The 91,113-nt window shown below is 39.6% G+C and carries 84 protein-coding genes and 3 pseudogenes (1 of these 87 cut by a window edge); 29 read left to right on the forward strand and 58 right to left on the reverse strand.

The window, feature by feature from the left end:
* Both H5186_RS11995 and dnaQ read right to left on the reverse strand, forming a co-directional pair.
* On the reverse strand, nt 1-988 hold the 5' portion of the coding sequence (locus H5186_RS11995; protein ID WP_404675522.1) for a TIGR03503 family protein. Its footprint begins 356 nt before the window's first position; only the first 988 of its 1,344 coding nucleotides appear in the window; the start codon lies at nt 986-988; its stop codon lies off the left edge, out of view.
* Between the two features lie 41 nt (nt 989-1,029).
* Nucleotides 1,030-1,743 carry a DNA polymerase III subunit epsilon gene (gene dnaQ / locus H5186_RS12000; protein WP_182717952.1) on the reverse strand — a complete coding sequence of 238 codons (714 nt, stop codon included), beginning with the start codon at nt 1,741-1,743 and terminating at the stop codon, nt 1,030-1,032.
* 68 nt (nt 1,744-1,811) lie between these two features.
* Here dnaQ and rnhA point away from each other — a divergent pair, with 68 nt between their 5' ends.
* Nucleotides 1,812-2,279, forward strand: coding sequence for a ribonuclease HI (gene rnhA, locus H5186_RS12005; protein WP_145241653.1), 468 nt, complete (start codon nt 1,812-1,814; stop codon nt 2,277-2,279).
* Nucleotides 2,280-2,364: 85 nt separating this feature from the next.
* Complete coding sequence (locus H5186_RS12010) at nt 2,365-3,228, forward strand: MBL fold metallo-hydrolase (protein ID WP_182761640.1); 864 nt, start codon at nt 2,365-2,367, stop codon at nt 3,226-3,228.
* Here H5186_RS12010 and H5186_RS12015 read toward each other — a convergent pair.
* On the reverse strand, nt 3,199-3,957 hold the full coding sequence (locus H5186_RS12015) for a class I SAM-dependent methyltransferase (protein WP_145241649.1): 759 nt from the start codon (nt 3,955-3,957) through the stop codon (nt 3,199-3,201). The genes H5186_RS12010 and H5186_RS12015 overlap by 30 nt on opposite strands.
* Nucleotides 3,958-4,009: 52 nt before the next feature.
* Here H5186_RS12015 and gloB point away from each other — a divergent pair, with 52 nt between their 5' ends.
* Nucleotides 4,010-4,795, forward strand: a complete 786-nt coding sequence (gene gloB / locus H5186_RS12020) for a hydroxyacylglutathione hydrolase (RefSeq protein ID WP_182794492.1) — start codon at nt 4,010-4,012, stop codon at nt 4,793-4,795.
* A 135-nt stretch (nt 4,796-4,930) separates the two neighbouring features.
* A complete protein-coding gene (locus tag H5186_RS12025; protein WP_149982931.1) occupies nt 4,931-6,514 on the forward strand; it encodes a LysM peptidoglycan-binding domain-containing protein in 1,584 nt (527 codons plus the stop codon).
* A gap of 50 nt (nt 6,515-6,564) precedes the next feature.
* On the opposite strand, the gene H5186_RS12030 is transcribed toward H5186_RS12025, so the two are convergent.
* The 3 genes and pseudogenes from H5186_RS12030 to H5186_RS23060 all read right to left on the reverse strand — a co-directional run.
* Nucleotides 6,565-7,014 (reverse strand): flavodoxin, encoded by a 450-nt coding sequence (locus H5186_RS12030; protein ID WP_149982930.1) that lies wholly within the window; start codon nt 7,012-7,014, stop codon nt 6,565-6,567.
* Entirely contained in the window at nt 7,014-7,778 is a 765-nt protein-coding gene (truC, locus tag H5186_RS12035) for a tRNA pseudouridine(65) synthase TruC (RefSeq protein WP_310736236.1), read from the reverse strand. Before truC ends, H5186_RS12030 begins: the two co-directional genes overlap by 1 nt.
* A gap of 30 nt (nt 7,779-7,808) precedes the next feature.
* Nucleotides 7,809-8,096, reverse strand: a pseudogene (locus tag H5186_RS23060) (YqcC family protein); the annotation flags it as partial.
* Nucleotides 8,097-8,199: 103 nt separating this feature from the next.
* On the opposite strand from H5186_RS23060, the gene H5186_RS12040 reads away from it, so the two are divergent.
* Both H5186_RS12040 and H5186_RS12045 read left to right on the forward strand, forming a co-directional pair.
* Nucleotides 8,200-9,228 carry a DUF3549 family protein gene (locus H5186_RS12040; protein ID WP_182794493.1) on the forward strand — a complete coding sequence of 343 codons (1,029 nt, stop codon included), beginning with the start codon at nt 8,200-8,202 and terminating at the stop codon, nt 9,226-9,228.
* Nucleotides 9,229-9,528 carry a DUF3301 domain-containing protein gene (locus H5186_RS12045; protein WP_169019573.1) on the forward strand — a complete coding sequence of 100 codons (300 nt, stop codon included), beginning with the start codon at nt 9,229-9,231 and terminating at the stop codon, nt 9,526-9,528.
* Between the two features lie 722 nt (nt 9,529-10,250).
* Here the strand turns inward: H5186_RS12045 and H5186_RS12050 are convergent.
* Nucleotides 10,251-10,892, reverse strand: a complete 642-nt coding sequence (locus H5186_RS12050) for a GNAT family N-acetyltransferase (RefSeq protein WP_182794494.1) — start codon at nt 10,890-10,892, stop codon at nt 10,251-10,253.
* Between the two features lie 145 nt (nt 10,893-11,037).
* On the opposite strand from H5186_RS12050, the gene H5186_RS12055 reads away from it, so the two are divergent.
* From H5186_RS12055 to H5186_RS12065, 3 genes are all read left to right on the forward strand, one after another.
* Nucleotides 11,038-11,271 (forward strand): DUF2789 domain-containing protein, encoded by a 234-nt coding sequence (locus H5186_RS12055; protein WP_149982926.1) that lies wholly within the window; start codon nt 11,038-11,040, stop codon nt 11,269-11,271.
* Nucleotides 11,272-11,360: 89 nt separating this feature from the next.
* On the forward strand, nt 11,361-11,624 hold the full coding sequence (locus tag H5186_RS12060) for a hypothetical protein (RefSeq protein WP_182784871.1): 264 nt from the start codon (nt 11,361-11,363) through the stop codon (nt 11,622-11,624).
* Between the two features lie 17 nt (nt 11,625-11,641).
* Entirely contained in the window at nt 11,642-12,415 is a 774-nt protein-coding gene (locus tag H5186_RS12065; protein ID WP_149982924.1) for a Zn-ribbon-containing protein, read from the forward strand.
* A 39-nt stretch (nt 12,416-12,454) separates the two neighbouring features.
* Here H5186_RS12065 and syd read toward each other — a convergent pair whose 3' ends face one another.
* Complete coding sequence (gene syd / locus H5186_RS12070; RefSeq protein WP_182731911.1) at nt 12,455-12,994, reverse strand: SecY-interacting protein; 540 nt, start codon at nt 12,992-12,994, stop codon at nt 12,455-12,457.
* A 59-nt stretch (nt 12,995-13,053) separates the two neighbouring features.
* Between syd and queF the strand changes: the two genes are divergently transcribed.
* Nucleotides 13,054-13,899 (forward strand): NADPH-dependent 7-cyano-7-deazaguanine reductase QueF, encoded by an 846-nt coding sequence (queF, locus tag H5186_RS12075; protein WP_182717945.1) that lies wholly within the window; start codon nt 13,054-13,056, stop codon nt 13,897-13,899.
* Between the two features lie 54 nt (nt 13,900-13,953).
* On the opposite strand, the gene H5186_RS12080 is transcribed toward queF, so the two are convergent.
* The 3 genes from H5186_RS12080 to H5186_RS12090 all read right to left on the reverse strand — a co-directional run bounded on the left by H5186_RS12080 (nt 13,954) and on the right by H5186_RS12090 (nt 20,543).
* Nucleotides 13,954-14,835, reverse strand: coding sequence for a peptidylprolyl isomerase (locus tag H5186_RS12080; protein ID WP_182717944.1), 882 nt, complete (start codon nt 14,833-14,835; stop codon nt 13,954-13,956).
* Between the two features lie 306 nt (nt 14,836-15,141).
* On the reverse strand, nt 15,142-18,828 hold the full coding sequence (locus tag H5186_RS12085; protein WP_182794495.1) for a translocation/assembly module TamB domain-containing protein: 3,687 nt from the start codon (nt 18,826-18,828) through the stop codon (nt 15,142-15,144).
* Nucleotides 18,828-20,543 carry an autotransporter assembly complex family protein gene (locus H5186_RS12090; RefSeq protein ID WP_404936145.1) on the reverse strand — a complete coding sequence of 572 codons (1,716 nt, stop codon included), beginning with the start codon at nt 20,541-20,543 and terminating at the stop codon, nt 18,828-18,830. The genes H5186_RS12085 and H5186_RS12090 overlap by 1 nt, the downstream gene beginning before the upstream one ends.
* 174 nt (nt 20,544-20,717) lie before the next feature.
* Between H5186_RS12090 and H5186_RS12095 the strand changes: the two genes are divergently transcribed.
* Nucleotides 20,718-21,053, forward strand: coding sequence for a ribonuclease E inhibitor RraB (locus H5186_RS12095; protein WP_182794496.1), 336 nt, complete (start codon nt 20,718-20,720; stop codon nt 21,051-21,053).
* Between the two features lie 21 nt (nt 21,054-21,074).
* Here the strand turns inward: H5186_RS12095 and H5186_RS12100 are convergent, their stop codons facing one another.
* From H5186_RS12100 to H5186_RS12145, 10 genes are all read right to left on the reverse strand, one after another.
* Nucleotides 21,075-22,832, reverse strand: coding sequence for a DEAD/DEAH box helicase (locus H5186_RS12100; RefSeq protein ID WP_182740007.1), 1,758 nt, complete (start codon nt 22,830-22,832; stop codon nt 21,075-21,077).
* Between the two features lie 82 nt (nt 22,833-22,914).
* Nucleotides 22,915-23,217, reverse strand: a complete 303-nt coding sequence (locus H5186_RS12105; RefSeq protein WP_182784863.1) for an H-NS family nucleoid-associated regulatory protein — start codon at nt 23,215-23,217, stop codon at nt 22,915-22,917.
* Between the two features lie 307 nt (nt 23,218-23,524).
* The gene (locus H5186_RS12110; RefSeq protein WP_182784861.1) at nt 23,525-24,295 is read right to left on the reverse strand and encodes a hypothetical protein; all 771 of its coding nucleotides are present in this window, start codon (nt 24,293-24,295) and stop codon (nt 23,525-23,527) included.
* A gap of 253 nt (nt 24,296-24,548) precedes the next feature.
* Nucleotides 24,549-25,103: a DUF1439 domain-containing protein gene (locus H5186_RS12115; protein ID WP_182717938.1), complete on the reverse strand. Its 555-nt coding sequence runs from the start codon at nt 25,101-25,103 to the stop codon at nt 24,549-24,551.
* A gap of 95 nt (nt 25,104-25,198) precedes the next feature.
* Nucleotides 25,199-27,883, reverse strand: coding sequence for a DUF349 domain-containing protein (locus H5186_RS12120; protein ID WP_182794497.1), 2,685 nt, complete (start codon nt 27,881-27,883; stop codon nt 25,199-25,201).
* Complete coding sequence (locus H5186_RS12125) at nt 27,873-28,154, reverse strand: YeaC family protein (protein WP_016707757.1); 282 nt, start codon at nt 28,152-28,154, stop codon at nt 27,873-27,875. The genes H5186_RS12120 and H5186_RS12125 overlap by 11 nt, the downstream gene beginning before the upstream one ends.
* Before the next feature lies 1 nt (nt 28,155).
* On the reverse strand, nt 28,156-28,482 hold the full coding sequence (locus tag H5186_RS12130; protein ID WP_149982912.1) for a hypothetical protein: 327 nt from the start codon (nt 28,480-28,482) through the stop codon (nt 28,156-28,158).
* Between the two features lie 181 nt (nt 28,483-28,663).
* Nucleotides 28,664-30,169: a sodium:alanine symporter family protein gene (locus tag H5186_RS12135; RefSeq protein ID WP_182717936.1), complete on the reverse strand. Its 1,506-nt coding sequence runs from the start codon at nt 30,167-30,169 to the stop codon at nt 28,664-28,666.
* Between the two features lie 369 nt (nt 30,170-30,538).
* Nucleotides 30,539-31,669, reverse strand: coding sequence for a carboxypeptidase family protein (locus H5186_RS12140; protein ID WP_182740010.1), 1,131 nt, complete (start codon nt 31,667-31,669; stop codon nt 30,539-30,541).
* 209 nt (nt 31,670-31,878) lie between these two features.
* Nucleotides 31,879-33,321, reverse strand: coding sequence for a glyceraldehyde-3-phosphate dehydrogenase (locus H5186_RS12145; RefSeq protein WP_145241596.1), 1,443 nt, complete (start codon nt 33,319-33,321; stop codon nt 31,879-31,881).
* Nucleotides 33,322-33,497: 176 nt separating this feature from the next.
* Between H5186_RS12145 and H5186_RS12150 the strand changes: the two genes are divergently transcribed.
* The gene (locus H5186_RS12150; RefSeq protein ID WP_149982909.1) at nt 33,498-34,298 is read left to right on the forward strand and encodes a DUF2989 domain-containing protein; all 801 of its coding nucleotides are present in this window, start codon (nt 33,498-33,500) and stop codon (nt 34,296-34,298) included.
* Between the two features lie 58 nt (nt 34,299-34,356).
* Here the strand turns inward: H5186_RS12150 and ihfA are convergent, their stop codons facing one another.
* The 5 genes from ihfA to H5186_RS12175 form a co-directional block, all read right to left on the reverse strand.
* Nucleotides 34,357-34,650 carry an integration host factor subunit alpha gene (gene ihfA, locus H5186_RS12155; protein WP_016707763.1) on the reverse strand — a complete coding sequence of 98 codons (294 nt, stop codon included), beginning with the start codon at nt 34,648-34,650 and terminating at the stop codon, nt 34,357-34,359.
* A gap of 2 nt (nt 34,651-34,652) precedes the next feature.
* On the reverse strand, nt 34,653-37,040 hold the full coding sequence (pheT, locus tag H5186_RS12160; RefSeq protein WP_182717934.1) for a phenylalanine--tRNA ligase subunit beta: 2,388 nt from the start codon (nt 37,038-37,040) through the stop codon (nt 34,653-34,655).
* A 15-nt stretch (nt 37,041-37,055) separates the two neighbouring features.
* Complete coding sequence (pheS, locus tag H5186_RS12165; RefSeq protein WP_182767895.1) at nt 37,056-38,036, reverse strand: phenylalanine--tRNA ligase subunit alpha; 981 nt, start codon at nt 38,034-38,036, stop codon at nt 37,056-37,058.
* A 151-nt stretch (nt 38,037-38,187) separates the two neighbouring features.
* Nucleotides 38,188-38,898 carry a DnaA inactivator Hda gene (hda, locus tag H5186_RS12170; protein WP_179959227.1) on the reverse strand — a complete coding sequence of 237 codons (711 nt, stop codon included), beginning with the start codon at nt 38,896-38,898 and terminating at the stop codon, nt 38,188-38,190.
* Entirely contained in the window at nt 38,898-39,953 is a 1,056-nt protein-coding gene (locus H5186_RS12175; RefSeq protein ID WP_182717933.1) for a DUF2066 domain-containing protein, read from the reverse strand. Before H5186_RS12175 ends, hda begins: the two co-directional genes overlap by 1 nt.
* Nucleotides 39,954-40,259: 306 nt before the next feature.
* Between H5186_RS12175 and H5186_RS12180 the strand changes: the two genes are divergently transcribed.
* The gene (locus tag H5186_RS12180) at nt 40,260-40,877 is read left to right on the forward strand and encodes a LysE family translocator (protein ID WP_182717982.1); all 618 of its coding nucleotides are present in this window, start codon (nt 40,260-40,262) and stop codon (nt 40,875-40,877) included.
* A gap of 92 nt (nt 40,878-40,969) precedes the next feature.
* On the opposite strand, the gene H5186_RS12185 is transcribed toward H5186_RS12180, so the two are convergent.
* The 9 genes from H5186_RS12185 to H5186_RS12220 form a co-directional block, all read right to left on the reverse strand.
* On the reverse strand, nt 40,970-42,871 hold the full coding sequence (locus tag H5186_RS12185) for an MFS transporter (RefSeq protein ID WP_182717932.1): 1,902 nt from the start codon (nt 42,869-42,871) through the stop codon (nt 40,970-40,972).
* Nucleotides 42,872-43,041: 170 nt separating this feature from the next.
* The gene (gene recR / locus H5186_RS12190) at nt 43,042-43,650 is read right to left on the reverse strand and encodes a recombination mediator RecR (protein ID WP_149982904.1); all 609 of its coding nucleotides are present in this window, start codon (nt 43,648-43,650) and stop codon (nt 43,042-43,044) included.
* Nucleotides 43,651-43,658: 8 nt separating this feature from the next.
* The gene (locus H5186_RS12195) at nt 43,659-43,985 is read right to left on the reverse strand and encodes a YbaB/EbfC family nucleoid-associated protein (protein WP_149982903.1); all 327 of its coding nucleotides are present in this window, start codon (nt 43,983-43,985) and stop codon (nt 43,659-43,661) included.
* A gap of 55 nt (nt 43,986-44,040) precedes the next feature.
* Nucleotides 44,041-46,407: a DNA polymerase III subunit gamma/tau gene (dnaX, locus tag H5186_RS12200; RefSeq protein WP_182794498.1), complete on the reverse strand. Its 2,367-nt coding sequence runs from the start codon at nt 46,405-46,407 to the stop codon at nt 44,041-44,043.
* Nucleotides 46,408-46,410: 3 nt separating this feature from the next.
* Nucleotides 46,411-46,956, reverse strand: a complete 546-nt coding sequence (gene apt / locus H5186_RS12205; protein ID WP_149982901.1) for an adenine phosphoribosyltransferase — start codon at nt 46,954-46,956, stop codon at nt 46,411-46,413.
* A gap of 137 nt (nt 46,957-47,093) precedes the next feature.
* On the reverse strand, nt 47,094-47,216 hold the full coding sequence (locus tag H5186_RS23065) for a hypothetical protein (RefSeq protein ID WP_257325665.1): 123 nt from the start codon (nt 47,214-47,216) through the stop codon (nt 47,094-47,096).
* Nucleotides 47,217-47,289: 73 nt separating this feature from the next.
* The gene (locus tag H5186_RS12210) at nt 47,290-48,039 is read right to left on the reverse strand and encodes a DUF2063 domain-containing protein (protein WP_149982900.1); all 750 of its coding nucleotides are present in this window, start codon (nt 48,037-48,039) and stop codon (nt 47,290-47,292) included.
* A gap of 1 nt (nt 48,040) precedes the next feature.
* The gene (locus H5186_RS12215; RefSeq protein WP_149982972.1) at nt 48,041-48,865 is read right to left on the reverse strand and encodes a DUF692 domain-containing protein; all 825 of its coding nucleotides are present in this window, start codon (nt 48,863-48,865) and stop codon (nt 48,041-48,043) included.
* A 117-nt stretch (nt 48,866-48,982) separates the two neighbouring features.
* Nucleotides 48,983-49,513, reverse strand: a complete 531-nt coding sequence (locus tag H5186_RS12220; RefSeq protein WP_182794499.1) for a hypothetical protein — start codon at nt 49,511-49,513, stop codon at nt 48,983-48,985.
* A 214-nt stretch (nt 49,514-49,727) separates the two neighbouring features.
* Between H5186_RS12220 and H5186_RS12225 the strand changes: the two genes are divergently transcribed.
* Together H5186_RS12225 and H5186_RS12230 are read left to right on the forward strand one after the other, a co-directional pair.
* Nucleotides 49,728-50,684, forward strand: coding sequence for a tRNA-dihydrouridine synthase (locus H5186_RS12225; RefSeq protein ID WP_149982898.1), 957 nt, complete (start codon nt 49,728-49,730; stop codon nt 50,682-50,684).
* A gap of 71 nt (nt 50,685-50,755) precedes the next feature.
* Entirely contained in the window at nt 50,756-51,100 is a 345-nt protein-coding gene (locus H5186_RS12230; protein ID WP_149982897.1) for a TraR/DksA C4-type zinc finger protein, read from the forward strand.
* A gap of 16 nt (nt 51,101-51,116) precedes the next feature.
* Here the strand turns inward: H5186_RS12230 and H5186_RS12235 are convergent, their stop codons facing one another.
* The 9 genes from H5186_RS12235 to pyrC all read right to left on the reverse strand — a co-directional run bounded on the left by H5186_RS12235 (nt 51,117) and on the right by pyrC (nt 59,703).
* The gene (locus H5186_RS12235; protein ID WP_182717929.1) at nt 51,117-52,166 is read right to left on the reverse strand and encodes a hypothetical protein; all 1,050 of its coding nucleotides are present in this window, start codon (nt 52,164-52,166) and stop codon (nt 51,117-51,119) included.
* A gap of 66 nt (nt 52,167-52,232) precedes the next feature.
* Complete coding sequence (locus tag H5186_RS12240) at nt 52,233-53,492, reverse strand: hypothetical protein (protein ID WP_182717928.1); 1,260 nt, start codon at nt 53,490-53,492, stop codon at nt 52,233-52,235.
* Between the two features lie 11 nt (nt 53,493-53,503).
* Nucleotides 53,504-54,121: an energy transducer TonB gene (locus tag H5186_RS12245; RefSeq protein ID WP_149982894.1), complete on the reverse strand. Its 618-nt coding sequence runs from the start codon at nt 54,119-54,121 to the stop codon at nt 53,504-53,506.
* A complete protein-coding gene (locus tag H5186_RS12250) occupies nt 54,121-54,525 on the reverse strand; it encodes a biopolymer transporter ExbD (protein WP_054205753.1) in 405 nt (134 codons plus the stop codon). Before H5186_RS12250 ends, H5186_RS12245 begins: the two co-directional genes overlap by 1 nt.
* A 14-nt stretch (nt 54,526-54,539) precedes the next feature.
* Complete coding sequence (locus H5186_RS12255; RefSeq protein WP_145241564.1) at nt 54,540-55,064, reverse strand: MotA/TolQ/ExbB proton channel family protein; 525 nt, start codon at nt 55,062-55,064, stop codon at nt 54,540-54,542.
* Nucleotides 55,064-56,428, reverse strand: a complete 1,365-nt coding sequence (locus H5186_RS12260; RefSeq protein ID WP_182794500.1) for a MotA/TolQ/ExbB proton channel family protein — start codon at nt 56,426-56,428, stop codon at nt 55,064-55,066. Before H5186_RS12260 ends, H5186_RS12255 begins: the two co-directional genes overlap by 1 nt.
* A gap of 6 nt (nt 56,429-56,434) precedes the next feature.
* The gene (locus H5186_RS12265; protein ID WP_182784849.1) at nt 56,435-57,205 is read right to left on the reverse strand and encodes a DUF3450 domain-containing protein; all 771 of its coding nucleotides are present in this window, start codon (nt 57,203-57,205) and stop codon (nt 56,435-56,437) included.
* 913 nt (nt 57,206-58,118) lie between these two features.
* A complete protein-coding gene (locus H5186_RS12270; protein WP_145241558.1) occupies nt 58,119-58,328 on the reverse strand; it encodes a cold-shock protein in 210 nt (69 codons plus the stop codon).
* Nucleotides 58,329-58,650: 322 nt separating this feature from the next.
* Nucleotides 58,651-59,703 carry a dihydroorotase gene (gene pyrC, locus H5186_RS12275; RefSeq protein WP_182740019.1) on the reverse strand — a complete coding sequence of 351 codons (1,053 nt, stop codon included), beginning with the start codon at nt 59,701-59,703 and terminating at the stop codon, nt 58,651-58,653.
* 249 nt (nt 59,704-59,952) lie between these two features.
* On the opposite strand from pyrC, the gene H5186_RS12280 reads away from it, so the two are divergent.
* Nucleotides 59,953-62,322: an EAL domain-containing protein gene (locus H5186_RS12280; protein ID WP_182794501.1), complete on the forward strand. Its 2,370-nt coding sequence runs from the start codon at nt 59,953-59,955 to the stop codon at nt 62,320-62,322.
* 59 nt (nt 62,323-62,381) lie between these two features.
* On the opposite strand, the gene H5186_RS12285 is transcribed toward H5186_RS12280, so the two are convergent.
* Nucleotides 62,382-63,800: a YjiH family protein gene (locus H5186_RS12285; protein WP_182794502.1), complete on the reverse strand. Its 1,419-nt coding sequence runs from the start codon at nt 63,798-63,800 to the stop codon at nt 62,382-62,384.
* Nucleotides 63,801-63,867: 67 nt separating this feature from the next.
* The gene (bamC, locus tag H5186_RS12290) at nt 63,868-64,929 is read right to left on the reverse strand and encodes an outer membrane protein assembly factor BamC (RefSeq protein ID WP_182717927.1); all 1,062 of its coding nucleotides are present in this window, start codon (nt 64,927-64,929) and stop codon (nt 63,868-63,870) included.
* 352 nt (nt 64,930-65,281) lie between these two features.
* Here bamC and H5186_RS12295 point away from each other — a divergent pair, with 352 nt between their 5' ends.
* The 7 genes and pseudogenes from H5186_RS12295 (at nt 65,282) to bcp (H5186_RS12325) (ending at nt 72,444) form a co-directional block, all read left to right on the forward strand.
* The gene (locus H5186_RS12295; RefSeq protein ID WP_145241549.1) at nt 65,282-65,815 is read left to right on the forward strand and encodes a glycine cleavage system protein R; all 534 of its coding nucleotides are present in this window, start codon (nt 65,282-65,284) and stop codon (nt 65,813-65,815) included.
* Between the two features lie 10 nt (nt 65,816-65,825).
* Nucleotides 65,826-66,197: pseudogene (gene bcp, locus H5186_RS12300) on the forward strand (thioredoxin-dependent thiol peroxidase); the annotation flags it as partial.
* A gap of 119 nt (nt 66,198-66,316) precedes the next feature.
* On the forward strand, nt 66,317-67,561 hold the full coding sequence (locus H5186_RS12305) for a tyrosine-type recombinase/integrase (protein WP_182794503.1): 1,245 nt from the start codon (nt 66,317-66,319) through the stop codon (nt 67,559-67,561).
* Nucleotides 67,558-69,363, forward strand: a complete 1,806-nt coding sequence (locus H5186_RS12310) for a site-specific integrase (RefSeq protein WP_182794504.1) — start codon at nt 67,558-67,560, stop codon at nt 69,361-69,363. Before H5186_RS12305 ends, H5186_RS12310 begins: the two co-directional genes overlap by 4 nt.
* 9 nt (nt 69,364-69,372) lie before the next feature.
* Nucleotides 69,373-71,427, forward strand: a complete 2,055-nt coding sequence (locus tag H5186_RS12315; RefSeq protein WP_182794505.1) for a site-specific integrase — start codon at nt 69,373-69,375, stop codon at nt 71,425-71,427.
* Entirely contained in the window at nt 71,420-71,890 is a 471-nt protein-coding gene (locus tag H5186_RS12320; RefSeq protein ID WP_182794506.1) for a hypothetical protein, read from the forward strand. The genes H5186_RS12315 and H5186_RS12320 overlap by 8 nt, the downstream gene beginning before the upstream one ends.
* 95 nt (nt 71,891-71,985) lie before the next feature.
* Nucleotides 71,986-72,444, forward strand: a complete 459-nt coding sequence (gene bcp, locus H5186_RS12325; protein ID WP_182794507.1) for a thioredoxin-dependent thiol peroxidase — start codon at nt 71,986-71,988, stop codon at nt 72,442-72,444.
* Nucleotides 72,445-72,680: 236 nt separating this feature from the next.
* Here the strand turns inward: bcp (H5186_RS12325) and H5186_RS12330 are convergent, their stop codons facing one another.
* From H5186_RS12330 to H5186_RS12360, 7 genes are all read right to left on the reverse strand, one after another.
* Complete coding sequence (locus tag H5186_RS12330; protein WP_182735775.1) at nt 72,681-73,025, reverse strand: hypothetical protein; 345 nt, start codon at nt 73,023-73,025, stop codon at nt 72,681-72,683.
* Nucleotides 73,026-73,085: 60 nt separating this feature from the next.
* Nucleotides 73,086-73,466: a hypothetical protein gene (locus H5186_RS12335; RefSeq protein WP_182735774.1), complete on the reverse strand. Its 381-nt coding sequence runs from the start codon at nt 73,464-73,466 to the stop codon at nt 73,086-73,088.
* Between the two features lie 80 nt (nt 73,467-73,546).
* A complete protein-coding gene (locus H5186_RS12340) occupies nt 73,547-74,422 on the reverse strand; it encodes a HEPN domain-containing protein (RefSeq protein ID WP_182794508.1) in 876 nt (291 codons plus the stop codon).
* An 853-nt stretch (nt 74,423-75,275) separates the two neighbouring features.
* The gene (locus tag H5186_RS12345; RefSeq protein WP_182794509.1) at nt 75,276-76,355 is read right to left on the reverse strand and encodes a serine protease; all 1,080 of its coding nucleotides are present in this window, start codon (nt 76,353-76,355) and stop codon (nt 75,276-75,278) included.
* Nucleotides 76,356-76,473: 118 nt separating this feature from the next.
* A complete protein-coding gene (locus tag H5186_RS12350; RefSeq protein WP_259400324.1) occupies nt 76,474-77,319 on the reverse strand; it encodes a hypothetical protein in 846 nt (281 codons plus the stop codon).
* A gap of 220 nt (nt 77,320-77,539) precedes the next feature.
* A complete protein-coding gene (locus H5186_RS12355) occupies nt 77,540-78,301 on the reverse strand; it encodes a hypothetical protein (RefSeq protein ID WP_182794510.1) in 762 nt (253 codons plus the stop codon).
* Nucleotides 78,302-78,485: 184 nt separating this feature from the next.
* Nucleotides 78,486-79,310 carry a hypothetical protein gene (locus H5186_RS12360; RefSeq protein ID WP_182794511.1) on the reverse strand — a complete coding sequence of 275 codons (825 nt, stop codon included), beginning with the start codon at nt 79,308-79,310 and terminating at the stop codon, nt 78,486-78,488.
* Between the two features lie 690 nt (nt 79,311-80,000).
* Here H5186_RS12360 and H5186_RS12365 point away from each other — a divergent pair.
* The gene (locus H5186_RS12365) at nt 80,001-80,690 is read left to right on the forward strand and encodes a hypothetical protein (RefSeq protein WP_182194558.1); all 690 of its coding nucleotides are present in this window, start codon (nt 80,001-80,003) and stop codon (nt 80,688-80,690) included.
* Between the two features lie 320 nt (nt 80,691-81,010).
* On the opposite strand, the gene H5186_RS12370 is transcribed toward H5186_RS12365, so the two are convergent.
* From H5186_RS12370 to H5186_RS12380, 3 genes are all read right to left on the reverse strand, one after another.
* Nucleotides 81,011-82,549, reverse strand: coding sequence for a transposase (locus H5186_RS12370; RefSeq protein WP_182794512.1), 1,539 nt, complete (start codon nt 82,547-82,549; stop codon nt 81,011-81,013).
* A 237-nt stretch (nt 82,550-82,786) separates the two neighbouring features.
* Complete coding sequence (locus H5186_RS12375) at nt 82,787-83,209, reverse strand: hypothetical protein (protein WP_182794513.1); 423 nt, start codon at nt 83,207-83,209, stop codon at nt 82,787-82,789.
* A complete protein-coding gene (locus H5186_RS12380) occupies nt 83,196-83,756 on the reverse strand; it encodes a hypothetical protein (RefSeq protein ID WP_182794514.1) in 561 nt (186 codons plus the stop codon). The genes H5186_RS12375 and H5186_RS12380 overlap by 14 nt, the downstream gene beginning before the upstream one ends.
* A gap of 1,006 nt (nt 83,757-84,762) precedes the next feature.
* Here H5186_RS12380 and H5186_RS12385 point away from each other — a divergent pair.
* The 4 genes from H5186_RS12385 to H5186_RS12400 are packed head-to-tail and all read left to right on the forward strand — an operon-like array spanning nt 84,763 to nt 89,428.
* Nucleotides 84,763-85,845, forward strand: coding sequence for a CBASS cGAMP-activated phospholipase (locus H5186_RS12385; protein WP_182794515.1), 1,083 nt, complete (start codon nt 84,763-84,765; stop codon nt 85,843-85,845).
* Nucleotides 85,846-85,850: 5 nt separating this feature from the next.
* A complete protein-coding gene (locus H5186_RS12390) occupies nt 85,851-87,161 on the forward strand; it encodes a CBASS cGAMP synthase (RefSeq protein WP_182794516.1) in 1,311 nt (436 codons plus the stop codon).
* A gap of 7 nt (nt 87,162-87,168) precedes the next feature.
* Complete coding sequence (locus H5186_RS12395; RefSeq protein ID WP_220496387.1) at nt 87,169-88,965, forward strand: E2/UBC family protein; 1,797 nt, start codon at nt 87,169-87,171, stop codon at nt 88,963-88,965.
* Complete coding sequence (locus H5186_RS12400) at nt 88,952-89,428, forward strand: Mov34/MPN/PAD-1 family protein (RefSeq protein WP_182794517.1); 477 nt, start codon at nt 88,952-88,954, stop codon at nt 89,426-89,428. Before H5186_RS12395 ends, H5186_RS12400 begins: the two co-directional genes overlap by 14 nt.
* Before the next feature lie 66 nt (nt 89,429-89,494).
* Here H5186_RS12400 and H5186_RS12405 read toward each other — a convergent pair.
* Together H5186_RS12405 and H5186_RS12410 are read right to left on the reverse strand one after the other, a co-directional pair.
* A pseudogene (locus H5186_RS12405) lies at nt 89,495-89,685 on the reverse strand (IS110 family transposase); the annotation flags it as partial.
* A gap of 11 nt (nt 89,686-89,696) precedes the next feature.
* Nucleotides 89,697-90,236 (reverse strand): hypothetical protein, encoded by a 540-nt coding sequence (locus H5186_RS12410; RefSeq protein WP_182794518.1) that lies wholly within the window; start codon nt 90,234-90,236, stop codon nt 89,697-89,699.
* A gap of 121 nt (nt 90,237-90,357) precedes the next feature.
* On the opposite strand from H5186_RS12410, the gene H5186_RS12415 reads away from it, so the two are divergent.
* Complete coding sequence (locus H5186_RS12415; RefSeq protein ID WP_182794523.1) at nt 90,358-90,666, forward strand: helix-turn-helix domain-containing protein; 309 nt, start codon at nt 90,358-90,360, stop codon at nt 90,664-90,666.
* The last annotated feature ends 447 nt before the right edge of the window (nt 90,667-91,113 follow it).

The following is a 91,113-nucleotide window of genomic DNA, read 5'->3' on the forward strand; positions in this document are numbered from 1 at the left end:
TATAGGTCGGTAAAGTTGCCATAAATTCACGGCCATTTACATTAGTGCCAAAAACAGACAGTTCAACACTGTATCGCCCCCAATCATAATTTTTAATCGTCAGCTGGCGGGTCAAACTGTTTTTAGCATCAAGCGTAAACATTTGCTCTTCATTATTGGGATAATAAATTTTACCTTGGATCAATACCGTCTCTGGTTGCACTATTTGGTTATCGAGGGTAATAGTTAAATGATGTTCTTGCAGGTCATCTTCGGCTAAGGCGATTTCATAACTAAAGGGGGGTTCTTTAACTTCGATAAGATCTTGCACGACGGTGCGCTTTAATAATGGGGTTTCAATATATAGCTCTGGTCGCCATTGTCCGGCTGGGAAAACTAATTTAAATTCACCGGTAAAAATACCATCTTTAGGGCGCTCATCGAAACCACGGCCATCGTCTTTAAATTCAGCAACATTCTGAGTGCCAGCGCCAAAGTTTGCAAAGTCACTGTTATTGGTGCTAATAAAATCAACATTTAAACTGACCACATCCCGAAATAAGCCCACTTGAATCGGCTCACCATCATTTAGTATTTGCCCTGTAATTTTAACTGTTTCGCCACGAAACAGTAATGGGGGTAATGGTTCGGCTTGTAATTCTACTTCTCCTAACACCACAATCCGGCTTTTCGGCAAAATACTACCAACGACCTGCCAAGGCCCAGGCATTGGCTGCTTAATAGTAATCAGATCATAACTTAGCTCATCAAACCATTGTAGGTTGTCATCTTTTCTCGCCGAGGTTGCATAATATTTACTGCCATCGGGTTTTACCAATACCACTGCTGGTGCACCGGGCTTGCGAAAAAATAATAAGGTGATTTCGTCAACTTTATAATCAATACGAAAACGATTTTCCAGTAAAGGAATTTCATTTTGCCGCCCATCGCGCTGCAGTAAGGTTATTTTATCTTCATTTGTTGCACTGCTGGTGTTTGGTAACATCATAACCAAACACACAACTAACATTATGCTTCTCATGTTTTGCCTTATTCGGCGCGCCATATACATTGACCACCGGCTTCGTTGACTATATTTAATCGCTCTTCGTGAGCGAGTTGCTCATCATTATTGGCTTGTAAGACCACCAGCGGTGGACGGTTTGAATCTAAACGACGCAGTTCTTTTTGTTGTTGCTCACTGCCTTGATTTTTATTTTGATTAAGATTGAGCTTTACCTGCCCCCCCGTCATCGCTAAATAAACGTCAGCTAAGATCTCAGAATCCAGTAGTGCGCCGTGTAAGGTACGCTTAGCGTTATCTACATCATAACGCCGGCATAACGCATCTAAGTTATTCTTCTGTCCTGGATGCAAGTCACGCGCCATTTTGAGGGTGTCGAGAACTTGGCAGTAATCATGGGTTCTTTGATAACCTTGATTGAGCAACGCAAATTCATTATCCATATGACCGACATCGAACGGCGCATTATGAATTACCAGCTCCGCCCCTCTAATATAGTCGAGAAACTCTTGAGCTATTTGATGGAATAACGGTTTATCACGTAAAAACTCATTAGTGATACCATGAACATCAATGGCTTCTTCGTCACTTTTGCGCTGTGGGTTGATATAAACGTGAAAGTTATTGCCGGTTAAACGACGATTCACTAATTCCACACAGCCAATTTCAATAATACGATGCCCTTGTTTAGGGTCGATGCCGGTGGTTTCTGTATCTAAAACTATTTGTCTACGTGCCATATCGAATTTAGCCTGACTCTGGTATCTTTCTATAATCACTTTATTGTACATAAGATCAAGGGAAAACAGTGCAAAAAACCGTAGAGATTTACACCGATGGCTCATGTTTAGGTAATCCGGGCCCCGGCGGTTATGGTATTTTTATGTTTTATAATGACCACGAAAAAAAATTAAGCCAAGGCTATACCCTCACCACCAATAATCGAATGGAAATGCTCGCAGCAATTGTTGCTCTTGAGAGTTTAAACCGCCCGTGTGAGATAAACCTCACCACCGACAGCCAATACGTGAAACAAGGTATTGAATCATGGCTTGCTAACTGGAAGAAGCGAGGCTGGAAAACGGCTGCTAAAAAACCAGTTAAAAATGTCGATTTATGGCAGCGTCTTGATGCAGCCTGCGCCCGTCATAATGTGACTTGGAAGTGGGTAAAAGGTCATAGCGGCAATAAATACAATGAAATTGTTGATGATTTGGCGCGTGATGCCGCTGGCAGTAAAGATTTATTAGTCGATGAAGGTTACAACCCTGAATAATATTAGTAGGTAATTCATCATAAACCATTTAACAACTTAGTTATATGATATAAGCTTTGGATATATTAAATAATGGAGTTGTTAAATGGCTATCTCGATCGAGTCTTTTTTTCATCAGCAAAGTGCTACCTTTACTTATTTAGTGTCTTGCCAAACCACTAAATCTGCCATGTTGATCGATGCCCCTGCTGACTTTGATGCTGCTAGCTGTACGTTAAGTTTTCAAACCGCCGACGAGATCATTGCCCATATAAACGATAACCAACTTATTCTTGAGTGGGTTTTAGAAAGCCACGCCCATGCAGATCACATTACTGCCGCCAGTTATATAAAGCAGCAACTTGCGGCATATCATCCTTGCAAGTTAGCAACCGGTAAAAAAATAATACAAGTGCAGGAGCATTTTAGCCGCCTGTATAATATTGATATGCCATGTGATGGTAGCCCATTTGAACAGCTATTTACTGATAACGAGCATTTTGCACTGGGCGCACACAAGGTTACTGTATTAGCGACACCAGGCCATACTCCAGACAGTGTGTGTTATTTAATTGAAGGCAACTTGTTTGTTGGTGACACATTTTTTATGCCCGATAGCGGTACTGCACGCTGTGATTTCCCAGGTGGCAGTGCCAAAACGCTTTATCAGTCACTGCAACGTATTTTAGCCCTGCCCGATGAAACTATTTTATGGATGTGCCACGACTATCAGCCGGGTGATCGCCCGCTTGCCAACAAAACATCGGTACTCGAGCAGCGCACCAGTAATATTCATCTACAAGCCTCTGAGCAAGATTACATAACAACCCGTAGCGCCCGTGATGCAACACTCAGTGCGCCTAAATTATTGCACCCAGCAATACAAATGAATATTCGCGCAGGCCAATTACCAAAAGCACAGCAAAACAGTCAGCGTTATTTAACGCTTCCGCTCACAGTGTTGCTTTGAGGTTTGCCGTAAACCCGCTCCTTTTACTGGAGCAAACTGTGGACGAGCGTGCCATTTAGGCTTTATGGGTGTCAAAGGCGCAACTCGTTTACGAGCGACCAACATATACACACTTCCCATGGGTTTTAGATATTGCTTGGTAAAACGTCGCCATGGCGCAAACCGCGATAAACGGTTGCCTCGTGCTAATGACGAATAAATAAAACGTTCATCACTGACTATTTCAAAACCTAATAGGTTAAGCCAATCTTTTACTCGTGCGGGAGTGAAAAAGCGTCCCGTCCATGGCAACTTTTGACCGCTAAAGGGCAACAATTGCGCCAGTCCACATAAACTAAATGGGTTAAACCCGGTGATCACCATATAGCCACCTGGTATTAAGGTGCGGTGTGCTTCACGTAATATATGATGCGGATCGGTGTGATACTCTAAGCAATGGCTTAATATACAGGCATCAACACTGTGCTCGTAAAAAGGGAGTTCATCTATATCGGCAACAACACCTGTAAATGGTCCTGACTCTGCTACGCAGACTTGGTGTTTAATGGTGCTTTTACTGGTATTAAGTTCGCCACTGAGATTACCGAGTTTTAACATGTGATAGCCAAACATTCGCGGTAACCACTTGGCCATTTTACGTTCTATATCACTACGTAAATAGTCACCATGAGGAAACTCTTGCCACGACAGTGGTTTGGGTCCTTCTTGAAAACTAAGGGCTGGTTTCATACGCTGAGCTCGTTATACTGTTTGATATCGTCACTTTATAGAGCAATGTCACATGGTGCAAGTCAAAGCAATTAAAGCCTTTTCTGATAATTACATTTGGTGCCTTAGCGACCCTACAAGTTCGCAAGCATGGGTAGTTGACCCAGGTCAAGCTGAACCAGTGTTAACTTATTTAAACCAAGCAGGTTTGACCTTAGCGGGTATTTTAGTTACCCATCATCATTATGATCATACTGATGGCGTAGCCACTTTGTGTGAAAAATTTGTAGGTATTGATGTATACGGCCCACACAATAGTCCATTTAAAGGGATCACAAAACCATTAATGGACGCGGATAAGATAACCGTACTTGGGACAGAATTTTCCATCATAACAACACCTGGACATACCTTAGATCATATTTGTTACCTTAACCCTAATTTAGCATTTACTGGCGACACTCTTTTTAGCGGTGGCTGTGGGCGTTTATTTGAAGGAACCGCTGAGCAGATGCAGCACTCTTTTGATAAATTAAAAAAATTACCACCTGAATGTGAAATTTATTGTACCCATGAATACACGCAGGCAAATTTAGCTTTTGCGTTGGCGGTGGAACCTAGCAACCGCGATTTAATTGAGTACGCACAGTGGGTAGATATTCAGCGTCAAAATAATCAAATTACCTTACCAAGTACACTCGCATTAGAGCTAAAAATAAACCCATTTATGCGAACTGATATTACTGGAATACTAAAGCGCTTACCTGAAACATATAATCCGAGTACAAAAAGCACCTTACAAAATAATGAACCTTGGCAAAACTTTGCAGGTCTTAGAATCTGGAAAGACCATTTTTAAAAAACAATCTAATAATAATCAAGCAATTAAATTTTTAGATAGTTGATTATTACGATTTTAGATAGTCAAAAAGTGGCAATGTTATCTCATTACAGGTAGTATTCGCCGAGTTTTTTACCTGATGCATTGGTATTTATGAATAAATCCCCCCTTGTTTTAGCCTTAGCACTAGTGCTAAGTGGATGTCAAACATTAACATCAACACAACCTGATGACCTAGTTGCTAATCACCCAGAACAATCGCAACTTGAAGGCGCAAGCCCAAATGATATTAGCGAAGCGTTGATGATCAATGCGCAATATCACCAAGTAAATGATGTAGATGAAGCACCTATTTTTGATGATGTATGGGAGCGTATTCGTTATCAACTATCGATTGAAGTCCCGCAAAATCGGCCTGTCGTCACTGAGCGTAATTACTACGCAAGACACCAAGCTTATTTAGACCGTATTTCAAAACGTGCTGAGCCTTATCTACATTTTATTGTAGAAGAAATTGAAAAACGCGATATGCCAATCGAAATTGCATTGCTGCCGATTGTTGAAAGTGCCTTTGATCCATTTGGCTACTCATACCGCAGTGCATCAGGTATTTGGCAATTTATGCCACAAACTGGTGAGCGTTTTGATTTAAAGCAAAACTGGTGGTACGACGGTCGTCGTGACATTGTACAATCAACCCGTGCGGCGCTTGATTATCTATCTTATTTACATAAAACCTTAGAGGGTGATTGGCTCAACGCCATCGCGGCCTATAACTCAGGTGAAGGGCGTTTATTACGCGCCATAAAAAAGAACCGTAAAAAGCACTTGCCTACTGATTTTTGGTCTCTTGATTTACCCAGTGAAACCACCACCTACGTACCAAAACTATTAGCATTATCAGACTTATTAAAACGCCAAGATGACTTTGGGATAAAGTGGAACCCGATTATCAATGCACAAGTTGTTGAAGCGGTTGATGTAGGTTCACAAATTGATTTAGCACTGGCCGCGGATATGGCTGATATTAGCCTGACTGAATTATATCGTTTAAATCCAGGTTTTAATCGCTGGGCAACGGATCCAAATGGTCCTCACTTTTTATTATTACCAACAGATAAAGTTGAGCAGTTTCAACAATTATTAGCTAAAACAGCGATGAAAGATCGTCTGCGTTGGCAACAATATATTGTCGCAAGCGGTGACAGTTTATCGGTGATTGCGAAAAAGTTTGCCACCAGCACCAGTGCTATCAAATCACTCAATAAACTAAAGTCAAATACCATTCGTATTGGTCAGCAATTATTAGTGCCGTTAAGTGACGGTGCAATCAATAGTAAACACTTACCAAAGCAAATGCGTATGGCGGTGAATAACAATAGTCAAAAGAAGCTCTCGCATACGGTTAAAAATGGCGATACTTTATGGGATATAAGCCGAGAGTACGATGTAACCATTAATGAACTCGCTAGCTGGAATAAACTTAAAAAGAATAGTGTGTTACGTTTAGGACAAAAGTTAACGGTTTATCAGAGCCCTAAGACCCCTCAGGCGGCGTTAGCCAGTACCAATCGAACAATCACCTATAAAGTTCGCCGTGGTGACTCTCTGGCTCGCATCGCAGCTAAGTTTAATTTAACAGTCAACGATATTATCAAATGGAATGACTTATCAGGACAAAAATACTTACAACCAGGACAAAAGTTAAAGCTTAAAGTGGATGTGAAAAGCACCTAAACGAAGTTATACAGATAATAAAAAAGAGCGTTTTCGCTCTTTTTTATTATCTACTGAGGTAACTTAGCTAACCACTCTTGGAGCCATGGCTGAGTTACTGGCCAAGGTTCAAAATCTTCACAGGCATCGATTTCTAAACGATGACCGATAGGTTGTGCTTGTAAGTCACGAAATAACTCATCAAAACTTCGCCCTGCGCCACAAAACGTATCACCATAACTTCGGTCGCCCATGGCGATAATACCGTATGGCTTAGCAGTTAACATAGGAAAAGTGCTATTCAACTCGTTAAAAAAACCAGCAAGGTTGTCAGGAATATCACCTTGTCCGGTGGTCGAGGTGATCACTAAAATATGTGTGGCTTGCTGAATATCTGCAATGGTTGGTTGATCAACTAAATTTACGCTGTGCCCTGCTTGTTCTATTGCGTCAATAACGTCGTCACTTAAACGCTCGGCACCACCATAAACACTGCCTACAAATATGCTAATAGTTGCCATTAATAATCCTTCTCTTGATGTGGCCAGCCAAGCTGTTGACAAATAGTGAGCATTGCTTCACCTAGCGGCGCTTTAATATTGATTTGTTGTTGAGTATAAGGGTGCACAAAATTAAGCTCAGTTGCAAATAACATTAATCGACGTAATGCAAAATGCTCTCTAAAAAATTGGTTATGCTGATTATCACCATGATTAACATCACCAATAATAGGCAGTGATAAATGTTTTAAGTGACGGCGGATTTGATGCTTACGACCAGTTTTAGGAAAGCACTCCACCAGCGAATAGCGCACTGTTGGGTATTTATCAATTGGTATCGGTAACATTGCTTGCTGCAAGCAGTTAAACTGAGTTTGTGCCTCTTGTGGGGCTTTATTTTGATCAGCAAACTTATCCGCAATTTTATCCAGCTGTTCTTTTAGTGGTTTATCTAAAAACACCGACTCCGGAGCAAAACCACGCACTAACGCGAGATAACGTTTCGAGATTTGATTATCAATAAATAACTGATTAATGTCCCGTGCAGCTTCAGAGCTCAATGCAAACAGTAACACACCTGATGTTGGCCTATCTAAACGATGCACAGGGAACACATGCTGGCCAATTTGATCGCGCAGCATCTGCATCGCAAATTGTGTTTCGTGTTTATCTAAAAATGATCGGTGTACTAATAAACCAGAAGGCTTATTAATTGCGATATAGTTTTCATCACGGTACAAAATTTCAAGCTCGCCAAACTCAACGGGGGCTGGACGTTCATTCACTATTACTTCTCTTCCTAATAACTTATCAAGCTGAGCTAATAATTGCATCACAGCTGCACCACCATTTTTTTGCGCTAACATGAGTTCAGCCATTGGCGCGATGGCAAAATTACTCGGTAACGGCTGTTGTTGAGCGACTAACATTTGCATTTTTTCAATAAATACAAATTGTAACCACTGCTCAAACGCCATAGTATCGTGACAAAATGGCACTGTTGAGTTTAACGCTTGCGGATCAATTGGAGTATTTTGCCAAAGTTGATGCTGTTTTAATAAGTCTTCGAGTTGCGTTAAGTAAGTTTGGGTCTGTTGGTACATAACCACCCTTGTTGATTATCATTGCTTGATTATACCCTGTTCCAACATGGCCTGCTATGGCGTATAATTTAACGAATTTTGCAGTAAAAATCAGTGGATCATTATGACCGAGCAGATCGCAACCTTAGGGCAATTACTTGATGGCGCAGGCACAAATTGGCGCGTTTTTGATATTGGCAGACATATTACCAAGCTAGATAAAAAGCAATTTTTAGCCATTGAGCAAGCACAGATCCCCTATCCTTTCCCGCTCGCAGGCCATGCATGGTTAGCTATTCAGTTTTGGGATAGCAAAGCCAGTAGAGAGCCCTACGTGTGGTTTTTAAAGTTTCCAGTTGATGAGCAAAGCAAACTGGTATGCGCCAGTCGCGATCACTTTGCCAATATGGTAATAGAAGCACTTGGCAATGATTTGACCGGCGAGCAAGCTGACGGGAAGCTTGATAATAACCCGTATGTGTTTACACCTAACGCAAATAAACTAGCTGCATTTAATGCACAGTTAAAAGTGTTATTAAAACAACCTGCCTCACAATATTATGAGTACACCCAACTGTATTTTAGTGGCAAACTAGGGTTTGATAATTGGCAAAGTGTGGCAGTACAGGGTATTGCTGATTTTGCATTACGCTTAGATAGCGATAAAAATCTAGCGTCATTACAACAAGCCTGGGAGCAACTGCCAGCTGAAGTATTACAACCGCTCAGCGCAATGCTTGAACATGTTGAAATACCGTCGGTATTTAGTCAACAGTTGTTAAGCTACGCCCAGCAAGCCATTGCGCAAAAAGATACCTTAGCACTGTGTTGTGCCCTACGTGCAATGTCAAAAGCACAAGCGCAAACACTTACGGCACAATTAGTGGATACTATTTTAGATTCAGAAATTGCCACAGAATCGGATGTTTTACTGACCATAGCAGGACGTTGTTTTAACTTGCTCACTGATCCTGAGCGGTTACATATTTTTATGGACAATTGCGCCCATCATCAGCAAATTGAAGAGCTTTTCCCAAGTATTTTTGCTGACTTAGTTGCAATACCGAGTATTCGACCACACTTATTAGGTTTACTTCGTAAAGAAAATCGCAGCGAAACCCTCGCGCGAGCAATTGGAAGGTTATTCTCGTAAATGGCAAGTTTATGGACATTCATTATCATTGGTAGTGTAATTTATTTGTTTTGGCTTAATCGTAAAGTTGCTGAAGCTGCCAACGCACATGCAAAACGTCAAAGCGACCAGCTACAAGTGCAATTAATGAGTGTCGCCTGCACTAAACGCCGCTTTGGCCTTTTAAAAAGCGGCAAACCTGGTATCAAAAGCGAGTTTATTTTTGAATTTTCCAGTGATGGTGAAAGCGTTTATCAAGGGGTGTTATTTATGGAAAATGAAATGCTGAAAAGCGTTTTAGTGCCGCCACATAAGATTTAGTAGTGAGTTAGTGAGTTAGCAAGTTAGAAAGTTAGAAAGTTAGAAAGTTAGAAAGTTAGAAAGTTATCAGCGCACACTGATATTTAATCATTTCACGTTAACTATAAAAAACTAAGGCGTAACATATAGTTACGCCCCAATCTGACTTCGTCCATAATAAGGCATCCATACCTACGCCGAAGCTACCATTTTTATCTATCCCCTGAACGGGTATATATCCAAATACACCCTCACATTGCATCTATGCAATATCCTACACATCCTAGTGTTATCCTCTTTGCCTACCTGGCCATCCTGCGTTTCCAAACGCTCCTATTACTTCCTGTAATATAATCCTTTGGGCTATCCTTATCATTAGCTCCGCTAATGTACCGCATCCTCGCAGTGTCCTAACTCATCCTTGCATCCGTGTTAACTTGTCCATTTGCTTCCTGCTAAGCATCTTGCTTAATTGCCATAATCCGTTTCCTTGGCAGCAGCTCATTCATTGAGTCTGTGTCGTCTTGACAAAGTAAAGTTTAAAGCAAAGTGGACTCAGCGGTAGTCATAAATAATAATAATTTTCATGTAACAAATTTGCAAAAACAATTTTTTTACTATAAAACAGTTTGTTACGATGAAATCAATCATGATCACAGCGATATAAAAGGCTTAAGCGCACGATAATGTGAGACATATCCTACAGTGACATTTCCATTATGGCGCTTTATCTTAAATCAATGCTATTGAGCTGATTTAAATAGCAGTTCACCTTGTACATTGTTAAAAGTCAGTTGTTGTAAGTGCACAAAACCTTCACTGGCAAAAAACGCGGTATGTTTATCTTGGGTTACAAATACAGCCATACCCGATGCAGCTGGATTACCGCTAACTAAATCATTCAAGCCACGCAGTAGATGACGGCCGAGGCCTTCACCATGAAAATGAGGATCAACTGCGATAAAGGCTAAAAAATAGTAATTTCCTTGTGCTGCGAGCGCATTACGGATCGTTTGCTCTTTTTCAATTAATTGATTTGTTTGCAAATAGCCAGCACTAAGCATTAACTTTAAACGCCAGTGCCAATAGCGCTGTGCTTGCAGCTGACTTGATGATTCGAATACACACGCAACCGCTTTTAAACGATCATTTTTATATAAACCAATCAGCGGCTGTTTTTCTTGCCAAAAAGTACTGAGCTCTTCACGGATCAGAGCACGTAATTTTTTTTCATAAGCGGCTTTATTCGCCTCACTATAATTGAGCATTGGTTGCAATAGCGGATCATCATGATAAGCTTGATAGATTAAGCTCGCAGCAATACTGATGTCTTCTGCAGCGATATATTGAACTCGAAATGTCTCATTTTCAGTCTCAACTGTCATAGCTAGTCCTTTTTATTATTTTGATTTTTTGTACATCAACAACTATAGGTATATTCCTATCTGCGTTAAAAGGCAAATTCAGCGGGTGTTAAACTCTAACAACCCATCATAAAGTCCTATAACTGTTACCATCAAGGAGCATGACATGGATACCACTAAACACGATATCAATACATTATTCAAACAACTCGGCTTACCAAGCTCAGAGACTGAAATTGACACTTTCATTGCTGCTCATTCATTACCTGCCACAACATTATTACAAGACGCCCCTTTTTGGGATCAAGCACAACAACATTTTATTGCTGAATCATTAGCAGAAGATGGTGATTGGAGTGAAGTGATTGACGAACTGGATGTACGTTTACGTCAGCAGTAAAAGTATTTGGCTACGGCCAACCACCTGTTATTATACCCGGCGCAGCACATGTTAGTGCTATGCCTTACTTTAAAGAGTTTAAAAATCGAATGAATGCTGTTGTTTTTGATGCAATTAAAGCCCTTCTTGATGAAGGCAAAATTCCTACTGTAGCTTTAACTAAAAGTAAACTGACACAACCTATTCCATTGCCTGTTATTATTGCTGCTGTTAGCCAATATAAAAATAACCCTGATTCTATCCATAATTTAGCAAAACAACCTCAGCAAAAAAGTGAGACTGTAGACAACTCTAGTCAACTTGATCGCATCGAAACAAAACTAGACCGCTTACTGGCACTACTTGAAAAATAATAAATTAGAGATCCATCATGTTTGTTGTTGATTTAACGTTTGATTGTTACCAAGATACGACCCTTGAAAATGCCGAACAAGCGATAAACCGCTTAGTTAATGCACTGCGCTTTAATGGGCAAATAATGGGAGAAGAATTCCCAACAGTATTAAAAGATGGCTACTTTGTAACGCGTGTTATGTGTCCAACTGATGATGCAATGCACCCGCTCAACAACAGTCCATTTGTAAAACACAGCATTGATAAATTACATAGCGCTGGATTGCTGGCACCAAAAGTAAAAGTGATCGGCCAAGATATTCACTCTAATGGTGCAGATGAGTGTCATGAGCCGTCCAGCTATATTTTATATACAACCTATGTGCATACATGTAGTCCGCTGTATTGCGGTGATGATTTTTTACCCGTTCCGTTGTTTAAAATACCCGCGATTGCCAATGGTGATTATAAAACTTTAATAAAATGGCAAGAAGACTGGCAAGCTTGCGACCAAATTCAAATTAATGGTGCAACGCGTTGTGAATTTCCTGCATTAGATGAAATATCAAACATTGATAGCGATCTTTCTCGTCGCGGTAAAGATATTGCCAAACGTGTTAGCTTTTTAACTAAAAAGCCAGTTTATTATTATTTGTATCGGGTTGGTGGCAAAGACAAAGCATCTGAGCTTGAACGTAAATGCCCAGGCTGTAATAACGAGTGGAAGTTACCTGAATCATGGTTTGGCTTATTTGATTTTAGATGTGAACCATGTGGTTTAGTGTCTAATATATCGTGGGATTTTCAGTAATAAAACAAAAGGGAACTGCAGTTCCCTTTTTTAGCATTGTTATATTTCAAGTGCTGCAATAAACTCTCCAAGATTAGCCGCTAAGGTATGATGCGGTTTCTTTCCGACATACTCCAAACATACTTCACCTGAAGAAATTAATACTGATACTAATAAATCGTCTTGATCCGTTAAGCCTATAAATACCGTTGGCTCTTGCTTAAGCTTACGCTTCATCAATACATGCCCGGTTATATTTTGCTGCAGTAAATCAAAGTCATCTTCATTCCAAGCTTGCAGTAACTCCACGCTATGTTGGTTTATTTTGGCAGTAATTGCTCCTGCGAAAAACGCGCCATAATACTCATTCAGTGCTTGTGGAAATTCAACCTCAAGGGCTGCTGCTAAATCAGTTAAAGAGCCTGTAGGACTGCGACGCGTCGCCTGCCATTGGATCATACCATTTGCATCCGCACTGCCAACCTCACAAGGGCTTGACCAATCACTGTCGTGCTCAATACATGGTAATGAATCTGTCTGCTCTAACTGGCGCTGGGCAAATCGTTGATGAAGTTGTTCTAATTCTGTAGCAATACTCATACTGTGAAACTCATAAGCTTTAGGTATAATGGCGCTATTGTAACTATAAAAGACGTAACATGACAGATTACAGCAATTCACCTGAACTAAAAGGCAGCGTACTTGGCCAGTCAACCGAGTATGTAGATACCTACACACCGAGCTTATTGTTTCCGATCGCACGTAAACTTAACCGCGATGATTTAAACATTGATGAAAGTGCCTTACCCTTTAAAGGTCAAGATCTTTGGACTGGCTATGAGCTGTCGTGGTTAAACGCAAAAGGTAAACCTGTGGTTGCCGTGGCCACCTTTGAATTTCCTTGTCAAAGTAGCCATATCATTGAATCAAAGTCTTTTAAGTTATATTTAAATAGCTTTAATCAAAGCCGTTTTGATTCAATTGATGACGTACAGGCTATTCTAACTGCGGATCTATCGACAGCAGTAGCAAAGCCCGTCAATGTTACTTTGTACAGCCCGAGTGATTATAACTGTTTACCCTGTACGCCGTTGCCTGGTGAGTGCATTGACGACTTAGACATTGAAATTGATAACTACCATTTACATGCTAACTCTTTACAAGCGGTCGCGACAAATACAGTGACTGAAACACTGCACAGTCACTTATTAAAATCTAATTGCTTGATCACCTCACAACCTGACTGGGCGAGTATTATTATTCGCTATACCGGTGAGCAAGTATGTAAAGAGTCTTTATTGCGGTATTTGATTTCTTTTCGTACTCATAATGAGTTTCATGAGCAATGTGTTGAGCGTATTTATTGTGACTTAATCACGCAATTGAAGATTACCAAGCTTGAAGTTTATGCCCGTTACACCCGACGTGGTGGCCTTGATATCAACCCATATCGATCCACAGATCACGATACAATACCATTTAACGTGAAAATAAACCGCCAATAATAGTCATTTTATTGTATAGAACCCCGAGCCCGCTCGGGGTTAATTTTCAACTCGCTAACTTTCTAGCTCACTAACTCTTTTAGTTGGTATTGACATACCGCATACATCAACATAATTAGGCGTTTCTACAAACCATGCTTCACTGCGATTTTGACGCGCTTTAATCAACATTTTAAAACTATTAGAATCTGTTTTTAGCATCTTAAATTGACTCAGGTCCTCTTTGCTTATATCAGCTAAAACTTGCAGATCCGTTATTGGATTAAATTTCTCTCCTGCTGTTTCTATGCGTGAGAGCAGATTAAAATGAGCCATGCCTTCTAGCACCCGGCCAAATACGGTAATATTTCTATCTAAGTAACGAGGTCCATGACCTAATGTGACATAAAACTCAGTGCCACCGCTGTTAATATCATTATCCCTTGCCATCGCAAATATACCGTTACAATGTACTTGCCAAGTTTGGGTTTGCGCTTCATTTTGTGCCACTGCAAAGCCATTTAAAAACCCCGTGATTGCAGCGTAACCATCTTCTCTATCCAGTTCGGTAATTTTAAGTGCCATTTTAGTCGCTAAATAAAACTCAGCAGGTACAGCTTTACTTGCAGTGTTAATTACTTTTTTACCACTGGCATCACCGCCTTGGGCTACAAAACCTTCCACAAAACGGTAAACACTCAAACCTCTATAAAAGCCTTCACGAGCAAGTTTTTTTATATTCTGTGTGTGTTTTGGTGCAAGTAATGGATTAAGTTCAATATACGCCGCGCCCGAAGGTAGAGTAATTTTAATGATATTATCAGTGTCTACCATTCGCCATTCTGATGCGCTTACATTACTCATTACATCACTGACTGTTGGTTGTTCAACCGTGTTTGCCACGCTTGTTTGACTCAAGATTAACGCAACCGCAGCTAAGCATGATTTTTTCAACATATCCCACAACTTTTTTTATTATTAGTGGTGCTACATTATTGGGTTAAGGTTTTTTTATCAAGCCAAAATTGTTGTTGCTGAATCGGCGCACTGCGCGGCAATAAGGGATTGCGAAGCTGAACAATTAGACGATTTTTTAAATTAGCTTGCGCAATAGTGATAGCAGACTTACTTAATACCAGTGCGAGTAACTCAGCAGGATAAGGATGACCTTCGGCTTAGCTAACACTTAATTGCGTGTTAGCTAAGCCACTAAAAAAACAAAATACATAAGCTAAAATATAGGCTCTCAATGCATCATGACCATTAATCTAAATCGAATTTATAAAGAATATCAACATTTTGATACAGGCCACTGGTGATTTCAATGTATAACTGCGACAGTAACTGATAGCGTACAGCCACTTCACTAAGGGAGTCAAAAATCCCCACACTGTATTTCACTTGAATGCCTGGCGCAACGTAACCCGAAATTTCAACTTTGGTTTCCTCGCCGCTACCCTTAGAGCTCAAACTCACATCAGATAAACCAAACGTTTCACCAACTTTAGAAACCATTCCTTCGCTGCGGCTCACCCCTTGCGATAGCAACAACTGAGTTAACATCGCATCGGTTGAGCTATCACCTTCACCTAATGGTTGACCATTTAACAAGTAAGCGAGTGATTGTGCTTGATCCATTGCAGGCTCTGAAAACACTTTGAATACAGGCTGGTCGATATTGCCTGTTAAAGTGATCCCGGCAATAACATCATTAGCTGTATTGGCTGGATTACGGATCGCTTTAATATTTAAGTACGGCTTATCAATTGGGCCACTAAAACCAATTTGCCCGGTGCGAATTATCAAATCTTGACCAAATGAACGATATGTCCCTTGTCGTAAATTCAATTCACCGGTGGTGATCATTGGCGTTTGTTGATCCATTTTAATCGCTAAATCACCTTCAATTTTTGACTCCAAACCAAAAGATTTTATACGCACATCGTTTTCAACAATTAGCTTTAAGTTTATATCGTAATCAAAAGGCACTGCTTGCGTTTGCTTAGTCTGCTTATCAATAATAATCTCATCATCACTGACTCGCACAGCGCCTTCTGGTAACTCTTCGATTTCTATTCGACCATACGGAACAACCACTTGCCCTGCTAGTTTAAAAGCATTATCAACTAAACTTATTTTTAAGTCTGGGGAGATCTTAAAAATCACTCCTTGCTGCGCACGCACATAAAACTGCTCACCAAGTACCGCTAAGTTAACTGCAGGTTGAGTCCCTTGCCAATCAATATCACCGGTCAGTGCTAAGTCACCGCCTTCAGCATCTTTTAACTGACCCTCTAAGGTCGCTTTGGTTTTATCAAATGCGATACTAATATTTGAATCCACAATCGCGACTGGAAGTTGCTCGCCTTGTAAATTCACGTCGGAAATCTCAAGTTCACCATTTAACAATGGCGCACTGAGCGTGCCAGCTAACGCAATTTGCCCGCTAATACTGCCTTTTAATTGCTCTAGAGTACCCATAAAAGGCTGTAAATCGGTTAATAAAATCTTATCAATCATAAGTTGACCACGAAGCAATTGCTGACCAGTTAAATCTTCAGCATTGAGGTCAGCACTGATATCACCAATCACACTAGAACTTAGACGAGCCTGCAATTGTGTATTTTGTTGATCCGCGGTCGCGTTAAGCGAAAACGTTTCTATTGGTAAACGATAGCGCTTATCTTCATTTATAAGCGTAGCCGCCAAATCATGTGAGCTAATTGCTACTGTTAAAGTTTGTAATTGAGTGTTTTGCCAATTCGCATTTAGTTGGCCGTTCAAGCCCCCTTCGGTAATAATATTCTCAGGTAATAAATGTTTTATTTCGGCTAGATCAAAATTATCCAGTTGCGCTTTAAACTGACCTTGTTGGTTAGTTTGGCTAAGCTGCTCAACGCAAAGTTTGCTATTGTCACTTTTCCAGCAATGTTGCTGCACCGAAAAATCGCCATTGTCGATATTAAATTCAATTGCAACCGCCGGTTGTGTGCTAACACGAATAACATTATCAGTAAGTAATACATCACTGACACGGCCTTGCCATACTTGATTAATAAATTTACCAGCAACTTCAAATTGAGCTTCTCCGTCAGCGGCATCTAAATTAAGTTGCAGTTGATGATCAGCTTTATCACCTGCAGCTGCTATAGTAAAACTGTTGATATGACGACCAGATACGCTCGCATCGGTGAGTTTTAAACTCACATTGGTTTGCCAATCAGCGGCATAATTAAAGTCTGTTTTGAGCGCTAAATGTTCAATCGCAATATCAGCAAAGCTTAAATGACTGATGCCAACATCTAAATTAACTATCGGCTCCAATCGTTGCCCAGTTATCGCAAGCTTACCTTCACCAACGCCGGTAAATTCGAGTTCATTTTGCTGCGCTTTATTTAAATGTAACAGCCCTTTAATATTCCACTGCTTAGTGATATCACCAGATAATGTAAGTTTATTTTCACCACTGGCAAGCTCAAACTTATCAATACTTGCATACAGTGAGTTATTTAAATCAAAGTCTGAGGCAAAGCTAAATGGTATATCGTTCAGCGTACCAGCTAGCTGAGTATTGGTCATTTTCAGCTGCCATTGCTGCTGCTTAGCACTGAAAACACCGTTAAATTGCCCTGAAAGATCACTTGTTAGCGCATCTGTTAGGTACTGGGCTTTCAAATGAGTTAATTGCCCTGAAAACTCACTATGAATACCTTTATCCCAACGCGCAGACGCTGTAATAGTGGCTTTACTCTCGTTCGCTAACAATGACAAGTCATCGACGTGGATCTGGGTTAGGCCACCTTTAAGAGAGGATTTTAACTGTACCTTAGGGTATGCCGCCAACTGACTTTGTGCTATTAGCTGTAACTTATAATCATCAGCATTACCTTTGCCGGTTAACTGCACATCACTAATCTCTAAAGCGTTGTTATCTACTTCAAGCTGCCACTGAGTAATATTTGCATTGACTGAAAAAGGAAAGTTTATCGTTTTTAAATCTGCGTTTATTTTTGCACTTAGCGGATATTGCCCTTGGGTGACTACATCTAATTGCAAATCGTGTAAATCACCATCCACAGCCAAACTGAGCTGATGCTCTGGATTGTTAAGAGTTATTTTTGCCGTAACCGGCGTATCATCAACTAAGGAGGCTTTTAATTGGCTACTCAAATGCCATTGCAAATAGTCAGCACTGAATGAAGGTAATATCAGTTGATTTTTTGCAATTGAGAAAGCACCTTTAATATCTGTAATTTCATGACTTTGCTCACCCTGTACAATCGTTACTTTCGATACCAATAATTGCTCAAGTGTTGCTGCAAGCGGCGAGCTAAAATGGATGTCAGGTAACGCCGCAAGTGCAGTTAGTGGTTCGCTAGGAGGTGATTGAGTCTCTTTGAGCAGCACATCAACTTGAGCAATTGAGAGTGATTTTAACGTCACCAGGGATTGCTCTGCCGAGGCTGACAGCGCAAATTTTGTCACTGTGACATCAGCGCTGGGATGAGCAAGCTTAAACGATGCAATTGCGATACGTTTAATCGAAACTGCTATCGGTAAACTGATTTCATCAGTACTACTGGCAACTGGCAGCTCTGGAACAGTCGCTTCATCATCAGCTAAATTTTGTGAAGTATCGGGCAATACCAGTGCCATGCTCTGCGCACTTATATTTTCGATGCAAATACCTTCACATCCCCACCAATATAGATCGATTTTTAGGTTTTTAGCATTAAAATCTAAGCCACCTTGTTGAAACCGCACATCAAATGAATCGTTATATAAAAAACGGCCATTGTTAATATCTATGTGTAAGCCATCGACTAGTTTGTTTGCGGTATAGGCAATCAACTGATTACCCGGTGCTGTAAATAATAAACAAAATACCAGCACGAATACCGAGGCAAGAAACACTGTGAGTGCGGTGATGATTTTTTTCATTCTTGACATTAAATTTCAGGCCCTATGGTAATACTTAATCGTGTACTGTTACTTTCTTTAGTGAGTCCCCACGCGTGATCAATTCTCACAGGGCCTACTGGTGTTAAATAACGAATACCAAACCCAGCCCCCACTTCTACACGGTCAGTAAAGTCATTGGTCGCTGTACCGCTGTCTACAAATAAGGCTGCTCGCCAACTTTCTGCAAACTGGTAATTATATTCAACAGTACCTGTAATTAGATATTTACCACCAATCAAACGACCGGCTTCATCTTCAGGTGATATTGATTGATATGCAAAACCACGTACGCTTTGATCACCACCAGCATAAAAACGCAGTGAAAATGGTACGTTATCAATATCATCAACCAACATTGCACCAATATTTGCTTTTAAAAAAATCAAATGTCGGTCAAGGTATGTTTGCAACCAAGCATTTTGTATCTGCATTCTGACGATATTAGTAGTTGAAAACATGTCCTTTAAGCCAAACTCTGCCGACACCAGCCATTGATATCCTGATGATGGTGTTGTGCCTCCCTCGGTAACTTTTTTAGCGTAACTGAGCCCGGGCATTAACATTTTTGAGCTTTGCTCTGTATCGCCAATTCGGTATGTTTCACGATCGCGGCGTAAAAAAGCGGTACGAACCCAGTTATCATTGGTCAACCATTGCCGTTGTAGTTGCCCTGTGAGAATTTTACTGTATACGTCGTTAGTTAACTCATCTTCTAACTTGTAACCAACAGAAAAACGCCATAAGTCATCATTTGGATCATCAACAGGGACAGTGTAACCAAGTGAAATATCTTGCTGACGCTGTGACACATTTAAGTTACTTTCAAGGTAGTGGCCATTTTCAGTGATCCAAGGCTTAGACCATTTAAAACGCACTTTGGGCCCCAGATCTGTACTGTAGCCGCCGCCTATTTCATAACTATTGGCAGGTTTGTGTAGCACGTCAACCCTAATAGGCACTTGCTTATTTGCACGATTAGAAATATCAGCGTAAACACGTACGCTGGCAAAATAAGGAGTGGTTGAAAGCGCTAAGTTATACTCAGATACCAAGGTTGCTTTATAAGCTTCACCTTGCTGAAATTTTGCAATAGAACGGATGTATTTTTCAGCTCGAGTTTCTTCACCCAAAACTAACTCACCAAATTGATAACGAACACCGGTGTCGATCGTTAGGATCACTTCAGCACTGTTATTCTTTAATGAAATTGCGAGTTGGTGTGCTAGCCATTTAACATCAAAATATCCTAACTCAAGCAATTGCCCTTCAATTTTTTTACGCGCCGCATCATAGTTACTGTGATTTAAAATATCCCCTTGATTTAAATTAATAGTGTTGATGCTATGCTTGAGTAGAGGGTCATCTTTACCATCACCTTGGACAGTAATACGTACGTCTGCAATTCGTGTTACAGGTCCGCGCTCAATAGTGGCCACTAAGGTTTGTGTTTCATTATTATAATTTAACTTAATGGTCGGTTTATAATAACCAAGTGCTTTTAAACTACTCGCCACTTGTTTTTTTGCATGACTTAACAAAGTACTGGTTGCATTGTCACCTTCTAATTGTTTTAAGTACAGCGCAACGTTTTTTTCAAGATCGCCCTTAATACCATTAATTTCATAACTAGTTACCACTTGCGCAGCTGCAAATACATGAAACGAAAAAAATAAAAATAAACCAACCGCAAAGCGAGTTAATATCCAACTAGGCAAGTAATTTCCTTACTTAAAAACAATTTACCGATAATTATTGAAATAGTACCATATTGAAGTCACTTCACGCAGTAACTCAAATGTGAAAATTAGTACGCTTATGTGCTTTATTTTGGTTACAATAGTCGATACTAATTTGAAATAATTTTATTGAGTTTTTAAATGCACTTTCCTGATGATGACAATGGCCAACTTTTAGCTGAAATCGCCGCTGCGAGTATAGATTTGGCCCAAATGCACAAAATTGATTTCTATATTTTATTTGAGCAAAAAGTAGATGCCGTAAAGTTTGCCACCGCGATAGCCAAAGATGAACTCTCCCCTGCCACCGAATTAGTGCAATGCACAGACACCGGTATTTGGGAAGTGGTAACTCAGGTAGAGATGGTGCCAGATCACACTTTACTTGGCCAAACAGAGCAATATTTAGAAAGTATTGCAAATGGCTATAACGGTTATGGTGATGGCTGGGGATTAATGGATGGCGACGACGCCTAAGTCTAAAATCAGTTAAGCTTATTAATAGCTTAGCTGATTTGCCTTTCTGAAGTTACCTTGATAATCAAATAGTTTATCGGCAACCTTCCAGCCATATTTTTTACTCTTTCTAGCAATAACAAAATCCGGTGCAACAAGCTGCATCTGTCCAGCAATAACTTGTCCAGCTGACTTATATTCTGTGGGTGTTTGACCATTAGCAGTACGCTGAGCAAATTGTTTATTAAACGCATAACGGGCGCCGGACTTTGAGAAATCATAAATTTCATCGCAACTAGCACCATCTTCATCATAATAAGTAACTTTAATAATATGTTCGTTATTTGCAAGGCTAACAACACTTAAACCACTGCAACGTAATACCAATGCATCTTTTAAATTTAATGCAGCACGTAGTTTATCATCAGGATCAGCCATTACCTCATGGCAAGACTGGCACTGACGTGCGGCAATATCATTTTGCGCACCACACGCTTCACATTCTTTAAAGCGAAAACGGTAATCACATTGCTCTTTTGAGCCATCATCATCTTCGAGTAAACCTTGGCAGCGACGGCCAAAATGCTCAATCACTTTACCTTGTGTATCGGTTTTTCCCCAAAATATATTGGCAAAACCACAACCCGGGCAAAGTACTTGTACAGGCTCGTTATCACTATCGCCTTTTTTACTTCCTACTTCGGGGTAAAATAAGTCAAAGCCATTACCTGCATAATCAATTACCAAACACTCGGTTTTCCCTTCGCTTAAACGCAGGCCTCGACCAACAATTTGTTGGTATAAACTAACCGACTCTGTCGGGCGTAAAATAGCAATAAAATCAACATGAGGCGCATCAAACCCGGTGGTGAGCACCGATACATTGACTAAATACTTTAGTCGGCGCTGCTTAAATTCCAAAATAATACGGTCACGTTCAGCGTTAGGAGTATCCCCGGTGATCAAAGCCGTTTGTTGTTCAGGCAAATAACCATAGACTTCTTTTGCATGCAATACGGTCGCAGCAAAAATCATGATCCCTTGGCGTTGCTCGCTGTACTGAATAACTTGCTGCATAATAGCTTTGGTTGCTCTGCTATGCTTTTCTAGCAACTGGTTCATATCATCGGCTGTATAGCGTCCGAAGGAATCACTTTGTAAAGAAGAAAAATCATAATGACTGATCGCCGCATCCACTTCCTTTGGCGCAGTCAAATAATGATGCTTGATCATATAACGCAGGGGTAGTTCAAAAATACATTCTCGAAATGGACTCGCTTTATCGCCTCGAACAAAACCATGATAATGGCGATAATAAACCCAGCCCATTCCCATACGATAAGGCGTAGCGGTAAGTCCAAGTACTTTTAACTGCGGATTATATGCTTTTAGCGCAACGATCACTTTTTGGTACTGGCTATCTTGCTCACCACTGACACGGTGACATTCATCTATGATCACTAACGAATAATGTTCGTTAAGTTGCTCAAGATTGCGTGACAGCGATTGGATACTGGCAAACGTTACTTGATGTAGCAATGACTTTTGTTTTAAACCCGCAGAAAAAATACTCGCCTGAAGGCCAAAGCTTTTATATTTTTCAGCATTTTGCTCAACAAGCTCTTTGACATGGGCAAGTACTAAAATTTTCTTTCTGGCAATTCGCGCTAACTCAGCGATCACCAAGCTTTTACCTGCACCCGTAGGTAATACAATTAAAGCAGGATCTGAGGTTTTACGAAAATGAGCGACAGTGCGATCAACCGCTTCTTGTTGATAGGGTCGTAGTACATACGTCATAGTGGCAACTTCGAAGGGGTCAACAAATAATGGGGTAATAACTATTTTGTAAATAAAGAGGGGGTATACACCCCCTACAGTATTAAGCTAAGTGGTCGGTAAGTTCAACACCTTGGAATGCTTTAGGGCGTTTACCACGGCCAGTCCATTCAACAATTTCACCCTCAAACTCAATACGGTATTTAGGCATTACTTTTGTGCGTTTATCGTGGGCACCGTCTTGAAGATCATCAAGAGTAAGACCTTTTGCTTTTAACAGATCAAGTACTTCTTGTTTCGCTTGCTGCTGCTGCGTATATTTTGCAATCGCATCGCCAAGTAATGCCTGTGCTTTTTCTAAGTCTGATAGACTCGCTGATTTAATAAAAGCTTTAACTTCTTTCATTTTTTACTCACTAAGTTGTAAAGTTATAAATTAGATATGATTCAACTAAATTATAAGCCTATTCTTTAAAATAGGCCAAGCTGATTAAGCAGTTTTTAAGGATTTTATTTAAACTAAGATTAATCAATAAGATTAGTATAGTCATTTATTAAAGTTAAGTGGTTTATTATTCACTTTATCAGCGCTGAAAAATATACTTAACATGCTTAATTAACCTAAAGAGTATGCAATCCTTTTATTTAAAAACGAACGTTCATCTCAATATTTTCGCAATTACATAAATTCATTTGATCACTTTATAATACAACTACATCGACGTTATTAGCGTTTTAAACCGCCCCGCTAAACCAATATCATTAATGTTTTTTTCAAGACCAATAGAATAGGATTGCTTTTGGTCAGCCCAAGATAAACTCGTGTACACATTATCGCTATTGTCTTTAAGTACATAAAGGACCCCAGGGTTGCTATTTACATAATAATTCACCGCGTCCGCATCAATATATACGCCACTGCTTTGACTAAAACTAAACATTTTTATAATCACAGTACCAAACGTATCATTCTTGACAATCTGAGTTAACTGATCCCAACCGCTACCGGCAATAAAATTTCCGCCAACGGTTTTACTCATAACAGTAAATTCTTGTTGCAACAATATATTATCTAAAGCAACTGTGTCTCCTGCAAATTGCTGCGACAAATTAGTTTGGTCTGCGGTTGATTGCGCCGCCATGATTTCAGGTTTTAAGGTGCGCAGAAATAGTTCATGGCCATTTTTGTGCTCTGCAATCACTTTTTCAATATCTTTGATCTGAGATGTGTCCACTAACGCAAAACCATTGGTTTTAGTCTCTAAAGCAAGCCGTAAATAGCCTGTATCTTGGGCAGTATTAATTTTATCATGTTCGTGCAGTTCAATTGGCGTTTCTGTAAAAGAAAACACCTGAGCGCCCTGCGGTTGCGCTGCATGTTCTGCAAGAAAAGGATTAGAATTTAAATCGGGCTCATTAGCAAAAGCTACAACCGAGAATACAGCTATCATCGTTGCACTGAATATCACGTTACATTTTTTCATAATAGGCTCTTTATCCATAAAGAAGGCAATTAAGGGTGTTTAACTAACAATCAGTATAGTCGATTAAACACACAACTTGTACCTATATAATAAAATTATTCTTTTAATTTATATCTCGATGACGGTTATAAATAGCAGCCCTTATAGCGTGTACCTCCCCTTTTAAATTAAGCAACAACCACCTTACTTATATTTAAACAGATACAAAAAAGCCCTGTACGTGCAGGGCTTCAACCATCTGAATAATATTAGTTTAAATGCTAGGTACTAATTTAATTGCGCCCTGCTCTACTTTCATATCTAAAGGTAATTTACTTAATAGCGCAACCTTAGGATCATTCATATTTAATCTATAGACTGGGTTTACAGCTAAAAATCCGTTAATAACTTTCATTGCTTCATCATCAAGCACCGCTAGGTTTCCCTTAAAACCGCCCGCGTCGATAGTTGAATCAAGCAATTTTACATTCCGTAGAAATACCGCTTTTTTCTCACTATCATAAAATGGCGCACCTTCTATTTGCAGCTTCAGACGCACTGGGTATTTAAGTGCGAAAGCATTTATAACAGCACTCGAATCTGCACCTAATACGATTACATCACGATTATCAGGGCCGACATTTACGCTTAAATCATTCACATTAAACTGTACAGGTAACCCCATCAAGCTGACTTCTTCACTAAGTTTTGGTAATTGCTGGTTAAGTGCTGTTTCAATTTCGCTGCTAGTAAATGAATAAACAGATACGCCGTTCGTGGTGTTACAAGCAGAGAGTAATAAACAGCTAATTAATAAAATATACTTCATTGTTTTTCCTTTACTATAATATTATCGTCAAAAACCAAATAAAAACAAAAGCCGCACAACGGCGGCTTTATTTAATCTGCGGCGCCCTAGATTATTTAAATGCTAAATACCGCTTTTAAACGTCCTAGTGTGTCAGCATCAACTGAACCTTGAGCCAGAGCCAATAACACCTTTAAGTAATAATGTAGATCAGCTTGTTCACCGCGATGCTTATCGTCAAGCATTGCAACCTGCTCAGCCATACGCGGTGCTCCCTCAGGACTGGTAACATTAGCTAGAATTTCCATTCTTAACATCAGTTGCGTAATGGTTAAATGCGTATCAGCACACCCTTGCCATTGTGCAGGGATTGCTTGCTGGTTTTCAAGCGCACTAAATAAAGCGCTAAAATCAGCCTGTGCTGCTTGTTCTGTCAGCACGGCTAATTTACCATCAATGTTAGCTAATAGCTTTTGCATGCGGTTATTTAATTCTTTGCTCCCTTCAAGCGCAATTAGCTTAGTGCGTAAATCTAGTAATTGTGCTTTTTGATTAACCGCTGGTAATGCGTCTTCAAGTTCACTCAGTTGTGCTGCGATAACTGCGTTGTCGGCGGCTTGTTGCTGCTTATGCTGAGCAAACTCTTCACTGCGTTTGGCAAATGTCACATCGTTGCATTGACGGAATTTTTGCCATAATGCATTTTCAGCTTTTACACCCGCAAAGCCTATTCCCTGCCACTGCTGTTGCAGCTCTTTGAGCTGCTGACAAGCATCAGCTAAGTCTTCACTTACTGATAATTGCTGTGCTTGTTCAACGAGTGCATTTTTTGCTGCCGCGTTGCTTTTATGAAACGCATTCAACGCATTGAATACTTGCTGTTGCTGCGCTTTATATTGTGTTTGCAAAGCACGGTATACTTTTGGCTCTACATTACCAGCATTACGCCATACTTTATTGATACGATTGTATTGGCTTTCAAACTCTTTCCAATCAAACTCATCGCTCGTCGTATCAGTATCAGCCAATGATTTCATCTGAGTGATAATCGCTTCGCGTTCAAGTTTCGTCGTTTCGCGCTGTTGTTCAAGTTGCGCAAAATGTTCACGACATGGTGCAAATAATAGCTCTATCTTGTCATCAAACTCTTTACCTTGCGCCTGCTCTTGCTCGGTATCTAAACGTCCAAGCTCATTCCAACGACGGCGTAATGTTTTCACTTCGTTTGCGCGCGCCTTGGCATCTGTGCAAGGTTGATTGAGCAAACTGGTAATTTCAGTTAGTAGCTCTTCACGCTTAGGGGCAGACGCATACTTTTGCCAATCACGAGCATTTTCTAACTGCTGCTCAAGATCTGCTTTGACTTTTTCAAGACTTTGCTGACTAACTGGAGTTAACGTTTCATACAGCTCAATAAAGCCTTTAAACACACCAAATGCAACATTAAAACGGCCTTGTTCAATAAGGCGCTGAACATCGCGTCCTTTGCGAGTAGCTTGTTGCTGATTTTTTGTTAATGTATCACTAATAGGTGCAACAGCTTTATTCCAGCGTTGTTGTTGCTCATTTAATTGTGCTTTAAAAGGCCCTTGTAACGGCTTAGGTAACTGAGCTAAAGATTCATTCGCCGCTTTATACGTCTGCTTAAATTGGCGATTAGCCTCATCATAATTTGCTTGGTCAATATCGTCAGTGTTGATACTGCTCAATTCTTTTAATGAAGTTTTAAAAACCCTGATCGCTTCACTAAGCTCTGGTAATTTAGCTACTTGCTTAAACAAACTTGTTAATCTGCCAGTCACTTGGTTTTTTTGCCCGCCGTCTTGCAGTTCGCTTTGTGTCAGTGTTTCCTGTGCTTGTGCAACTTTAGCTTCCAACCAATCTTGTTGTATTTGCTCTGGTGTTTCTAAGCCAACTTGTAGCGCATTTTCAATTTCATCACTTAACGCTTCTAAATTTGCCAACGCCAATAATTGTCGTTGCTGCTGAGCTAACCGTTGTTGTTGTTGCTCATGAACAGCTTGTAATTGACTAACTAACTCATTTAATTTTTCGGTTAGTACGATGTATTTATTTGCAACCGTCTCGCGTTGTTCTGGATTTAACCAGGTTAGATCAAGTGCCTGCCATTGCTGGGTTAACTCACCATATTGTTGAGTAACAAGCGCATAGTCTTGTTTTTCACGTAATGCATTAAGTTTTGCCAAAATAACACGAGTATCATTTTGTACTTTTAATGGCATTTCAATTGCTAAACGCTCATTTTCTATATGCGTCTCAAGGGTTAATTTTGCCTCATCATGTGCATGCTTAACTAAGCTTTTCACTAATTGATGGGTGATCACTTGCTCAACAAGGTGCACTTGTAGTTCGCTTGAACCTTCTTTGAACGCCTTTTCAACTAACTTAGGATTAGCCAAACGTTTTAATAGCTTCGCTCTTACTTGCAGTTCTTTTTCTGCAAATGCAAGTTTTTCAAGCGTTTTTACCGGAGCAAAACGCTCTATGTATTCGTTTTTAATGTGGCTAGATAAGTTACTTTCATCACTCAGTACGGCATTTGATATATGCTGTTCTGCTAATTCTTTTAAACTTTGATCTTGTTTATACGCCTGCCACCACAGCACTAAATCATTGACTTTATTAAGCGCTTTTTTACGGATCTCTGCTGAACTATCTTCCAGAGCTAATGCATTTAAAATCGTCGCATCACGCTCTACATCTAGCTTTTCAATTGCCTCTAAACGTACTTGTTGCTTCGGGTGCTTCCACTTCGGGGTAAAAAGGTGTTTAAAGATCATGTTCACTAAACCTTGCTATTTCGTTGTCTGCGGTAAATTCTTTTTGCAATTGTGCTTTGGTTTTTTGCACCATTTCACCATTAGAACCGATGGTGAATTGCTCATTTGTTTGCGCTACTTTTGCTTGGTAAAGCATGACTAATTGCACTGTCTGCTGCTTTTGCTCGTCACTGAGTACCGTGCCATCAGGCCACTTACCTGTTGCGGCACCATACTGGAGGCGTTCGAATAATTCTGGGGTAATTGTTTTTACGAGATTATCGATGTTCATGTCATTTTTTCTTTTTTAAAGTCACTAAAATAACGCGGTTTATTAAATACCAAATACAACCGATTGCAATGGCTGCGGAGCATGCGTACCACGATGGAGTTTCAGGTTCTGGATGTAAAAAGTATAAACTAAAGAATCCACCTAAAAATATCAGTAAAGCAAAAAAAGAATGATTCATAAACATTTGTTGTTTTTGAATGCGTTTTTCGCGCGCTAGCTGTTGACGTTGTTCATCATCAAGCTGCGCTACATTATTCTCACAGTGAGGGCACTGTTGGTGTTTATCGGATATTGACTTATTACAACTAGGACAACGAACAATTGCCATATCTTTCTCCATACTTCGCATAAAAATCTACGCATAAAAAAGGCGCCTTGCGGCGCCCTTTATTGTACGTGTTTTATTTGTCGTTGTCTTTTTTCAATTGCAGCCAATAGCTGAGATCCAAAAAACAACGAGTATCTAATTTTTACAATAACCAAAACATCTCTGATTACACCACTCAATCCTATAACTGAGAGTCTTTTGATTGTTTTGCGAGACGCTTTTCCCAAAAAGTAGCGTTTTTGATCCCTAACTTAACAGGGTCAAATGTGATATCCCCGCCTTTTTTCTTCTGATCTTCGTAATCGCGCAAACATAATAGCGCAGGTCTAGCCACAAAGAATATTGATAAAATGCCCAATATATTTATCCAAGCCATTAAACCCACGCCAATGTCACCAATACTCCAGATATAACCAGAGCTGTTTACCATGCCATATGACACCATAAACATAATCACAAATTTCACCATCACAAGCGGAATAGTACCTTTAAAATAACGATTTAAATATGCGATATTGGTTTCAGCAATATAATAATAAGCAAGTATTGTAGTAAAAGCGAAGAAGAACAATGCAATTCCAACAAATGCTTCACCAAAACCACCAAACACGCTGAATAAAGCCATTTGCGTGAAAGCAGCTGAACCAACTTCAGTTGCAGCATCAACGTTTTGTACAATAAATTGCCCTGCAGGTAATTCACCCACTACATTGTATTGCTGGGTAATTAAAATCATTAATGCTGTCGCAGTACAAACAAAAATAGTATCAACATAAACAGAAAAAGCTTGCACTAAACCTTGTTGGGCTGGGTGATCAACTTCAGCCGCTGCAGCTGCATGCGGTCCGGTACCTTGACCAGCTTCGTTAGAATAAATACCACGTTTTACACCCCAACCAATAGCGGCACCAAAACCGGCCTGTGCGGTAAACGCATCTGTTATGATTAAAGAGAAGATATCAGGTACTTTATCGATATTTAAAAATACCACGATTAAAGCTAATACTATGTAGCCTAACGCCATAAATGGCACCACAATTTGAGTAAAGTTAGCAATACGCTTAATACCACCGAAGATAATAAACGCTAAAACAATAAGAATAATTGCCAAAGCAACCAATTTAAAGCTACCAACTTCACCAAAACTCGTTGAGACCATAGTGCCATCACCAAACACTTGGGTAAACGCGTTGCCAACTGCATTGGCTTGCACGCCCGGCAGAAAAACACCACATGCAATAATTGCCGACACGGCAAATAAAATCGCCAGCCATTTTTGTTCTAAACAGCGATCAAAATAATATGCTGGGCCGCCGCGATATTGGCCATCTTCTTCTGTTTTATAAATTTGCCCTAATGTAGATTCGGCGTACGCGGTACTTGCCCCTAGAAAAGCCACTATCCACATCCAAAAAATAGCACCAGGGCCACCAAAGCCAATTGCTGCCGCTACACCGGCTATATTACCAACCCCTACTCGTCCAGATAACGACACAGCCAATGCTTGAAAAGATGAGATCCCTTTATCTGAGGTGTTAGGGCTAAATAGTAATTTGCACATTTCTTTAAAATGTCTAACTTGAGCAAATCGGGTTAATACAGAATAGAACAAGCCTGCGCCTAGGCATAAATAGATGAGTGCATTACTCCAAACAACATCATTAACAGCGCTTACAAAAGCTTCCATGGATATCCTCTATAGTTATATTTATTATTTTCTAGTTACGATACTCTGCTGTAGCTAATCAGAATGCGCGACATATGGCTATGGGAAATAAGGTAACAACATTACTACCTCCCCTGCAACTTTTTGAATATTAACTTAAACGATCTAAGTTTGTTAACACTTATTTTTCAAAACAACTACTTGTAAAACTTAATTAACCCTACGTGGTTTTATGCAGGTAACTTAAATATACGGCTCGAACAGAGCTTGGAAAAGATTTAAGTAACACATTAAACAAATATCATCGCTTTATTAGCGTCGCTAATGCCATTCATCGCGATTAAAAAAACTAAGGGCATCGATATGAATGATGCCCTTAGTACAAACGCGTTATCTTAATTTATCTACTACGTTAACAATCGCAGCCAAGGTGTCTTGGCCAAATTGATATGAACGGCGATCTGACCAGCCATAATCAGGATCTGGTAAACCATCGTTATCCTTAAATGGCATTTCAACCGTATAAGCAAGCGCTTTAAATTCTTCTGCAACAGCTGATGACCCCACCGTTAGATTGGCTTGACCTGGCTCATCTTTCGGGTAACCGTGGACATCTTGAAACTCAGGAGTCACTATGTGCAATGCCGCTTTAAAACTGTCTTCTAAGTCTTTTAAGCGTGCATCATAGCTTGGGATACCTTCACTACCGGCTACAAAGTTATATGGAATCGCTTCATCTCCGTGAATATCAAGGTGCATATCAACACCGGTCTCACGCATTTTATTTAGCACTAAATATACTTCTGGGCTATTTTCCATGCTGGGAGTTTGCCATTCACGATTTAAGTTAACTCCTTTTGCGTTAGTACGTAAATGCCCGCGAGCACTGCCATCAGGGTTCATGTTCGGTACGATGTAAAATACCGCTTTTGATAACAATGCTGCTGCATGTGGATCTTCATCATCTAATAACTTATGTAATACACCTTCAACAAACCATTCGGCCATCGTTTCGCCTGGATGTTGACGGGCTGTTATCCAAATAGTTTTCTTATTTTCATCACTTTCGCCACCAATGCGCAGTACGCTCATATCACGGCCATCAAGTGTTTCACCTAAGGTTTCAAGCTGACAGGCTTCTTGGCTTTGTGCCCATGTGATTAGATCTAAGTGACGCTCGTAGCTATATGGTGCAAAGTAAGCAAAATAAACACAGCCACATTCTGGCTCAATCTCAAATGATAACGTGCCATCAGCATAGTTTGAAGGAATACGAAACCAGGTTTGGCGATCATATGATGCAACTGCCTGATAACCTTCCCAGCCGTCAGGATAAGCTGAATTTTCAAGGTTATTGATATGTAATTTATGGCTTTGAAAAGGTGTTGTTTCTAAACGGAAATGGAACCACTGAAAAAAATCAGATAAATGATCTTTATTGATCTCAAGCTGAATATTAAGTGGATCGGTCGCGGCAATGACCTTGATATTGCCACTGTCAAAATTACTGGTGATTTTCATTTTATTAAACCTATATATGAAAAATTAATCGCTAACTCATCGCTTGTTAGTTAGAAATTAAATAACGCCTCACTATAATGGACGCATTGTTATTAAAATGTAGCAAACTGGATACAGCCTACCACATGGCTTGGGTTTTGAAAAAACATTCATGACTAAAAAAGCCAGCGAATGCTGGCTTTTTGTAAAGATTTTTAAGCTATTACCAATTAACGTGGCAAGCTTGGGAATGAAACCTCGGCCATATCGCGCATACAACGCACAACTTGGCAGCTGTAACCAAACTCATTATCGTACCAAACATAAAGTACAATACGGTTGTCATCAACGATAGTGGCGGTTGAATCAACTACACCCGCATAACGACTGCCGACTAAATCGGTAGACACAATCTCAGTAGAGGCCGTGTAATCAATTTGGTCGCGTAACTCTGAATGCAGAGCAGCATGGCGTAAGAACGAGTTTAACTCCTCAACCGTGGTGCTGGTCGCAAGGTTTAAGTTCAAAATAGCCAGAGACACATTCGGTGTAGGTACACGGATTGCGTTACCCGTTAATTTGCCTTCAAGTTCTGGTAATGCTTTTGAAACAGCTTTAGCTGCGCCAGTCTCAGTGATCACCATATTAAGTGCTGCGGCACGGCCACGACGATCTGCTTTGTGGTAGTTATCAATCAAATTTTGGTCATTAGTGTACGAGTGAACTGTTTCAACGTGACCATTGTTAATACCAAACTTATCATTAAGTGCTTTTAATGTTGGTGTGATTGCGTTGGTAGTACAGCTTGCTGCACAAACAATTTTATCTTCCGGTTTGATATCGTGGTTATTAACACCATATACGATGTTTTTGATATTGCCTTTCGCCGGTGCTGTTAATAGTACTTTTGCAGCGCCTTTTGATTTTAAATGTAAGCCAAGGCCAGCTTCGTCTTTCCAGATCCCCGTATTATCAACGATCAATGCGTTTTCAATACCATATGCTGTGTAGTCAATTTCATCTGGAGAGTTAGCATAGATCACCTGAATGTAGCTACCATTGGCTTTTATTGCATTACGTTCTTTATCAATGGTGATTGAACCATTAAAAGGACCATGAATTGAATCACGACGTAATAGGCTAGCACGCTTTTCAAGGTCGCCGTCTTTACCACCACGAACAACGATTGCACGTAAGCGTAAATCCGCATAAGGACCTGATTTTTCAATTAACAAACGCGCTAGTAAACGACCGATACGACCAAAACCATATAACACCACATCGCGTGGCTCTTTGGCTTGTGAGTTTACAATTTCAGCTAACTCGTCGTTTAAATATTCTTCGATAGAACGACCATTTGCAACATCGTTAAATAAATAACCATAAGCCAGTTTACCAATATCGATACGGGCAGAGTTTAAATCCATTTTGCTAATAGCTTCTAAAAACGGAAAGCTTTCGCGTAAACGTAGTTTAGTACCTTCAAACTGTGCCACTGTTTTGTGAGATTTGATGATATCAATTGTACTGGCATTGACGAGAGGACGGCCATATACCGCGATTTCAATACCACGATTACGATAAAGCTTACCAATGATAGGTTGCATGCTTTCTGCGTAATCTTGGCGTTCTTGCCAACTATTTGTGTATTCTAACTCGTGAGATGAGGTCATTTTATTTACCTAATTAAACAATTTTTGAACGGATAGCCATAAGACGTATTGAATTTTGAGAGCAACACGCCTCAGTGGGCTTCGCTATTCTAATTTAAACTAACTTTATTCTCCACTGTTAGAGATCAATTCATTACGCTAGAATAACAAGGTAATTATTAAGGTGAGGTTAAGGGATGTTACTAAGAGCAAGTGTTTTACTGAGTTTGTTGGCATTAACTGGGTGTGAAGAACCGTTGACACTTGCAAAGGTGTGTAAAGAAACCCCAGGTTTATGTAATGATTTAAATACCGATAGTCACTGTAAAGCACAGCGTGCTGATGTGATCATGGCGCGTTACCATGAATACAAACAACCGACTGACGATAACAAATATTTATTATTAAAGGGTTTTGAAAAATACGATAGATGCGTATCGCTGGCGGCAAAAATTGAGCATATCAAGTTAAAAGAAAAAACCACCTCCCGCGTTGAAGCGCATTTAACCAGTATCAAGGAAATGACACGGTTATTTCAAGATACCAAAAATACTAACCACCCTGGGTTGTTGTATTATCACTGGTCACGCAATAATGACCAATCAGCCCTGACTAAATTACTTGCGCTTGAAAACGATCCTAGTGTCACTGAGGACGCTGAAATCCAGTTTTTCTTAGCCAGCTACTATATTAAGTTTGATGAAGATAAGACCATAGACTTACTGTATAAAACGTTAGAGCTAAACAAAGCTGAGCAAACTCCAAACCCCGAAATATTCACCACATTGACCAGTTTGTTTTATAAGCAGGAAAAATATAAGCATGCCTATACTTTTGCAAAAATTGCGCAGCTTTCTGGGATAACCAATGTTGAAATATTCCCAATTGAACAGCAGCTAACAGCAACAGGAAAAAGTCTCAGCGGATTAGATACCCTCGCACAGCAAACCTACGACAGTATTCAAGCTGGGCAGTTTGTTTCACCACGGGATTTTTAATCGCGTTCAAACTTAGTTTATAGAAAAGAAAAAGGCAGCTGACGCTGCCTTTTTTAATTTATTTGCTCGTACCAACTTCAACACGAGTTTTGAGCTTTTGACCAGGTCGAAAGGTGACGACGCGTCGTGCCGAAATAGGGATATCTTCCCCAGTTTTCGGGTTACGGCCAGGCCTTTCTTTCTTGTCACGAAGATCAAAGTTACCAAATCCAGAGAGCTTAACCTGCTCGCCTTTTTCAAGCGCTGAGCGGATTTCTTCAAAAAACGCTTCAACTAAATCTTTGGCATCCTTTTTATTGATCCCCAATTTTTCAAATAGGTGTTCAGCTATGTCGGCTTTAGTAAGCGCCATATCTAGTCCCTCAACGATGCATTAAACTGTTCGGCCAGTGCGGCCACCACGTTATCAACTACTAGATTGATATCTTTCTCTTCGAGTGTTCTATCAACCGCTTGCAGTGTTAGAGCAATCGCCAAACTCTTATAATTTGGCTCAATACCTTTGCCCTTATACACATCGAATAAGTTTAGGTCAACCAATTGATTTCCGCCAACTTTTTCTATCACTGATAAAATGTCGCCAGATTTCACCTGATCTTCCACTAAAATAGCGATGTCGCGGCGGTTTGAAGGGAACTTCGAAACCCCTACAGCCTCTGGTAAATTTCTTTTTTCAATGGCTGTCATTTCAATTTCAAACACGTAAGTCGCATTATTGATATCTAACGATTTTTGTACTTGAGGATGAATAGCACCAAAGAAACCGACCTTTTTACCTTCAACATAAATCACCGCAGATTGGCCCGGATGTAAGCCATCTGATTGCTCTGCTTTGATTTCAAAACGCGTTATATCATTGGTTAATGAAAGTAATGCTTCAACGTCACCTTTTAAGTCATAAAAATCAACGGTGCGCTTTTCTTCAACCCAATGTTCACCATGTGCCAGACCAGTAATAGCACCACCGATAACTGCAACTTGGTTTACGCCATTCTCTGCGTTTTCATCACGTAGAAATTTAAGGCCATGCTCAAATAAACGAATACGTGGCTGCTGGCGGTTTTGGTTATACATTACTGATGCAAGTAAACCTGGCATAAGGCTCACACGCATTGCCGACATTTCAATCGAAATTGGATGTGGCAAAATAAGCGCGTCACTGTCTGGGTGTAAAATAGCCTGTGCTTTAGGATCAACAAAGCTGTAAGTGATCGCTTCTTGATAACCACGAGTCACTAACGTATTGCGAAATTTGCTCACTGCAATATTGGCTTCGTTATGAGTGGTCATTTTTAATTTAGCAGTCGGAGCTACGTTTGGAATACTGTTGTAACCATATACGCGAGCAACTTCTTCAATTAGATCTTCTTCGATACGAATATCAAAACGGTAGCTTGGTACATCTGCACTCCACACACCATCGACAATTTTCACATCAAGCCCTAAACGGGTTAAAATGTCGGTTACTTTCGCATCTTCAATATGATGACCAATAACACGGTCTAAACGCGCACGACGAAGACGCACTTCAGTGACCTTAGGAAGCTTATCTTTTGCAACAGCTTCAACTACAGGGCCTGCTTGACCGCCTACAATCTCAAGTAACAACGCAGTTGCACGTTCTATTGCATCATGTTGCAGCGCAAAATCCACACCACGTTCATAACGATGCGATGCATCTGTGTGTAAACCATAGCTACGGGCTTGCCCTGCGATAGCAACTGGATTAAAAAACGCACTTTCTAATAGAATATCCGTTGTTTGCTCGGTAACGCCTGATTGCTCACCGCCAAAGATACCGGCAATCGCCAGCGCTTTGTTATGGTCGGCTATTACTAAGGTAGATTCATTTAACTTAGCAGTATTACCATCTAGTAATACCAGCTCTTCACCAGCATGGGCGCTACGTACTTTGATACCGCCTTCAATCGCATTTAAATCAAAAGCATGCATTGGATGGCCAAGTTCAAGTAACACATAGTTAGTTACATCAACCACAGGGTCAATTGCGCGCACGCCACTACGACGAAGCTTCTCAACCATCCAAAGTGGTGTTGTGGCGTCAAGGTTGATGCCTTTGATCACACGCCCTAAATAACGTGGGCAGGCTTCATCGTTTACTAGTTCAATTGATACTTTATCATCAATAGTTGCTGCAACCGCTGGTATCTCTAGGGCTTTAACATCAATACTGTTAAGTACGCCCACTTCACGAGCGATGCCTTTAATACCTAAACAGTCACCACGATTCGGGGTTAAATCAACATCAATAATGTTGTCATCAAGGCTTAAGTATTCACGTAAGTCTGTGCCCACTGGTGCATCAAGTGGCAACTCCATGATACCGTCGCCTTCTTCGCTAATACCCAGCTCCACGAATGCACACAGCATGCCGTGAGACGGTTGACCACGTAGTTTGGCTTTTTTAATTTTAAAATCGCCCGGTAATACAGCGCCAACCATAGCTACTGCAACTTTGATACCTAAACGGCAATTTGGCGCACCACATACAATATCTAATAGCTCATCGCCACCGACATTGATTTTAGTTACACGTAGTTTATCTGCATCAGGATGCTGACCACATTCAACTACTTCACCGACAACAACGCCAGAGAATTCTGCAGCAGCGGGCTCTACACCATCTACCTCAAGGCCGGCCATCGATAACTGTTCCGAAAGAGCCTGCGTGTCAATTGCAGGATTAACCCACTCTCTTAACCACTTTTCACTAAATTTCATGTTATTTCTTCACTCTTAACGGAACTGATTAAGGAATTTCAAATCGTTTTCGAAAAACGCACGTAAGTCATTTACACCATAACGCAGCATGGTTAAACGCTCTACACCCATACCAAAGGCAAAACCAGTGTATTTTTCTGGATCAATTCCCACTGATTTAAGCACGTTAGGGTGCACCATTCCGCAACCTAATACTTCTAACCATTTTCCGTCTTTACCCATCACATCAACTTCCGCTGAAGGCTCTGTAAATGGGAAAAATGAAGGACGGAAACGAATTTCCATATCTTCTTCAAAAAAGTTACGCAAGAAATCGTGCAAAATACCTTTAAGCTCAGTAAAGCTTACATCAGTATCAACCATCAACCCTTCAACCTGATGGAACATCGGCGTATGTGTTTGGTCGTAATCGTTACGGTATACACGCCCTGGAGAAATAATACGCAGCGGCGGTTGCTCAGCTTCCATGGTGCGAATTTGCACACCACTGGTTTGCGTACGCAACACCAGTTTTGGATTAAAGTAAAAGGTATCGTGATCAGCACGCGCTGGGTGATGCTCAGGAATATTTAGCGCGTCGAAGTTATGAAAATCATCTTCTACTTCTGGGCCAGATTTAACCGCAAAACCTAATTCGCCAAAAAAGCTCTCAATCCGCTCAATGGTACGCGTCACTGGGTGTAAACCACCTGTTGGCATAACACGACCGGGTAATGTTACATCGATTGTTTCAGCGGCTAATTTCTTTTCAAGGGCTTTGCTTGCTAATAATTCGCGCTTGTCGTTAATCGCAACTTGTACATCTTGCTTAGCTTGGTTAATTACTTGGCCTGCTTCTTTGCGTTCTTCAGGGGCAATTTTACCAAGGGTTTTTAATAGATTCGTGATTTCGCCTTTTTTACCAAGGTAGTTAACCCTGATATCTTCAAGCTGCGCGATTTCACTGGCACTGGCGACCGCCTCAAGTGCTTGCGCTAATATATTTTCTAAGTTCATTCGATACCTGATCTGTCACAGAAGGTGATTTAAGTAATAGCTAATGATAACTGAAAGCAATGGCTAGATTCCAGACCTTATACCAATCTTATTGAATTCTTTCCCATTCTGGTTAAGTAAAATGGGAAGTTAGACGATTTTGTAGAGAAAACTAGAGTTTTAGAGTGGATTTTATGAAAGGAATTGTCAATTTACGTTGTGCAGCCATCGATGCATGGTCAAGTTTATCAAGCACATCAAGTAGCGCACGCATATCACGACTCAAACGCGTTAATAAAAAGCGCGCACATTCATCACTGAGCTCTAAGCCGCGCATATTGGCACGCTTTACTAAGGCTTCGGCTTTGTCATCATCACTCATAGAACGGATTTGAAATGTCGTACCCCATTTTAATCGTGACTCAAGATCCGGCAGGCTAATATTTAGCATGTCTGGTAACAGATCCGCTGTCACTACCAAGCACTTACCCGGTTCGTTAAAACGGTTAAAAAAATTAAACAACGCTTTTTCCCACGCATCGTTACCTGCTACTAAATGCACGTCATCAATACACAGCACATCAAGGGCATCTAAGCCATCGAGCACCATAGGACCAAAATCAATCACTTCGCGCATTGATAGCAGCATAGTTGATAAACCATGCTCTTGAGCATGAATACAGGTTGCATACAGTAAATGCGATTTACCTGAATCCCCTAAACCACACAAATAAGTATATTGAAAAGTGGTTGCTAAACTTTTAAAGGCATTTTTTAAATGACTCACTTCCAGTGAATTTTCACCACCAAAATAAGAGGCAAACGTTTCATCATCCGGTAACGTCACCGGCAATGCCATTTGCACCGGCTCCATTGCCGGCATTACAAACCAACCCATTGATATTCTAAATCGTCTTGCGCTGTCACAGGATAAAACGCACGAGGGTCAACAAAGGGTTGAAAAGCGCGGTCGAGCTCTAAGGCTTTTTGTAAATCATGCATACTGCCAGTATGATTTATCGCAAAACTAACCATATCAGCGGTACGAGAACGAATTGTCACTTGGGTAACCACGCTTAAGCTCTGTAGCTGACGTTTAGCAAGCTCTATATCGACAAAGTTAGTGGTGCCTTTTAATTTAAACACCGCTTGGGCAAGCTGCGTTGTAGAATTTGGATCAACCGCATATTCATTGGCTAAGCCTGCCGCTAAACTGTCAATCATTAAGGCTATGGCTTGTTGTTTATCACCGGTTACTCTGTTTGCTTCAAACAGCTCATCGTTAGTAAAACGCCAATCCAACAGCCAAACCTCACTGTCAGGTTGTTTGTATAAACGCGCGGTAATACTACGCTCTGCACTATAGCGGCTTGATGCCTGCTCGACTGGCGTAGAGAAATTTCCCCACACTTCAGGTATTCCCACTAATGCACGGTCTTGTAAATCAAGTAATGGCACCACGACAGGCAAACCACGTCGCGCTGCGGTGCTATAAATTAGTTGCTCTAATTGCGGATAGCTTTCTTGGGTAACAAGTTCGCGACGCCAGTTATCTTCAATGGCAAGCCAAATAGCCACCAGCGGACGACGCGTCCCCCACAATGGTAAATTAAGTTCTTTGACGAGTGCGTTGATTTTGTTTGCTTCAAATTTAACCACGAGGTTAAGCTGACCATTGGCTTTTTCGTCGTATTCAAATTTGAGCATGTAATCTGATATATCTTTACTACGTCGCTGAGCCGTTGGGTTTTTGTCCGCATTTGGATCGCCACTGACCTTAACCAGTACATTTAGCAACGCTTCGCGGCTGGCGCTGAGTCGAGCATCGCGAGATTTGTCAGATACTTTTAATACGTCCTGATATAGATCAGTAACTTCAACCGCAGTTGCAGTGAAACTTAGGAAAATGGTGGTAATAGCAATAAATAATCTAGACACAGGGCATTAGTTCTTGGTTTTAAACTGATTTGATCCTAATTCAAAGCACCCAACAAAGCAAAAATATATTTGTTAAAACCCACTTACAAATAAGTGTTTGTAATCAATACACAGAAGATCACAGCGGCATCCTCTATAGGGATCGCAATTAGCTTACGAATAAGCGATAAACCGGAGCTTTATCGCGGGTGCTAACAATCTCATAATTGCGCTTAACTATCCCAAATTGGTTTCTAACGCTTTCGAAAACCATTACTATTGCGTATTCTATTGCGCATTCTATTGCAGCAACTAACGGATGCTTACATGCTCGACTTCGCAGTGCTGGGGGTATTTATACCCACCTTCTTTTTTGTCTCTATTACACCTGGGATGTGTATGACTTTAGCCATGACCTTAGGAATGAGTATTGGCGTGCGCAGAACTATGTGGATGATGATTGGCGAATTACTTGGCGTTGCCATTGTGGCTGTTGCAGCAGTCGCAGGGGTGGCAAGTATCATGCTCAACTACCCGACACTATTTAACGTATTAAAATGGCTCGGTGCAGGTTATTTAGTCTACATTGGCATTTCAATGTGGCGAGCAAAAGCAACCATCAAATTAGGCGCAGACAGTAAATTAAAAGTATCTCGCCAAGCGCTATTCTCACAAGGCTTTATCACCGCGATTGCTAACCCTAAAGGCTGGGCGTTTATGATTTCCCTGCTACCGCCGTTTATAAATATTGACTACGCGATTGCGCCACAATTGAGTATGTTAGTCGCCATCATTATGCTCAGCGAATTCACTTGCATGATGCTCTATGCCACTGGCGGTAAAAGTTTACGGCTGTTTTTAAACCAAGGTGACAATATCAAGTGGATGAACCGCATCGCTGGTAGTTTGATGATCGCGGTTGGTATTTGGTTAGCAGTTAGTTAGCGGCCAACTAAGCACAAGACTCACGCGCAATATTCACGACTGAATATTGCGCGCTAAATTTATATCTCTGTTACATCAGCGTTTAATCGCTATTAAACAGCACCTTTTTCATACTGCTCTTTTAAGGCAACCACTCGCTCACGCAATTCATCTGCAGTGACTGCATTGGCAGCAATAGGCTCGCCAACAGTCACAGCGACCAGCGACCATTTCAGTCGTGGAAGTCGCCATTTTGCTTTACGACTAAACATGCTGCCCCATAACCCGCCTAGATGGACAGGTATAACGGCCACCGGTGAACGCTGTATAATACGTTCAATACCACGGCGGAAAATATCAATCGAACCATCGCCAGTTAGCCTCCCTTCAGGGAAAATACCCACTAACTCACCGTTATCTAATGCTTTAGCAACCTCATCAAATGCTTCTTGAAACGCCTGCGGATTAGATTTTTCACTGTCAATTGGGATAGCTTTGGCCATTTTAAATAACCAATGCAACGCGGGAGAATAATAAATGGGGGCAAATACCATAAATCGAATAGGCCTTGGTGATGCCGCTAAAATAAACATCCAATCAACAAAGCTGACGTGATTACTCACCAATACTGCTGCGCCTTCACTAGGAATATTATGATCCCCTTTGGTACGCACTCGATACATACAAATGGTCAATAAATAAACAGCAAAGCGTAAGAAGAACTCTGGCACCTTGGTATAAATATACACAGAGATCAGTAAATTCAATCCTGCCAGTAACAAGAATAACTGTGGGATCGTCCATGCAAATATAGATAGCGTTACAATACTTAACACCGCACTGGCGACCATAAACAACGCATTTAACACATTATTAGCGGCGATGATGCGTGAACGGCTTGATTCGACGGTGCGTTGTTGGATCAAAGCGTACAATGGCACAGTATAAAAACCAGAGGCAATGCCAATGCCGGCCATCCAAATAAAATGCCAATACATGTCACCAGTATGCAGTATTTGTGAAAGTGTAAATAATTCTTCGCTTGGTAGCTGGTAAAAGCTCATTGCAGGCTCTTGGCTCAGTAAGTACAAAAATAATGTGATCAACAACGCGCCAAATGGCACAATACCTAATTCTATCCGCGAGCGAGACAACTTTTCACACAACAGCGAGCCTATTGCGATGCTCAATGAAAACACCACCAAAGCGCTGGTGACGACCAGCTCATCGCCAACCATGACATATTTCACATAATTTGGTAGCGCCGTTAAAATAATCGCCCCTATAAACCAAAACCAACTGATACCAAGTACCGACTTTCCGACCGACTCAGTTTGTGAATTAAGTACCCTAAATAGGCTTTTGGTGGATGAGAAAATATTAAAAGTAAACACTAAATTAGGATCATTCGCGGCACTGATTGGAATAGAGCGACTACTCAAATAACCAATAATCGCCAGGCTTATAATTGCCACACAGATGACCGTTGGCCCCACTGTTTGGGTAATGTAATACGTGCCAAACGTTGTGCCAATCAATATAGCCACAAATGTCGCAGATTCAACAAGGCCATTGGCTTTGGTTAATTCATCTGCTGCCACGTGTTGCGGTAAAATTGAATATTTTAGCGGGCCAAAAAAGGTGCTTTGTAACCCTGTTAAGAATACCGTGGTTAACATCAACCAAACAGATTGCGTTGAAATGGCCACAGCGCCTACTAGCATAATCGGAATTTCGGCAAGTTTTACGGTGCGAATTAATTTTGACTTTTCCTTTTTTTCAGCAATTTGTCCCGCCATCCCTGAAAATAAAAAGAACGGTAGAATAAATAAGCCTGCCGCTAAGTTAGCATAAAAAGCGCCATCGGCAACATTTGCCGTTTGAAAAATCAATAACAGTAGCACCGCTTGTTTATAAATATTATCATTTAACGCAGAGAAAAACTGGGTGACAAAAAGCGGTAGAAAGCGCTTACTCTTTAGTAAAGCACGCTGATGTTTTTTATTATCTTGCATTGTGATCCTTACAAATTAACCAAACTGGTGAAAAAGAGACTCCAGCTACTAAAAATAGATTACCCAGTTATTGGATAAATTACGATCAAACTTTTACCACCAAGGTATAAAAACAAAAAACCTGCATAACAGACGTTAATGCAGGTTTTAAATTAATGCGCTTCTAAGAGCTAATTTTGACTAACCACTCGTCGGCCACTAAATGCATGCATTAATGTCATGCCATCGAGCAAATCAAGTTCGCCACCGACCGGAATACCATGGGCTATCCGCGATGCATCAACTTTATAACGGTGACAAAGCTGGGCAATATAATGCGCTGTAGTTTCCCCTTCAACTGTAGGGTTGGTCGCTAATATAACCTCGTTTATCCCACCTTGTTGCAACTTACTTTCAAGAATATCAAGGCCAATTTCATTTGGACCAATACCATCGATAGGTGATAAATGTCCCATCAATACAAAGTACAAACCTTTATACTGGCCAGTTTGTTCAATCGCCAACACATCGGTAGGTGATTCAACCACACATAAAATTCCGCTATCTTGGCGTTTGGGGCTTAAACAGATTTCACACTGCGGCTGCTCTGCAAAAGTACGACACGATTGACAGTGTCCTATTGCAGTCATCGCCTTGATAAGTGCATTACCAAGTTGAGTGCCCCCTTTACGGTCGCGCTCAAGCAGATGAAACGCGATGCGCTGCGCTGACTTTGGGCCTATGCCCGGCTGACAGCGTAGTGCTTCGATCAGCTGGTTTAAACTCTCTGAAAGTTGCATGTTTTATCTTAAAACGGCATTTTCATACCTGGTGGTAATTGCATACCGCCAGTTACTTTACCCATACGCTCTTGTGTTTCTTCTGCTACACGGCGTACTGCGTCATTACACGCAGCGGCAAGTAAGTCTTCAATAAGGTCTTTTTCGTCTTCCATCAAACTTTCGTCAAGTTCAACACGGCGAACATTGTGGTTACCAAGCATGGTTACTTTAACTAAACCGGCACCGGCTTCACCAACCACTTCTAAGTGAGCAATTTCGTCTTGGGCTTTTTGCATGCGCTCTTGCATTTGCTGCGCTTGCTTCATCATGTTACCCATTCCACCTTTAAACATAACTTTCTCTCTTTCTATTTCTAATTGCCATGAAGATAAGGGCTATTGCAATGAATTACAATGCCTGAATACTGTTTTCATCGATAATTGCAGAAAATAGCTGCTGTAACTGTACGATATTTTCATCACCGTTGATCACATCGATTGCTTGCTGATGGCGCCCTGCATCGATCTTTTGCTGAATTAAATAAGGCGAATCTATCACCCCAGGGGCAAAATTGATTGTCAGCTCAACATTATGCCCGTAAATACTGGCCAGCGCTGCACTAAGCTTTTGCCTTAACATCGGGGTATCGAGATGTTTTTGCGATTCATCCACTTCTAAGTGCAGCTGTTGTTGTTGCTTTGAATAAATTGAATGCAAAGCAAATTGACGCATCCGCCCGCCAAGTCCCATCCGCTTAATTAAGTATGCCCACTCATCTTGTTGATGTGCAAAACGAATATCGCTGATCGGGCTTTGAAAATCATCCGGTATTTGAATATTTATTTCAGGCTCAGGTGCAGCAACTACTTTTTGTGGATTAATTTGCTCTAGCAATTCCGGTGCTAAATTCTCAGTAATAGTCTGATGTTTTTCTTTAAAGTCAGGTTTCACACGCTTATTTGCGGCGATATTCGGCGTGTAACCATCAGTCTCAGGCTGACTACTTGCCCCCGTTATCTGGGGCTGTGACTTTTTTACCGCAGTACCGCGCTCAACCGCAGCTGGTTTATTCGTTGATGGCGCCACAGGTGTTTTACCACCAGAGAGCGTACCTGCACCGGAAATATTTCTATCTCGTAAAATACGTGCAATTGCAGACTGCGCTTGTGCTTCTTTTTGGCTAATATCTGTGGTATCTGAATAGTCAGAGAATGAGCTGTTATTTTGTGCTGGAGCGGTTTGCTCTGCGCTATATTGATGCTCAGGCAAAGATTGTTCTGGCGCATGCTCAAAGCCACTATGAAAGCCCTGCTCCACTGCGTTATTCATTACCTCATCATATTGGGATACTAATTGTTGCTCAAGCTCAGCATCTGAATCATGCTCATTACCATGCGCGGCTTCGTGCATAATTCCCGAATTTGTATGTGGTGCAGTAGTAACAGTTGGCTGCGTATCGACAGGTGCTGTTTGCTCACCGGTTACAGATTGTTCAGTTGTTGCAACGACTTGTTCAGGCGCACTCTCGGTCGCTTGTACCGGTGCAGCTTGAGGCAATGATACTTGGTTATCAACAGGCTGTGGTGTTGCAGGCTTATTTTTATTGAGAATATCTCTCAATGCTGCTGAGCGAGACCGGTTGTTATCGGCCGCTGGTGCCTGCGCCGCAGTACTTGCAAGAATTTGGCTATCAACTGGTTGAAATGCCAGTAAACGCAGCATAACCATTTCAAAACCTAAACGAGGCTCTGGCGCCCATTGTAAGTCTTTTTTGCCATTAAGCAGTAATTGATAATAAATTTGGATTTGTTGTGAATCGCAGCTCTTTGCTACTTCATTAATAAACTCGCGATTATATTCATCTAACTTGGCGGCATCGGGCACTAATTGGGTTAATTGTGCTAAATGTGTAAGGCCAATTAGATCATCTAACAAAGCAATATAATTTGGGTTTTGGGTGGCAACTTGCTCGATTTGCGCCATCAATGCATGGCCGTCTTGGGCTAATAATGCAACCAGCAAATGCTGGCTATAATGGTTGTCCATCAACCCTAGCATTGCTTGCACCGCTTGATGCTTAATATCACCATTCGTTTGAGCAATCGCTTGATCAGTTAAACTCAATGCATCACGCATACTGCCATCAGCAGCTTTGGCGATAATTTGCAGGGCTTGAGTTTCAAAACTTAATTTTTCTTCGCCTAACACATATTCAAGTTGTTGGAGTATTTCAGGTTGCGATAACGCATTAAGATTAAACTGCAAACAACGCGATAAAATGGTGACAGGCAGTTTCTGTGGATCCGTCGTCGCTAATAAAAACTTAACGTGCTCAGGCGGCTCTTCCAAGGTTTTTAATAATGCATTAAAACTATGCTTTGAAAGCATGTGTACTTCATCGATCAGGTACACTTTGTAGCGACCGCGAGTTGGCGCGTACTGCACGTTATCCAATATCTCACGGGTATCTTCAACTTTAGTGCGCGATGCGGCATCTATCTCAAGTAAGTCAATATAACGACCAGTTTCGATATCTATACAGCTGCTACACTTGCCACAAGGTTGCGCCGAAATGCCTTCATCACAATTTAAGCTTTTTGCAAAAATACGTGCGATGGTGGTTTTACCCACCCCGCGAGTCCCAGTGAACAAATAAGCGTGATGCAGTCTGTTTTGTGTTAAAGCATTAATAAGCGCTTGTTTCACATGGGACTGACCGACCAATTCATGAAAGGTCTGTGGACGCCATTTTCTCGCTAGGACTTGATAACTCATTAATTATTCGCCTTCGAATTCAACCAATTTCAGGATTTTAATCCCCATTTTTGCAATGCGTTGCTCGCCACCTAGTTCTGGTAAAGAGACTACAAATGCTGCATCTGTCGCATGACCACCCAACTTATTGACTAATTTAGCGGTCGCTTCAATGGTACCGCCGGTTGCCAACAAGTCATCTACTAAAAGCACTTTGTCACCTGGGACAATGGCATCTGTATGCAGCTCTAATACATCTTCACCATATTCTAGCTGGTAATCTTGAGAGATCACTGCACGTGGCAGTTTACCCGGTTTACGCACTGGAATAAAAGGAATACCTAATGCATATGAAAGCGGTGCACCGAAGATAAAACCACGTGATTCAGTACCTATAATCTTGGTAAAACCTTGATCTTTATAAGCTGAAATAAATGCATTAATTGTTGCTTGAAATGCAGCGGGATTAGCCATTAGCGTAGTTACATCACGGAACATAATGCCTGCTTTAGGGTAATCTGCAATAGTAGTTATGCTATCTTTAATGATAGATGGAGTTACTTGAGTCATAATTTAAACTGTTTTATCTGTAATATTACAAAGCAGACAATTATAACATCACAAAAATGAGTTGTCGGTAAGAAGTTAAATAATTAAGTAATAAGACTGCACTATATACAGCCTTATTATAATTTAGCAGTGCTAAATTAAGAGACTGTGGTGATCCAGCCTAGGATTGCATTTAAACAGCCAATTCCTGCAAACACAGCTAAGAATGCAAGAAAATACATTGCATTAAACGGATCTTTAAAATCTTTATCTTCTGACATAGGTACTACCTTTTATTAAGCGCGACGAATTAAGGCGCACATAATAGACGATGTAAAATAATCAATAAAGACTTTAAGGGTGATTTTTTGTCACGATAACGCCACGCTCTGCCATTGCATGTAATGTTGCTGTAGCACCTTGCACAAGCTGTTCTGTAGTAAATTGCGGCGCTTGTAAAGCAACTTGCTCCACCAACGAAGCTAATTTGATACTCGGTGTTGTATCTATAATCGCCAGTAATAATGCGGTCATTGCATTGGTAGCAAGAAATTGTACTTCGTCGTCGGTATCGCGATACACCACAAAATAATGAGGCTGTTCACTAGGCTGCTGTGGTTGAAAATCAACACTAATATGCTGTACAGCAAACTGATAACTTAAATTTCGCGCGCAACTACCCATATAAAGAGGCACATTACTCAGCGGTGCATTAATGATGCAATCAGTTGGATCCGCATGCGCAACCGAGACATCAAGCTCAATCCATTCATAATGAGCAAGCTCAAGCATAAAGGGGGGATCAATTTCTTGCAATTGGTAATCACTACTTAAATACGCAATAAACTCACCAGCAATATCCAAAAAATAAGGTGATTGACAATCGTGTTCAGCAAAAAATTGGCGAACTAATCTTAACCAATTGTTATCGCTGTAGAGTGTTTTCAGAACCGGAAATGCTGAGGAAATAAAGCCATTGATATTATTGAAAAATAAATCACGGTAGATCGCCATACGACGTTCTTCAATGTCATCGGGCTTTGGTTGTGTATCTGGCGCTCGAATATGCGCCATAAACGCTTGTTGGGTTTCAATAAAATTCATATCAGGCACTTTCTTTTCGCTGTATTATTGCGTGCTTGGCTTGTAGTTGATGAATTATATCCAGCTCTTTGGTAAGCTCAGCGATAGCTGGAATATTAAAATCACGTTCCAATAAAGTCGCAAACACCCCATGATGTTGATAAGCACGGTCAAGTAATTGCCAAACAGGGTCAATCACGTCAGCACCGTGAGTATCAATAAGTAAATCATCCGCCTCGTTGAAATGCCCTGCGACATGACCATACGCTATACGTTGCGATGGCAAGCTAGCTAAAAAATGCTCTGCATCATAACCATGATTTATCGAATTCACATAAATATTATTTACATCGAGTAATAACTTACAATCAGCTTGCTGTAATATTTCAGTGGTAAATTCTAACTCGCTCATTTGCTGACCAGGTGCGGCATAATAAGACACATTTTCGATAGCTATTTGCTGTTCGAGAATATCTTGCACCTGTTTTATCCGCCCAACAACATGGGCAATCGCAGCTTCAGTAAATGGGATCGGCATCAGATCATACATGTGGCCGTTGCCGGAACAATAACTAAGGTGCTCACTAAAAAGCTTAACGTTATGTGCTTTGAAAAAGACTTTTAAGGATTTAACAAATTCAATATCTAACGGTTCAGGTGAGCCGATCGACAATGACAAGCCATGACAAACAAAATTATTTGTATCGGTCAGTGACTTAAACTGCTTAGCAAAGCGACCACCGAGTTTTAACCAGTTCTCAGGCGCCACTTCCATAAAATCAATTTGCTTTGGTATCTGCGTCAATAATTCATCGAGCATTTCTCTGCGCAGCCCAAGCCCTACCATGCCAAATTCACTGTTACTAGATACAGTCATATCCACTCCTTCATTTAAAAGGGCCACAATGCGGCCCTTTTATAAACAAACTACTTAACTAAAGTGCAGGTTTCATAACTTATCTAATTAATGGCTACCGCATTTGCCTTCTTTGTTAGCTTTGTCGTTTTTAGCGTCGCCACCACACTTGCCTTCGCCGCACTTACCTTCTTTTTTAGCTTTATCGTGTTTAGCGTCGCCACCACATTTGCCTTCGCCGCACTTGCCTTCTTTTTTAGCTTTATCGTGTTTAGCATCGCCGCCACATTTGCCTTCGCCGCACTTGCCTTCTTTGTTAGCTTTGTCATGTTTAGCATCGCCACCGCATTTGCCTTCGCCGCACTTACCTTCTTTTTTAGCTTTGTCGTGTTTGGCATCGCCACCACATTTGCCTTCGCCGCACTTACCTTCTTTTTTAGCTTTGTCGTCTTTAGTTTTAGCATCTCCACCGCATTTACCTTCGCCACATTTACCTTCTGTAGCATCGACTTGGTAGCCCGTTACCATTTGTTGAAATTCAAATGGATTCGCTTGAACATCTGCAGAAATAAAACTTGTGCTGCCTACAACTACCGCGCCTAATGTTAACGCAATTGAATTTTTTTTAAGTGTATTCATTTTATGACTCTCTCTAAACATGTAAGGGGTGTACTAAGTAGACCTTACTACAAAAATAATATTTCACTTAATCGCAACTTTTTATTTGTTAGTTACAATAACGCTACAAAAGAGTGAACAATTGAAGTTAACTATGGGAGTAAAATTGGCATTTATCAATGTTATATTTACAGGTAAACTACGTCTCCTTTTATCAAGTCAAAGTGCCCCTATCATGAAATTAGTTTTAGCGCCTATGGAAGGGGTTGTCGATTTTAAAATGCGCCAACTACTCACCGAAATTGGTGGTTTTGATTTATGCGTCACTGAATTTGTACGTGTTATCGATGCCTGCTTGCCTGATAAAGTATTTCATCGCTATTGCCCAGAGCTAAATAATAACGGTTTAACGCGTTCTGGCACTCCTGTGCGTATCCAATTACTTGGCCAAGTCGCACACGCATTAGCTGAAAACGCTGTCAGGGTAATTGAGCTTGGCTCTCACGGCGTTGATCTTAATTTTGGTTGCCCTGCGAAAACAGTCAACCGCAGTAAAGGTGGCGCTGTGCTGTTAAAAGACCCTGAACACATGTATGAAATCATTAAAGCAGTCCGTGATGCCGTGCCAAGCGAGCATCAAGTAAGCGCTAAAATTCGTTTAGGTTTTGATGATGACAGTAACAGTCAAGAAATTGTTGATGCCGTTGTTAGTGCCGGTGCCAATAGTATTGCTATACATGCCCGTACAAAGCGAGACGGTTATAACCCGCCCGCTTATTGGGAGAAAATTCCACCACTGATCAAAGATAAAAACATCGCCGTAGTCGCAAATGGTGAAATTTGGCAAGTAGAAGATGCACTACTTTGCCAGCAACGTAGTAGTTGTAAAGACTTAATGCTTGGTCGCGGTGCACTGTCGCATCCTGATTTAGCACGCAAAATAAAAGCACACTTTAATGATGAGCACTATGTTGGCTTAAAGTGGGAGCATATTCTCTATCATCTGATCCATTCAGCCATACATCATGACCCCGCGAAAGATGAAAAATATTTTGCTTCTCGTACTAAGCAGTGGCTGGGCTATTTAAAACGCCAATATAGCCAGGCCGATATTTTGTTCGATGAGATCAGACGCCTTAAAACAAAAGAAGATGTTGCCGATGTTTTGAAAAAATACGCTATCGCACCTTAATTTGACACACATCATAGTCGGCTTTTTTAAATTAATGAATACTGCAGCATTGCTCAACGAGGACAATGACAATGATCAATGCTCAATATCACCTTCAACAACTTAATACAGAGTTAGAGCAAGTAAGGCTGTGCTTGCTTACGACACTATCAAGTTCATGTAACCTACTGCATCACTCGCTAGCTGAAACCTTACGCAAAAATAACCCTGAACAATGGTTAGAGCTTACGCAGAAGCAACTTGGCACTGAATATAAAGATATCATAGTACGCTTAGAACAACTTGAAGCGGCAGTCTGCCAAATCGATATCGGCCAATATGGTTATTGCTGTGACTGTGAAGAAAAAATTGACTCGCAACGGCTAAATGCCGATCCAACAGCGCAGCGCTGCGGCAACTGCGAGCCAAGGTCATAAAAATCAGCAAGCGAGCTTACGAAGTTGTTAAAAGTGTTGCGAACGCAAAACTTTGCGCCGGATAAAAAATGATATCAGCCACTAAATAATCGACTTGTTGTGGCGTCATTTTTAATCGTTTCAGTAAATTAACTTTCGCTTGTTGCACAGTCCAAGCATGGTAATGGATGCCAAGATCGGTTTCCATCATAGCTAACCAGAAAGTACGCTCTTGATTACTTATCTGTGTTGCAGCTTGCCCTGCATAACCCCTTAAGCTCAAGTAATTTTGCGCCCAATCAAAGCCAACTTGCTTATCTTTAGACAATGCAAAACGCTGCTCAAGGACTGAGTGCTGATGATCAACTGCAAAACGCATAGAGTATGCACCTTGCTGCATTTCCTTCAACTGAGATTGCACTGCAACTAGCCAATTTATTGGTGCTTTAGTAGTGCCTGAGAAGTAATTTAACTTACTTTGATACCAAGACCCACCATTTGATAAGCCATGTAAACCAACACTTCCACGGGGTGTATAGAGCGCTAAATACTCATTAAACTCGTTGAGAGTGTGTTTAAGGTTTTCTGGAAGATCAACGCGAGTAAGATTCTTAGTTACCTGCGTTTGTAACGCATTAAGCTCAATTGAGTTGAGTCTAAGTTTACTCTCTTTAGCAAGCACCAACTGCTGCTGAGTAAAACTGAGCCAATTGTTTATGTTTGCAGTAATGTCGTGTTGTTGGTTATAGGCAAGCATATTATCAAGCACAGGAATATACACCGGCCATGTAAAATAGCGCTCCGGAAAACGCTCTGCAATAATAAGATAATCCAATGAACTCTGCGCGACAGGAGTGAAGTCTAAGGTTTGCATGGCTTGATATATGCTGTGACGCTCTTTCAAATATGCATCACTAAATGGAAACTGTTGCTCGTTAACTTGTTTAATTTCACCTGTTGGTCTTAAAAATTGATTTAGTGTTTGCAATGCTTGCTGAGCTTGCTCTTTACTTTGATACTGATTATTCGTATCACCACATGCGCTCAAGAAAAGCGCTGAGAAGCATATCCATATTAGGTGTTTCATAATGAGTTAAATCCAATAAAAAAAGCCCCATAGGGGCTTTTTATAAATTGCTATAGCGAATTAAAGTTAAATCTTAACACCGTTGCGAGCGGCTTTATCTTTAATAAATACAGACCAACCTTTTGCAAACTTACGCGTGCGAGGGTCATCCATTGCTTTAGTAATTGCAGCATAAGCTTGCTTATACTTTTCTTGATAGTAATAAGCTTCCGCTAAATCTGAATAAATAGTTCCTGTCTTATCAGAACCTAATTCAAGCGCCTTGTTCAAACGAACAACGGCAGCACTATAATTTTGCGATTGTAAAAGTAATGAACCTGCTTTGCGATAAAGCTCAGCATCGTCATCAAATTTAGCCGCTTCTTCATAGTACTTAGCTGCTTTTTCAATATCTTTTGAGCGATGATAGTTACTGGCTACTGCGCTGATATTTTGTTTATTACGCTTAACAATTTTATCATTGATAGACTTCTCTAAAACCTTAGCGGCTTTATAAGGAATTTCATTCAATGAATAAAAGTTAGACAAAACTTTATAATCAACTTCAGTTTCAAAATAACCATTTTTGTAAGCTACTTCCATCGTTGCAAGACCAGTTTTATAGTCTTCCGTCTGAAGGTAGTATTTACCTAAGCTTACCCATGCTTTTTTATCATCTGGCCAGATACGAACAATTTCTTCACCAACTTTGACCATATTTTTATAGTCTTTAAGCTCAAAGTAAGAACCTAATTTTAATTGGTAAGGGCCTTTGTTAGGCTCTTTTTGAAGTTTAATTGCTTTCTCAGCGGGTGTAAAAACATCACGGAATTTACCTAACTGATAGTTAGCTTGGGCTATACGAGTATAAACCGTTGCATCTTCTTCACCAGTAAAGTCCATCCATGCAACATAAGCATCTTTGGCTTTTTCATACTGCTCAGTACCAGCATACATATCGCCTAATGTTTTTAAACTTTGTTCTTGATCGGCAAAGTTTAACACATCAGGGGCAACAGCTAATTTTAAGTAACCAATCGCAGTTTTGTACTGCTCTTTCTGGCCATACATGCTACCTAAATAGCGGTTAACTGTTGCTTTGTCGAAATCATCAGAAGCATCGATTTCTTTCAACATGGCGATAGCTTCATCAAGCTTTTCTTCGTTATACAAGTCAAACGCTTTTATAACTTTTTTACCAGTGCGCTCACCCATGATCCTAGTTTTTGCTTTCTTCCGCGCTTCAATTTTCGCGGGATCTGGCGCTGCTAGAACCGGTGCAGTAAATACTGCACCCGAGAAAGACATAAGTACCGCAAGTGCTGTTACTTTAGATAAATTTCTCATTACTTGCCTCCTTAATTGCCTTGGTTAATTTTAAAGTCTAGCTGAACTTGTAAACCAACTTGCTTTTGTGGCTTACCGTCAATAATTTTAGGACGGTATTTCCACTTGCTCAAGGCGCGTTTAGCTTCTCTATCGAAAATACGTTTAGGGTCTGCGTCAATTACTTCAACATCAGTAACCCCACCCAATTCATCGATTGAGAATGAAAGTTGTACCCAACCTTCTTTGCCATCACGTGCTGCTTGTGTTGGATATTTTGGTTCAATACGAACGATTGGTGTCGCATCACCGTCTCGTCCGAATGCCCCTGGACCACTTAGACCACCTGCCGAACTTCCCACATCAATGCTTGGCATGTTAAATGACATAGCACCTGGATTTGGGTTGTTATTTTCCGGCTGTGGCGGCTGCGGTTTAGGCGGCTGCTTTGGCGGTGGAGGCGGCGGAGGCGGTACTCGCTTCCTTTCCTGCACCTTAGATTCAGGCGGATTCGTCATAATTTCGACTATGATCTGCTCTTTTTGTTCCGTATTACGGTCAGCCCCACCAGAGATGAGGAAGGCCATGAAGTAGAACAAGCCGAAAGTAACTGCCCCACCTGCAATCAGTGAAAACAGAAAACGAATCATTACTGATCTCCAGCTATTGAAATTCTCAGGTTGTCGCCCGTCGCTTTGATCTGGTCCATAACTTTAACCACTACGCCGTGTTTTGCATCTTTATCAGCTTGCAAAATTACAACTTCAGTAGGTTGTTCTGCTAATAAACTTTCGATTTTTGCTGAAACACGTTCAACATCAACTTGCTGTTTATCAATCCAGATTTCGCCGTTGTCACGAATTGCAATAAAAATGTTAGCATTTTTTTGCTTCGTAGCTTGGGCCGCTTTTGGTTTATTGACCTCGATACCAGCCTCTTTAACGAACGATGTAGTTACGATAAAGAAAATAAGCATGATAAATACGATGTCAAGCATCGGTGTCATATCTACCGTTGCATCTTCTTCTTCACGAAAACGTTGTTTACGTGCCATATTTAATTCTCTCTCTAGTGATGAGGCATACTATCAACAAGCTTGGCTTTCACCATTCTCGCTCTTGCCTCAAGGCGTGAGCTAAAGAATACTCCAGATAATGCCGCAACCATTCCAGCCATTGTTGGGATTGTTGCCATTGAAATACCTGATGCCATTAAACGTGCATTACCTGTACCTTGGCTTGCCATGGTTTCAAAAACCGCGATCATGCCTGTTACTGTACCAAGTAAGCCAATTAAAGGACAAACAGCTACTAATGTTTTAATCAACAACATACGCTGATCTAATTTTTCAGACGCTTCAGAAATCCATGCTTCACGGATTCTGTGTGCGTACCAAGACGTAGTGTCTTGGCGGGCATCCCACTTTGCTACAATTTCCGACGATAAACGAGGAAATTCTGCAAGTAGGAACCAATAGCGCTCAATCATTAAAACCCACATAAGAAAGAGTGCTATCGCGACCACGTATAAAACCTGGCCGCCTGTGCCAACAAAATCCCTGATAGATTCCCAGATCTCCATCAGGACTAGCATTAGGCTTTCTCCTTCTCCGCGTGAGTAGCAATAATACCTGCGCTTTGCTCATCGAGGATGTGTAATACCGACTTACTACGACCCGCAACAACAGCGTGAAGAAGAATAAGTGGTAATGCAGCTATTAGACCTAGCGCAGTAGTTACAAGTGCTAGAGAGATGTTACCTGCCATGATCTTCGGATCACCTGTACCGAATAATGTGATTGTTTGGAACGTTAAGATCATACCGATTACCGTACCTAGTAGACCAAGTAACGGCGCGATTGCAGCAAGGATTTTAATGATATTGATACCAGCTTCAATGCGTGGCGTTTCACGAAGAATCGCTTCATCAAGTTTAAGCTCAAGGTTTTCAACATCTTGCGTTTTGTTGTCATGGTACACTTTAAGAATACGACCCAATGGGTTATTTGTATTCGGTGTAGACACGTTTTTAAGCTGACTATTAATCTTACTACGAGTAAGAGTAAGGTCAATAAAGCGTACTAGTGTGATTAAGATACCTAAACCTAATAACGCAGTGATGATGTAACCAACTACGCCACCTTGGTGGAAGTATTCATCAAGTGTCGCTTTTTGTGTATTGATACGTAAGATAGCACCACGAGTCGGATCCACATATACACCAGCATAGTTATCAGCAGACGTATTTTCTAAGTCTTTAATACCAGCAAGGATATAACCATCAGGTTGTTTACCTAAAGGCTGAATCGATTTAGTTTCAGGCGAATAGATTAAGTAGCCATCGTCTGTTACTAAGTTGAAGTTACCGATACGGGTTACTTTCTTAACTGTTGCGTTACCGTCAAGACCTGCAACTTCAGTTTCAAAAGTAGAAACTTTAGCTGACTCAGTCATTTCAGTTTGTAGCGCTATCCAAAGCTCTTCAAGTTCACGAACTGTTGGTAACTCTTTAGCAGCAGCTAATGAACGTAAGATTTCAGCACGGCCTGGCTTTTCAGCAGAAACAAGAGATGCTTCGATTGAACCGATTGCATCTTGCGCAGCACGACGTACAACACCAAACATCTCACCTAAAGTACCTTGTGCACTTTCTAGAGCTGCTGCTTTCTCATTCATTGTATTTTCGTTTTGTGCATACTGCTTTGTTAAGCTATCGCCACGTGCTTTTTCAGCAGCTAATTGGCTTTTTGCTTTATTAAGTAACGCTTGCTTATCAGCACGATCTGATAAGAACTCTTGTTCACGTTGCTTATTGATTTTGCCTTCAGAGATACGCTCTTGCTTAACTTGCTCAAGGATTTTATCTAAAGCATCAGTATTTGCATGTGCGTTAAGCGCGGTACCTGCAGAAACAGATAGTACTGCTGCAACAGCAAAACCTTTAAATAGTTTCTTCATTATTGATTACTCCGCGCCAAAGATTGGTAGTTTAACAAGTTCTAATGTCGCTTGCTTACGCGCCATACGAATAACTTCTTTAACAGGTTTTAGGTATTCATCACCTAATTCTTTCCACTGTTTAGTGTTGTTATCCCATACCCATGCGTGCTTTAAGTCAAACGATTGAGCAACGTAAGTGATACGACCAAGTTGGCCGAAATCAACGTTAATGCTCTTGCCATCAACTTCTAAAGTACCTTGTGAAGCAGAAACTAAAGAGCTGTATGCAGCTTCAATTGTGTATGCTTCTAATACTTGACGGAACTTCTCTGAAGTCGTTACAGAAGAAGAAACCATTGTTTCACGTAATCTTTCAACACGCGCCAAACGATTGTCACTGTTAAACGGAACGTCCGCTTTGATGAATTGCTCGAGCGTATCGATCATGCGATACATCAAAGGCACAACGTTTTGTTTTGTGTTGTCGATCGTAGCAATTTGACGGTCAAACGATTCAATTTGTGCATTTTGGTCAGCGACCAAACGTGCAACGTGATCGTTGTATACTTTCAATAGCTCAGATTCATCAACAACGCTACGGTACTCAGCTAATAGCTCTTGAGTTTGACCATATACATTGTCAATTTTAGTTTGAGACTTAACCGCAGCCGTTTGAATTTGTAGACCTGCTTTTTGCACGTCATTCAAAGGATCTGCAATCACATTGCTGCTTGCGAATGCAAAAGCGCCAACCAACGCAGTTGCTACAAGACTCTTTCTGATTTTAACAGACATAGTTCCCAACCAATTAAGTAATGTTACTTTTATAATTTAATTACCTCCCGAAGGAGACAACCCTGATATCTTTTAATAGATATCAACCCTCCAATAATGCTAAATGCAATGCATGCTGTCAACTTGATGTTTGGAATTAGATCGAAATAAATTAATTCAATCATTGCAAACTAAAACACAAAAAACAAAGGATTAACATAAATGCAACACCACTGAGTTTTCAGCTGGGATGAAAGCCGCTACCTAACAACAGTTCTACCGTCAGCCATGAAATACAAAACATAAATGTAACATTTTATGTGTAATCTAAGAGGGTTAAAAAAAGTTCATAATTATTTCGAATAAGCGTAATCATTCAGTAAAAAAGCCTTTTTATGCAGCCAAACCTAGGATATATCGCATATAAAAATTAGCAACTGGACCTTTTAAAGGAAAGCGTGGCGTATGATTAAGGCCTAAAGTAATACCCGTTTTCTCTGTAAGACTCAAAGAGTCACTGCCAGTGTTATCAAGATATTAGAAATAATCACATTAAACATGTTGAGGCGATATCCCCTGTTCCTATTTATACCGATTACTAACGTGCCGAACTTATGTATGAGCAATCAGAGGCAAAATAGCACTATCTAATTAAATACTAATTTAATTAAAAACATCATCTTTATTGGTGTTGAGTAGCTGACTAACTATATACAGTTGGTATAAAAAGTTTATTGAGGGACGCAAATATGTACACCGCTTGTATTGAGCAGCATTTGGTCTAGTGAAATAGCATTCAGAATTTAGTGTATATTTATTGAATTTAAAAAAGTAGCGGTAAAAGGTTTATTTTAAAAAAGAATTTGATGAGGGGGAATTATGGTGAAACAGAGTCCTGTTTCACCAAGTTGAACCTAGGTTCACATAATAAAAATTATGCTAGTTCTACGTTCTCAGCTTCAGGGCCTTTTTGGCCTTGCTTGATGCCGAAAGACACTTGTTGGCCTTCGCTTAGAGTGCGAAAACCTGAGCCTGTAATAGCGCTGAAATGTACGAATACGTCAGGACCATTTTCTTGTTCAATAAAACCGAAGCCTTTAGCTTCGTTGAAGAACTTAACTTTACCAGTAACCGTGTTTGACATACCAAATTTTCCTGTAAGTCAATAATTAAAATTCAGCCAGATTGGCTATATCCTCCCTGAGTGAATGCCCAATAAATCGCTGGGATAAAGTACAGGAAGAAGTAATAACCATTAACCGGAAACCTTACACGCCGCACATTAACCAAAAAATTCAATACGCAAAAACTCAAAGCAAGTTAAGGTTAACACAATATAATTGTTTTAGCTCTATTAATTGAGAATTATTTTAATGCTTTTAACATCAACTCAATAAAACTGTTCAAGTGATTAATTTTAATACAAAAAGCACACCTTTCTTAGCTGTGCTTTACTGACTTTATGGTTATTTAATCAGCCAATCAATTGTGCTTTCGGCTTTAATTGGCACCACGTGATCATTTCCTAATGGGTAACTTGCTGGCACTGTCCATGGTTGCTTTAGAAGTGTAACTGTATCTGTATTACGTGCTAAACCATAAAAGTCTGGACCAAAATGACTTGCAAAGCCTTCTAGCTTATCAAGCGCACCGGCTTCTTCAAATGCTTCCGCGTATAACTCAAGTGCAGCATGAGCGGTGTATGCTCCGGCACACCCACATGCGGCTTCTTTTTTATCTTTATAATGCGGCGCCGAATCAGTACCTAAAAAGAACTTAGCACTGCCACTGGTCGCAGCACTAATAAGTGCTTGTTGGTGTGTATTACGTTTTAATATTGGTAAACAGTAATAATGTGGGCGGATCCCCCCCGCTAGCATATGATTGCGGTTATACAATAAATGATGTGCCGTAATGGTTGCAGCCACATTATCAGAGGCATTATTTACAAAATCAACGGCATCTTTCGTGGTGATATGTTCAAGCACAATTTTTAAATCTGGGAAGTCTTGTACCACATCAATTAAAATAGTCTCTAGAAATACTTTTTCACGATCGAATATATCAATCGATGAATCTGTCACTTCACCATGGATCAGCAATAACATACCAACTTCTTGCATGGCTTTTAATGCTGGGTAAATCTTTTTAATTGATGTTACACCAGAATCAGAATTTGTTGTCGCACCTGCTGGATACACTTTACCGGCAACGATTTTACCAGTGGCATGCGCTTTTTTGATTTCATCCGCGCTCGTGTTATCAGTTAGATAAAGCACCATCAGAGGCTCAAAATTTCCTTGTGGTCCAGCCGCCATAATACGGTCGCGATACGCTAAAGCCGTTTCAGTACAGGTTGCCGGAGGAACTAAGTTTGGCATAATAATAGCGCGTCCCATATAACGGCTAATATCACGCACTGTATCTTTTAATTGATCCCCATCACGTAAATGAACATGCCAATCATCTGGGCGAGTGATAGTTAACATTGACTGAGTGTCGAAGGCTTGCTTTGTCATTACTTGTTTCCTCGGCTGAATTTAGTTGATCATATGCATATGCCCTATCTGAGTAAAGATTTTATTGCGGTTTTTACTGATGCTTTTTATCAACGGATAGAATGAAAGCACTGAATCATCAATAGTTTGGCGTGCGTTTTCCTTTACGTACATATCTTGCTAATTTTATTTATTCTTTGTCTAAACGTTAACATTCCGTTAATCTATAGATTCATTAATGACACAAGACGGTATATTCACGCGTGGCATATGCAGAATAAAGTAGAGTTATCTTCAGCGCTTGATGCTAAAACCGAGCAACTGAGTATTATTAATCAGTTTTCATCAAGCTTATTACAGTTAGATAAACTCGATGAGCTATTCAACTATGTCACCACTGAAGTAGTTAAACGGCTAGGTTTTGTTGATTGTGTTATTTATATTGCCGATGAAAGTGCTACAACCTTGCATGAAGTCGCATCAATGGGAGTGTCTCCTACAAATAGTAACTATGCCATAGAACGAAAAACCATCGCATTTAATCAAGGCATTACTGGTTATGTTGCTTCAACAGGAAGCGCAGTCATTATTGGTGATGTCAGTACTGATAGCCGTTATATCGCAGATGTACGCCCTGCAATGTCTGAACTATGCGTACCATTAGTTTATAAGCAGCAGGTTTTAGGAGTTATAGACTGCGAGCATCCGGTACGTAACTATTTTAGTGATGCCCATCTTGAAATTTTAACCACCGTAGCGCATTTGCTCAGTGCTAAAATAAATCAGGTCAACACCGTTGAAAACTTGCAACAAACGGTAAGCAAATTAAATGCAGCACAAAAGCTAGAAGGCACCCTGTTACAAATAGCAAATTTAACCTATCAAGCCAATGATTTAGATACTTTTTTAGAAGCATTGCATGGCATTATGACCAACTTGCTGCGCGCTGATAACTTTTTGGTAGGGCTATACAACAAAAATATCGATATTCTCGATATTGTTTACATTGTCGAGGAAGGAGTACGTTCAAATGCCCATAAAAAGATATCAAAAGAGCAACTAAAACATACCGCATCCTATTATCTTTTAAATTCCGAACAGCCATTACTATTAAATAAAAAAGAATATCAACAACATATAAATGATGGCCACTTTAAAATGGTGGGTCGCCAGTCAGAATCTTGGCTTGGTGTACCATTTAAAGTAAGCGATCATATAAGCGGTGTGATCGTGGTACAAAGTTACGATAAAACTCACCATTATAATGATCATGACCGCACCCTACTGACGTATGTCAGCCGCCAAATTAGTATGGCCATCGACAGACAACTATCTCGCCAAGCACTGGAACATCGCGCTTTGCATGATGAATTAACTGGGCTTGCTAATCGCTCTTTACTAATTGACCGCATTAAGCACGGCATTTTACGGCTTACTCGAACACCCAAAGGGCGATATCATGCGTTGCTGTATCTAGATTTCGACCGCTTCAAAAGCATCAATGATTCATTAGGACATGAAGTGGGCGATCACTTTTTAATCGCCATTTGTAAGTTAATTAAAGGCACAATACGAAATACCGATACATTCGCACGACTCGGTGGTGATGAGTTTGCTATTTTTATGGAAAATATCAGTCACAAAAACCAAGTTAACGACGCACTAAAACGGATTAAAAAAGTCCTCGCGGAGCCACTTAATATTGATGGCCATTTACTGCAAGCTTCGACCAGTATTGGCGTTGCATTTTGTGAAAACGAAAACGACAAAGCCTATCAGTTATTACAGCATGCCGATGCTGCAATGTACGAAGCTAAATCAACAGGCCGTGGCCAAGTAAGATTTTTTAATAACACCATGCGTAAAAAGCTCAAAAGCCACGCTGATATAGAAAATGATTTACAGCATGGCATTGAGCATAATGAGTTTGAGTTATATTATCAGCCGATCTTTGCTATACAACAATGTAACGTGGTCGGTTTTGAAGCACTCGTGCGTTGGCATCACCCACGCAAAGGCTTTGTCTCACCTAATGATTTTATTTCAATAGCAGAACACACTGGGCAAATAATTAATCTCGACCTGCATTTATTAGATCTGGCAGGAAAACAAATAGCTGCGTGGCAACAACAAGGTAAACGTTTCTTACGTGTGACAGTGAATGTTTCCTCACGACATTTTGCAAGCATAGACTTTATCTCACAAATTCATGCTATTTATAATAAATATGAGCTAGCATTAGGCTCCTTATGTTTAGAGATCACCGAATCAGGTTTGATCGAAAACTTAGAATTAGCAACTAAGATAATTGAAGGGTTAGCGCCATTAAAAGTAAAGTTATGTTTAGATGATTTTGGCACGGGGTACTCTTCTTTGGGTTACTTACACCAACTGCCAATTCATGTGCTAAAAATTGATAAGAGCTTTATTGACCGCCTTAAAGACACCGCCACGCCATTGGTTGACGCCATTTTGTCATTGGCATCATCACTTAAGTTAGATGTTGTAGCCGAAGGAATTGAAACTCAAGAGCAACTCGCCATATTACAAAAAACTCAATGTGATTTTGGCCAAGGCTTCTTAAAAGCTAAACCCCTGCCCGCCGATCAAGCAATTTTATTGATTGATAAACCACTTTAACAACCATAAAAAAAAGCCTTGATTAATCAAGGCTTTTTATAAATTAACAACTGGCAGGATCAGCCAACCAACCAATGTGCCATCAGGGCAATAACGGGTAACGTGATCAAGGTTCTGAGAATAAATATTACAAATAATTCAAATATATTGACTGGGATTTTACTACCCAATAAAAGCGCGCCCACTTCTGACATGTAAATCAACTGGGTTACACTCATTGCCGCAATAATAAAACGAGTAACATCACTTTCGATCGTGCCAGCAGCTAATATTGACGGAATAAACATATCCGCAAAGCCAACCATGATCGTTTGCGCAGCAGTTTCTGCTTCTGGGATTTGTAATAACTCTAAAAATGGGATGAACGGTTTGCCTAAATAAGCAAATATCGGCGTATATTCAGCAATAACTAATGCGAACGTGCCCACAGCCATAACCACAGGTAATACTGCAAACACCATATCTAATGCGTTGTGAATACCTTCTTTTATGGTACCAGCAAAGCCCGGTGAGTTTTTAGCTTTGTGCAGCGCTACATGTAGCGCATGTTTGAACACATTTTTGCCATGTGGCACGCGTTCTTTATGCTTATCGGGCTGACTTCCATCAATATATATATCTTTTTTAAAGCTCAATGGCGGTATACGTGGCACGATCAGCGCAGCAACAACCCCAGCTAAACAAACGGTTAAATAAAACGGGGCAAATAATTTTTCCAGCCCTACTTGGCCTAATACCACCAAACAAAAAGTAATTGATACCGCGGAGAACGTAGTACCGATAATCGCCGCTTCACGCTGAGTATAATGCTTTTCTTCATATTGGCGCGCGGTCATTAAAATACCCACACTGCCATCACCTAGCCACGAAGTTGCACAATCAACAGCACTTCGCCCTGGAACGCCAAATAACGGGCGCATTACTCTAGTTAATAACGTGCCTACTAACTCAAGCAAGCCAAAATTCAACAATAAAGGCAGTAATAAACCCGCTAAAATAAATACCGAAAATAACACCGGCAATAAATCTTTTAGCACTAAGCCACCGGTATTTCCTGATGTAATACCATCGAAAAGTGGAATTAAAAACTCTGGTAACGTCGATTTAAAATCCGGATTATTAATACTTAAAACCGTTAAGATAATAAACGCCATACCAAATAAGCGGATCACTAGCCAAAGCCAATGCACATCAAAAAGATGCTTTAAAATAGTAGATTTCATTAATACCGCAGGCTTAAAAGCCTTGAAAATCAATGATAAAACACCTGTAGTACAAATAATTAGAGTGATCAACGTATCGGCATACGATGTAATATGTGCTTGCACCGCTTTTGCCATAACAGCGATAGGAATAGTCATTGCCCCGCCCATTGGCACTGGAGTCATGAATAAGAGGACGCCAATCAATGAAGGAACTAAAAAATTAAACCATACCTTAAAGTCAAACTGCGGGTGAGAGGAAGCTAGATTAGACATTATTTTCAACCTGTAGAAACCACAAAAAGAGCAAAAGCTCTTTTTGTGGTGTTATTATTATTTATTATTAAATTTTAATACCGCGTTGGCGCAGAGCACTTTCTAACGCTTGTTGTAAGTCATTCATCGTACCAGGCTCTAACGTTGTGCCTTCATCGTCCATCCACGTTAAGCTAGTACCACCTTCTTTGGTGCGACTGACTAAGATTTGATATTGGCCGTTTTCAATCGGCAATTCAGCAAGTTCTTCACCCCAAATTGAATCCCAAACACTTGATTCAGGTTTGTTGTAATCAGCCGTGATCAAACCACGTTCTTGATCAATTTCAACTATCGTAAACGATAGGCGCTCAAGAAATCCTGAGAAACGATCAAATATTACAAAGTAATCCTGTTCAGTTACCAGTGCCGCATTGCCTTTATTATCAAAACCCATTTCCAGCGAAATAATGCCTTGTTGTTTACGTATTTCAACTTCAAGTTGACGATAGCGATAATCAAACTCAGCCACTACTTGGTTCAGTGCACGCACTTCTAGCTGCTGTTGTAAAACTGGTGTCAATGGCACATCTTTACTTTTATACTCAGCTAACTTAGCGCTTAATGAAGCTGTGCGTTGATGTGACTTTTCTTCAATAGTAAAAATAAAACGTTGCTCAGATACCGCAGTATCGCTATCCCATAACCAACCTTCTTCAGGTTTAATTATGGCATACCAGTCAGTTTCTATTGAACCTAATAACTTATCTTGTTTGATTGCCTTTGTTTGGTGTTCCGCTAACACAGCGTGCACAGAATCCCAAATAAACTCATCTAAATCGACAATACCATCGTTTTTATCAAAATAAACGCGTGCTTGTTTATCACCTTCTTCAACCCAACTGCCTTTTGCCACAGTTAATACTTGTGCTGGGGGACGATAGTTTGTTGAATCCGGATTATTGTCATATTCCGCCACATCCATTTTATAAATGGGGTCTAAAGCTGGCTGAGCCAATTGTCCTGGCACTTGTACCGGCTCACTGGCACGGTAATTACGTTTTTGATGCGCTTCGTCAGTGAACACACCACATCCTGACAAGCTAACCAATACGCTTACAGCAAGCGCTTTTGGGATCCAATACTGCACAGATAATTCTCCTTAGCATACCCTTAATTGTTTTAACAAATATATGAGTGGGTTATGCCGATTTGGTTCAGTGTAAAGTCAATATTAACTTTACGTATCTTGTTTTTATGCAAAACCCGTTACTTTGGGGTACGGCTAAACGTAAGTGTCAGCCTGTCAATATGCAAAATTTTAACTATGGTACTTTCCCATGCCACTAAAAACAAGAAACACTGTGCTTTAATAACAGCTTAATTATCTCGGCCTGTAGTTTAGCGATTGTTTTGTGTTAAACTTCGCCGCCGTGTGGTGGTAATTGCCGGCTTAGCTTACTCTGATTGTTATTAATAATATAACCTAGGTACTTGAATTCATGACTGCTTTTTCAAATCATCAGATCGTTTTAACTGCCATTGGCGATGATCGCCCTGGTATTGTCAGTGAATTAACCCAATTAGTCAGTGACTGTCACTGTAATATTATTGATAGTCGCATTGCCATCTTAGGCAATGAATTTACATTTATTATGCTGTTATCAGGTGATATGTCGGCAATCAGCCGCATTGAACACACCCTGCCCCTCAAAGGCATGGAGCTGGGCTTACTCACTATGATGAAGCGGACAGCCAGTCATACTCAAAGTGAATTTTGTGCTGGCTACACCCTCGAATATACAGGTATCGATACACCTGGCACGTTAAGTAAAGTTACCCGCTTTTTTGCCGACAACCACATTAGTATTTGTTCTTTAAAGTCAGATACCTATGACGAAGAAAAAGATACAAAAATGCGCTGTGAACTGGAGTTTAACATTCCTGTTGAGGTTGACATTGATACGTTTAAAGTCCAATTTGAAGATCTGTCGCGTACTCTAAACGTAGATTACATATTTCGACGCATTCGCTAAGGAGCAAAGCATGAACACAATTAATCCATTACAAGCCGGCGACAAAGCCCCCGCTTTTAGCTTACAAAACCAAGATGATGAAACAATCGTCCTTGCAGAGCTATTAAAAGAGCAGCAAGTATTAGTGTACTTTTATCCAAAAGCATCAACACCTGGTTGCACCGTGCAAGCTGAAAACTTACGTGATGAAAAAGCTGTGTTAGCACAGCTAAATACCCGCGTGGTTGGTATCAGCCCTGATCCGGTAAAAAAATTAAAGAACTTTGAAACCAAAAAAGAATTAAACTTTGACCTACTTTCAGACGAAGATCACGCGATTGCAGAAGCATTCGGCGTATGGGGCTACAAAAAGTTTATGGGTAAAGAGTACGACGGCATTCATTTATACCCTCATTAATATTATGCACACTACATACTAAAAAGTTAATCCCTCCTTTCTAAAACTCAATTTTACTACTACGATTAAAAACTGCACAGTCTTAATAGATAAAGTACGTTTTTATGGATCAATTCAGTTCTTATATTGTCGCTAATGAATCCGTTGATCTATCAAAGTCTTTATTAAATGAAGATGAAGGAGTCTGGTTATCTGTAAACAAGCTTCATAGTGGTGTAGTTGCATTAGATGAAAAAATGAGAGTACTCCCATTAATTTCTGAATTTCTATCCTATAGCTTCCGAAACAACAAAATAAGCCGCCACACGGCAAAAACGTACGCTAAGAATCTGAGTTATTTTTTGGCTTATCTTAAAAATAGGAAAGAATTTCAAAAAACTCACCTTGATGAAGCATTCCTTACGGTATCAAAATTTGTTATCGAAGAATATTTAGCGGAATTAAGAACTAAATATGATTTGTCTACTGCAACAGTGCGAAATAGAGATGCAACACTTCAAGCATTCATCCACAAATTCCTCTATCAAAATCAAGAACTACGAAACGCATATATTGAGAAAAGCCCGTATTCAAGTGGATTAATAAGTGGGCCCGTAAAGCAAAAGCTTGTCATTTCATGTTCTCTAGATGAGTTAACAAAATTGATGTTACAAAGTGGCTCAGAGCGTGAAAGGCTCATTATTCAGTTTATTTTTGATTCTGGGGTTAGAAGATCAGAGTTACTAAACATAACCAAACAAGATATAGAAGATGCTATAGAGTTTAATAGTCAAAAGTTGATACACCAAAATACGGACATGCCAGTAATATCACCCTACGCCCCACTTTCGATACAAGGTGTGAAAGGCCGACATAACAATACTAAGCAAAGAATGACCTTGGTAAGTCGAGCTGTTTTGAACCGTATAATGAGATACCATGCCTCCCCCCTATACAAAAAGCATTCGAGAAAGTATTCATCCCTATCAGAAACCCCTGCTTTCTTTAATGCAGAAGGACGCCCGATCACCCCCAAATGCCTGTCTAAGCTATTGGATCGACTATCAGAGCGTGCATTAAAGAAAGGTATGCTATCCAAGCCTATGTCACCGCACAAATTAAGGCATGGTTACGCATACGATTTACTTCAATCACCTGACATAGGGCAAACCTATGTGGACAGGCTTGCTGTAGTCCAAAAATCACTTGGCCACGCATTCTTAAGTAGCACTGAAGTTTACACTAAAATACCTTCAGAACTATATAAAACAATAACTAATAGCGACGGTGAATTATTAACTAAAGCAGATAGAATGGAAAGGCTTGTTAAAAGCACACAACTTAAAATATCACTTAAGGACAAGAAATGACAAAAAGCAAAACAAACTTAAGTGAATGGGATACACTAGTTGATACACCTTTAACTTGCATTGAAGATTTAGCGCAGCCCTCCCAAGCTTTACCTTATCGGCAATTGACACATTTATTTGCATCAGTTTATAAAACAAAGGTAAGCCACTCCTATAAAGATGATGTTCATGCTACACACTCTCATGTTACTGAACTTATGAAAGAAAAGTTCGGTAATCAACCAATTTATTTGACTAAAGTTCTGAATGAGTTTTCGTTAGATGATTTTCATGCATATTTGAAAAGCTGCATGTTGCTCAACAAGATACATAATCGGTATGCAAACGTTTTGCAAAGTACCTATAAGAACGTTCTGAATAAAGCTATAGAGCTCAAAGTTCCAAACTTTAAAAGGTTTTATTTACCAAGTTCTTTTTGCTATCAAACAAGAGTAACTGAACGCTACAAACCATATAGTAAGAATGAGAGAAAAAAAATTGATGAGGCTATTGAAGTTGAAATCAACAAAGCTTTAAAACTCCTTATTCCTTATGAGAAAACAGGAAGAGGTAGAGCTATTCTCGATGATGACTGTATGCTCTTAGAGGGTGTAGAGAATTTAACACTAGATGATGCTCGTTGGATTTTTGAGAATAAAATGGGATGTATTCCCGTTACTAATAGTTATGGTTTTCGAGGTAAACGAGCCTATAGAGCTTTCTACCAAATCATTAAAGACAATGGTGCGTATTATCAAAATGTATATGAATCTTGGGGAGTTTTAAGTAAGGTTACAATGAGACATTTACTTCCATTTTTGCTGAAACTGTTAAAAGTCACAGGTATGAATGTTGAGTCAATTTATAACCTTGAAATTGACGACCTAGTAGACTCTCACCCTGCAACTGGGAAACCTTGTTTGAGGTATTGGAAGAACCGCTCTGATGGGCAGAAGTTATATCACTTAGATATATTCAAGGCTGACCTTCAATGGCTAACCCTTAGCCAAAGTGAACAAGTGAAAGAAATATTTAATAATGTTTTGTTGCTAACATCAAAAGTAAGAGAAAAGGCACCTTTAGAGCATAAAAATAAACTATGGTTATTTGAAACATACAACGGTTTAATCAAATGCCTTCCCGTTATGTATCACCTTTCAATGGCTATAAAAACCTTTTCTGCCGAACACGAGCTTTTTAAACAAAATAGTAACGAGTTACTTTTAGAGACAACAAGGTTTAGGCCTACATTTATCAGCGACCTAATAGGGGAAGGAGTTTCAATTAGGGAAGTACAGCTACTAATGGGTCATAAAAATCTCAATACAACAATGCGCTACCTAGATATTCATGATTTTGGGCAGACCGCGAGAATAAAAATTAAAGATAAATTGATAGAACTTCACAGCAACATTAGCTCTTCAGTTAGTAGTAAACCTCATAAACAGGTAGGCAACAAAGAGTCGCTACCCATGTCAACCCCATTAGCGACGTGCAAAAATATTTTTGACCCACCTGAGTCTGTGAAAAGTCTATCTAATTACACACCTGGAAAGCCTTGTAGTACTTACAACATGTGCCTTAGTTGCCCTAATGTAATCATAACCAAAACTGATTTGCCAAAGCTCTTTGCGATGAAACGTGATTACCTTATTAAAATTCAAAATAGTAGAGTATTAGATACTCCATTTGGACATGTTATAAAAAGTAACCTAACACTTTTGAATTCGATTCTAGATTCGAACTTGTCCGAATTTAGTGCCGAAGAGCTCAATGATGCTGAAAAAATATCTCTTTATATAGAAACCACAGAGCTTATTTAGGAGTTTGACATGGAAAGGCTACCAAAACATTACAGTTTACTAAGTACTATTGCTGAGCTCAAAAAAAATAAGCTGGATTTCTTAAGTGCTGATCCCGATAGAGTTACCGACAATAAAAGTACGTTATATCTAACCAAGTTATTAAATCTACCAGTTTCCTGTATATCAATCTTCGATGACACTGAGTGGGATTTTAACTTAGAAAATCCTAATGCATCTGCAAACATCACAGGTAGTAAATTAAAAATTAACTTTAGTAAATATAAAAACATCCCACCATATGTGATAATCGAGCTAAAGTGTCTGCTACTTAGTGTACAATTAACACCTGAAGTATTTATTAATAATCGTAAAAAAGCCAAAAAGACTAATATTACCAAGCTTGCTACAAACACTATCTTAGGGCATTTGAAATCAGGGTTTAGATTCTTAGACACACTTTTTAGAGTTTTAAAAGTTAAACTTGGTAATGAGCATATTGAAAAAATATATTCCTCTCTTACTCAAGTTCAAGCCATCGATTACAGAGAAACAGCACAAGTTCATACCAATACCTATAACGATGACTTGAGACAGTTTTTTTCTTATTTACTAAACCCATATACTTCAGAGCACATTTTTGGAGAAAATATTCCTGCCTTTGATCCTGACCAATTCAGTTGGAAAAAAAGATATAAGAAGAAAGTATCAAACCAAGTGATACCTAACGCAGCTTTTGATAAACTTATCAGAGCTTCATCTTTAATCGTACACGATTTTTTACAAACTATGGAAGAGGAAGTATTAGACTCTTACGTAAGTAGATATGCATTACAAACCGAAACTCAATACTGTAACAAAGTTGGAATTACCAAGTATACATTTCAACTTTATCGGGCTTACCGCCTTTTGAGTGCAGGTTATGAAGATAGCTATATTGAGTCAAAGTATGGCATCCCAGATGAATTGCGTAATTCCAGAGGAAAATATAATTTAAAAGATATGAGATCCTATCTTGCTAGGTGTCATGGTTTTAATTTCTCACTATCTGAAGTTAACGAACATTTAATGCTAGTATCAAGTGCTGCAAAGTATCTAATTGGTCAATATACAGGAATGCGACCTTCAGAATTAGCTGTGATAGAGTTACACACTTGCCTCACCGAAGAGAGTGGCATAAAGCTTCTTCGCTCTCATGTTTTCAAAGGAAAAGATACTTCTACTAAAGGCCTTTTTGATGATAAATGGGTTGTTATCCCTATTATTGAAGATGCGATAAGAGCGATAAAAATTTTAAGCACAATTACAGAAAGAAGCTTGATATTTAGCTCTCTCCACACAAAGAAAAACAACGAGAAAGAGAAACTCCAAACCTCAGTTATGATCCGTCACCAGCTAAAAATATTCATAAAGCTCGTTTCGCCAGACGATGATCTTGGCTTTAGTAATTCCATGATGCGTCACACACTTGCATATCAACTTTATAGGTTAGAAGCTGGCCTGCCACTAATCTCATTCCAGCTTAAACACTTAGTAAATACTGTAGATAAGTTTCTATCTAGGGGGTCAACAAGCGATGTGACTATGGGCTATGGTGGAATTGCTGATAGCCTCGTTGAGAGCCAAACCGCACAAAAGCTCAGAAAACAATCAGAAATTGAAGTAATCAAAGCAACAGCAGACCCTGACGGTAATTACCTTGGGGGTAAAGCTGATGAGCATAAAGAGCGCCTTAAAACAGCATTTAAGGGTTACATGGCAAGCGGGTATTCAAAAGAAGAAATTTTTGAAGCTATGGCAGAACAAGGGCTCGGTGTGATAAATGTTGGATTAGGTTACTGTTATGGTTCAGATAGTAAAAATGAGAGTCTCCCCTGTATAGGCTCACTAAGATGTAACCCCAACAGGTGCTCAAACGCCATAGTCAGTGAAGCAAACGCACCATACTGGAGAGAGATCTATTCAACCAACTTAGCTAACCTTAATAACCCTAGCTTTGCAGACAATAGAGAGCAAATCAAAGAAGTCATCAGTGAAGCTAAAGGCGTATTAACATTACTTGGTCATGGAGTGCCCAATGAGTAATCCGTTTGACACCAAAAATCAACGTGACTTTGATGAAAATACTGAAAAGCTAGTTGCCGCAATAGATAAAATAAATAATGCGCCTTCCCTATCAGCAACAATAGCTGAGCTTTCTAAATTAACAGGCCTTCACCGTAATGCTATAAGTAATAGAGTCTGGCCAAATCAAAAGCTTCAGCTTATAAAAGAAAAAAGAAAATCCCAACAACAGGCTGAAACCAAACCCACTGTAAATAAAAACCCTATAAAAATTTTGGAAGATAAATTAGATAATGCAAAAAATGAACTTGTGTATTGGTTTAATAAAAATCTAGATAATGAGAAGCAAATTAAGCAGCTAGAAATAAACTTAGAACGAATGTCATTAGCCCGTAATGACTATGAAACGATGTTAAAACAAGAACGTGATAAAACCACTGAGCTAACAAAACAGTTAAATATTATGCGTGACTTGTTATCATAGAGCTAATTAAAACTCCTACTAGCAAAAATCGACTATTAAATACGACATAGTATTGATATCTTAAGAAGTTTAGCAAAATAGAGAAGGATAAAAATATGATAGAAGTTGGCCAAAAAGCCCCTGAGTTTACGTTACAAGATCAAAACGATGAATCTGTATCACTTGCCTCTTTTAAGGGCAAGAAGGTATTAATTTATTTTTACCCAAGAGCATCTACTCCTGGCTGCACTGTTCAAGCATGTGCACTAAGAGACTCTAAAGCTGAGCTTGATGATTTAAATGTCGTTGTGCTGGGTATTAGTCCCGACACACCAAAGAAGCTAACTAATTTCACTAACAAGCAAGAACTTAATTTCACTTTACTTGCCGATGAAGATCATGCAGTTTGCGAAGCTTACGGTGTTTGGCAACTGAAGAAATTCATGGGACGCGAAAACATGGGCGTAGTTCGTACTTCATTTCTAGTAAATGAGAATGGTGATATAGAGCATGTTTTCAATAAATTCAAAACTAAAGATCACCATGAAGTAGTTTTAAACTATTTGAACCAATAAATTTAAAAAAGCAATGTAGTGGGCTCAAATGGCTCACTACATTTCCTTTACCTGATTAGGTACAACTGAGTTTGACCCTTAAGGTAAAAGCCACCAAGGTTACTTCATTTAAATGCAACACTAAAGTTATCTTTCTTTGGGTATATTTGAATACGTCAGATTCAATTAACAGGACTCAATCAAATCTGACAGTCGCACATGTGCCAACAGCGGACAGTCGTAACCATAGTCACTTGTTATAACTCAATATCGTTGATGTATGAATTTCTTAGCCTTTTTTCATAGTTCTTTAAACTTTCTGAAAACTTGAACTCTACATAGCCACTGTTGATATTTTTAATATATATTTCAGTGCCGCCTGCTTTCAAAGTTTCAATAGCCAACTTATGAAGCCCACAAAAAATTGCCCACACCATTAAGTCGTTAAACTCATTTAGTGAAGTAACTCTTTCTTGAGCCAAGTCCCACTCTGAGCTTAGCTGGGGAAAGTAACCACCAGTTTCGCTTAATGTGCCATCAGCAATGTTAATTTTTGAAGCCCAAATGAGCTTAGTTTCTTTAAATATGCGGCTAAATTTCATTTTGAGTTATAACGCGTCCCAATGAGCGAAGCGAATGAATATAATGTGTTTGTTATATTTTTACTCAAAATCAACCTCCAGTGTTACATACATGCCACACCCAGTACCGTAGCTAAAACTTAAAAAATGCTGCTGAGAGTTTTTATGGTCTGTAACGAACCATACTTTACTAACGCCATCATCTTCGTATGTGTTTAATTCGGCGAAAAAGGTTGGTTGCTCAAGATTGCTTACGAATAGTGAGACTGAATCAAAGAGTTGACCATCAATACTTTTTGGTAGCTCTGCAATTACGTCGTATGCGCCGCTGTTTAGTTTAGTTTCTACCTTGAAAAGATTACCGTATTTTCTATTCCATTCTTCAGCTTGCGCTTCTGTATGAAAGCAAGCTGTTGAATTAGCAAAACAACTAAAAAAACACAATGCAAAGATAGCTCTCAATGTTCAATTCCTAGAAAAATATAACGCCCGTAAAACGCGCGAGCTTGCGAGTCGCAGTGCTTACGTTTGTTAGCGGATAGTTACGATTCCGAACCAAACAACATGATATCTAACTGTTCATTATTTGGCACATAACCGCTCTCAATAATTTTAAAAAGCACATTTCTTAGTAGATTGAATGTTTCCAGTAAGTGCTGTTGATCATGTTTAGGCCGCCCATGAGCAGCAGCAGAACGCTTGTCATATAGTTTTGCGACTTTCTTTTGAAGTTCACGTCTACTTGGCCCCGGCTTTTCCAAAAAAGATGCAATTAAAGCCGAAACCCTAAACCTCAATTCTGATGTACTCGGTGAAAATAACGCCTCAAGCGCTCCCCACAATGACACGAGCGTTAATGTCGTATTTTGGATGAATTGCCCCTGATCAATTGCTTCTTTTGCGAGAACGAACTCCGGACTTTTCTTCAGTAGTTCCCGCGTTACCTGCCAATGGTCTTGAACCCACTTAAGAGCTCCAAAGCTGGCAGCCTCTTCTTCTACTGATAAAGCAAAGGATCGGTTTTGAACCTCAAATGGATAGAGTGCCTGATGTTTTTCATTGGCATTTTCGCTATCGAAAGCTAGATTCGAGAAAACTGGAAGTGTAATCGCAGGATTAACCGCAATTCGGAGTAAGAACAATATTACACGCGCAGTCTGAATGGCCCTGTCTGTTCCACCCTCGTTTTCAATTGGGACAACTAGCTCTGCTGAAATATCATAGGATATACCACCGGATGCCGAAGACCACGGACCAGGATGATGCTTAGTAGGCTCTTCGGGTGGAGCAAAAGCAACCATGAATGGGGCAAAGATATGCGCATACGTTTCGCGAACCACAACCCCATTGCCCAGATCAAAACCTGTTTCTGGTAACTGGAGACCATGAAGGCCAAAGAACAACTTTTTACTTTCCACAGAGCTCCCTCCTATGATAATCAGCTAACGCCGCGTTAAGTAGTGAGCGACGCTGCCCACCTTACCTAAGCCATTGTGCCGTAAACACTAAATTCAAAGCAAACCGAAAATGCCAAGCGTTGCGAATCTGTCTTAAACGCTTTGTGTACGCCCGACATGGGCATTGACTTATGAGGTGAAAGTCCTCTGTAGGAAGATCACCGTTTAAATAACATACTGTTATTAAACGATAACTACTAGCGAATGGCAAGGGCTAAATCGCGAGAGATAGTCTGGAGGAAGCCGCTAGCAAATCTGTGAGCTGATGAACAAAAACATCATATGAGGCGTAGGCTGGAGACGAGCTAGCACAAGATAGCGAAGTCATGTGATCTAACGGCCACCGTAAATGATGCAGTTGTGCAGAGAAAGTCGATGCATCTTATTCGGGGAGATCTGATAAACACGCATCCGCGCTAACGCTTGGAGATTACCAGTTAGGGACTGGTTGTTCAACCCTTGGCGCTTTGGTTGCTGCGACCTACAGCGAGCGAAATAGCAGTAAACAAGCGTTAGTTTTAGACGCGCTTTATCGAGTAATCGCTAGAGTGATTTATCAGAAGTCAGCAGACGGCATAGTAGCCAAACGCCCATCGTAATGGAGGGGACACGGTGAAGGCCCTTGTAGAAGCTCAAAAACAAAAGGTATTAACATTGCGCTAGGCAATAACTACTTAGCTTCACAAGGTTTAGTGTCATTGAGGGATATTTGGATCAATATTCATTACGGGAGATGAACCGCCCATTGCGGACCCGCATGATGGGTGGTGTGGGGGCTGGAGGTTAGAGACCTCCGGCTACCCGATTAGATTTGTTATTCTTCTACACAGAAGTTATCTTTTGCTGATATTTCAATGTAATCATTCTCTATGAAAAGGTTTTTTACAGCATAAGCTGCACCTTGTAGTGTTTCACCATAACTATGTGAGTAGAATTCAAAAACTGTTTCATTGTAGTCTCCATTCAATCTATCAACAGAGCATAAATCTTCAATCAGCTTAATGGCTTTTAGTAGTAATTTGGGGTCATCACATTCTATATGACCGCAAGCATCTGGGTCGATATCACACACATGGATTACAACATCAGGTATTTGTGGATTAAGCTCACCAACATCTTTTTTTGGATTGCGCAACTTTATTTCAACTATTTGCTCAAACTCCCAGTAAACGCCATGTTTTTCATTATCGAAATCATAGTACTTCTTGATTTCTAGAATCACAGCCTCAGCACACAATACACTCATAAACCCTGACTCGGTTTGATTGTCATTCTGCACTAAGCTTTCCGTTACAATTCCTATGACCTTCCCATTCTCACAAAGCGTTGGACCTCCGCTATAGCCACCACGAGCCATGCTAGATACTATAAAATGCGGGTGTTTTGAGTGCCACACATCTACAACGGCATTTACCTGACCTAACGACGCTACTTGTATGGGCACGATAGTAAAAGGTATAGGCGGATAACCTATGGTTAATACGTCATCCAAGAGAAAGGAACTATCATCGATATCGTGTTTAGTGTGAGAATCAAAGGTTAGCTTGGGAAGAAAGATGCCTTCAATATCCACTTTAAAAACTGCAACATCTATTGACCCATCAATTGAGTACCTTGGACCATCAATAATTTTTAATTTTTGAGGTTGTAGATAGTCTTTGGTTTCAACTTTATGATTGTCATTTTCATATTTTTTAATTATACGTTTGGTCGTTGCAACTTCTGTTATCCTCTTACCTTGAACTACATGTTTAGCAGTAACAAATATTCCGTCTCCGACATGGAAAGCAGTACCTATACCACAGTCCTGAGTTTCTTCATCCTCTACAGACACAAATGCAATGGCGCCAGCAGAGTTTACATGTTTCGCTTTTAAACCAACTTCGTTAAACATTAATTATTTACCCATTTTAGAATACACTCAGAACTTGATTACACCTTAAAAATCTAACGCCCAGCTTTGCGGAGAACGAGCGAAGCGAGTGATTCCGACAACAGCTGATTGTTATACATTACTTTCTAGATTTTCTACTAATAATGGCAGTAAGAAACCCTGCCATGACTGAAATTGCCATCCCTAACCCTAATGACGATATTATTGAACTATCAAGAAGCTTAGGGATGAGGTCTAAACCTTCAGTAAAACTAGCGATACTAGCAACCGTACCGACGATAGTTGCAATACCTGCAATCATTGCAAACACCTCTGGTGCTTTAGAGGTCTCAGCGGATTTTTCTTTAGCTGACTGCAATTCTTTTTGCATTTCTTCAACATCGTCTGCTTCAGGTTTAGATAATTTAATGTGCTCAATAAATCGATTAAAAAGTTCACTATCACTCTTTATAGAATTAAATATACGCCCAAGTGAGTGCACTTCGCTCAACTCTTTAATTAGGGATTCTTTTTTAGCGCTATCTAATAGTGGGCTAGAAACGGTTTCAGCTATAAGATCTTCTATTACGGAATTGGGTGATATCGTACCTGAGCGTAAGCGATTTTCTCGAACTAGAGAGTCAATGATTGCATTAAGTTCAAACAAGCCAATTGATCGACCTTCGCCAATCTGGTGGGATAGCCTCTTTACAATATCTCTCCGTACATTTGCGTACTTTTGCACTTGTCCCTTGAGATACAAGTAAATAGCCAATGGGACACCAACTATTGACGCTAAAGAACCTATTAGCTGTAAAAAGTCATTCAATGTTCGATCTCCATTTTGTATAACAATTTTATAGTGCGCGAAGGGCGGATCTTTCTGCCGATTTAACGCTGATTTATCTACTTTTAACAAATTACCTAAGGTATTACTATTACAAAGTTTTCTAAAGTTTTTAGGTAAAGTTAAATGAACTAACATGAGCGCAGCGCTCATTTTCATGAATATATGCGCAAAGAGCAGTTTAACCAATCAATTAACGACAATATTTAGCCAATCTCAATGACCGGTTTTCGCTCTATGCCGAAGTACGCCTGGGTGCCAACAACCGCCGTTCGGCTACTAAAGAGCAATACACCTGACTTTTTGGAAGCAGACGCTCGGTAACGCCTCATTATATACCGATTGCACCAATACATTCTTATTTATGCGAATATTGGTTGGTATGTTTTCTCAAGTTATTTAACTGGAAAGAATGTTCCGTTTCAACTTGAATAATTATAGTTCGCTCAGTACCAACAAACATAGGGTGATCATATGGAACTGGATTCATTAAAACAGCCATATTCGGATTATGAAGATGAATATGAGCAATTAAACCATTCATATAAAATCGATAGACTTCTCTGCCGTCAGCACCGACTCTTTGCTTAATTGGAGTCAGATTGTGTGCAGGACCTGCTTCAGTTAATTGAATTAAAGTAGTAGGAAAAAGGCTTAAATCATCTTCCACTTCCCCTACGAGAATTTTTCTCAACAGCTCTGTTTGTTTTTCAGATAAAATAATATCTTTAAACTCAGATAACGATGAAACGGCAGCTCGCCACAGCAAGCTTAAAAAGAACTTTCTTATTTTGACCGGTTCATTAAAGCTAACAACTGTTAGCTCGTTTACGGAGTCAGTTGCTGGCTCTCTAATTTTATCACTTGACCAAAGTAAACCTTGAGCTCTTAATTCATCTATCGCATAGGAGTCAATATCTGATAAATAGTCTTCGCCTTCTCTTATTACAATAGATTTGTCATACCAGCTATCAGCTCTTTTAATGTAACGCTTCTTAGTTGGATTTTGAGCAGGTTGAATAAATTTGTTCCCAGGTTTAGAAGGCCTAGTTAATGATTTAGGAATTATGTGGGATTTAACATATTTCCCTTCTTTTCCTGTTAATAAACATACACCCACCTAATTGCTCCTATTGGTAAATTTTTTAATTTCTAATTGTAAATTGTGTCACAACTGACGGGGATAACACCAATTCTAGAAAGGTACCAACGCCTCGTTAAAAGGCAAAAAATCGTTGGCTAAAATTAGCGACAAAGGAGCAAAAACCAATTGTTTTTGTCCTTTTAAACGACTTATACCCTTTTTAATCATACATCACAGCATTTTGGGCCATATCCGCCAATCTAGACTTAGCATCTTCAAGATATGCAATTGCTTGTTTATCTTGGCTGTTTGTTTTGAGAAATTCTTCTAAGTATTTAATCTCAATTGTGAGCAGGTCAATCCGAATTTGTATCAGGCAGTTTGGACGACTAAGGGCAAAGTCCTCCCAGTTCCTAATATTAAAAGGACTAACTGAATACGGGAGTTCTTTGAATACCGAGCTATCTACGCCATGTTCTTCAATGAAGTTGATAAAATCATCATTTAATCTGTCGTTACTTTGACTGAGTCTCTCTAATAATTCTTCGATTCTAGTTATAGTTTCACGAGCATCATCAAATAGCTTGCTATAACCGCCCTTAGTTGTAACCCGAAAAGCAAGATCTTCCATCGAATGTTCAACGGTATTTAATACTTCAATTTTGTCCCAATAAGTTTCAACATCACGCATTAGCTTATGTAAAGCTGCTTCATCTATTTTGAAATCTGATTTGAGGAAGTTTGCTTCGTGTTCCCGCTTCATCTTAATCATTGCTTCAACGGGATATTCCTCTACTACGTCAGTCTCAATGTGATGCTGATAGCATAGGATTAGTAAATTTTCATACGATCGTCGTTGCTCATCATTTTGTTCAGGGTTATACCTTTCACCTTCAGGCATTGCTGCTTCAATATGACAAACCTGTCCAATAAACTTTTGTTTGTCATTCACTAGAGGGTGAATGCATCCAGGAAATGCACATTGATTTCCTGAACGAGCAAATAACGCTCTTATTGTTTCAAGTTTTGGTGCCAATCTAGCCAAAAAAGTCTCCGTACTCTAGAAGCGTATAACATGTTTATAGCGAGCGAGTCGCGCATTTTTTAACCACAGCGTCGCTAGTTTTTCTGAATGACTCATTTGTAGCAAACTTCTTAACTAATTGCCATTACTACTAAAATGCAGTAGTTCTAGCTTTTGTCACAGGACAAAAACGAGCAATTGGGTCGCTTTCCGACTATGCAAGCAATATACTTTGACGAAATAGAAATACAATTTTGAATGGCCGAAGTTCGCTCTTTGCCGAAGTTCGGCTCAGTGCCAATTTCAGACGTTCAACTATAACTCGTTTTTGCCCCAAAACGAGTTAGTTTAATTATTTTGAAGCTCTGCTTTGAGCGATAACCGGACGGTCAGGTGAGTCGTCATTAGATTAGTAATAATAAGAGAAAGCTTTCCTTCTCTCGCATGTTTAAATAACCTACAGTAAGTTATAATACTTATAGCTGGCAATAAGTTACACTATTTGCTAATAATAGAAGCTTATGAAATGAAGACGTCTTCACGAAAGAATAGGGAAACGACCCTATGATAAAGCAGTTATATAACAGGAGTTATTTTTGGCCAATGCGGTAAAATGGGAATTCTATTTAAATGGTGACTCTCGAAATTTTAGAGGTTACGCTGAAGGGCGAAAGAATTTATACTTTGATATTTCTGGTGGGATTGATCACTATGAGAAAAGAGCAATTGGCGAAGTTTCAAAATCAAATCAATTCAGCTGTCATAGGGTATCTGAATTTGTTGGAACGCAAAGAGCTTCTTTCGGTTTCAATTAATACAAGTAGTTCTTTAAGTAATCTAGACTCTCCAATTCAGAGGTGCATACTCTCGATCCAAGATACAATTTATGCATCGTTAATAGTGGATGTTCATTCATGGCTTTTCGATAAATCAGATAAATCTTCCAATTTGAGTCCCTATAACTTACTGGAGTCACTGGTAGATCCTGATGTCAAATTTAATACAAAGCGTCTTCAAGAATACTTTATTACAACCCCAAGTTCATTAAATTTGTCTGAATCGGGCTCTAATTGGCAAGAAGATTTTGTTAGTGAACGCAAAGCCAAATTTGATCAAGTTTTTCATGAATGTACTCGCAATATAAAAAGACTACTGCACTCAGAGGAAGCTGCAAGGATTAAGCCTCTTCGCGATAAATTCTTAGCGCATAAAGACGGGGTTTATGATGTAAAAGCTAATGGTCATAAAATTGGAGATGTATTCTACCTTTTGGATCAAATGAAAAACATCTTACTTAGCTTAAATACGTTATTTCAACGAGTTAGCTATCCAATCGAAGAATCTGAGCAACAGGCTAAGAGTAACGCTGAAGAATTTTGGAATCGTGTAGCTCGTACATAACAAGAGACTAAGGTTACGACCATCCACTATTGGCACTTTTACGAAGCTCGGCTAAAAGCGAAGAGCGAACGGTCGGGTAAACTCGTTTTTGGACAAAAACGTTTTAGAGTACTTATTTGGTAACGAGGCTGTAGAATTACTCGTTTTTGATTTATTTTTATTGATGCATTAACCATAGCCGAGTTCCTATTTTGATTCAATCGGTTACTTCGATTTTACGTAAAATATAAAAAGAGGATTTGCTGTTGCTTTAATGGGCGTTTTGGAAGGTATGACAGGTGTTTAAGTGGCTTATTTGGAGAGGTAGCAGCTTACCTTTATTAATGCGTCCTGTTTTGCAGCTTTTCTATATTATGAACTAAGCAATACAGTTGCCATTGGGCATTCACTTTCGTTTGACCGCGTAAGGTCAATTTATTCATGCCTTTGTTAACTGTAATATTCCCGAACACCGGTTCTATACAGCCAAGTCGTTTACTGTACTGCCATCGCCCGATTGGGCTGTCTATTTTGACCTTCATTTTGTCGATATAGCTTAGCTTTTTACGCGATTCATCATTTTTAAACTGAACTTGCCGTCCTGTTTTTATAGGTGGCTTTCGCATACATTGCTGTTGCAGTGGGCATACCTTGCAATCTTTTAAGTAACCGCAGAATCGGGTGTATTTTTGGTTATGGCTGTTTACATTGATACCGCTTCGCCACATTTCATTGCCTGCGGGACAGCGGCAGGTTTGTGTCGTCTCATCATAATGGAAGTCGTCTGAGGTAAATAACCGTGGCTTGCCTTTACTGCGTTTTAGTCGGCGCTTTTCTTGCTCTGTCTCATAAGTTTCACTTTCTTTAAACAGCGGATTTCGTTTTCTAAATTGGTTATCCGCAATGTAAGTATCAAAGCCACTTTTCGCCATGTATTCAAGGTTTGCTTCGCTGTTAAACCCACTGTCTGCGGTGAATTTGATGGCGTGTTTATCTGAGGATTCATCTGTGCTCAGTTTATCTAACTGTTGTTTTAATTGCTTAACCGCTGGCTGCAGGGTTTGCTGCTCGCCCACTGAACCCCATGCCTGTGCTTGCAGTATAATTTGATGTTTATCGTCATTTATCGCTATCCCGTTGTAGCCTTGGATTGTACCTTTTGACGTGGTCATTTTCGCGCTATCAGGGTCGGTAATATTACTTTTAATGGGCTTGCCTTTGCTGCCCGTTTTTTCCTCGTGGGTCGCTAAGAACTCCGTGATTTTATCTGCACTTTTATCCAGCTTTTCTTTTTGCTTTAAATCCTGTGTTATCAACTCTTCGCTCAGGCTATCTTGTGATTGGTGACGTTCGATAATACGTTTACTCGCGCGTTCTAGTTTTGCTTTTTTACGCCCTAGCTCATCGAATGTGCCGCTCCATTCTTTGCTCGCATTCGACTTTAACTTACAGCCATCAATGGCAAACATATTGCGGCCTATCAACCCTTCTTCGTCGCATATCATCAATACTTGCGTAAATAGTGGCTCAATCTGTTCATGCATTTTGGCCACGAAACCCGCGATTGATGTGTAATGCGGCTGGATGTCCCCCGACACACTCATAAACAAAATATTCGTCTCACACGCCTTCGCAATACGGCGGCTGCTGATCAAACCATGTGCATAGCCGAGCAAAATAATCTTTAACATCACTGACGGCGGATACGCCGCCGCGCCTGTTTTGTCGTTGTTATACCACGCGTCAAAGCCCGACAAATCGAGTTTATTTTCGACAATATAACAAAGCGCATACTCAAATGTACCTGGCAATATTTGCTCAGCAAAATTGATTGGAATGAATTTATTTTGGCAGGATAAGTCTGGCTTGTAGTTGGCCATAACAATTTACCGTGGGTGAATAATATCTATTAGATCACAGCGGACAGGTAGATTCAAGGTTAGAAAACAATCAAGTCAATTGTGTAGAACCAGTTCCTAAAAAGAGTAATTCTACAGCCTCAACGCCCTATTAAGATGTGAGCAAGGCAATACCGATGTCGCTGCATGCTACCTTAATCACTTAAACCAACGCATGATGAAAATGCCACGCGTTGCGAATCACTCTTAAACAGATTGTTAGGTTCTAGCTAAGATAATGATTTCATTACTATCAATCGTCGCTTCTAGTTTTGTAAAACCTAGTCTTGCTGCCTCCGAAGATGGAGATATTACGTTTCTCTCTCCGCCTCTCTCACACGCATACATTTTCGGTGTTGGATCTACATCTGGAGCTATAACAGACAGAACTTCTTCAATGATGGCATACTCAAGATTTGATATATCTAAAGAGTCTATTAGCTCTTGTTTGCCCTCATAATCGCTGACTTTTGGCAAGTCTAAAGTGCCTGTCTGCTTTTGATACTCATATTCCACTTTGATCATGTACGTTTCCTTAATATTTATTGAACGCCCCGCTAAACGGCGAGCGTTAGCGAGTCCGGTGGAGGCCACGCTTTTTGTGGCCGGAACGAATTTGAGCGGTTTGTTATGTAAGTTCACGGCCTATTTCCTTTGCGAGCTGCTTAAGCCTCGGGAATGCCTTTTCAGCTTCTTCTTTTGTGGAGAAATTAGTCTTTATTTCTGGCATCAAGATATTGCCAGACACGTTAAAAGCTTTAATAAATTCGTCAATTTGGCTATGTATATGATCAAACTCATATGACGAGCGATACTGAAGCAATGTTCTATAAGCATTATATTGTACGTTGCTGTTGCCTAAGCCGACGATTGGTTCTGCTTTCCAATGCTCGACCATTTTAAGGAGTCTCCCGGGGATAAGACTTTTACCTATCTGTGGTCTAGCTTGTTCAAGGTAAAGATCAGATCTTAGATAGTGATAAATATATAAAGCGATTGCGCTAATTAAAAAAGGAAGAAAACCAATGAATAATTTAGTAGCGATAAGCTCCGCAGTTTTTTCTGCACCCTTGATCTGGAACGTGAAATAGCAAAGCCATACAAAGTTTGCCATCCACCATAAAATACTCCAAATGCTTTTAGAGTCGCTCTTGAAGTGCTTCCATGCCTCTTTGGCACTTTTTGCCATGGTTACTCCTTAAATCACATAACAATTTTATAGTGCGCTCGTCGCGCATCTTTCTGCCGATGTTACGCGCATGAATTAATAAATCTATTTTTAACAAATAACGTAATGCATTGCCAATTATAATATTGACACTAAAGGTATTCAGAAAAAGAAAATGCGCCCGTCGCTCATTTTCTTGAATATGGGAGCACAACAGGACTGTATATTAATACAGTTATTTATGCCATCACCAACATAAAAGTTAGTGGAATATCAGATTATGGAGTAGAGCCAATATCATTAGGTGAATCACTGTATCTGATAGCTCAAAGGTGATCTATAGAGTAATTAAGTTAACTCACTTTGGGGCAGAAACGAGTTAATCATGAATGACTGCTCATGGCACATTTGCGAAGTTCGGCTCATTGCCATCAGCGAATATAGGTAATGCCTTACTCACCAGAAATTTAGGAACGCAACAAATAAATTTCCGAGTGCAGCAACTTGCGTTGGCCCTACATGAGCATTGACTTATGAGACTATCAAACTTAGTTTAGAACATTAAAACAACAAGATATCGAACGTCTGTAATTTCTCAAAACTGATTTCACTCGGCGAAAATACAAATTTCCAAGGCGACAGAGTCTAAATTAACGAACAAAGCATAAGTATTTACCTGAGGATTTTCTAAAACATTGAAGCGGTTTTAACTTAATTCTTTTAATCAAAAAACTTTACAAAAAACACTGTTTTTTTATACAGAACAATAACTCTCCTACCTCAAATAAATGTAAGTACTTACATACAATTATATATAAAAAATTAATCAGGAAAAACATAATAAATATCCTTGAAGCATTACATAAAACACACTATGTTGTATTTGATTTAGTAATTAACACTATATATGGTGTATTCACTACTGGGGGATTCTTTATGATACCTTTATGTGAGGTACTCATACTCAGCTAGAAATTAGTATTACGTGATTAACTAGTAAAAACTCCGAAATAAACTAGGTGAAAAAATGAAAGAAGCTTTTAACGAAAAGAAAATTAAAATTTTGAGCCTGAATGGAGGAGGTATACGTGGGCTTTTTACAATTAGTGTTTTAGCTGAACTAGAGCAAATTATTGAAGATAGATCTCAAAGTACTGATATCAGAATTGGAAACTATTTTGATTTAATTACAGGTGCATCTATAGGTGGAATTCTAGCTCTTGCTCTTGCTCAAGGAAGGTCTGCAAGAGAGTTAAAGAAGATATTTTTTGATCGAGGTAGCTACATCTTTCCAAAGCACAAAATATTTGATAAAAAAATTAAATTTGTAAAAAGGTTAATATCGCCTTTGTACAAAAGTAACCCCTTACGAGAAACGATAGTTGAAATGATAGGTGAAGATTTTAAATTTAATGATCTGACCCGAAGAGTTATGATTCCTACCGTTAACTTATCAACAGGCCGCCCTCAATTTATTAAGACTCCACATAATCCTAATTTTACAAGAGATGGGCGTCTAAAGTTAATTGATGCTGCAATGGCTACATCAGCTGCTCCAACTTATTTTGCACCACATTACTGGTCAGATTTGGGGGCTTACTTTGCTGATGGTGGTTTGGTTGCTAATAACCCAAGCTTTATAGGGTTACATGAGGTCTTTGGAGATATGAAATCAGACTTTCCTAACGCAACTCATTCTAATATCCACATATTAAACGTAGGAACAATGGGCGAAGAGTATGCATTAAGCCCAGACACTTTATCCTCCAAGAGGAAGAAAGGATATATGGGATTGTGGGGAACTGGTGAAAAATTAGTGCATACAACAATGACGTCGAACCAATTACTTCATCAATACATGCTAAGTAGAGAGCTTAGTTCAAAAGGTTTGACTGAAAATTTAGTTCAACTAGACAGCAAAATTCCAAATGAAGCAGCTAGTGAAATTACATTAGACAATTCATCAAAGTCTGCTCTAGATAATCTTGCTACGCGAGGCCAACAACTAGTTACTGAAGAATATGCTAAAAACCCTTCTTTAAGAAATTTTTTTTTAGAGCAGGCACTTCCGTTCAAAAGCTTAGAAAATCCTATTAAAGAAGGAGAGTAGTGGTTATGTGGAATTTACATTCATTTTATACTAATCGAGAAACAGGTTTAATTGGCCAACTTAAATTGTCTGATGAAGAGGAAAATAAACTTAAAGAACTACGTCAAATTGTTCGTAAACGAATTACGAAGGTATTTGAGGAGGCAGTTTTAATTGCCATAGAAACCATCAAAAACAACTTAACCATTAGCGCTATTAATTTAAAATTAAGTGGAACGTTTGTTCGGCATTTATCACCCGAAGATCAGATAATTGTTGCTGAACTGATCAGCGAAATGGAACTTGATACACTCCAAGAGTTTATACAATTAAAACCCAGATTCATGACGCAAGGAAGCTTTCAATATAAAACTTTGAATAAGCCATTTCATTCAGGTCAAGAGATGGATATTGATGATGGTACTTATCTGCCAATGCCTATATTTGAATCAAAGCCAAAAATTGGACATCAACTTTTAACTTTACTAGTGGATACTGCACTCAAATCTTTAGCTAATGAAAATTATGGTTGGAAGTTTGAAGCAAAAAGAACATGTGGTCGTATAAGGATCAAAAGTGAACGTACTCATATAGACGTTCCTATGTATGCAATACCAAAAGAGCAGTTCGCACAAAAAGAGGTTGCATCTATGGAGTCAATGAATAGTAGCCGTAAAATGTTTGAGTCTGTAAGTGACTCTTCAGCTACACGTGATGAAGAGCTATACCAAAGACTAGACTCTACTTGTGTAAACCTTGCTCTTCGAGATGACAAACCAGGAAGTCCAAAATGGATGAATAGTGATCCTAAAGTTGTTGAGGACTGGTTTCTTGGAGAGTGCCGACGTATAGGGTTCCATCTTCGGGATATTTGTAGGTTTATGAAAGCATGGCGTGATGCTCAATGGGATTTAGGCGGACCAAGTTCTATTTGTTTAATGGCGGCGACTGTCGAAGTGCTCCACAAAAAGGCTCATGATTCTAGCGATATTGCTTCAGTTGTTAAGGTTGTTGCCGAAAGCCTCCCTTATGAATTTAGAAAGGGCGTTGAAAGCCCTGATGATACAGATGAAAGACCTCTCTTTCCTCCTGAAGCAGAGCATAAAGATAGAGAAAGAGATATTATTAGGAAGCTAGAAGATTTCTCTAGCTTACTCTCTCAAGCTGAAAAAGCTGAAACAAAGGTATCTGCATTGAGTATACTCTCAGAAGTTTTTGGAGATCGTGTTAAAGATCAGAGCCTAATTAAAGTAAAAGCTGCAGCTTCAGTATTTAAATCTGAACCAACTAAAGCAAATTCACCAGCGAAAATAAGCACAACTATGGTTAGTGGATAAGCTATAAATGGAATTAGTTCATCATACTTTACTAAATCTAGGTTTTGAGTTTGCAAGCTCAAAGAAGCTTTCTCAAAAATCGATGAGGAAACCCTTTGAGCTTAGTAATGGTGCTTATATTAAAGACTTTATAGTAAATCATGAGGTTTTTACCATTGCTTTAGTTATACCTAATGATCCACATATTGAACTTCCGTCAGCATATGCGGTTAATATGCCCGATGCATATAAAGATAAATTAATTCCACATATATCTCACGAAGGTTACTTATGCTATGTCGAAAAAAAGGAGGCTGACTGGGAGCCTAACGATCTAAACTCTCTATATGAAGACATAAATGCACAAATTCAGTTAACGCTAAATAAATCGGCACAATCGTTTCAAAGACAGGAAAATGGTGATTTAGAATTTGAAAATGAGTTTGTATCATATTGGGTCCCTGATGGCTTTCTATACTTGTTAAGCCAAATAGATAAGTCGTCATCTAACTTCGTTACATTTCTATGCTCATCCATTAATGAAAATAGCTCTAACAACTCAGAATTCATTACAATAAATACTGGAAATAAAAAACCTAATGAATATTTTGATGATAATGCGTTAAATAAATGGCTATCTCAAAGAAACTTGGAAGTTAGTAGTAAAGATAACCTTGGAATAAAAACACATTGTATTTCTGTGTCTCCAGATAAATTAGCTGGTGTTAATTGGCCTCCGAGTAGCTTAGGCAATTTAACAAAATGGCTCGAAGAAGTTAATTGTAGTGCTCGTGATCATTTAATTTATAGCTTAACTAAAAAGAAAGAAAAGAAGCACATTTTGTTACTTAATATTGATAAACAAGATCCGATTGCAGTCTACATCGAACTAAATGTGCAAGCCTTTGATTTCCATAGAAACGCCAAAAACACCAATAAAAAGAGAAAAAACAAAACCTCTTTCCACTCTCTTGCAGCTATTGTGCGTAGTAATAAGTTTTGCAGTCATTTCAAACGTTTTTCAGTTATTAAGGCCGATACTTCAACGCTACAAAGTCGAGATAAAAAGAGAGAGCTGCAACTTAGCTCTCAGCGTATAGCTCTAGTCGGATGTGGCACTATTGGAGGTTATCTTGCTAGTTTATTGATTAGGAATGGGGCTGGTTGTAGCAGCGAGCAATTTGACCTTTATGATGATGATATTTTAATGCCGCATAACTTCTCAAGGCACGTATTAACATCTTCTAGCTTTGGGAAAAACAAAGCTCTGGAGCTTGCCAGCAATTTAACTCACTCAATACACACTATAAAATCAGTTCATGGTTTTGCTAGTTCCTTCCCACTAAATGAAAGTCTGTTATCTAAATACGATATTATTATTGATGCAACTGGTCGCCCTCCTTTCTCAAAAAGACTAGCACATGTAATTAGGTTATTACCCCAATTAAAAAGGCCGAGTATAATTCATGCATTTAATGACGGAAATGGACGAGCTTCTAAAGTGTTTATAGATACAGGCCATAGTTGCTATAAATGTATGACTATGGATAGAGTTATCCATCAAGATAATGCTGATACACGTTTTGCTTCGAGCATTTTCGATAAGTCTGAACGCAAAGTAAGTTGTGGTAATACATATACAATTTATGATGCTTCAGTGAGTCATATAACTGCTGCCATGGCTCAAGAAGCAGTTTTGAATACTTTAGAAAGTAATTTACCTTGGAGCTATAGTGAATTTATTTTAGATGAACAGTTTCGTACTGGTAAACGAAGAATTTTAAAGAGGCAACCAAAATGTCCTATTTGCTATGAAGACAGTTAGTGAATTAGTTTTTAAAGATAAGGATGGTAAAATAGTCGTTATTTTAGAGCATGTACTGAATATTATGCTAAATTATCGCCAATTAACTCCTACTTCTTTTGAGGCTGCAGGGGTATTAATCGGTGAGCGTAGGGGCCCACATCTAGTAATATGTGATTTATCAGTCCCAGGTATTGGAGATATCAGAAGTAGGTATCAAGTTAATAGAAAAGGAAAGCACCACCAGAAAAAAGTTGTTGAGTGCTTTTATTCTTCAAATGGCTTCCAGCAATATGTTGGAGAGTGGCATACTCACCCAGAAGACTACCCTTCACCATCATTTCTAGATAAACAATCATGGAGAGATAATCTGGTAGCAGATATTCCTATGGTTACAATTATTCTCGGCAGAAAAGCTTTATGGGTCGCTCGTAAAGAAAATAATAAAATACGCGAAATGCGTGAAGTTTCCTTATCTGAATAAGTCTTAACTTGTTCGAGAAAACTCACCTGAATGATATATCATGCCCTGAGGTATTCATCAGGTCATTTATGTCTTCAATAATGGCCAATCACGCTCTTTAAGTGCCTTTAAATAGTTAGCCTCATCGTAGCAATATTTCGTGTTTTCCAACACCGATAGATTATGCGTATCCATTTTAATGCAAGCGCTCTAACAGCAGATTGATGAGACTTACCTTTAGAACGTTGCTCTTGATAATATATACCGACACAATAAGTGGCAGCTAAAATTAGTACCCAATCGGACTATCCCCTTTCCTAGTATCAAGACACTCCCCTAAAATATTCTGTACCGCTGTTATACGACCTAAACATCGATATTTTTTCTCTTTGGCCAAATCAAACTTTGACTTCAGTAAAGCTATAATTGCAGGGTATTCGTTCATATAACTTTGGTACTCTTCCATTTCAGATGTGCTAATAAGTAGGCTATATCTATACTTTATAAGTCTGTCATTTAGCATAGCCTTAAATTCCTCTTCCGGCATGAAGTAATTTCCAGTCTTCGGATTACCTAAATTATAAAAATGTTGTTTAAATTTTTCGGTATGAATATATCTAATTTTTTGTGTGTTTTTCTTACCAAGCTTTAGTAAATATCCATGATTAACAAGTCGATAAAGCTGTCGATGTATAAAAACTCTTGCTTTAAAATCATTTTTCGTAGAACTATACAAACGCATATAGGTTTCAACTAGTTCAGTAACAGAAAAATTATCAATTCTTTTTTCCACTAAAAGTAAGTACATGGCTTCATTTAAATTTTTCATAATCAACGATGACCGATATTAAAGTTAAAAATTTCAAGCTTAGTATTCCTAAGTATACAACATTAGCATAAACTTAGAGAATCTAAGTATTGATATTGTGAATTAAGATGAATTCTTGGAAATTGCGATTAACCCAGTCCCAGGGCGAATTAAACAGGCACGAGTCTCTAAGGGGATCTCTCAAAAAGAACTCGGCATTAGAATTGGACTCGACCAAAGTTCTGCGAGTAGTCGTATGAACCACTATGAGAAAGGTAGGCATACCCCAGACATTCCAACACTTAAAAGAGTAGCTGAAGAGTTAGGTGTGCCTTTGCCTTATTTTTTATGTGAATCAGAAAAGACAGCTGAGTTGATTTGCCTAATTGAAAATCTCAAAGAGGCAGATAAAGACGAATTAATTCGTAAACTTAAAGAAAATAAAAAATAGTAAAACTGTACGACACCTACAGGCCTAATTTTCCAAATTAAAAATTTTAATAAAAAATACATTAATTACGAGTTAAGCTTATTCAATACCTTGTTTTTTTTTAAATTTATACTCCCCCCTTTCCCTTGATAAAACTATTATTAAAAATAGATAGTTTAAGCCTTAATAAATAGACCTTTAGTCTCTAAGTAAATAATGTTGCCTTTTTTGTCGCGATAGTAGTCTGTATTACAAGAAATAAATGGACTTCACTCATGAAAATCACCGCTAAACATATAGAGAGCTGGGCTAACACAAGACAGGCACAAGCTGAACTCCCGATATTTGCATATTCTCACCAGCTTTGATCATCCAATGGCATTAACTTTGATCACTTATTCTCATTAAGCTTTGATCACGAAAATTACGCGATAATGATCACTTTTGTGTTCTTAATGATTTTGCCGA

Source organism: Pseudoalteromonas sp. SG41-2 (genome assembly GCF_014164535.1).
Lineage (GTDB): Bacteria > Pseudomonadota > Gammaproteobacteria > Enterobacterales > Alteromonadaceae > Pseudoalteromonas > Pseudoalteromonas rhizosphaerae.

Coding starts and splice junctions, on each gene's coding strand:
- dnaQ (WP_182717952.1), bottom strand. CDS start 1,743: ATGGCACGTAGACAAATAGTTTTAGATACAGAAACCACCGGCATCGAC.
- H5186_RS12010 (WP_182761640.1), top strand. CDS start 2,365: ATGGCTATCTCGATCGAGTCTTTTTTTCATCAGCAAAGTGCTACCTTT.
- H5186_RS12015 (WP_145241649.1), bottom strand. CDS start 3,957: ATGAAACCAGCCCTTAGTTTTCAAGAAGGACCCAAACCACTGTCGTGG.
- gloB (WP_182794492.1), top strand. CDS start 4,010: ATGGTGCAAGTCAAAGCAATTAAAGCCTTTTCTGATAATTACATTTGG.
- H5186_RS12025 (WP_149982931.1), top strand. CDS start 4,931: ATGAATAAATCCCCCCTTGTTTTAGCCTTAGCACTAGTGCTAAGTGGA.
- H5186_RS12030 (WP_149982930.1), bottom strand. CDS start 7,014: ATGGCAACTATTAGCATATTTGTAGGCAGTGTTTATGGTGGTGCCGAG.
- H5186_RS12040 (WP_182794493.1), top strand. CDS start 8,200: ATGACCGAGCAGATCGCAACCTTAGGGCAATTACTTGATGGCGCAGGC.
- H5186_RS12045 (WP_169019573.1), top strand. CDS start 9,229: ATGGCAAGTTTATGGACATTCATTATCATTGGTAGTGTAATTTATTTG.
- H5186_RS12050 (WP_182794494.1), bottom strand. CDS start 10,892: ATGACAGTTGAGACTGAAAATGAGACATTTCGAGTTCAATATATCGCT.
- H5186_RS12055 (WP_149982926.1), top strand. CDS start 11,038: ATGGATACCACTAAACACGATATCAATACATTATTCAAACAACTCGGC.
- H5186_RS12060 (WP_182784871.1), top strand. CDS start 11,361: ATGAATGCTGTTGTTTTTGATGCAATTAAAGCCCTTCTTGATGAAGGC.
- H5186_RS12065 (WP_149982924.1), top strand. CDS start 11,642: ATGTTTGTTGTTGATTTAACGTTTGATTGTTACCAAGATACGACCCTT.
- syd (WP_182731911.1), bottom strand. CDS start 12,994: ATGAGTATTGCTACAGAATTAGAACAACTTCATCAACGATTTGCCCAG.
- queF (WP_182717945.1), top strand. CDS start 13,054: ATGACAGATTACAGCAATTCACCTGAACTAAAAGGCAGCGTACTTGGC.
- H5186_RS12080 (WP_182717944.1), bottom strand. CDS start 14,835: ATGTTGAAAAAATCATGCTTAGCTGCGGTTGCGTTAATCTTGAGTCAA.
- H5186_RS12085 (WP_182794495.1), bottom strand. CDS start 18,828: ATGTCAAGAATGAAAAAAATCATCACCGCACTCACAGTGTTTCTTGCC.
- H5186_RS12095 (WP_182794496.1), top strand. CDS start 20,718: ATGCACTTTCCTGATGATGACAATGGCCAACTTTTAGCTGAAATCGCC.
- H5186_RS12100 (WP_182740007.1), bottom strand. CDS start 22,832: ATGACGTATGTACTACGACCCTATCAACAAGAAGCGGTTGATCGCACT.
- H5186_RS12105 (WP_182784863.1), bottom strand. CDS start 23,217: ATGAAAGAAGTTAAAGCTTTTATTAAATCAGCGAGTCTATCAGACTTA.
- H5186_RS12110 (WP_182784861.1), bottom strand. CDS start 24,295: ATGAAAAAATGTAACGTGATATTCAGTGCAACGATGATAGCTGTATTC.
- H5186_RS12115 (WP_182717938.1), bottom strand. CDS start 25,103: ATGAAGTATATTTTATTAATTAGCTGTTTATTACTCTCTGCTTGTAAC.
- H5186_RS12120 (WP_182794497.1), bottom strand. CDS start 27,883: ATGATCTTTAAACACCTTTTTACCCCGAAGTGGAAGCACCCGAAGCAA.
- H5186_RS12125 (WP_016707757.1), bottom strand. CDS start 28,154: ATGAACATCGATAATCTCGTAAAAACAATTACCCCAGAATTATTCGAA.
- H5186_RS12130 (WP_149982912.1), bottom strand. CDS start 28,482: ATGGCAATTGTTCGTTGTCCTAGTTGTAATAAGTCAATATCCGATAAA.
- H5186_RS12135 (WP_182717936.1), bottom strand. CDS start 30,169: ATGGAAGCTTTTGTAAGCGCTGTTAATGATGTTGTTTGGAGTAATGCA.
- H5186_RS12140 (WP_182740010.1), bottom strand. CDS start 31,669: ATGAAAATCACCAGTAATTTTGACAGTGGCAATATCAAGGTCATTGCC.
- H5186_RS12145 (WP_145241596.1), bottom strand. CDS start 33,321: ATGACCTCATCTCACGAGTTAGAATACACAAATAGTTGGCAAGAACGC.
- H5186_RS12150 (WP_149982909.1), top strand. CDS start 33,498: ATGTTACTAAGAGCAAGTGTTTTACTGAGTTTGTTGGCATTAACTGGG.
- ihfA (WP_016707763.1), bottom strand. CDS start 34,650: ATGGCGCTTACTAAAGCCGACATAGCTGAACACCTATTTGAAAAATTG.
- pheT (WP_182717934.1), bottom strand. CDS start 37,040: ATGAAATTTAGTGAAAAGTGGTTAAGAGAGTGGGTTAATCCTGCAATT.
- pheS (WP_182767895.1), bottom strand. CDS start 38,036: ATGAACTTAGAAAATATATTAGCGCAAGCACTTGAGGCGGTCGCCAGT.
- hda (WP_179959227.1), bottom strand. CDS start 38,898: ATGCCGGCAATGGAGCCGGTGCAAATGGCATTGCCGGTGACGTTACCG.
- H5186_RS12180 (WP_182717982.1), top strand. CDS start 40,260: ATGCTCGACTTCGCAGTGCTGGGGGTATTTATACCCACCTTCTTTTTT.
- H5186_RS12185 (WP_182717932.1), bottom strand. CDS start 42,871: ATGCAAGATAATAAAAAACATCAGCGTGCTTTACTAAAGAGTAAGCGC.
- recR (WP_149982904.1), bottom strand. CDS start 43,650: ATGCAACTTTCAGAGAGTTTAAACCAGCTGATCGAAGCACTACGCTGT.
- H5186_RS12195 (WP_149982903.1), bottom strand. CDS start 43,985: ATGTTTAAAGGTGGAATGGGTAACATGATGAAGCAAGCGCAGCAAATG.
- dnaX (WP_182794498.1), bottom strand. CDS start 46,407: ATGAGTTATCAAGTCCTAGCGAGAAAATGGCGTCCACAGACCTTTCAT.
- apt (WP_149982901.1), bottom strand. CDS start 46,956: ATGACTCAAGTAACTCCATCTATCATTAAAGATAGCATAACTACTATT.
- H5186_RS23065 (WP_257325665.1), bottom strand. CDS start 47,216: ATGTCAGAAGATAAAGATTTTAAAGATCCGTTTAATGCAATGTATTTT.
- H5186_RS12210 (WP_149982900.1), bottom strand. CDS start 48,039: ATGAATTTTATTGAAACCCAACAAGCGTTTATGGCGCATATTCGAGCG.
- H5186_RS12215 (WP_149982972.1), bottom strand. CDS start 48,865: ATGGTAGGGCTTGGGCTGCGCAGAGAAATGCTCGATGAATTATTGACG.
- H5186_RS12220 (WP_182794499.1), bottom strand. CDS start 49,513: ATGAATACACTTAAAAAAAATTCAATTGCGTTAACATTAGGCGCGGTA.
- H5186_RS12225 (WP_149982898.1), top strand. CDS start 49,728: ATGAAATTAGTTTTAGCGCCTATGGAAGGGGTTGTCGATTTTAAAATG.
- H5186_RS12230 (WP_149982897.1), top strand. CDS start 50,756: ATGATCAATGCTCAATATCACCTTCAACAACTTAATACAGAGTTAGAG.
- H5186_RS12235 (WP_182717929.1), bottom strand. CDS start 52,166: ATGAAACACCTAATATGGATATGCTTCTCAGCGCTTTTCTTGAGCGCA.
- H5186_RS12240 (WP_182717928.1), bottom strand. CDS start 53,492: ATGAGAAATTTATCTAAAGTAACAGCACTTGCGGTACTTATGTCTTTC.
- H5186_RS12245 (WP_149982894.1), bottom strand. CDS start 54,121: ATGATTCGTTTTCTGTTTTCACTGATTGCAGGTGGGGCAGTTACTTTC.
- H5186_RS12250 (WP_054205753.1), bottom strand. CDS start 54,525: ATGGCACGTAAACAACGTTTTCGTGAAGAAGAAGATGCAACGGTAGAT.
- H5186_RS12255 (WP_145241564.1), bottom strand. CDS start 55,064: ATGCTAGTCCTGATGGAGATCTGGGAATCTATCAGGGATTTTGTTGGC.
- H5186_RS12260 (WP_182794500.1), bottom strand. CDS start 56,428: ATGAAGAAACTATTTAAAGGTTTTGCTGTTGCAGCAGTACTATCTGTT.
- H5186_RS12265 (WP_182784849.1), bottom strand. CDS start 57,205: ATGTCTGTTAAAATCAGAAAGAGTCTTGTAGCAACTGCGTTGGTTGGC.
- H5186_RS12270 (WP_145241558.1), bottom strand. CDS start 58,328: ATGTCAAACACGGTTACTGGTAAAGTTAAGTTCTTCAACGAAGCTAAA.
- pyrC (WP_182740019.1), bottom strand. CDS start 59,703: ATGACAAAGCAAGCCTTCGACACTCAGTCAATGTTAACTATCACTCGC.
- H5186_RS12280 (WP_182794501.1), top strand. CDS start 59,953: ATGCAGAATAAAGTAGAGTTATCTTCAGCGCTTGATGCTAAAACCGAG.
- H5186_RS12285 (WP_182794502.1), bottom strand. CDS start 63,800: ATGTCTAATCTAGCTTCCTCTCACCCGCAGTTTGACTTTAAGGTATGG.
- H5186_RS12295 (WP_145241549.1), top strand. CDS start 65,282: ATGACTGCTTTTTCAAATCATCAGATCGTTTTAACTGCCATTGGCGAT.
- H5186_RS12305 (WP_182794503.1), top strand. CDS start 66,317: ATGGATCAATTCAGTTCTTATATTGTCGCTAATGAATCCGTTGATCTA.
- H5186_RS12310 (WP_182794504.1), top strand. CDS start 67,558: ATGACAAAAAGCAAAACAAACTTAAGTGAATGGGATACACTAGTTGAT.
- H5186_RS12315 (WP_182794505.1), top strand. CDS start 69,373: ATGGAAAGGCTACCAAAACATTACAGTTTACTAAGTACTATTGCTGAG.
- H5186_RS12320 (WP_182794506.1), top strand. CDS start 71,420: ATGAGTAATCCGTTTGACACCAAAAATCAACGTGACTTTGATGAAAAT.
- bcp (WP_182794507.1), top strand. CDS start 71,986: ATGATAGAAGTTGGCCAAAAAGCCCCTGAGTTTACGTTACAAGATCAA.
- H5186_RS12330 (WP_182735775.1), bottom strand. CDS start 73,025: ATGAAATTTAGCCGCATATTTAAAGAAACTAAGCTCATTTGGGCTTCA.
- H5186_RS12345 (WP_182794509.1), bottom strand. CDS start 76,355: ATGTTTAACGAAGTTGGTTTAAAAGCGAAACATGTAAACTCTGCTGGC.
- H5186_RS12350 (WP_259400324.1), bottom strand. CDS start 77,319: ATGTTAGTTCATTTAACTTTACCTAAAAACTTTAGAAAACTTTGTAAT.
- H5186_RS12365 (WP_182194558.1), top strand. CDS start 80,001: ATGAGAAAAGAGCAATTGGCGAAGTTTCAAAATCAAATCAATTCAGCT.
- H5186_RS12370 (WP_182794512.1), bottom strand. CDS start 82,549: ATGGCCAACTACAAGCCAGACTTATCCTGCCAAAATAAATTCATTCCA.
- H5186_RS12380 (WP_182794514.1), bottom strand. CDS start 83,756: ATGGCAAAAAGTGCCAAAGAGGCATGGAAGCACTTCAAGAGCGACTCT.
- H5186_RS12385 (WP_182794515.1), top strand. CDS start 84,763: ATGAAAGAAGCTTTTAACGAAAAGAAAATTAAAATTTTGAGCCTGAAT.
- H5186_RS12390 (WP_182794516.1), top strand. CDS start 85,851: ATGTGGAATTTACATTCATTTTATACTAATCGAGAAACAGGTTTAATT.
- H5186_RS12395 (WP_220496387.1), top strand. CDS start 87,169: ATGGAATTAGTTCATCATACTTTACTAAATCTAGGTTTTGAGTTTGCA.
- H5186_RS12400 (WP_182794517.1), top strand. CDS start 88,952: ATGAAGACAGTTAGTGAATTAGTTTTTAAAGATAAGGATGGTAAAATA.
- H5186_RS12410 (WP_182794518.1), bottom strand. CDS start 90,236: ATGAAAAATTTAAATGAAGCCATGTACTTACTTTTAGTGGAAAAAAGA.